General features: G+C 68.0%; 92 protein-coding genes, 5 tRNA genes, 1 pseudogene and 1 riboswitch. Of the genes and pseudogenes, 53 read left to right on the plus strand and 45 right to left on the minus strand.

Going from position 1 to position 115,343, the window contains the following annotated elements; translation table 11 throughout:
* Positions 1 to 322 precede the first annotated feature (322 nt).
* Complete coding sequence (locus AC1DEY_RS06915) at positions 323 to 1,033, plus strand: helix-turn-helix domain-containing protein (protein WP_476867303.1); 711 nt, start codon at positions 323 to 325, stop codon at positions 1,031 to 1,033.
* A complete protein-coding gene (locus tag AC1DEY_RS06920) occupies positions 1,026 to 1,718 on the plus strand; it encodes an SRPBCC family protein (RefSeq protein WP_476867304.1) in 693 nt (230 codons plus the stop codon). The genes AC1DEY_RS06915 and AC1DEY_RS06920 overlap by 8 nt, the downstream gene beginning before the upstream one ends.
* Before the next feature lie 138 nt (positions 1,719 to 1,856).
* On the opposite strand, the gene yczR is transcribed toward AC1DEY_RS06920, so the two are convergent.
* Complete coding sequence (yczR, locus tag AC1DEY_RS06925; protein WP_476867305.1) at positions 1,857 to 3,347, minus strand: MocR-like transcription factor YczR; 1,491 nt, start codon at positions 3,345 to 3,347, stop codon at positions 1,857 to 1,859.
* Positions 3,348 to 3,408: 61 nt separating this feature from the next.
* Between yczR and yczE the strand changes: the two are divergent.
* A pseudogene (gene yczE, locus AC1DEY_RS06930) lies at positions 3,409 to 4,032 on the plus strand (membrane protein YczE); the annotation flags it as partial.
* A 194-nt stretch (positions 4,033 to 4,226) separates the two neighbouring features.
* On the opposite strand, the gene AC1DEY_RS06935 reads toward yczE, so the two are convergent.
* From AC1DEY_RS06935 to AC1DEY_RS06960, 6 genes are all read right to left on the minus strand, one after another.
* A complete protein-coding gene (locus AC1DEY_RS06935; protein WP_476867306.1) occupies positions 4,227 to 5,090 on the minus strand; it encodes an Fpg/Nei family DNA glycosylase in 864 nt (287 codons plus the stop codon).
* A complete protein-coding gene (locus tag AC1DEY_RS06940) occupies positions 5,083 to 10,320 on the minus strand; it encodes an Lhr family helicase (protein ID WP_476867307.1) in 5,238 nt (1,745 codons plus the stop codon). The genes AC1DEY_RS06935 and AC1DEY_RS06940 overlap by 8 nt, the downstream gene beginning before the upstream one ends.
* Positions 10,321 to 10,441: 121 nt before the next feature.
* The gene (locus AC1DEY_RS06945) at positions 10,442 to 11,059 is read right to left on the minus strand and encodes a DUF4232 domain-containing protein (protein ID WP_476867308.1); all 618 of its coding nucleotides are present in this window, start codon (positions 11,057 to 11,059) and stop codon (positions 10,442 to 10,444) included.
* 315 nt (positions 11,060 to 11,374) lie between these two features.
* Positions 11,375 to 11,620, minus strand: coding sequence for a hypothetical protein (locus tag AC1DEY_RS06950; protein ID WP_476867309.1), 246 nt, complete (start codon positions 11,618 to 11,620; stop codon positions 11,375 to 11,377).
* Positions 11,621 to 11,754: 134 nt separating this feature from the next.
* On the minus strand, positions 11,755 to 12,357 hold the full coding sequence (locus AC1DEY_RS06955) for an SRPBCC family protein (RefSeq protein WP_476867310.1): 603 nt from the start codon (positions 12,355 to 12,357) through the stop codon (positions 11,755 to 11,757).
* Positions 12,358 to 12,369: 12 nt separating this feature from the next.
* Positions 12,370 to 13,380 carry a LacI family DNA-binding transcriptional regulator gene (locus tag AC1DEY_RS06960; protein WP_476867311.1) on the minus strand — a complete coding sequence of 337 codons (1,011 nt, stop codon included), beginning with the start codon at positions 13,378 to 13,380 and terminating at the stop codon, positions 12,370 to 12,372.
* Between the two features lie 261 nt (positions 13,381 to 13,641).
* On the opposite strand from AC1DEY_RS06960, the gene AC1DEY_RS06965 reads away from it, so the two are divergent.
* The 15 genes from AC1DEY_RS06965 (at position 13,642) to AC1DEY_RS07035 (ending at position 29,855) form a co-directional block, all read left to right on the plus strand.
* Positions 13,642 to 15,186, plus strand: coding sequence for a sugar ABC transporter ATP-binding protein (locus AC1DEY_RS06965; protein WP_476867312.1), 1,545 nt, complete (start codon positions 13,642 to 13,644; stop codon positions 15,184 to 15,186).
* Entirely contained in the window at positions 15,183 to 16,229 is a 1,047-nt protein-coding gene (locus AC1DEY_RS06970; RefSeq protein WP_476867313.1) for an ABC transporter permease, read from the plus strand. The genes AC1DEY_RS06965 and AC1DEY_RS06970 overlap by 4 nt, the downstream gene beginning before the upstream one ends.
* Positions 16,222 to 17,304 carry an ABC transporter permease gene (locus tag AC1DEY_RS06975; RefSeq protein ID WP_476867314.1) on the plus strand — a complete coding sequence of 361 codons (1,083 nt, stop codon included), beginning with the start codon at positions 16,222 to 16,224 and terminating at the stop codon, positions 17,302 to 17,304. The genes AC1DEY_RS06970 and AC1DEY_RS06975 overlap by 8 nt, the downstream gene beginning before the upstream one ends.
* An 80-nt stretch (positions 17,305 to 17,384) precedes the next feature.
* A complete protein-coding gene (gene rhaS, locus AC1DEY_RS06980; RefSeq protein WP_476867315.1) occupies positions 17,385 to 18,452 on the plus strand; it encodes a rhamnose ABC transporter substrate-binding protein in 1,068 nt (355 codons plus the stop codon).
* Between the two features lie 195 nt (positions 18,453 to 18,647).
* Entirely contained in the window at positions 18,648 to 20,096 is a 1,449-nt protein-coding gene (locus AC1DEY_RS06985) for an arabinose isomerase (protein WP_476867316.1), read from the plus strand.
* Positions 20,093 to 20,476, plus strand: a complete 384-nt coding sequence (locus AC1DEY_RS06990; protein WP_476867317.1) for an L-rhamnose mutarotase — start codon at positions 20,093 to 20,095, stop codon at positions 20,474 to 20,476. The genes AC1DEY_RS06985 and AC1DEY_RS06990 overlap by 4 nt, the downstream gene beginning before the upstream one ends.
* Entirely contained in the window at positions 20,473 to 21,639 is a 1,167-nt protein-coding gene (rhaI, locus tag AC1DEY_RS06995) for an L-rhamnose isomerase (RefSeq protein ID WP_476867318.1), read from the plus strand. The genes AC1DEY_RS06990 and rhaI overlap by 4 nt, the downstream gene beginning before the upstream one ends.
* 4 nt (positions 21,640 to 21,643) lie before the next feature.
* Positions 21,644 to 23,683: a bifunctional aldolase/short-chain dehydrogenase gene (locus AC1DEY_RS07000; protein WP_476867319.1), complete on the plus strand. Its 2,040-nt coding sequence runs from the start codon at positions 21,644 to 21,646 to the stop codon at positions 23,681 to 23,683.
* The gene (locus AC1DEY_RS07005; RefSeq protein WP_476867320.1) at positions 23,680 to 25,242 is read left to right on the plus strand and encodes a rhamnulokinase; all 1,563 of its coding nucleotides are present in this window, start codon (positions 23,680 to 23,682) and stop codon (positions 25,240 to 25,242) included. Before AC1DEY_RS07000 ends, AC1DEY_RS07005 begins: the two co-directional genes overlap by 4 nt.
* Entirely contained in the window at positions 25,239 to 26,042 is an 804-nt protein-coding gene (locus AC1DEY_RS07010) for a (Fe-S)-binding protein (protein ID WP_476867321.1), read from the plus strand. Before AC1DEY_RS07005 ends, AC1DEY_RS07010 begins: the two co-directional genes overlap by 4 nt.
* Positions 26,039 to 27,619 carry a LutB/LldF family L-lactate oxidation iron-sulfur protein gene (locus tag AC1DEY_RS07015; protein ID WP_476867322.1) on the plus strand — a complete coding sequence of 527 codons (1,581 nt, stop codon included), beginning with the start codon at positions 26,039 to 26,041 and terminating at the stop codon, positions 27,617 to 27,619. Before AC1DEY_RS07010 ends, AC1DEY_RS07015 begins: the two co-directional genes overlap by 4 nt.
* Entirely contained in the window at positions 27,616 to 28,254 is a 639-nt protein-coding gene (locus tag AC1DEY_RS07020; RefSeq protein WP_476867323.1) for a LutC/YkgG family protein, read from the plus strand. Before AC1DEY_RS07015 ends, AC1DEY_RS07020 begins: the two co-directional genes overlap by 4 nt.
* A gap of 194 nt (positions 28,255 to 28,448) precedes the next feature.
* A complete protein-coding gene (locus AC1DEY_RS07025) occupies positions 28,449 to 28,679 on the plus strand; it encodes a hypothetical protein (RefSeq protein WP_476867324.1) in 231 nt (76 codons plus the stop codon).
* A gap of 105 nt (positions 28,680 to 28,784) precedes the next feature.
* Complete coding sequence (locus AC1DEY_RS07030) at positions 28,785 to 28,970, plus strand: hypothetical protein (protein WP_441410930.1); 186 nt, start codon at positions 28,785 to 28,787, stop codon at positions 28,968 to 28,970.
* 108 nt (positions 28,971 to 29,078) lie between these two features.
* Positions 29,079 to 29,855, plus strand: a complete 777-nt coding sequence (locus AC1DEY_RS07035) for a type 1 glutamine amidotransferase domain-containing protein (protein ID WP_476867325.1) — start codon at positions 29,079 to 29,081, stop codon at positions 29,853 to 29,855.
* Positions 29,856 to 30,244: 389 nt separating this feature from the next.
* Here the strand turns inward: AC1DEY_RS07035 and AC1DEY_RS07040 are convergent.
* A tRNA-Ser gene (locus AC1DEY_RS07040) sits at positions 30,245 to 30,331 on the minus strand.
* 128 nt (positions 30,332 to 30,459) lie between these two features.
* Between AC1DEY_RS07040 and AC1DEY_RS07045 the strand changes: the two genes are divergently transcribed.
* The 4 genes from AC1DEY_RS07045 to AC1DEY_RS07060 are packed head-to-tail and all read left to right on the plus strand — an operon-like array spanning position 30,460 to position 34,465.
* A complete protein-coding gene (locus AC1DEY_RS07045; RefSeq protein WP_476867326.1) occupies positions 30,460 to 31,512 on the plus strand; it encodes a zinc-dependent alcohol dehydrogenase in 1,053 nt (350 codons plus the stop codon).
* A 3-nt stretch (positions 31,513 to 31,515) separates the two neighbouring features.
* Positions 31,516 to 31,914, plus strand: coding sequence for a 6-pyruvoyl trahydropterin synthase family protein (locus AC1DEY_RS07050; protein WP_476867327.1), 399 nt, complete (start codon positions 31,516 to 31,518; stop codon positions 31,912 to 31,914).
* Between the two features lie 9 nt (positions 31,915 to 31,923).
* On the plus strand, positions 31,924 to 33,168 hold the full coding sequence (locus AC1DEY_RS07055) for a glycosyltransferase (RefSeq protein WP_476867328.1): 1,245 nt from the start codon (positions 31,924 to 31,926) through the stop codon (positions 33,166 to 33,168).
* Positions 33,169 to 33,172: 4 nt separating this feature from the next.
* Complete coding sequence (locus AC1DEY_RS07060) at positions 33,173 to 34,465, plus strand: DNA glycosylase AlkZ-like family protein (RefSeq protein ID WP_476867329.1); 1,293 nt, start codon at positions 33,173 to 33,175, stop codon at positions 34,463 to 34,465.
* A gap of 11 nt (positions 34,466 to 34,476) precedes the next feature.
* On the opposite strand, the gene AC1DEY_RS07065 is transcribed toward AC1DEY_RS07060, so the two are convergent.
* Positions 34,477 to 34,977, minus strand: a complete 501-nt coding sequence (locus AC1DEY_RS07065) for a nucleoside deaminase (RefSeq protein WP_476867330.1) — start codon at positions 34,975 to 34,977, stop codon at positions 34,477 to 34,479.
* Positions 34,978 to 35,051: 74 nt separating this feature from the next.
* On the opposite strand from AC1DEY_RS07065, the gene AC1DEY_RS07070 reads away from it, so the two are divergent.
* The 4 genes from AC1DEY_RS07070 (at position 35,052) to AC1DEY_RS07085 (ending at position 37,808) form a co-directional block, all read left to right on the plus strand.
* A complete protein-coding gene (locus tag AC1DEY_RS07070) occupies positions 35,052 to 35,918 on the plus strand; it encodes a phosphatase PAP2 family protein (protein WP_476867331.1) in 867 nt (288 codons plus the stop codon).
* Positions 35,919 to 35,930: 12 nt separating this feature from the next.
* Positions 35,931 to 36,566 (plus strand): uracil phosphoribosyltransferase, encoded by a 636-nt coding sequence (gene upp / locus AC1DEY_RS07075; protein WP_476867332.1) that lies wholly within the window; start codon positions 35,931 to 35,933, stop codon positions 36,564 to 36,566.
* 84 nt (positions 36,567 to 36,650) lie between these two features.
* Positions 36,651 to 37,028, plus strand: coding sequence for a glyoxalase superfamily protein (locus AC1DEY_RS07080; RefSeq protein WP_476867333.1), 378 nt, complete (start codon positions 36,651 to 36,653; stop codon positions 37,026 to 37,028).
* A gap of 99 nt (positions 37,029 to 37,127) precedes the next feature.
* A complete protein-coding gene (locus AC1DEY_RS07085) occupies positions 37,128 to 37,808 on the plus strand; it encodes an HAD-IA family hydrolase (protein WP_476867334.1) in 681 nt (226 codons plus the stop codon).
* 24 nt (positions 37,809 to 37,832) lie between these two features.
* Here the strand turns inward: AC1DEY_RS07085 and AC1DEY_RS07090 are convergent, their stop codons facing one another.
* From AC1DEY_RS07090 to AC1DEY_RS07115, 6 genes are all read right to left on the minus strand, one after another.
* Complete coding sequence (locus AC1DEY_RS07090; protein ID WP_476867335.1) at positions 37,833 to 39,899, minus strand: glycosyltransferase family 39 protein; 2,067 nt, start codon at positions 39,897 to 39,899, stop codon at positions 37,833 to 37,835.
* A gap of 6 nt (positions 39,900 to 39,905) precedes the next feature.
* Positions 39,906 to 41,966 (minus strand): glycosyltransferase family 39 protein, encoded by a 2,061-nt coding sequence (locus AC1DEY_RS07095; protein ID WP_476867336.1) that lies wholly within the window; start codon positions 41,964 to 41,966, stop codon positions 39,906 to 39,908.
* Positions 41,963 to 43,510 (minus strand): bifunctional glycosyltransferase family 2/GtrA family protein, encoded by a 1,548-nt coding sequence (locus AC1DEY_RS07100; RefSeq protein ID WP_476867337.1) that lies wholly within the window; start codon positions 43,508 to 43,510, stop codon positions 41,963 to 41,965. The genes AC1DEY_RS07095 and AC1DEY_RS07100 overlap by 4 nt, the downstream gene beginning before the upstream one ends.
* 180 nt (positions 43,511 to 43,690) lie before the next feature.
* Positions 43,691 to 44,479, minus strand: coding sequence for an aggregation-promoting factor C-terminal-like domain-containing protein (locus tag AC1DEY_RS07105; RefSeq protein ID WP_476867338.1), 789 nt, complete (start codon positions 44,477 to 44,479; stop codon positions 43,691 to 43,693).
* Between the two features lie 2 nt (positions 44,480 to 44,481).
* Positions 44,482 to 44,639, minus strand: a riboswitch (cyclic di-AMP (ydaO/yuaA leader).
* 170 nt (positions 44,640 to 44,809) lie between these two features.
* On the minus strand, positions 44,810 to 46,423 hold the full coding sequence (locus AC1DEY_RS07110) for a sensor histidine kinase (RefSeq protein WP_476867339.1): 1,614 nt from the start codon (positions 46,421 to 46,423) through the stop codon (positions 44,810 to 44,812).
* A 21-nt stretch (positions 46,424 to 46,444) separates the two neighbouring features.
* A complete protein-coding gene (locus tag AC1DEY_RS07115; protein WP_441410946.1) occupies positions 46,445 to 47,185 on the minus strand; it encodes a response regulator transcription factor in 741 nt (246 codons plus the stop codon).
* 244 nt (positions 47,186 to 47,429) lie between these two features.
* On the opposite strand from AC1DEY_RS07115, the gene AC1DEY_RS07120 reads away from it, so the two are divergent.
* The 5 genes from AC1DEY_RS07120 to AC1DEY_RS07140 all read left to right on the plus strand — a co-directional run bounded on the left by AC1DEY_RS07120 (position 47,430) and on the right by AC1DEY_RS07140 (position 51,650).
* Positions 47,430 to 48,398 carry a hypothetical protein gene (locus AC1DEY_RS07120; protein ID WP_476867340.1) on the plus strand — a complete coding sequence of 323 codons (969 nt, stop codon included), beginning with the start codon at positions 47,430 to 47,432 and terminating at the stop codon, positions 48,396 to 48,398.
* 562 nt (positions 48,399 to 48,960) lie between these two features.
* On the plus strand, positions 48,961 to 49,824 hold the full coding sequence (locus AC1DEY_RS07125; protein WP_476867341.1) for a winged helix-turn-helix domain-containing protein: 864 nt from the start codon (positions 48,961 to 48,963) through the stop codon (positions 49,822 to 49,824).
* A 347-nt stretch (positions 49,825 to 50,171) separates the two neighbouring features.
* Entirely contained in the window at positions 50,172 to 50,375 is a 204-nt protein-coding gene (locus tag AC1DEY_RS07130; protein WP_476867342.1) for a dodecin family protein, read from the plus strand.
* A gap of 57 nt (positions 50,376 to 50,432) precedes the next feature.
* On the plus strand, positions 50,433 to 50,960 hold the full coding sequence (locus tag AC1DEY_RS07135; protein ID WP_476867343.1) for a SixA phosphatase family protein: 528 nt from the start codon (positions 50,433 to 50,435) through the stop codon (positions 50,958 to 50,960).
* Between the two features lie 138 nt (positions 50,961 to 51,098).
* Positions 51,099 to 51,650 carry a hypothetical protein gene (locus AC1DEY_RS07140; protein ID WP_476867344.1) on the plus strand — a complete coding sequence of 184 codons (552 nt, stop codon included), beginning with the start codon at positions 51,099 to 51,101 and terminating at the stop codon, positions 51,648 to 51,650.
* A gap of 18 nt (positions 51,651 to 51,668) precedes the next feature.
* Here AC1DEY_RS07140 and AC1DEY_RS07145 read toward each other — a convergent pair whose 3' ends face one another.
* The 5 genes from AC1DEY_RS07145 to AC1DEY_RS07165 form a co-directional block, all read right to left on the minus strand.
* A complete protein-coding gene (locus AC1DEY_RS07145) occupies positions 51,669 to 52,352 on the minus strand; it encodes a hypothetical protein (RefSeq protein ID WP_476867345.1) in 684 nt (227 codons plus the stop codon).
* A 17-nt stretch (positions 52,353 to 52,369) separates the two neighbouring features.
* Positions 52,370 to 53,032: a TetR/AcrR family transcriptional regulator gene (locus AC1DEY_RS07150; RefSeq protein WP_476867346.1), complete on the minus strand. Its 663-nt coding sequence runs from the start codon at positions 53,030 to 53,032 to the stop codon at positions 52,370 to 52,372.
* Positions 53,029 to 55,122 (minus strand): YhgE/Pip family protein, encoded by a 2,094-nt coding sequence (locus AC1DEY_RS07155; RefSeq protein WP_476867347.1) that lies wholly within the window; start codon positions 55,120 to 55,122, stop codon positions 53,029 to 53,031. Before AC1DEY_RS07155 ends, AC1DEY_RS07150 begins: the two co-directional genes overlap by 4 nt.
* Positions 55,119 to 55,838, minus strand: a complete 720-nt coding sequence (locus AC1DEY_RS07160) for an ABC transporter ATP-binding protein (protein ID WP_476867348.1) — start codon at positions 55,836 to 55,838, stop codon at positions 55,119 to 55,121. Before AC1DEY_RS07160 ends, AC1DEY_RS07155 begins: the two co-directional genes overlap by 4 nt.
* A 176-nt stretch (positions 55,839 to 56,014) precedes the next feature.
* Positions 56,015 to 57,562: a dihydrolipoyl dehydrogenase family protein gene (locus AC1DEY_RS07165; RefSeq protein WP_476867349.1), complete on the minus strand. Its 1,548-nt coding sequence runs from the start codon at positions 57,560 to 57,562 to the stop codon at positions 56,015 to 56,017.
* A 150-nt stretch (positions 57,563 to 57,712) separates the two neighbouring features.
* On the opposite strand from AC1DEY_RS07165, the gene AC1DEY_RS07170 reads away from it, so the two are divergent.
* Positions 57,713 to 58,507: a FadR/GntR family transcriptional regulator gene (locus AC1DEY_RS07170; RefSeq protein ID WP_476867350.1), complete on the plus strand. Its 795-nt coding sequence runs from the start codon at positions 57,713 to 57,715 to the stop codon at positions 58,505 to 58,507.
* 111 nt (positions 58,508 to 58,618) lie between these two features.
* Here the strand turns inward: AC1DEY_RS07170 and AC1DEY_RS07175 are convergent.
* A tRNA-Arg gene (locus AC1DEY_RS07175) sits at positions 58,619 to 58,692 on the minus strand.
* Between the two features lie 276 nt (positions 58,693 to 58,968).
* On the opposite strand from AC1DEY_RS07175, the gene AC1DEY_RS07180 reads away from it, so the two are divergent.
* Both AC1DEY_RS07180 and AC1DEY_RS07185 read left to right on the plus strand, forming a co-directional pair.
* Positions 58,969 to 60,804: a phosphoenolpyruvate carboxykinase (GTP) gene (locus AC1DEY_RS07180; RefSeq protein WP_441410957.1), complete on the plus strand. Its 1,836-nt coding sequence runs from the start codon at positions 58,969 to 58,971 to the stop codon at positions 60,802 to 60,804.
* Positions 60,805 to 61,013: 209 nt separating this feature from the next.
* Positions 61,014 to 62,414, plus strand: coding sequence for an FAD-binding oxidoreductase (locus AC1DEY_RS07185; RefSeq protein WP_476867351.1), 1,401 nt, complete (start codon positions 61,014 to 61,016; stop codon positions 62,412 to 62,414).
* 115 nt (positions 62,415 to 62,529) lie between these two features.
* Here the strand turns inward: AC1DEY_RS07185 and AC1DEY_RS07190 are convergent, their stop codons facing one another.
* The 3 genes from AC1DEY_RS07190 to AC1DEY_RS07200 form a co-directional block, all read right to left on the minus strand.
* Positions 62,530 to 63,690 (minus strand): globin domain-containing protein, encoded by a 1,161-nt coding sequence (locus tag AC1DEY_RS07190; RefSeq protein ID WP_476867352.1) that lies wholly within the window; start codon positions 63,688 to 63,690, stop codon positions 62,530 to 62,532.
* 178 nt (positions 63,691 to 63,868) lie between these two features.
* Positions 63,869 to 64,555 (minus strand): response regulator, encoded by a 687-nt coding sequence (locus AC1DEY_RS07195; RefSeq protein WP_476867406.1) that lies wholly within the window; start codon positions 64,553 to 64,555, stop codon positions 63,869 to 63,871.
* Positions 64,552 to 66,165, minus strand: a complete 1,614-nt coding sequence (locus tag AC1DEY_RS07200; RefSeq protein ID WP_476867353.1) for an ATP-binding protein — start codon at positions 66,163 to 66,165, stop codon at positions 64,552 to 64,554. The genes AC1DEY_RS07195 and AC1DEY_RS07200 overlap by 4 nt, the downstream gene beginning before the upstream one ends.
* A 258-nt stretch (positions 66,166 to 66,423) precedes the next feature.
* On the opposite strand from AC1DEY_RS07200, the gene AC1DEY_RS07205 reads away from it, so the two are divergent.
* From AC1DEY_RS07205 to AC1DEY_RS07215, 3 genes are read left to right on the plus strand one after another with little or no spacing between them, the layout of a single operon-like run.
* Complete coding sequence (locus AC1DEY_RS07205; RefSeq protein ID WP_476867354.1) at positions 66,424 to 67,272, plus strand: ABC transporter ATP-binding protein; 849 nt, start codon at positions 66,424 to 66,426, stop codon at positions 67,270 to 67,272.
* Positions 67,269 to 68,147: an ABC transporter permease gene (locus tag AC1DEY_RS07210; protein ID WP_476867355.1), complete on the plus strand. Its 879-nt coding sequence runs from the start codon at positions 67,269 to 67,271 to the stop codon at positions 68,145 to 68,147. The genes AC1DEY_RS07205 and AC1DEY_RS07210 overlap by 4 nt, the downstream gene beginning before the upstream one ends.
* A 59-nt stretch (positions 68,148 to 68,206) precedes the next feature.
* Complete coding sequence (locus tag AC1DEY_RS07215) at positions 68,207 to 69,322, plus strand: ABC transporter substrate-binding protein (RefSeq protein WP_476867356.1); 1,116 nt, start codon at positions 68,207 to 68,209, stop codon at positions 69,320 to 69,322.
* A gap of 226 nt (positions 69,323 to 69,548) precedes the next feature.
* Here AC1DEY_RS07215 and AC1DEY_RS07220 read toward each other — a convergent pair whose 3' ends face one another.
* The 3 genes from AC1DEY_RS07220 to AC1DEY_RS07230 are packed head-to-tail and all read right to left on the minus strand — an operon-like array spanning position 69,549 to position 71,930.
* Positions 69,549 to 69,998, minus strand: coding sequence for an RrF2 family transcriptional regulator (locus AC1DEY_RS07220; protein ID WP_476867357.1), 450 nt, complete (start codon positions 69,996 to 69,998; stop codon positions 69,549 to 69,551).
* 19 nt (positions 69,999 to 70,017) lie between these two features.
* Entirely contained in the window at positions 70,018 to 70,509 is a 492-nt protein-coding gene (locus tag AC1DEY_RS07225) for a hypothetical protein (protein ID WP_476867358.1), read from the minus strand.
* Positions 70,510 to 70,511: 2 nt separating this feature from the next.
* On the minus strand, positions 70,512 to 71,930 hold the full coding sequence (locus AC1DEY_RS07230) for a phosphomannomutase/phosphoglucomutase (RefSeq protein WP_476867359.1): 1,419 nt from the start codon (positions 71,928 to 71,930) through the stop codon (positions 70,512 to 70,514).
* Positions 71,931 to 72,070: 140 nt separating this feature from the next.
* Between AC1DEY_RS07230 and AC1DEY_RS07235 the strand changes: the two genes are divergently transcribed.
* On the plus strand, positions 72,071 to 74,272 hold the full coding sequence (locus AC1DEY_RS07235) for a RecQ family ATP-dependent DNA helicase (RefSeq protein WP_476867360.1): 2,202 nt from the start codon (positions 72,071 to 72,073) through the stop codon (positions 74,270 to 74,272).
* On the opposite strand, the gene AC1DEY_RS07240 is transcribed toward AC1DEY_RS07235, so the two are convergent.
* The 4 genes from AC1DEY_RS07240 to AC1DEY_RS07255 form a co-directional block, all read right to left on the minus strand.
* On the minus strand, positions 74,217 to 75,704 hold the full coding sequence (locus AC1DEY_RS07240; protein WP_476867361.1) for an MFS transporter: 1,488 nt from the start codon (positions 75,702 to 75,704) through the stop codon (positions 74,217 to 74,219). The genes AC1DEY_RS07235 and AC1DEY_RS07240 overlap by 56 nt on opposite strands.
* 19 nt (positions 75,705 to 75,723) lie before the next feature.
* Positions 75,724 to 77,403 carry a phytoene desaturase family protein gene (locus AC1DEY_RS07245; RefSeq protein ID WP_476867362.1) on the minus strand — a complete coding sequence of 560 codons (1,680 nt, stop codon included), beginning with the start codon at positions 77,401 to 77,403 and terminating at the stop codon, positions 75,724 to 75,726.
* 244 nt (positions 77,404 to 77,647) lie between these two features.
* Positions 77,648 to 77,735 (minus strand) — tRNA-Ser (locus AC1DEY_RS07250).
* 156 nt (positions 77,736 to 77,891) lie between these two features.
* Entirely contained in the window at positions 77,892 to 80,180 is a 2,289-nt protein-coding gene (locus AC1DEY_RS07255; protein WP_476867363.1) for a prolyl oligopeptidase family serine peptidase, read from the minus strand.
* Positions 80,181 to 80,264: 84 nt separating this feature from the next.
* Between AC1DEY_RS07255 and AC1DEY_RS07260 the strand changes: the two genes are divergently transcribed.
* Positions 80,265 to 82,466 carry an FAD/NAD(P)-binding protein gene (locus AC1DEY_RS07260; protein ID WP_476867364.1) on the plus strand — a complete coding sequence of 734 codons (2,202 nt, stop codon included), beginning with the start codon at positions 80,265 to 80,267 and terminating at the stop codon, positions 82,464 to 82,466.
* Positions 82,467 to 82,652: 186 nt separating this feature from the next.
* Here the strand turns inward: AC1DEY_RS07260 and AC1DEY_RS07265 are convergent, their stop codons facing one another.
* The 5 genes from AC1DEY_RS07265 to AC1DEY_RS07285 form a co-directional block, all read right to left on the minus strand.
* Positions 82,653 to 87,221: an ExeM/NucH family extracellular endonuclease gene (locus AC1DEY_RS07265; protein WP_476867365.1), complete on the minus strand. Its 4,569-nt coding sequence runs from the start codon at positions 87,219 to 87,221 to the stop codon at positions 82,653 to 82,655.
* Between the two features lie 372 nt (positions 87,222 to 87,593).
* The gene (locus AC1DEY_RS07270) at positions 87,594 to 88,397 is read right to left on the minus strand and encodes a VOC family protein (RefSeq protein ID WP_476867366.1); all 804 of its coding nucleotides are present in this window, start codon (positions 88,395 to 88,397) and stop codon (positions 87,594 to 87,596) included.
* A 219-nt stretch (positions 88,398 to 88,616) separates the two neighbouring features.
* Positions 88,617 to 89,444: a glycosyl hydrolase gene (locus AC1DEY_RS07275; RefSeq protein ID WP_476867367.1), complete on the minus strand. Its 828-nt coding sequence runs from the start codon at positions 89,442 to 89,444 to the stop codon at positions 88,617 to 88,619.
* Positions 89,445 to 89,513: 69 nt separating this feature from the next.
* Complete coding sequence (locus AC1DEY_RS07280; protein ID WP_476867368.1) at positions 89,514 to 90,842, minus strand: hypothetical protein; 1,329 nt, start codon at positions 90,840 to 90,842, stop codon at positions 89,514 to 89,516.
* Between the two features lie 215 nt (positions 90,843 to 91,057).
* Positions 91,058 to 91,145: transfer RNA gene (locus tag AC1DEY_RS07285), tRNA-Ser, on the minus strand.
* Positions 91,146 to 91,298: 153 nt separating this feature from the next.
* Between AC1DEY_RS07285 and AC1DEY_RS07290 the strand changes: the two genes are divergently transcribed.
* The 7 genes from AC1DEY_RS07290 to AC1DEY_RS07320 all read left to right on the plus strand — a co-directional run bounded on the left by AC1DEY_RS07290 (position 91,299) and on the right by AC1DEY_RS07320 (position 98,071).
* Complete coding sequence (locus AC1DEY_RS07290) at positions 91,299 to 92,282, plus strand: NAD(P)H-quinone oxidoreductase (RefSeq protein WP_476867369.1); 984 nt, start codon at positions 91,299 to 91,301, stop codon at positions 92,280 to 92,282.
* Between the two features lie 177 nt (positions 92,283 to 92,459).
* Positions 92,460 to 92,996, plus strand: a complete 537-nt coding sequence (locus tag AC1DEY_RS07295; RefSeq protein ID WP_476867370.1) for a PadR family transcriptional regulator — start codon at positions 92,460 to 92,462, stop codon at positions 92,994 to 92,996.
* Positions 92,997 to 93,129: 133 nt separating this feature from the next.
* The gene (locus AC1DEY_RS07300; RefSeq protein WP_476867371.1) at positions 93,130 to 95,469 is read left to right on the plus strand and encodes a carbon starvation CstA family protein; all 2,340 of its coding nucleotides are present in this window, start codon (positions 93,130 to 93,132) and stop codon (positions 95,467 to 95,469) included.
* Positions 95,470 to 95,482: 13 nt separating this feature from the next.
* The gene (locus AC1DEY_RS07305) at positions 95,483 to 95,674 is read left to right on the plus strand and encodes a YbdD/YjiX family protein (protein WP_476867372.1); all 192 of its coding nucleotides are present in this window, start codon (positions 95,483 to 95,485) and stop codon (positions 95,672 to 95,674) included.
* Between the two features lie 230 nt (positions 95,675 to 95,904).
* Positions 95,905 to 96,585 (plus strand): bacterial proteasome activator family protein, encoded by a 681-nt coding sequence (locus tag AC1DEY_RS07310; RefSeq protein ID WP_476867373.1) that lies wholly within the window; start codon positions 95,905 to 95,907, stop codon positions 96,583 to 96,585.
* Positions 96,586 to 96,592: 7 nt separating this feature from the next.
* Positions 96,593 to 97,060 carry a hypothetical protein gene (locus AC1DEY_RS07315; RefSeq protein WP_476867374.1) on the plus strand — a complete coding sequence of 156 codons (468 nt, stop codon included), beginning with the start codon at positions 96,593 to 96,595 and terminating at the stop codon, positions 97,058 to 97,060.
* A gap of 165 nt (positions 97,061 to 97,225) precedes the next feature.
* Positions 97,226 to 98,071 (plus strand): aldo/keto reductase, encoded by an 846-nt coding sequence (locus AC1DEY_RS07320; RefSeq protein WP_476867375.1) that lies wholly within the window; start codon positions 97,226 to 97,228, stop codon positions 98,069 to 98,071.
* Between the two features lie 232 nt (positions 98,072 to 98,303).
* On the opposite strand, the gene AC1DEY_RS07325 is transcribed toward AC1DEY_RS07320, so the two are convergent.
* Genes AC1DEY_RS07325 through AC1DEY_RS07335 form a run of 3 tightly spaced genes read right to left on the minus strand, consistent with a single transcriptional unit; the run spans position 98,304 to position 101,042 of the window.
* A complete protein-coding gene (locus tag AC1DEY_RS07325) occupies positions 98,304 to 98,534 on the minus strand; it encodes a hypothetical protein (protein WP_476867376.1) in 231 nt (76 codons plus the stop codon).
* Between the two features lie 36 nt (positions 98,535 to 98,570).
* Positions 98,571 to 99,617 carry a hypothetical protein gene (locus tag AC1DEY_RS07330; RefSeq protein ID WP_476867377.1) on the minus strand — a complete coding sequence of 349 codons (1,047 nt, stop codon included), beginning with the start codon at positions 99,615 to 99,617 and terminating at the stop codon, positions 98,571 to 98,573.
* A 60-nt stretch (positions 99,618 to 99,677) separates the two neighbouring features.
* Positions 99,678 to 101,042 (minus strand): MFS transporter, encoded by a 1,365-nt coding sequence (locus AC1DEY_RS07335; protein WP_476867378.1) that lies wholly within the window; start codon positions 101,040 to 101,042, stop codon positions 99,678 to 99,680.
* A 356-nt stretch (positions 101,043 to 101,398) separates the two neighbouring features.
* Between AC1DEY_RS07335 and AC1DEY_RS07340 the strand changes: the two genes are divergently transcribed.
* The 5 genes from AC1DEY_RS07340 to AC1DEY_RS07360 all read left to right on the plus strand — a co-directional run bounded on the left by AC1DEY_RS07340 (position 101,399) and on the right by AC1DEY_RS07360 (position 108,283).
* The gene (locus AC1DEY_RS07340) at positions 101,399 to 103,015 is read left to right on the plus strand and encodes a cellulase family glycosylhydrolase (RefSeq protein WP_476867379.1); all 1,617 of its coding nucleotides are present in this window, start codon (positions 101,399 to 101,401) and stop codon (positions 103,013 to 103,015) included.
* A gap of 189 nt (positions 103,016 to 103,204) precedes the next feature.
* Complete coding sequence (locus AC1DEY_RS07345) at positions 103,205 to 105,085, plus strand: hypothetical protein (RefSeq protein WP_476867380.1); 1,881 nt, start codon at positions 103,205 to 103,207, stop codon at positions 105,083 to 105,085.
* A gap of 161 nt (positions 105,086 to 105,246) precedes the next feature.
* A complete protein-coding gene (locus AC1DEY_RS07350) occupies positions 105,247 to 107,073 on the plus strand; it encodes a hypothetical protein (protein WP_476867381.1) in 1,827 nt (608 codons plus the stop codon).
* Between the two features lie 119 nt (positions 107,074 to 107,192).
* Positions 107,193 to 107,831: a hypothetical protein gene (locus tag AC1DEY_RS07355; protein WP_476867382.1), complete on the plus strand. Its 639-nt coding sequence runs from the start codon at positions 107,193 to 107,195 to the stop codon at positions 107,829 to 107,831.
* Positions 107,832 to 107,986: 155 nt separating this feature from the next.
* The gene (locus tag AC1DEY_RS07360) at positions 107,987 to 108,283 is read left to right on the plus strand and encodes a hypothetical protein (protein ID WP_476867383.1); all 297 of its coding nucleotides are present in this window, start codon (positions 107,987 to 107,989) and stop codon (positions 108,281 to 108,283) included.
* Positions 108,284 to 108,296: 13 nt separating this feature from the next.
* Here the strand turns inward: AC1DEY_RS07360 and AC1DEY_RS07365 are convergent, their stop codons facing one another.
* The 4 genes from AC1DEY_RS07365 to AC1DEY_RS07380 form a co-directional block, all read right to left on the minus strand.
* Complete coding sequence (locus AC1DEY_RS07365) at positions 108,297 to 109,043, minus strand: biosynthetic peptidoglycan transglycosylase (RefSeq protein WP_476867384.1); 747 nt, start codon at positions 109,041 to 109,043, stop codon at positions 108,297 to 108,299.
* A gap of 694 nt (positions 109,044 to 109,737) precedes the next feature.
* Entirely contained in the window at positions 109,738 to 110,043 is a 306-nt protein-coding gene (locus tag AC1DEY_RS07370; protein WP_476867385.1) for a DUF2199 domain-containing protein, read from the minus strand.
* Between the two features lie 161 nt (positions 110,044 to 110,204).
* A complete protein-coding gene (locus AC1DEY_RS07375) occupies positions 110,205 to 110,504 on the minus strand; it encodes a hypothetical protein (RefSeq protein ID WP_476867386.1) in 300 nt (99 codons plus the stop codon).
* Between the two features lie 25 nt (positions 110,505 to 110,529).
* Complete coding sequence (locus tag AC1DEY_RS07380) at positions 110,530 to 111,363, minus strand: hypothetical protein (protein ID WP_476867387.1); 834 nt, start codon at positions 111,361 to 111,363, stop codon at positions 110,530 to 110,532.
* Positions 111,364 to 112,060: 697 nt separating this feature from the next.
* Here AC1DEY_RS07380 and AC1DEY_RS07385 point away from each other — a divergent pair.
* Positions 112,061 to 112,780: an AAA family ATPase gene (locus AC1DEY_RS07385; protein ID WP_476867388.1), complete on the plus strand. Its 720-nt coding sequence runs from the start codon at positions 112,061 to 112,063 to the stop codon at positions 112,778 to 112,780.
* A gap of 69 nt (positions 112,781 to 112,849) precedes the next feature.
* Positions 112,850 to 113,362: a hypothetical protein gene (locus tag AC1DEY_RS07390; RefSeq protein ID WP_476867389.1), complete on the plus strand. Its 513-nt coding sequence runs from the start codon at positions 112,850 to 112,852 to the stop codon at positions 113,360 to 113,362.
* Between the two features lie 196 nt (positions 113,363 to 113,558).
* Here the strand turns inward: AC1DEY_RS07390 and AC1DEY_RS07395 are convergent.
* Together AC1DEY_RS07395 and AC1DEY_RS07400 are read right to left on the minus strand one after the other, a co-directional pair.
* Positions 113,559 to 113,631 (minus strand) — tRNA-Thr (locus AC1DEY_RS07395).
* Positions 113,632 to 113,745: 114 nt separating this feature from the next.
* On the minus strand, positions 113,746 to 115,332 hold the full coding sequence (locus tag AC1DEY_RS07400) for an alpha/beta hydrolase (protein ID WP_476867390.1): 1,587 nt from the start codon (positions 115,330 to 115,332) through the stop codon (positions 113,746 to 113,748).
* Between the last annotated feature and the right edge of the window lie 11 nt (positions 115,333 to 115,343).

Genomic DNA, 115,343 nt, shown 5'->3' on the forward strand with positions numbered 1-115,343 from the left:
GTCCGGCGACTTCGCACGCTTCCGGCGAACTCGCGGGACCGCGCCCACGAGCACCCACTGCCTCCCGCCACCGAGCCACCGCGCCCCCCTGCCCACGTCCTCCGCCCCTCCGGGCCCACCCGGCCCACGCTCCCGCCCCGCCCGGCCCACGCTCCCGCCCCGCCCGGCCCACCAACGCTCGAGTTCGCCGGTAGCGTGCCAGGCCGCCGTAAACGTCCGGCGACTTCGCACGCTTCCGGCGAACTCGCGGGACCGCGTCCACGAGGAGCCGAACAGAAAAAAGTTCTTGACAAATAAAATTGTCGGCAGGCAGACTGGAAGCATGTTGGACATCGAAGTGATCGAGGATCCGGCCGCGGCGGAGGCTTCGCTGGACCCGATCCGGACCAGGATCTTGCACGAGCTGGCCGAGCCCGGATCCGCCACGCAGCTCGCCGCGAAGGTGGGCCTGCCGCGGCAGAAGGTGAACTACCACCTCAAGGCCCTCGAACGGCATGGCCTCGTCGAGCTCATCGAGGAACGGCGGCGCGGCAACGTTACCGAACGCATCCTGCAGGCGACGGCGGCGTCGTACCTTATTTCGCCGGCGGCGCTGGCTTCCGTGGCGCCGGACCCGCACCGGTTCTCGGACCGCTTTTCCGCGTTCTGGCTGCTGGCGCTGGCCGCCCGCATGGTCCAGGAGGTGGGGCAGCTGATCGCCGGGGCAGCCGCGGCCAGGCAGAAGCTCGCCACGTTTGCCATCGACGGCGAAATCACCTTCCGCTCGGCGGCGGACCGGGCAGCCTTCGCCGAGGAACTCGGCGTCGCCGTGACCCGGCTCGTGGACAAGTACCACGACGGCGGACATGGCGCACAGGGCTCCCCGGCGGATTCGCCGCCGCCGGGACGCAAGCACCGGCTTGTCGTCGCGCTTCATCCGTCCCTGAAGGCGCCGGAAGCCAACGCAGCGCCCGCAAGCGCATACATTGCAACGCCACAAGAGACCAACTCACAAGAGACAAACCCACAAGCTAAGGAGCAGGACAATGACTGACAAGCGGAATTTCGAAATCGTCTACGACACCGAACTGCCCGGCACCCCGGAACGCGTGTGGGAGGCCGTCACCAAGGACACGCCGGCCTGGATGTTCCCCACGGACCAGTGGCCGGCAGTACGGACCGTTGACGAATACCCCTCCCATCTGGTGTCCCGGATGGACGGTCCGGACGGCTGGTTCAACCAGCTGGAGCATGTCCTGGAACCGCTCGACGGCGGCCGTGCCCGGCTGCATTACGTGCACAGCGGAATCTTCGCGGACAACTGGGACGAGCAGTACGACGGCGCCAGCAAGCACACGGCGTTCTATCTGCACACCCTGGGCCAGTACCTGAAGTACTTCGACGGCAAGCCCGTGGTCTTCACCGATATCCAGGCCCCCGCTGCCTCGCAGACCCCGGACGGCTTCGACCGGCTCAAGAAGGCCCTTGGCGTCGCCGGCTTGGCAGAGGGGGACACGGTGGTGGTGGAGCTCGACGGCGTCGGTCCGCTCGCCGTCGAGGTGGACTTCTCCAACGAGAACTTCCTCGGGCTGCGGACCGCGGACACGATGTACCGCTTCTTCGGCCGCAACGCCTTTGGCGCGCCGGTCGGGATGACCGTCCACGACTTCAGCGGCGCCGGGGACAGCGCCGCGACTGCGGAGGCCTGGGCCGGGTTCCTGGACAGCGTCTACGCCTAAGCCCGCGAGGCACTTCCTCTCTGGCGACGCGCACCTGCCCTGTCGACACCCGAACTCGGGAGTCGACAGGGCATATGCGCAGCGCAGGAATAAAGCCGCGTCACGCGACGGGTCTGGCGGGGTGCCGCGCCATGGGATTTACGCGATAGCGACGGCGGGCGGGCTGGTGAGGTCCCGCCGCAGCTGCGGGGACGCCTCCAGTCGGTCCTGGGCTGAGCGCAGCGCCAGCACGGCGGTCCCCAGCTGCTCCGGGGCCAGGGTGAACGGCACTCGGAGGTAGTGTTCGAAGGCCCCACCAACACCAAACCTGGGACCGGCCGCGAGGCGGATGCCGAAGTCCGGGGCGATCACCGTCAGCGCCGTGCTGAGAGGAGCGGGAAGCCGGCACCAGACCGACAACCCGCCGCCGGGCCGTTCCGCCTGCCACGTCGGCAGGTTCTCGGCGATGAGCCCCAGCAACGTGTCCCGGTTGGTACGGAGCGAGGCGAGCCGTTCGGGCAGGGGCTCCCTGAGGTCGTTGACCAGATGGGCCGCCGCAAGCTGCTCCACGACGGGACCTCCCAGGTCCATGGTGGTTCGGGCGGCGGCGAAGCGCTGGATGAGTGACTCGCCGGCCCGGATCCACCCGGTCCGCAGGCCTGCCCAGTGTGACTTGCTCAGCGAACCGATGGACACCACGGCCGGACCGAATGCGGCCAGGGGCGTGGAGGGCGCGCCGTCGAGGTTGAGCTCCCGCATGGTCTCGTCCACCACCAGCACGGTGCCCGACGCGGACGCCGCCCGGACCAGCTGCCGGCGCTGGGAATCCGGCATCAGCCGGCCGGTGGGGTTGTGGAAGTCGGGGACCACGTAGGCCATGGCCGGGCGTTGCTGCCTCAGCGCGGTCTCCAGAGCATCGATGTCCCAGCCGGCGTGGCCGCCATGGTGTGCCGGGGGCATGGCCACCGGGACCGGCCGGCAACCCGCAGCCCGGATCGCGTCGAGGGCGTTCGGGTAGCTGGGATGTTCCACGAGCACCTTGGTCCCCGAACGGCCGGCCAACGTGCGGAGCACAATGTTCAGGGCATGCTGAGCGCCGGACGTGACCAGAATCTGACCGGCCGTGGTCGGAACCCCTGCTGCGGTGTAACGGGCCGCAATCGCTTCGCGGAGCGGGCCCACCCCCAGCGCGTCGTAGCCGAAGCCCGGCAGCAGCGCCGGCAGCTCGGTCAGTGCCGCGGCAAAAGCCCGGTGCACCACCTCGCCGCTGGCCGGCAGCGAGGCGTAGGCAAGGTCCAGCAACCCGTCCGGAACGGCCAGTCCGGGCGCCCCGCTGAGTTCGGACCGGCCATCCGTTGCGGTTCCCCGCGGTCCGCGGTGGGGAATGCAGGTCCGGCCGCGGCTGCCCTGGCCGCTGCTCAGGAATCCCTGGTCGCGCAGCAAGCTGTAGGCAGCGGTCACCGTGGTGCGGCTGATGCCGAGCGTGGCGGCCAGCGACCGCTCGCTGGGCAGGGCAACGTCGAGGGCGACGCGACCGTCGAGGATGAGCAGGCGGACGACGTCGGCGAGCTCGCGGTAGGCGGGGGCGGCGCCGAGGTTCCACTGGCCCAGCAGGCGAGCCAGGGACCCCGGAGTCAAAGAGACGGACATCAGGCCAGTATTTCAGACTGGCTATGGATTGCAAGGCCAGTTTTCGTGGAGGATGGACACCATGTTGACCCGCAGACTCTTCCAGCTCCTCATTGGCCTGGCCATGTACGGCGTTTCGCTCGCCATATTCATCCGCGCCGGGCTGGGCCTGGACCCCTGGGACGTGTTTCACCAAGGCCTTGCGATCAAGACCGGGTTGAGCATCGGCACCGTCGTGGTGATCGTCAGCTTCCTCGTGCTGCTGCTGTGGATTCCGCTCCGGCAGTGGCCCGGCGTCGGTACGCTGTGCAACGCCGTGCTCGTGGGAGTCTTCGCCGATATCGGTTTGGCCCTCATTCCGGAGGTCACGCATCTCGGCGGGCAGATCGGCATGCTCGTGGGGGCCATCGTGCTCAACGGCATTGCCTCGGCCTGCTACATCGGCGCACGGCTGGGGCCCGGGGCCCGCGACGGCCTGATGACGGGACTCGCCCGCCGGACCGGCTGGTCGATACGAACGTCGCGGACCGGCATCGAAATCGTGGTGCTCGGCGCCGGCTGGCTGCTGGGCGGCTCGGTGGGTGTGGGCACGGTGCTCTACGCGCTGGCGATCGGACCCCTTGTGCAGCTGCTGCTGCCGCGGTTTACCGTTCCTGAGGTGCGTCCTGCCGAAGAGGCCGGGGCTGAACCGGCGACGGCCGCACCAACCGGGGCTGAAGCGGCGACGGCCGAAGCGGCGGTGGCTGAATCAAGCCGGGACGAACCAACCGGGGCCGAACCGGCCGGGGCTGAATCAAGCCGGGCCGAACCGGCCGCCATTGCCGGGACGGCCGTGCCCGCGGCGGCAGCCGGCGGTCCTGCGGGCTGATCCGCCGCTCGGAGCGCCGTCAGCCGGCGCCGTCAGCTGGCGCCCTCCGGCGGGGCGCCCTCCGGCACGGCGTACGGCTGACACGTGGGGCAGTAATAGATGTCCCGTTCCTCGATGCCGGCGCCCTTGCCGAGGACTCCGCGGCGGATGGGGGTGCCGCATTTGAGACACGGCTGGTGCTCGCGCCGGTAGACCCAGTAGCCGGGGCGCCCGGCGGTGCGGCCCACTGGTACGCCCCGGGCGTTCAGCACGGTGGTCCGGCGGCCCGCGCCGAGATTGGCGGAGAGCAGGATCTGGGCGTCGGTGATCAGGGCCGCAAGATCCGTCACCGCGGAGACCGGCGACGCCGGATGGACTCCGGCGAGGAAGCAGGCCTCGCAGCGGTAGATGTTTCCGATTCCCGCCAGCTTGCTCTGGTCCAGCAGGGCGATCCCGATGGGCACGTCCGGGGACGCGAGCAGACGGCGTTCGGCCTTGGCCGCGTCCCAGTCCGGGCCCAGCAGGTCCGGACCGAGGTGCCCCACGATGGCGTCCTCCTGGTCGGTGCGGACCACTTCAAGAATGCCAAGCGAGAACCCGACGGCGTCGGCCGTGGCGGTGCGCAGAACGCAGCGGGCCGTGAAGCCGGGCTTCCGCCAACGGCCGCCGGACGGGTAGACCTGCCAGCTGCCTTCCATCTTCAGGTGTGAGTGGATGGTGAGCCGGTCCTTCGGCGTCGGGCTCTGCACCCGCATCAGCAGGTGCTTGCCGCGGGGCACCACCTCGTCCACGGTCCAGCCGCCGAGTTTCAGGGTGGCGAAACGGGGGACCCGGAAATCGGAGGACACCAGTTCCTTGCCGGCCAGTGCGGCATGCAGCTGTGCCGCGGCGCGAAAGACGGAATCGCCCTCAGGCACGGATCCTCAGTCCCTTCGGTGTGGAGTAGGCCCCGGCCTGGGCAAGGGCGGCCGCGATCGGGGTGTCCAGAATGCCGTGGCCGTTGACCTTTTCCATGATCAGCTTGTCCACCGCGCCGCGGGTCACCACTCCCACCAGCGCCGCACCGGCCGCGGCCAGAACCTCGGGGTCGTCGCTGAACGCGAGCAGGGTCTTGCCGCCACGCTCCACATAAAGGGCCAGGGCGCCATCGACCAGCACCACCAGGGCGCCGGCCTTCCGGCCGGGCCGGTGTCCCGTGCCGGCGTCGACATTCAGCGCGGGCCACGGGAGGGCGGCGCCGTAGGGATTGGCGGGATCGGTCGCGGCGAGGGCCAGTGCCACGGGCTCGGCCTTGTGCAACTGGGCGTCTTCGACGTAGGACCGCAGCCGGTCCACAGTGGCCGGCACGGCGAACTGCGCCGCGCCGAGGTGCTCGATGAAGTACCCGCGCCGGCAGCGTCCGGCCTCTTCGAGCCGGGCCAGTACCTTGTACATGAGGCCGAAGCCGCCGAGGATGTTCTCGGCCATGACCGAGCCGCGGGTGACCACGCCGTAGCGGTCCAGGAGCAGTTCCGCGGTTGCCCGGGCGTGGATGGTGGGGTCGAGCTCGGGGGAGGGCAGCGCGGACCAGCGTCCGGCGGCAAGCGCCGGCGCGGGGGCGGTGCCGGTCACGGAACCGTACCGGCCGCCGGTGAGGCCCGGCGATCCCAGCAGGCCGGTGCCGTGCGCCCGTCCGAGCCGGCTGAGCCGGGGCGCGCGGGCCCGCGGTGCGCGCCCCACCTGCCGGTGGGCCGTGTGGCCACCGGCGATCAGGGCCCTGACGGGGGCAAAGGTGTCGCCGGTAATCCGGCCCGCCCAGGCGAGATCCCAGAGCGCCGTCACTACGTCCTGGTCGCTGAGCACCGAATCCATGCCGCCGGCTACCTCGGTCAGCTGCCGGAAGAAGTAGCCGCCGCCGTTGTTCTGCAGGTGCTCCAGGAGCCGCTGCTGTGCGTCGCCTGGTTCGAAATCGACAGCGGGGTTCAGCGTCAGCTCGGCGGAATCGGCGAGGTGCAGGCTGACCCAACCGTCGTTGCCCGGCAGTGATCCGGCACCGGACCAGAGGACTTCACCGGCTGCCATGAGTTCGTCCAGCATGGCCGGCTGGTAATTGGACACGCGGCTGGCCAGGACCAGTGGCTCCCATGCCGAGGCAGGAATGGGGACGCCGGAAAGCTGGTCGACGGCGGTAATGATGCCGTCCAGGCCGCGCAGGGCGGACTGCCCGCGGCCGCCGGTGGTCCGCACATTTTGCCAGGCGGGAAGGAACCGGCCGTACGCGGCAGTGTCTACGGGTTCGACTTCGGCGCGGAGCGCGGCGAGCGAACGCCGGCGCAGCTTGCGGAGGACCTCGGCGTCGCACCATTCGCTGACGGCCGCCAGAGGCAGAACGACGGCCGGCGCGGAGGCCGATGCCCCTGCAGCGCCGGAGTGTTCACTGTCGGATCTCTCAAGACCGGTTCCCTCAAGTCCGGTTCCCTGAACGCCGGATCCGGCAACGCCCGCTGCTGCCGTGCCTGCCGGCGGCGACGCGTGCGGACGGAACTCGCCTTCCACCACGCGGCCGTCCGCGGCCAGCCGCTTCAGCGCCGTCCCGACGACGGCGACGCCGAGTCCCAGCCGCGCCGCGGCTTCCGCGGCGGTGAACGGTCCGTGCGTGCGGGCATAGCGCGAGACGAGGTCCCCGAGCGGGTCCGCGACCGGTTCGATGAAGGCCAACGGCACGCCCATCGGTAGGGGGACGCCGAGGGCATCCCGGAGCCGGGCGGCGTCCTCGACCGCCGCGTAGCGTTCGGCGCCGCCGATGTTGACCTTAATCGCCCGGTTGGCCCGCTGCAGGGCGGTGAGGTGGGCCTCGGCGTCGGCTTCGGTCGCCGGAGTCTCCACCGGCCCAACCGACGGGGTTTGGTCCGGACCGGCGGACACGGCTGTCTCCCCGCCAGGCTGGGCGGTCTCCGTAGCCTCGGGCGCGGCCGGGCCCGCCGCCGGCTCCAGGCGGGCGGCAACTTCGCGCGGCGAGAGCGGACCCAGGAGGCGCAGGAGGTCCGCGACGCCCTCGAGCCCGCGCACCTGCCGGTCCCGGGCCAGGCGCTGCAGTTCACGCTCGGTGGCGTCGATGACCTTCGCGTCCAGCAGTTCGCGCAGCTCCACGCGGCCCAGGAGCTCATTGAGCAGGGTGGAATCGAGGGCCAGGGCGGCGGCACGGCGCTCTGCCAGCGGCGAGTCGCCCTCGTAGAGGAACTGGGCCACGTAGCCAAACAGCAAGGACTTCGCGAACGGGGAGGGCTGCTGCGTGGTGGTCTCGACGATCCTGAGCTCGCGGCGCTCCACTGAAGCGGCAATGTCCTTCAAAGCGGGAAGGTCGTAGACATCCTGCAAACATTCCCGGACCGTCTCGAGCACAATCGGGAACGTCGGGTACTTCCGGGCAACGTCCAGCAGCTGCGCCGAGCGCTGCCGCTGCTGCCACAAGGGCTGCCGCTTGCCCGGGTTCTGCCGCGGCAGCAGCAAGGCACGCGCGGCGCACTCACGGAACCGGGAGGCGAAGAGTGCGCTGCCGCCAACCTCCGCTGTCACAATCTGCTCGAGTTCCTCCGGGTCGAAGAGGAACAACTCGGCGCCCGGCGGCTCGTCTTCCATCATGGGAACGCGCAGCACAATGCCGTCGTCGGCGGCCATGGCCGAGCCGTCCATCCCGTAGCGCTGGTGCAGGCGCTGGCCCACGGCCAGCGCCCACGGTGCGTGCACGGGCAGTCCGAAGGGGCTGTGCAGCACCACCCGCCAGTCGCCGAGCTCGTCGTGGAAGCGTTCCACCACGAGGGTGGTGTCGCTGGGGACCACGTCGGTGGCCAGCCGCTGTTCGGCGAGGTACTGGATCAGGTTGTTCGCGGCGAAGTCGTCCAGGCCGCTGGCCTTGCAGCGCTCGGTTGCCGGTCCGACGTCGGACGCCGCCAGTTCGCGCATGAACGCACCGAGGGCGCGGCCCAGGTCTACGGGCCGGCCGAGCGAATCGCCCTTCCAGAACGGGAGCTTGCCGGGCTGTCCGAACGCCGGCGACACCAGGACACGGTCGTGCGTGATGTCCTCGATCTTCCAGCTGGTGGCGCCGAGGGCGAAGATGTCCCCAACCCGGGATTCATAGACCATTTCCTCGTCGAGTTCGCCCACCCGGCGCCCGCCCTTGGCCGCGGCGGCGGCCGGGCTGGCGGCCCTGCCATCTGCGCTGGCACCGCCAGACCCGGAGCTGCCAGACCCCGAACCGCCGGTGCCCTCGACCTCGGTGCCGATGATGTACACGCCAAACAGTCCGCGGTCCGGGATGGTCCCGCCGGAGGTGACGGCGAGCCTCTGCGCGCCGGGCCTGCCCTCGATGGTCCCGGCGTTCCGGTCCCAGATGACCCGGGGACGCAGCTCCGCGAATTCGTCGGAGGGGTAGCGTCCGGCCAGCAGGTCCAGGGTGGCCTCGAACGCGGAGCGGGGGAGCGAGGCGAAGGGCGCTGACCGCCGGACCGTGGCGAACCATTCCTCCACGTCGATCGCCCCAAGGGCGGTAGCTGCCACCGTCTGCTGGGCCAGGATGTCCAGCGGGTTGGCCGGGATGCTGAGCCGCTCGATCTTGCCGTCAAGCATTCGTTCCACGGTGATGGCCGTGTGGACGAGGTCTGCCCGGTGTTTAGGGAACAGCACGCCCTGGGAGATTTCGCCGACCTGGTGGCCGGCGCGGCCCACCCGCTGCAGGCCGCTGGCCACCGAGGGCGGCGACTCGACCTGCACCACCAGGTCCACGGCGCCCATGTCGATGCCAAGTTCGAGGGAGGACGTGGCCACGACACAGCGCAGCCGCCCGGATTTCAGGTCATCCTCAATCAGGGCGCGCTGGTCCTTGGATACGGAGCCGTGGTGGGCGCGGGCCAGCACGGGATCCGCGCCCGCCGTGCTGCCGGCCTGCGCCATCATATGGGCCGGTGTGGCAGTGGACGTGGGCAGCGCAGCGGCACCGCCGGACGGCACTCTGCTGGGCGAGGCAGTATTGGGCACGGCAGCCGGCATGGCATCCGGTGCGGCTTCGAAGTCCGGCGCGCCGGCGCCAAACTCGGCCCAGCCGCCGCCGGCTGCCATGAGCTGGCGTTCGGTGTAGATCTCGTTGAGCCGGGCGGTCAGCCGTTCGGCGAGGCGGCGGGAGTTCGCGAAGACGATGGTGGACTGGTTGGCCAGCACCAGGTCCACGATCTTTTCCTCCACATGAGGCCAGATGGAGGCCTGGGGCTGGAGCCCGGAGGCCGGACCGGAATCGAAGGCCGCGGCGGCACCCTGAAGATCGGACATGTCCTCCACAGGAACAGAGACGGTGAGGTCCCAGTTCTTCCGCGACGGAGGGGCCACAATTTCCACCGGCGCCGACCCTGCGAGGAACTGCGCCACCAGTTCCTTGGGTTCCACGGTTGCCGACAGGCCGATCCGCTGGGCGGGCTTGGGCAGCAGCGCGTCCAGGCGTTCCAGGGACACGGCCAGATGCGCCCCGCGCTTGGTGCCGGCGACGGCATGGACCTCGTCGACAATGATCGTGTCCACCTCGTCGAGGGTTTCCCGGGCCCTGGACGTCAGCATCAGGAAGAGGGATTCCGGTGTGGTGATGAGGATGTCGGGCGGGTGGCTGAGGAGCGAACGGCGGTCGGCCGCCGTCGTGTCCCCGGAGCGGACGCCCACGGTAATGAGCGGTGCGGGCAGGTCCAGGCGTTTGGCGGTCTGCGTGATGCCGATCAACGGTGCACGGAGGTTGCGTTCGACGTCGACGCCGAGAGCCTTGAGCGGGGAAATGTACAGCACCCGGGTCTTCCGCTGGGCTGCCTTCCGCTGGGCTGAATTTGTCCGTGAGCCCGTCCGGCGCCCGCCCTTAACAGCCGTGTCCAGGCCGGGCAGGGCCTCGGGCTCGGCGGGGGCGGAGGTTAGCAGCCGGTCCAGCGCCCAAAGGAACGCAGCGAGCGTCTTGCCGGAGCCTGTAGGGGCGACGACGAGGGCGTGCGCACCGGAGGAGATGGCATTCCAGGCGCCGCTCTGGGCCGGGGTGGGCGTGGAAAAAGCGCCCAGAAACCATTCCCGGGTCGGTCGGCTGAACCGGTCCATGGCGTTGGCCGAAAGTGCGCCGCCGGCGAGCTCCTGCCCCTTCATTCCTCCATCATGCCCTACCCCACTGACACTATTTGCCGGGCACGTTGACGGCCGCCCATGCTGGCCCGGAAGCTCCGGTCGCTCCCTGGCGTTCGATGCCGGGAGGCCGGCGGGCCCGGTGCTACTTCGGTTGGAAGGCCCCGACGGTCAGCAGGTTGATCTCGGTGTTCGTGCAGGCGTCCAGCTGCTGCGCGACGAACAGCGAAGCCGTGTCATCGGGCGGGTAGACCCTGAATCCAGCCGCCGGCGTGCGGGTGCAGTCCGGATAGTTGGCGGCCTGGGTGTAGCGCAGCGTGGCGGAGCCTGCCTTCCCGGGGGCGAGCATGACGTCGGAGACCGGGGTTGAGTCATCGCGCGTGGCGGCAGCGCCGATCGGCTCTCCATCCGCCCCGGCTGTGAGGGAGACGCCCGCATAGCCCTTCAACAGGCACGGTTCGGTGCCGGAGTTAGTCAGGATCAGCTGCATGTAGACGCTGCCCGCCGCTCCGCCGCCGCTGGCGTCGGTGGTTGCCGTCAGGCTGGCGGCCTTGCACAGGGCGGGGCCGGACTGGGCCGCCTGAGAGGACGCGGCGGCGGGCGAGGATTCCGTGGCCGTCGCGGAGGCCGAGGGCTCGCTCGAAGTGCTGGCGGAAGCGGTGGGCGGGGAGGTGGCTGGCTGGGGCTGCGCCGAACTGCCCCCGCAGCCGCTAAGGAAGAGAGCCGCCGCGGCAGCCGATGTCACAACCAGTGCGTGCTTCATTCGCTGAGACCTCATGGCTCAACAATTATGCCCGCCGTTGCCTTAGTCAACGATGCCACGGCAACCTGGCCATATTGATGCCCGGATTGTGATTTCCGGGCATCAGCCGAGGTCAGGTGGCCAGGGAGGCGCTGCTGCTAGTCGGTCTCAGGGCCGGAGCAGTAGTGGCAGTCCTCCGGGCAGGAGGCGGTGCCGGCGGATAGTGGATCCGTCCAAGCGGCAGCGCCGGCGGTGGGGTTTGCCCACTGGATTGGCGGCTGAAGCGCGTTTACCGGCTGAAGCGTGTTTAGCGTCTGCGCCGTGGCTTCCCTTCGATCAGTGGTCAGCATGGCGGGCTCCTTCGGCGTCTGCAACGCTCAGTTCGAAGCCGTCGGCAATGTGGAACAGCCGCCGGTGCCCGCCCTTGGAGACCACCCACACGACGGCGCCGTCGGCGGTTCGCGTGTCCACGCGGCCCGCGTGCTCCAGGCGGCCGTCCCGGTGGACGTGGACGGCGTCGCCGATCTCGACGTCGTCCCACCGGGCGGGGCGGCTGGAGAGCCGGTTCTTCTGCAATGTCATGAGGATTCCTGAAGGGTCACGGGCAAACGATGATGTGATCCAGCTAACCGTGGGAAGCCACTTACCCTCAATGGCCAAGTGAATGAAGCACTGCCGCCCCGTTGTGCAGGAGTCCAGACGCTCGGTATCCAGCACTAGCCGTTCGGGTGCGCGTCAGCGCCAGCCGCTGGAGTGTGGCTGGCCCGCCGGGCCAGCCAGGCAAACGTGGGTGGTGGCGGCGGTGGAACGGTGCGGGCCCCTGGCCCGGCGCTGTCCGCCGAGGCCCGGCGCCGGCGCAGTTCCAGGGCGAGGCTCTGCTGGCCGCGTGCCATCGCCCAGCGGTGGTTGGCGGCGAAGCCGGGCTTGAGCAGCCAGCTCAGCCGGCGCAGCAGGGGCTTGGCGGCGCTGACCCGCCAGTCGTAGGTGATGACCGTTTCCGGTCCGTCCGGCTCGAAGGTCCAGCGGCCGGTGCCGTTGAGGTCGCCGGCTGCGGTGAGGGCGAAACCGCGGGGAGTGACCGGCTCCGTAACCGTGAGGGTCCAGCGGAGCGTGTAGGGCAGCCAGCCCTTCGTGTGGAGGCGTACAGGTCCGGGCATTCCGGGCCCTGGCTCCGGGCCGCCGGCCACGGGCTCGGCGCTGAGGTAGACGGACGGCCACCAGCGGGGCATGGCCGTGGCCTCGCTCAGGACGGCCGCGACCTCCTCCGGCGTGCCCGCCACGCGCCAGACGGTCCTGAACTCGTAGTCTGTGCTGCCCATCGGGGCCTCCTTTCAGCCCTGCGTGGATGCCCTCACTATCAATTCGGGCGGAAAGACCACCTGGGTGGGTGCAAAGCCGTCTTCTGCTGCCGCCTCCTGGAGCAGCAGTTCCAGCGCGGTGGAGCCGATAAGGGCACTGGGCTGCCGGATGGAGGACAGCGGCACGACGGCGGCGGCGGCGAACTCGATGTCGTCGTAGCCGATCAGGGCGATCTCCTGCGGCACCTTGACGCCGCCCATGAGCATGAGTCCCTGCAGGGCGCCCACGGCAAGCAGGTCGTTGGCTGCAAAGATCGCATCCGGGCGTTCGGCTTCGGGCCGTGACCGGATGGACTCACCGGCCGCCCTGCCCGAAAGTACGGTCAGGGATTCCGTGGCGATGACCTCGAGTGTTGCGCCCGCGACGGCGTCGATGGCCTTCCGCGCCCCTGCCAAACGGTCCGCCACCTGCCGGATGCTTGCCGGGCCGCCAACAAACGCGATCCGCCGCCGGCCCAGCGACAACAGGTGGGCCGCGGCCATCTCCCCGCCCGCCAGGTCGTCCACGGCCACCGAGGAGAAGCTCATGTTCTCTGTCTGCCGGTCCACGAGCACCGTCGGGATGCCCCGGCGCCGGAGCTGCTCCAGCCTCGGGATGACATTTCCTACCGGGGACAGCAGCACGCCCCGCACGCGCTGCTGCTCAAAGAGGTCCAGATACGCGGATTCCCGGCCCTCGTCCTCGTTGCTGTTGCCGACGAGGACGGTGAAGTTCTCCGCGGCGGCGCGGTCCTCCGCGCCCCGGGCCAGATCCGAGAAGAAGGGGTTGGCGGCGTCCAGGACCACCAGGCCGATGCTGTGGCTCATGCCCGCGCGCAACTGGCGCGCGGCGTCGTTCCGGACGAAGCCGAGCTTGTCGATGGCGGACTGGACCCTGATGGTGACTTCGGCAGAGACCTTCTCCGGCCGGTTCAGCACATTGGAGACCGTCCCGACCGAGACGCCGGCCAGGGCCGCGACGTCCTTGACGCTCGCTGAAACCATTTCCTGTGCTCCTGAAGGTGGACGCCGCAGCCCTTGGGGCCAGGCGGCGCGTACGCAAAATACTCACTTCAGGATACCCGTCCGGGATCCAATTTGAACCCTTTCATTGAAACGAATCAAAAGCYGCGTAATGGATGCGTGACGGCAGTTGACGTGTTGATTTGAAGACCTTATGATTCAAATCACAACTGGTTATGAAACGATTCATTCCAGCGTTCACTAAGGCAGTGTTCACTAAGCCCCAAAGGTGCGGTCAATTTTATGCAGCAGACACACAGTTCCCGGTCCGGCCCCGCTGAGGGGGAGCAGGTTCCGGTTCTCTCGCTCTCCCACGCAGCCAAGACTTTCGGCCCGGTGGTCGCCTTGGCCGACGGCACCATCCACATCGAGGCTGGCGAAATCCACGCACTCGTCGGCGAGAACGGCGCCGGCAAATCCACGCTGGTGAAAATCCTCGCAGGCCTGCACCATCCCGATTCCGGCGACTTCCAGGTGGCAGGCCAGAGCGTCCAGTTCCGCAATGTTGCCGAGAGCAAGGACGCCGGAATCTCGGTCATCTACCAGGAACCCACACTCTTCCCGGACCTGAGCGTCGCGGAGAACATCTTCATCGGCCGCCAGCCCAAGGGCCGTTTCGGGCTCATCAGCAAAGCGATCATGGTCAGGGAGGCGCGCAAGCTGTTCGAGCGGCTTGGCGTTCCGATCGACCCGACCCGCATCGCCGAAGGCCTGTCCATCGCGGACCAGCAGATCATTGAAATCGCCAAGGCCATTTCGCTGGACGCCAAAGTCCTGGTGATGGACGAGCCCACGGCAGCCCTCAGCGGCGTCGAGGTGGAACGGCTGTTCTCCGTGGCCCGGAGCCTCCGGGACCGGGGGACCGGCATCCTCTTCATTTCGCACCGTTTCGACGAGGTCTTTGACCTGTGCGACCGCATCACCGTAATGCGGGACGGCCGGTACATCTCCACCCACCGCACGGCCGACGTCACCGTCGAGCAGATCGTTCGCGAGATGGTGGGCCGCGACATTGGCGCCTTGTTCCCCAAGACCCCTGCCGAGATCGGCGACGTGGTCCTGAAAGTGGACGGCCTCAGCCGCGCCGGGGTGTTCCGCGATATCAGCTTCGAGGTCCGCGCCGGGGAAATCGTTGCCTTGGCCGGCCTCGTCGGCGCCGGCCGCACCGAGGTGGCACGCGCCGTATTCGGTATCGACCCCTACGACGCCGGCGATATCACCTTCGAGGGACGCAAGCTCAAGCCGCGGAATCCCCAGGTGGCCATCACCGCCGGCATGGGCTTCGTGCCGGAGGACCGCCGCAAGCAGGGCCTGGTGATGGACTTGTCCGTGGCCCGGAACGTCACGCTCACGCTGCGCAACAAGTACACGACGGCGGGGCTGATCAACGGGGGCGCCGAGCGGCGCGCGGCCCAGGAATGGAGCAAACGGCTCCAGGTGAAGACCGGCTCGCAGGAGTACGCCGTCTCCACGCTCTCCGGCGGCAACCAGCAAAAGGTGGTGCTCGCCAAGTGGTTGGCCACGGACCCGCGGCTGCTGATCATCGACGAGCCCACCCGCGGCATCGACGTCGGCACCAAGAGCGAGGTGCATCGGCTCATTTCGGACCTCGCCGGGCGCGGGATCGCGATCCTGATGATCTCCTCCGAACTGCCCGAGGTCCTCGGCATGGCTGACCGCGTCCTGGTCATGCGCGAAGGCCGGATCACCGCCGAACTCGACCGTGCCGATGCGAATCCCGAATCGGTCATGCACGCCGCCACGTCTTCCGCAGGAGGAACCCTGTGAGCTCAGCTCTGGACCACAAGAACGCAACGACGCCGGCACCCGCAGCCGGCGCCCGGGACGCCGTCGCCTCGCTGCTGCGGATGCGCGAACTCCCAGTGCTGATCGCGCTGGCACTGCTGGTACTCGTCACCTACCTGATCAACCCGCTGTTCCTCACCGCGCAGGGCGTGAAGGACCTGCTGCTCAACGCCACGATCATCATGATTCTGGCGGTAGGGCAGACCCTGCTGATCATCACCAGGAACATCGACCTTTCCGTCGGCTCCATGCTGGGGCTGGTCGCCTTCGGCACCGGCACCCTTTTCTCGGCTATGCCCGACGTGCCGATTATCGCAGTCTTTGTGATCGGCATGGCCTTCGGGGCGCTGCTGGGCGCCGTCAACGGCGCCCTGGTCACCCTGGCCAAAGTGCCCGCCCTGGTCATCACACTCGGGACGCTCTACGTGTACCGCGGCCTGAACAACGCCTGGGCCGGCGGCAAGCAGTACTTCGCGGGCGACCGTCCGGAGGAGTTCGGCGCCCTCTCGGTGAACACCTTTCTGGGGTTCCCCGTCATCACGCTGCTGGCCATCGGCGTCGTGATCGCCGTCGCCATCTACATGTCCGGCACCCGTCCGGGCCGTGACCTGTACGCCATCGGCTCGGATCCGGACGCGGCCACTGCCTTCGGCATCAAGGTCTCCAAGCGCGTGTTCCTCGCGTTCCTGGCCAACGGCGCGCTCGCCGGGCTGGCCGGGGTGCTCTACGCCAGCCGCTTCAACTCCGTCGGAGCCACCACCGGCACCGGCATGGAACTGACCGTGGTGGCGGCCGCCGTCGTCGGTGGCGTAGCGATCTTCGGCGGCAGCGGATCGGTGACCGGGGCCGCGCTCGGCGCCGTGCTCCTGACCACCATCACCAGTTCCCTGACCGCCCTGCGGGTGGACAAATTCTGGCAGCAGGCGATCGTCGGCGTACTGATCCTCACCGCCATCATCATCGACCGCGTGGCCAGCCTGCGCACAGCCAAGAAACTGCGGATTAGCGAGGCTCGCAATGTCTGAAACCACGTCCACCACCAGCACGGCGCCGGCCGCCGTGGCTGACAACACCAAGCCGCTGGCCAGCGAACCGAAGGGCCGGACCGGCGCCGCACGGATCCTGACCGGCCGGGACGCCATCACCATCTACGCCCTGATTGCTTTCCTGATCTACGCAGCAATCGCCATCCCGCGCTTCGCCTCGCCGGTCACCACCGGCTTCCTGCTCCTGGACGTCATCCCGGTCCTGCTGATCGCCATGCCGATGACGCTGATCATCATCACGGGCGAAATCGACCTGTCCGTGGCCAGTACCGCCGGCCTGACCAGCGCCCTGATGGGCGTCCTCTGGGCCGGCGGGACGGACATATGGCTGGCCCTGGCAATCAGCCTGCTGGCAGGAATTGCCGCCGGCATGTTCAACGGCTTCCTGATCGCGGTCCTCGGCCTGCCCTCCCTGGCGGTGACCATCGGCACCCTGGCGCTGTTCCGCGGCCTGGCCCTGGTCATCATCGGCGACAACGCCGTGGCCAACTTCCCCAAGGCGCTGACCGCCTTCTTCACCTCCAAAATCGGCGGCACCGGCATCCCCACGGTGATGATCGGCGTCGTCGTGGTGATGGTCTTCTTCGGCGTGCTGCTGCACTTCACGCCGTTCGGACGCGGCCTCTATGCGATGGGCTACAGCAAGGAAGCCGCCAGCTTCGTCGGCATCAACGTGGCCCGCAGCAAGTTCTGGCTCTACGTCGGGTCCGGCGCCGTCTCGGCGCTGGCCGGCATCTACTGGACGCTGCGCTACACCAGCGCCCGCAGCGACAACGCCTCCGGCCTGGAACTGGCCGTCATCGCCGCCGTCCTGCTCGGCGGCGTGTCGATCTTCGGCGGCAAGGGCTCCATCCCCGGCGTCATCGCCGGTGTCCTGCTGATCGGGACGCTCAACTACGCCCTTCGCCTGGCCCGGGTGTCCGACGTCGTCCTCATCACGGTGACCGGCCTGCTGCTGATCTTCTCGGTGGTGGCGCCGAGCATCGGCTCCGCCATCAGGCAATGGCGGCACACCCGCCGCGTCCGCCGAAGTTTCACCCGCAAGGCCACCTGAAATTTGCACACCAGCACCACCACAAACCGCGCCCGCCTGGGGCCGGCCGTACCGACCGCACGAAGGAAAAGGGAAGAACAATGATGTTGAACCGCAAGAACAAGGGCCGGACCGGCCGACTGGGAAGCATGGTGGCCATCACCGCCGTGGCCGCACTGGCGCTGACAGCCTGCAACAGCGGCTCTGCATCCTCCAGCGACACCAGCAGCCCCTCGGCAGGCGGCGGGGACCAGAAGATCACCTTCATCCCCAAGCAACTGAACAACCCGTACACGGACGTCGTCCTGGGCGGCGGCAAGAAGGGTGCCACCGAGGCAGGATTCGCCTCCTCGCAGGTCGTCGGACCGCTGGAAGCCTCCGCCTCCAGCCAGGTTTCGTTCATCAACGCCGAGACGCAGGCCGGCACGAACGTCATCGCGATTGCCGCCAATGACCCCGACGCCGTCTGCACGGCCCTCGGCGAAGCCCGGTCCGCTGGCGCCAAGATCGTCGCGTTCGACTCGGACACCAATCCCGACTGCCGCGACGTCTTCATCAGCCAGGTCGTCGCCAAGGACGTTGCCCTGATCCAGACCAAGCTGATTTCCGAGCAGATCGGCGGCAGCGGCGAGATCGCCATCCTGTCCGCCACGGCCAACGCCACCAACCAGAACGAGTGGATCAAGTACATGGAGGAGGAGCTCGCCTCCAACCCCGCGTACAAGGACATCAAGCTTGTGGCCAAGGTCTACGGCGATGACAACGACACCAAGTCCTTCCAGGAAGCCCAGGGCCTCATGCAGGCGCACCCGAACCTGAAGGGCATTATCTCCCCGACCACCGTGGGCATCGCCGCCACCGCCCGTTACCTCTCAACGTCCGCGTACAAGGGCAAGGTTGCCCTCACCGGGCTGGGGCTCCCGAATGAAATGCGGCCCTTCGTGAAGGACGGCACCGTCAAGGAGTTCGCCCTCTGGGATCCGGCACAGCTTGGCTATGTTGCGGCCTTCGCTGGCAAGGCCCTCAAGGACGGCAAGATCACCGGCGCCGAAGGGGACACCTTCACCGCCGGCGAGCTGGGCGAACGCAAAGTCGAAAAGGGCGGCTTGGTGATCGTCGGCCCGCCGACCGTCTTCAACGCCGAGAACATCGACAAGTACAACTTCTAATCCGTTCCTGACCCATACTGAGCGGCCGGGCGGGCCGCCGACAGCCCGCCCGGCACCTCTCCTTCTCCTACTTCTACATCTGTTCCACATCACCGGTGCCACAGCACCGGGACCACGGCGCCCTGCTCCGCCGCCGTGCCCGGAAACCGCGTTCCGGAGCCCCAGAACCCCCATTTCATGCCGGAAGGCCCCCACATGAACCAGAAACAACCGGTAGATCGGCTGCTGCATCCGCACCGCCGCCGCCCCACCCGCATCGGGCTGGTCTCCGGCGGTCTGGGCGCCTACTGGCCCCAGTTTCCAGAGCTGTTGCCGCAGCTGCGGGACTCCGTCCGCTACGTCACCAGCCGCTTCCAGGGACTCGACGCCGACGTCGTCGACACCGGCTTCATCTCCGACGCGCAGGAAGCCGCCGCGGCCGGCGAAAAGCTCCGCGTCGCGGACTGCGACCTCATCGTCATCTTCCTCACCACGTACCTGACGTCCTCCATGGTCCTGCCCATCGCCCAGCGGGCGAAGACCCCCGTCCTGGTGATCGACCTGCAGCCAACCGAAGCGATGGACCATGCCAACTTTGACACCGGCAAGTGGCTGGCCTACTGCGGCCAATGCCCGGTGCCGGAGGTCGCCAACGTCTTCCGCCGGGCCGGGATCGACTTCCGCTCAGTCTCCGGGCACCTCAAGCAGGAGTCCGCCTGGGAGCGGATCACCGCGTGGGTCCACGCCGCCGGCGTCCGCGCCCGGCTCCGCAATGCCCGGCACGGGCTCATGGGCCACCTCTATCCGGGCATGCTGGATGTCGCCACCGACCTCACCACCGTTTCCACCACCTTCGGCTCCCACGTGGAGGTGCTCGAATTCGATGACCTCCGCGAACGGGTCAACGCCGTCACGGAGGCGGAGGTGTCCGAACGCCTGGAGCTTGCCCGCGAACTCTTCGTTGTGGATGACTCTGTGAACGACGACGACTTCGCGTGGGGTGCGAAGGTGTCGGTGGGCTTGGACCGCCTCGTGGAGGACTTTGACCTGGACTCCGTGGCGTACTACCACCGCGGACTGGCCGGTGAACAGCATGAACGGCTCGGCGCCGGGATGATCCTGGGCTCCTCCATCCTGACGGCCCGGGGCATCCCGATGGCCGGCGAGTTCGAGCTGCGGACCTCCATCGCCATGCTGGCGGCCCAGGCGATCGGCGCCGGGGGATCATTTACCGAGATCCAGGCCCTAAACTTCGTCGACAACGTGGTCGAAATGGGACACGACGGTCCGGCCCACCTGGCCGTGTCCGCCCAGGAGCCGCTGCTGCGCGGACTCGGCATCTACCACGGCAAGCGCGGCTGGGGTGTCTCAGTCGAATTCGATGTGCGCCACGGCCCCGTCACCACCTTCGGCCTCGGCCAGGACCCGGACGGAAGCTACGTGTTCGTCACCTCCGAGGGCGAAGTTGTCCCGGGGCCGCTCCTCCAGATCGGAAACACGACCTCCCGCGTGGACTTCGGCGGGGATCCCGGGCTCTGGGTGGACCAGTGGAGCCAGACCGGAATCGGCCACCACTGGGCCCTGTGCGTCGGCCACCGGGCCGCCGACATCAAGGCCGCCGCATCCCTCCTGGGCATCGAACACCGCCACGTGGTGCTCTCATGAGCACCCAGCGCGTCTGCTTCCAACTCCAGGTCAAGCCCCGGCTGATCGAGGAATACACCCGTCGGCACGCCGCCGTCTGGCCGGAGATGCTCCGGGCCCTCAAGGCTTCCGGCTGGAACAACTACTCACTCTTCCTCCGGCCCGACGGACTCCTGATCGGCTACTTCGAAACAGACAGCCTGACCGGCGCCCAGGCCCGCATGGCCCTGACTGAGGTGAACAGCCGCTGGCAGACCGAGATGGCCGGATTCTTCGACGACCTCGCCGGGGCGCCGGACCAGAGCTTCCTCCAGCTCACCGAAATCTTCAATCTCGAGGACCAGTTGTCCGCGGCCAACGCCCCCGGGGACAACCACCAACCGCAAAAGGAACAATCATGAACACCACAGAAACGGCCCTGGGCCGCCTCGGGGAACTCGCCATCGAGGTCCCCTCCTGGGCCTACGGCAACTCCGGCACCCGCTTCAAGGTGTTCGGCACCCCCGGCACTCCGCGCACCGTCCACGAGAAGCTGGCCGACGCCGCGAAGGTCCACGAACTCACCGGACTGGCCCCGACCGTGGCGCTGCACATTCCCTGGGACAAGGTCGATGACTACGCGGCGCTGAAGGAGTATGCAGCGGACCTCGGCGTCAGCCTAGGCACCATCAACTCCAACACGTTCCAGGACGACGAGTACAAGTTCGGCTCCCTGACCTCTTCCAACCCTGCGGTCCGCCGCCGCGCAATCGACCACCACCTCGAGTGCCTTGAGATCATGCACGCCACGGGCTCGCGCGATTTGAAGATCTGGCTCGCGGACGGCACCAACTACCCGGGCCAGGACGACATGCGCGGCCGGCAGGACCGCCTCGCGGAATCCCTGCAGGAGATCTACGCCGGGCTCGGCGCGGCGCAGCGCCTGGTCCTGGAGTACAAGTTCTTCGAGCCGGCTTTCTACCACACCGACGTCCCGGACTGGGGCACCTCCTACGCGCAGACCCTGGCCCTGGGCGAGAAGGCCTTCGTCTGCCTGGACACCGGCCACCACGCCCCCGGGACCAACATCGAATTCATCGTCATGCAGCTGCTGCGCCTGGGCAAGCTCGGCTCCTTCGACTTCAACTCCCGCTTCTACGCCGACGACGACCTGATCGTCGGCGCGGCCGATCCCTTCCAGCTGTTCCGGATCATGCACGAGGTCATCCGCGGCGGCGGCTTCGGCAAAGAGTCCGGCGTCGCCCTGATGCTGGACCAGTGCCACAACCTGGAGGAAAAGATCCCGGGCCAGATCCGCTCCGTGCTCAACGTCCAGGAAATGACCGCCCGCGCCCTGCTCATCGACACCGACGCACTCGCCGAGGCCCAGCGCAACGGCGACGTCCTGGCCGCCAACGGCATCTTCAACGATGCGTTCTACACCGATGTCCGCCCTGCCCTGGCGCAGTGGCGTGAATCCCGCGGCCTGCCCGCGGACCCGCTGGCCGCCTTCAAAGCCAGCGGCTACCAGAAGAAGATCAACGAGGACCGCGTCGGCGGCCAGCAAGCCGGATGGGGCGCCTAGAGCTATGACTGAGAACAAGACCGTTGAAGAACTGATTGCCCGCTCCAACCGCCTGGGCGCGGACAAGCGGAACACCAACTTCGCCGGCGGCAACACCTCCGCCAAGGGCACCGAGAAGGACCCGGTGACCGGCGAGGACGTCGAGCTCCTGTGGGTCAAGGGCTCCGGCGGGGACCTGGGCACGCTGAAGGCCGAGGGCCTTGCCGTCCTGCGGCTGGACCGGCTGCAGGCGCTCAAGAACGTGTACCCCGGCGTCGAGCGTGAAGACGAAATGGTGGCCGCTTTCGACTACTGCCTGCACGGCAAGGGCGGCGCGGCGCCGTCAATCGATACCGCCATGCACGGGCTGGTCGACGCCGCGCACGTGGACCACCTGCACCCGGACTCCGGCATTGCCATTGCCACGGCCGCCGACGGCGAGGCCCTCACCAAGGAGATCTTCGGCGAGAAGGTGGCGTGGGTGCCCTGGCGGCGCCCCGGCTTCCAGCTGGGCCTGGACATCGCCGCGATCAAGGACGCGAACCCGCACGCCGTGGGCACCATCCTCGGCGGCCACGGCATCACTGCCTGGGGCGCCACCAGCGAGGAAGCCGAAGCCAACTCGCTGTGGATCATCGAGCAGGCCGAGCAATACATCAAGGACCACGGCCGGGCCGAGCCGTTCGGGCCGAAGCTCCCCGGCTACGCCGCCCTCCCGGAGACCGAGCGCCGCGCGAAGGCCGCAGCACTGGCCCCCGTGATCCGCGGCCTCGCCTCCACGGACAAGCCGCAGCTGGGCCATTTCAGCGACGCCCCCGCCGTCCTGGACTTCCTCGAAGCCGCCGAACATCCCCGGCTCGGGGCCCTGGGCACGTCCTGCCCGGACCACTTCCTGCGCACCAAGGTCAAGCCGCTGGTCCTGGACCTGCCCGCGGACGCCTCGATCGAGGACTCCGTGGCCCGGCTCAAGGAACTCCACACCGCCTACCGCGAGGACTACCAGGGGTACTACGACCGGCACGCGACCCCGGACAGCCCAGCCCTGCGCGGCGCGGACCCGGCGATCGTCCTGGTTCCCGGGGTGGGCATGTTCTCCTTCGGGGCAAACAAGCAGACCGCCCGGGTGGCGGGGGAGTTCTACCTGAACGCCATCAACGTCATGCGCGGCGCCGAGGCCGTCTCCAGCTACGCCCCGATCGAGGAATCCGAGAAGTTCCGGATCGAATACTGGGCCCTGGAAGAGGCGAAGCTGGCCCGGATGCCCAAGCCGAAATCCCACGCGGGCCGGATCGCCCTGGTGACCGGGGCGGCGTCGGGCATCGGCAAGGCGATCGCCACCCGCTTCGCCGCCGACGGCGCGTGCGTGGTCATCGCGGACCTGAACCTCGAGAACGCTGAAAAGGTGGCCGCGGAACTCGGCGGCTCCGACGTCGCGATCGGCGTCCAGGCCGACGTCACAGACGAAGCCCAGATCGCCGCGGCCATCCAGGCAGCCGTCCTGGCCTTCGGCGGACTGGACCTGGTGGTCAACAACGCCGGGCTCTCCATCTCCAAGCCGCTCCTGGAAACCACGGAGAAGGACTGGGACCTGCAGCACAACGTCATGGCCAAGGGCTCGTTCCTGGTGGCCAAGGCCGCCGCGCAGGTGATGATCGGCCAGGAGATGGGCGGGGACATCATTTACATCTCCTCCAAAAACTCCGTGTTCGCCGGGCCGAACAACATCGCCTACTCCGCCACCAAGGCAGACCAGGCCCACCAGGTCCGGCTCCTGGCCGCGGAACTGGGCGAGTACGGGATCCGGGTCAACGGCATCAACCCCGACGGCGTGGTCCGCGGCTCCGGGATCTTCGCCGGCGGCTGGGGCGCCAAGCGCGCCGCCGTCTACGGCGTGGACGAGCAGGAACTGGGCAAGTACTACGCCCAGCGCACCCTGCTCAAGCGCGAAGTCCTGCCCGAGAACGTGGCCAACGCCGCCGCCGTGCTGACCGGCAGCGAGCTCTCCCACACCACCGGGCTCCACATCCCCGTGGACGCCGGCGTGGCCGCGGCCTTCCTGCGATGAGCACAGCAGCCCCCGGCCTGGCCAGCGCTCCGGCAACCAACGGAACGGTGCCCGGCAGCGTCTTTGCCGCCGTCGACATTGGTGCGTCCTCCGGCCGGGTCATCCTGGGCCGGGTTGCGCACAGCCCCGGCGGGACGAGGGCAGAGCTCGAGACCGTGCACCGCTTCCCCAACGGCGTCAAGGAGCTCGACGGCGGCCTCCGCTGGGACTTCGACGCACTGTTCGCCGAGGTCCTCACCGGGCTCGCGGCCGCCGCCACGGCGGCCGCGGCCCGCGGCGAGCGGATCGCCAGCATCGGGATCGACACCTGGGCCGTGGACTACGGCCTGGTCAACGACGCCGGTGAACTCCTCGCGGCACCGTTCAGCTACCGCGACGACCGGGGCCGCGGCGCCGTCGCACGGGTCCACGAAAAGCTGGACCCGGCGCGTCTCTACGCCACTACGGGGCTGCAGTTCCTGCCGTTCAACACCATCTACCAGCTCGCCGCCGAGCCCGGGCTGGACGGTGTGCAGGCCCTGCTGATCCCGGACCTCATTGGGTTCCTGCTGACCGGCCAGCGCCGCACCGAGGCCACCAACGCTTCCACCACGGGGCTCTTCGACGCCGTCGCGGGGGAGTGGGCCACGGAGTTCCTGGCCTCCCTGGGCTTGCCCAAGGACCTGTTCCCGCCGCTGGTCCAACCAGGGGAGACGGTCGGCACCCTGCTGCCGGGGATCGCGGAACGGACGGGGCTGCCGGCTGCCACGAAGGTGGTGGCCGTGGGCTCGCACGACACCGCCTCGGCCGTCGCCGCCGTGCCCGCGGGCGGCGGAGGCGATGAGGAGAAATTCGGCTACGTCTCCTCGGGCACCTGGTCCCTGGTGGGCGTCGAACTCTCCCACCCGGTCCTGACCGAGGCCAGCCGGGCCGCGAACTTCACCAACGAACGCGGCGTGGACGGCACCATCCGCTACCTGCGCAACGTCGGCGGCCTCTGGCTCCTCAGCGAATGCCAGCGCACCTGGGCAGCCGAGGGCTACCGGCCCGGACTCGAGGAACTGCTCGACGCCGCCGCAACCCTTCCGCCCGGAGGACCCGTCATCAACGCCGACGACCCCTTTTTCATCGCCCCGGACAACATGCCCGAGCGCATCCGGGCCGCGGTCCGCAACACCGGTGCCGTCCTGCCCGAGCATCCCGCGCACATCGTGCGGTGCATCCTGGACAGCCTCGCCGCCGGCTACGCCCGGACCCTCGCCGACGCGGAACGGCTTGCTGACGTGCACGCCGGCGTCGTGCACATTGTGGGCGGCGGATCCCAGAACCGGCTCCTGTGCCAGCTCACCGCCGACGCCACCGGCAAACCCGTCCTGGCCGGACCCGTGGAAGCCACGGCGCTGGGCAACGTCCTGGTCCAGGCCCGGGCCGCCGGTGCGCTCAGCGGTGGCTTGGGCGAGCTGCGGGCCGTCGTCCGGGCCTCCCAGCAGCCTGCGGAGTATCTGCCTTCACCTGCCGCGGAAGACCAGCGGGCCGGGCATGAGCCGGCAGCCAGGTCCGTGTCCGGAGGTGCCCTGTGAGGATCGCGTTGTTCGCCACCTGCATCGTGGACGCCATGTACCCGCGGACGGCCCAAGCCACGGTGTCCATCCTCGAGCGCCTCGGCCACGAGGTCATCTTCCCCGCCGGGCAGGCCTGCTGCGGGCAGATGCACGTCAACAGCGGCTACTTCAAGGAGGCGCTGCCCGTCGTCGCCAACCATGTGACGGCATTCGAAGAAGATGAGTACGACGTCGCCGTCGCACCTTCCGGGTCCTGCGTCGCCTCCGTGAAGCACCAGCACTCCATGATCGCCCGCCGCTGCGGGGACGCCGGGCTGGAAGCCCGGGCAGCCGCCGTCGGGCGCAAGACCTACGAGCTCTCCCAGCTCCTGGTCGATGTCCTCGGCGTCACGGATGCCGCGGCGCAGCTGGGCTCTTATTTCCCGCACCGGATCACCTACCACCCCAGCTGCCACGGCATGCGGCTGCTCCGGCTTGGCGACCGGCAGCTGGATCTGCTGCGCTCGGTCGGCGGCATCGAATTGGCCGAACTGCCCGAGGCCGAGCAGTGCTGCGGCTTCGGCGGCACCTTCTCGATGAAGAACGCGGACGTGTCCTCGGCGATGCTCGCGGACAAGACCGCCAACATCTGCGGCACCGGCGCGGACCTCTGCGCCGGCGGCGACGCCTCCTGCCTCCTGCACATCGGCGGCGGACTGTCCCGGCAGGGCAGCGGCGTCACCACGATGCACTTCGCCGAGATCCTGGCCAGCACCCTCGAATATCCCGCCGCCGTCAGCGGCGACATCCGCCTCACCACGGGAAGGACCGCACGATGAGCGGCACATTCCTGGGAATGCCGTCCCTGCCGGTTTTCGGCATCGGCAACCTGCACGAACACGAGCCCTTCCCGAAAGCCGCGCACCGCGAGCTCGGCAACACCCAGCTGCGGGCAAACCTCGGCCACGCCACCCGGACCATCCGGGACAAACGGCAGGCTGTGGTGTCGGAGCTGCCCGACTGGGAGGAGCTGCGTGAGGCGGGCCGGGTGATCAAGGAATCAGTCATGGCCCGGCTGCCGGAACTGCTCGTGGAGTTCGAGGGGAACTTCACCGCCCGCGGCGGGACAATCCATTGGGCCCGCGACGCCGGCGAAGCCAACCGGATAGTCGCCGCCCTCATCCGGGAGCAGGGCGCTGACGAGGTGGTCAAGGTCAAATCCATGGCCACCCAGGAAATCGGCCTCAACGAGTACCTCGAGGAGCAGGGGATCGCGGCGTTGGAGACCGACCTCGCCGAGCTCATCGTCCAGCTGGACCACGACAAGCCCAGCCACATCCTGGTCCCGGCCATCCACAAGAACCGCAGCCAGGTCCGGGACATCTTCCTGCGCGAAATGGACGGCGTGGATCCGGACCTGACCGACGAACCGGCCCGCCTCGCCGCGGCCGCCCGGGCCCATCTGCGCCGCAAGTTCCTCACCGCCAAGGTGGCCGTGTCCGGCGCGAACTTTGCCCTGGCGGACTCCGGCACGCTCGCCGTCGTCGAATCCGAAGGCAACGGGCGCATGTGCCTGACGCTCCCGGAAACCCTCATCACCGTCATGGGCGTGGAGAAGCTGCTGCCGGCCTGGGAGGACCTCGAGGTGTTCATGCAGCTGCTCCCGCGGTCCTCCACCGGGGAGCGGATGAACCCGTACACCTCGCTGTGGACCGGCGTCACGCCCGACGACGGGCCGCAGAACGTCCACCTGGTCCTGCTCGACAACGGGCGCAGCGCCGCCCTGGCCGACGAAATGGGCCGTTCTGCCCTGAACTGCATCCGCTGCAGCGCCTGCATGAATGTCTGCCCCGTCTACGAGCGCACCGGCGGGCATGCCTACGGGTCCACCTACCCGGGACCGATCGGCGCGATCCTGTCCCCGCTGCTGACCGGGATCACGGCCGAGGAGAACAATTCCCTGCCGTACGCCTCTTCCCTGTGCGGGGCCTGCTACGACGCCTGCCCGGTGAAGATCAACATCCCGGACATCCTGGTGCACCTGCGCGGCGAGGACGTGGACAGCAAACGCGGCAAGAAGAAATTGCCCAGCCAGATGGACTTGGGCATGAAGGCGGCCTCCTGGGCGCTGTCCTCCGGGAAGAACCTTGGCCTGGTGGAGAAGGCGTTGCCCCTGGGCCGGCTGGCCGCCGGACCGGACCGGAAGATCACCAAACTGCCGGGCATCGCCGCCGGCTGGACCCAGAGCCGGGACATCCCGGCCCCGCCCGGACAGTCGTTCCGGCAATGGTGGGACAAGGAGCACCGGGCCCCGGCTGGCCCGGCTCCGGGCTCTGGGGCTGGGGCCGCTGGTTCAGACGGCTCAGGTACCGAATCCGCCGGCACAGAACCCGCCGGCACAGAGGAGACCCCGTGAACGCGCGCGCAGAAATACTCGACCGGATCCGCTCGGCCCTCCGGGACGCCCCGGCCGTGGCCGAGGTGCCCCGCGACTACCGCCGCGCGTCCGGACTCGGCGAGCAAGAGCTCATCGAGCTCCTGACGGACCGGCTCCTGGACTACAAGGCAAACGTCTTCGTCGAGGATGCGGCGGCGGTTCCGCGGCGGCTCGCCACGCTGCTTGAGGGCACCGGCCGCTACGCCGTCCCGCACGGACTCGACCAGTCCCTGTTCGCGGAGGCGGACGCGGACGACGCCGGCTCCCGCCGCGTTGCCGACGTCCCCGGGCACCGGCTCAGCGTCGAGGAACTGGACGGGGTGGACGCCGTCGTGACCGGCAGCGCCGCCGCGGTCGCCGAAACCGGCACCATCATCCTCGACGCCGGCCCGGACCAGGGCCGCCGGGTCATCAGCCTCGTCCCGGACCGGCACATCTGCATTGTCCGGGCCGGGGACATCACCGCCATCCTGCCGGAGGCCCTTCGCCGGCTCGACGCCACCCGCGCGCAGACCTGGATCAGCGGCCCCAGCGCCACGAGCGACATCGAACTCGAACGCGTCGAAGGAGTCCACGGCCCGCGGACCCTGGACGTGGTGATCGTGCGCGGGTAGACGGGGGGACGTGGCCCTGCGTCAACTTGCAAATAAGTTGCAAATAGAGGGACGCAGGGCTTTCCTGCTGGCAATGAGGTGTGCCCGGTGAGCGCGGCAAAGCCAATCGCCCAGAAAATACTCATGTTCTTCTCAGCGGGGAGTTGAACCATGGAACCATGTACTTAGTTGATCCCAGAGCCTACGCATATCGCTTGATGCATCCTGGCGCCTGGTTCCGCACTGCGATCTGCCGGCACCTGGTAGTCCAAGGCCAGCAGTCCACGCACTCCCGACTCGACTATCTCGAGGCCGGCGTCACGGGAACTCTGAGTACTGCCTACTCGCGTCGCAGGGCCAAGGAACTGGAGCAGGCCTTCCGGAACGGCGAAGTTTCCTACGAAGACGCGTGCCTGGAGATGGAGCAGCTCGACGGAGGTATCTGAGCGGTTGCCTGCGCTCGCCGGAACAGAGGGTCCGCTACGATGACGCTATGAGCGCGCAGCTACGCTAGCCCCATTTGGGGGCCGGCGACAATGGAAAGGCATTCCATGATCAAGCGCGCTCTGCCACATGCACTGTTCTATGTCTTCGGACACCGTGTCTGCTGTGGCGCCATTCCTGACTGGACCGCTCACGTCGGCCAGAAGTGGGACACCTTTGATGTCGCACCCTACAACCTCTACAACGTCATCTGGCGCGCTCAGAACTGGGTCCTGCAAAACTGCGACGACTAACCGTCTCAGAGCGTTCTTTTCGCGTGGCAACTGCTCCGGCACCCGAGCAGGGAGAAGGGGCCGAATTGGGCTGGGCGTAGGGTGGAAGTTGGACGAAAGGAGCACTTCATGAAGAAAATCCTTATGGTACTGACCAGCGTTTCCGAGATCGGTGATACCGGAGAGAAGACCGGCTACAACGTGGCCGAAGCTGCACATCCCTGGAAGGTCTTCAAAGATTCCGGGCATTTCGTCGACTTTGCGTCCATCCAGGGCGGCCAGCCCCCTCGCGACGAGGTGGACTCAGAAGATCCCATCCAAGTCGCCTTCACGGAGGACGAGACCACGCGCGCCGGCCTCTACAACACTGCCCGCGTCGACGTCGTTGATCCCGGCCAGTACGACGCCGTCTTCCTGGTGGGAGGCCACGGCACCATGTGGGACTTCCCGTACAGCGAAGGCTTGCAGAATCTGGTGGCCAGCGTCTACAACACCGGTGGCTTGGTGGGCGCGGTGTGTCACGGACCGGCTGGCCTGCTGAACGTGGAATTGGAGAACGGGTTCCGCCTCGTCGAGGGCCGGAAGGTGGCCGCCTTCACCAACGACGAGGAGGTTGCCGCAGGGAAGGACAAGGTCATCCCGTTCTTCTTGGCAGACCGGCTCGAGGAACAGGGCGCCACCCACGTCTCCGCTGGTGTCTTTGAGGAGAAGGTCGTCGTTGACGACCGGCTGGTGACCGGCCAGAACCCGGCCTCAGCCGCGGGCGTGGCCAAGGAGATGGAGAAGCTCTTCGCAGCGGTCATCCACCAGGAAAAAGCCGAGGAGCAGCACGAGACCGAGGCCCTGCGCGCCGAGAAGGATGCCGAGAAAAACGCCAAGAAGGCTGCCGCAGAAGCGGAGCACTAACACCAACAGCCCCCTAAGACTGACGGCCGCCCCGACGAGGGGCGGCCGTCAGTTGTCGTGCATGCGCCGGCTACCACACTGTCCAGCGCATCTAAGAGAGTTCGGGACACCGCCGTTGACCGTCCGAGGCGCCTTTGGACACGATCCCGGCCCTTTGGTCCGATGTCCGCGGCGTGTCCGTGCCAAAGTGCCCCCGGACCGCATCCGCCGGGCGAGACCACGACGCCCGAGTCCGGTAGCTCAGGGGTCCCGGCAGGACGCCCCTGGCATGCCCGGCAATTACAGACGTTTTGTCCTAGAACCCCTTCAATGCCAACGAGAAAGTTCCGGGCAAAGCAAAAGGCCCTGCTTCCCTTTGTTTGCAAGGGAAGCAGGGCCTTTCTCGTTCGCGGTGACGGTGGGATTTGAACCCACGTTGGCTTTTACACCAAACAACATTTCGAGTGTTGCACCTTCGGCCGCTCGGACACGTCACCAACCTGACTAGGGTACCGGAGCAAGGCGCCCATCCACAAAACGAGCCCCAACGGCTCCCGCACACCACCGCGAACGCGCGCCGCACCCTTCCCCGCGAACAGGGAGAAGCACTAGATTCGGAAGCACAATGACGATTTCTGAACGGCACGCCACGGCCACCGCCTATTGGACCGTCGGCCCGGAGCAGGGCGAGCTCCGCAGTGAGGTGCTGCCCGCCCGCGGGCCCGGCGAGGCGCTGGTCCGGACCCTGTATTCGGGCATCAGCAAGGGCACCGAGCTGGTGGTCCATCACGCCAGCGTCCCCGAGTGCGTTGCGGCGGCCATGGCCGCCCCCAACCAGGCGGGGGACTTCCCGTACCCGGTGAAGTTCGGCTACCTCACCGTGGGGGTGGTCGAGGAGGGGCCGGAGGGCTGGGCAGGCAAGACCGTCTTTTGCCTCTACCCGCACCAGGACCGCTTCATCGTCCCGATCGAATCCCTCACCGTCGTCCCCGACGGCGTTCCTGCCCGCCGCGCCGTGCTCACCGGCACGGTGGAAACCGCCGTCAACGGCCTCTGGGAGGCTGGACCCCGGCTGGGCGACAGGGTTGCCGTGATCGGTGCCGGACTCGTCGGCGGCATGGTGGCCAAGCTACTGGCCGGCTTTCCGCTCGCGCGGCTCCAGCTGGTCGACGTCGACCCCGCCAAACGTGCGTTCGCGGACGCCCTCGGCGTCGACTTCAGCCACCCCGACGACGCCCTCCCGGACTGCGACATCGTGATCCACTGCTCCGCCTCGCAGGAGGGCCTGCAGCGGAGCCTGCAGCTGGCGGGCGACGACGGCGACATCATCGAAATGTCCTGGTACGCCGACCGGAAAGTCACCCTCCCGCTGGGTGAGGACTTCCACGCCCGCCGCCTGTCCATCCGGGCCAGCCAGGTGGGGGTTGTAGCCCGCGCCCGCCGGCACCGCCGCACCAACGCCGAGCGCCTCGCGCTCGCCGTCGCCCTGCTGCAGGACCCGCTATTTGATGTCTTCCTCACCGGGCAGTCGCCGTTGGCGGAGCTCCCCGGCGTCGTCCAGCGGCTCGCCGACGGGACCTTGGACGCCCTGTGCCACGTCATTGAACACCCATCCGTCGAAACACCATCCAATGAAGAGCAAACCGCCCCTGTCCCGTTCAACGAAGCCACGAGGTAGCCCGTGTACAGCCTGACCGTCCGCCGCAGCTTCATGATTGCCCACAGCCTTCCCCGCGAAATCTTCGGCCCCGCCCAGGGTCTGCACGGGGCCACGTTCGTCACGGAGGTGACCTTCCGCCGTCGTGAGCTCAATGACGACGCGATCGTGCTGGACATCGGTGCGGCGGGGGCCGTGGTGGACGAGGTCCTCGATGGGTTGAACTACCAGAACCTCGACGAGCACCCCGACTTCGCCGGCAAGCTGAGCACCGCCGAGGCCCTGGCCCGATACATCGCCGACGCCATCGCCGCACAGATCCGCGTCGGCAACGACGGGCGCGATCTCACCGGGCTGAACGTCACCCTGCGCGAAAACCCCGACGCCTGGGCCGGCTACTCGCTGGACTTCGACGCCCACTAGGCGCAGCAGATGCCCCCGCCCAGCCCTCGCCTGCGGTTCGTGGTGCCCGGCAACGTCCGGCACAACTCAGGCGGCAATGTCTACAACGCGGCGCTCGCCCGGGAACTGGCCACCCTCGGCGTCGCGGTAGAGACCTGCCCGCTCGACGGCGACTGGCCCGGCGGCAGCGCGGGAGACCGGCGGCGTCTGGCCGCGCTGCTGCGCCCGGCACCGAATGCGGGCGGCTCTGCAGGGTCCGTGACGCTGGTCGACAGCCTCCTTGCCTGCGGGGCGCCCGCCGAACTGGAGGCGGCCGCAGCAGCCGGGCAGCCGGCCTGGGTCCTGCTGCACATGCCCCTGCCGGAGCATCCCGAGCGTGAACGCCGGGCGCTGCAGGCCGCGGGCGGGATCATCTGCACAAGCCGCTCGGCTGCGGCGGGCATCGGCGCCCGGCACGGCCTCGATAATTTGCTTGTCGCCCTGCCGGGTAGTGTGCCGGCCCCGCTGGCGGTGGGAAGCCTGGCCGCCGGCAACGGCGTGCCGCATTTCATCGCCGTCGCCGCGCTGCTGCCGAACAAGGACCAGGCGCTCCTGCTGGACGCGCTCTCCCTGCTCAGGGACCTGCCCTGGACGGCGTCCCTCATCGGCTCGGACACCGCCCACCCGGCCTATGCCGCACGGCTGCGGGACACTGTGGAACGCTTGGGCCTGGCCGGGCGGGTCAGTATCCCAGGCGAGCTCCGGGGCCCGGCGCTGGATACTGCATGGGATGCGGCCGATCTCAGCCTGCTGATTTCCCGGGCCGAAACCTACGGGCTGGTGGTCACCGAATCGCTGGCCCGCGGCATTCCCGTGGTGGTGCGCGGCGGCACCGGAGCCGTCGAGGCCCTCGCCGCCGGCAGCCCGCCCGGCACGCCGGTACCGGACAGCCGGCCGGTGCCCAACAGGCAGCAACCGGACGGGCCGGCGCCGGATTCGCAGCTGCCGGGCGCCGCCGTCGAACTCGGAACAGACCCCGCCCCGCTGGCGGACGTGCTCCGCCGCTGGCTGGCCGACGCCGGACTCAGGGACCGCTGGCGGGACGCTGCGGCGGCCGCCCGGGACCGGCTGCCCGGCTGGGACGCCACCGCCCGGACCGTTCTGGAGGTCCTCTCCATGGCAGCTGCGGAAACTCCGGCAGCTCCGGAGTCGCCCGAAACCGCCAACCCCGGAACAGGACGGCGCGGGTTGATACGGCTTCTTGATACCGCTGACAGTGAAGCTGTTGGAGAATGAGCCCATGAGCACCCACCCTGTCGCCACGCAATCGTCGGTAGAAGAGTCCGTCAACTTGCCGGAGCCGCAGAGCCTGACCCCGGAGCGGCTCCGGGCGTGGGCCTGGCACCGGCAGGGACTGGACGGCTCGCTGGCCGGCCGCACGGCGGAGCAGGTGTTCGCCCGGGCGGGCTGGGCACGGTCTGTGGGCGGCGCCAATCCGTACCTCACGCTGTTCGCCCGCGCCGGCATCCGCCGCGAACAGGTGGACGCGGACGTCCTTGCCCACCGGATCCTCGAACTTCCCGTCGCGCGCGGCTGCACCTACGTCCTGGGCCGGGAGGACTTCGCCTGGGCGCTGAAGCTGGGCAAGGACGACGCCGAGGCGGTGCGGGCGCTAGGCCGGCTTGGCGTGGACCGGGGCGAAATCACGCTCCTGGAGGAGCAGGTGCTGCACGTGCTCGCCGAGGCGGAGGGGCCTATGGATCCGCGCCAGCTCAAGGAGGAACTGGGCGACTCGGTGCGGAACCTCGGCGAGGAGGGCAAGAAGAAGGGCGCCGCCACCACGCTGCCCACGGCGCTCGGGATCCTGCAGTCGCAGGGCAAGATCCGCCGCGTTCCGGCCAACGGGCGCCTGGACCAGCAGCGCTACGCCTACGAGCCCTGGGACCTGGCGCCCAGCGGCATCGACGACGACGCCGTGCGCACCGAGCTGATCCGACGCTACCTGGGCTGGACCGGGGGAGCCACGCTCAAGCAATCGCAGTGGTTCACCGGGTTCACGGTGGCGCAAAGCAAGGCGGCGCTCGCCGCCGTCGGCGCCGTCGAGGTGCCCACTGCCCTTACCACCGCCGGGGGTGACGCGCTGTGGATGCTGCCGGACGACGTCGGCCGCCTCGCCTCCTTCGACGCGCCGGCGGACGAACAGATTCAGCTGCTCGCCGGAACGGATTCCCTGTTCCTGCTGCGCCGCAACGCCGGGGACCTGCTCGCGGGGGAGGACCAGCACAGGCCTGCGCTGGGATCGCTCGCGCTGCAGGCCGATCTCCCGGACCATCCGATCCTGGACCGCGGCCGGATCATCGGACTCTGGCAGTACGAACCGGCCAACGAGCGGATCGTGCCCTGGCTGTTCCACGGCCCCACGCCTGCCGTGACACAGCGGATCGCCGAGGTGGAGGCCTGGATCCGCGAGGACCTCGGGGATTTCCGGGCCTTCAGCCTGGATTCACCGGCTTCCCGACAGAAGCGGATCGATGCGCTCGCGGCGTCTGCAGAAACCCCCGCGGCAGCGTCTTCTTCCGGCGGAGCCCGGTAGCCGGGAACGGATCAGGCGCGGTGCCCGGCGAAGAAGTCCCGCAGCAGCGCGGCGCACTCCTGCTCCCTGACGCCGGCAAACACTTCCACCCAGTGGTTGAGCCGGCGCTCGCGGAGGATGTCGAACACCGAACCCGCGGCGCCGGCCTTCTCATCCCAGGCGCCGAAGACCACCCGCGGAATCCTGGCGAGGACGATCGCTCCGGCGCACATCGCGCAGGGCTCCAGGGTGACCACCAGAGTGCAGTCCTCCAGCCGCCAGCCGTCGTCGCCCTTGCCTTCCTGGGCCCGGCTCGCCCGCAACCGCGCGGCGGCCTCCCGGATGGCGACCATTTCGGCGTGGGCCGTGGGGTCCCCGAGCGCCTCGCGTTCGTTTCGCCCGGCGCCCAGCACGGAACCGTCCGGTCCGATCACGACGGCGCCGATCGGCACGTCCTCGGTGGCCAGGGCATTCCGGGCCTCCGCCAGGGCAAGGCTCATCCATTGGGCATGGCGGGGCTCAGCGGCAGTCATGGGTCAATGATAGTTTCGATCCTAAGCATGCTGTGCAGCTCCGCTGTGCAGCCACAAGTAGTCGGGAGACGGCCGTGACCACACCAACAGAGAACTGGTTGGCGCGGCGCTGGGGCAAATGGGTGGTGCCCTACGCGGCCCTGTGGATCACCATGCTGATCGGCGGCGTGGTGGTGGTGATCCTGGCGCTGGTGACGGCCGAGGTCTACGACAACGTGGTGGACGACGCCGGTCTTGCGAACTTGGACAGGCCGACGCTGGCGTTCATGGAGCAGCTGCGCAGCCCTGGCCTGGACGCCTTTGTCACCGGGTTCACAAATATCGGCGGCGGCATCGGGATGCCCATCCTGGGCAGCATCCTGACAGCGCTGCTGATCTACAAGTCCCGGAGCTGGCGGCCGCTGATCCTGATCGGCGGCGCTGCCGCCGTGTCGGTGACTGCCACAGCCCTGGGCAAGAAAATGATCGGCCGCGCCCGCCCGGACCATGCCGACGCGGTGCCACCCTACGAGACCTCGCCGTCGTTCCCGAGCGGGCACACGCTCAACACCACGGTGGTGATCGCCCTCGTGGTGTACCTGGCCTGCCTGGAGATCAAGCGGACCAGCGCCCGGATCGCCCTGATCGCCGCCGGTGTGATCTTCATCGTCGCGATGGGCCTGAGCCGGGTCTATCTGGGCCATCACTGGATGACCGACGTGATCGTCGGGTGGGTCATCGGGCTGGCCTGGGTGGGGATTGTGATCCTGGCCCACAGGTTCTTCCATGTGCTGCGACGCCGCGAACACGCAGGGGCCGCGCCGACCTTCGGGCATCCCGCCCACCTCCACGACAGGGCCGACGCCGGCAGCCCCGCCAGCCCTGCCGGCGGCACTGCTCAGGCTCACGCGAACGACGCCGAACCCCCCGGCCCCGCGGGACGGTCCTCMGCRTCCGGGTGATAGTTTTGACCCATGCGCACTCTYGTTGTGGACCACCCGCTGGTCGCCCATAAGCTCACCGTTCTGCGGGACARGAACACCCCGTCCCCGGTCTTCCGCCAGCTCACCGAGGAGCTYGTGACGCTCCTCGCCTACGAGGCCACSCGTGACGTCCGCACGGAACCGGTGACCATCGAGACGCCGGTCAGCACCACGATCGGCACGGCCTTCACCAAGCCGACCCCGCTGGTGGTCCCGATTCTCCGGGCCGGGCTGGGCATGCTGGAGGGCATGACCAAGCTGGTCCCCACCGCCGAGGTCGGCTTCCTGGGCATGGCCCGTGACGAAGAGACCCTGGACATCATCACGTACGCCGAGCGCCTCCCGGAAGACCTCACAGACCGGCAGATCTTCGTCCTGGATCCCATGCTGGCCACCGGCGGAACCCTGCGCGAGGCCATCAAGTTCCTCTTCAAGCGCGGCGCCTCCGACGTCACCTGCATCTGCCTCCTGGCCGCCCCCGAGGGCCTGGCCAAGCTGGAGGAAGAGCTCTCCGACGCCAACGTGACGATCGTCCTGGCCTCCATCGACGAGAAGCTCAACGAGAAGTCCTACATCGTGCCCGGCCTGGGTGACGCCGGAGACCGCCTGTACGGCATCGCCGGCTAGGGGCAGTCCCCGCACGGGTCCGCTCCTCCTGCCAGTGACCGCGATCCCTTCCGCATTGCCGCGGTCCGCGCTAGCCTGTGCGGCATGGATTGGAAACTTGAACTGGTGTTCGTCCCGGTGTCCGATGTGGACCGGGCCAAGGATTTCTATGTCAACAAGGTGGGCTTCAACGCCGACTACGACGAGCGGCCCATGGAGGGGATCCGGTTCGTCCAGCTGACACCGCCGGGCTCCGGCTGCTCGATTGCCATCGGCGAGGGCCTCAACGACGCCCCGCCCGGTACGGCGCCGAGCCTTCAGCTGGTGGTCAGCGACATCCAGGCCGCGCACCAGCAGCTCAAGGACAACGGCGTGGATGTCAGCGACGTCGAGATCGAGGACTGGGGACACTTCGTCCACTTCGCCGACCCCGACGGCAACAAGTGGGCGGTGCAGTACATCCCCAGCCGGCCGAACGGCTGATCCCGTCCGGCTGCGTGGCAGCTTTGCAGCATCCGTGAAGTGGTCCTTTCGTGACGCCTGCCCGGAGGGTTGGGCGGGGCCTTAAGGCAGGATGGAAGCATGAGCTTTCCGTCCCATGCCAGCACCACGACCCTGACCGCGCGTGCCGTCCTGTTCGACATGGACGGCACGCTGGTCGACTCCACCAGCATCGTGGAGCAGGTCTGGACCACTTTCGCGGACCGCTACGGCCTGGATATCGGCGAGATCCTGCGCACCTCCCACGGGGTCCAGGCCATGGACACGGTCCGCAGGTTCGCACCGGCCGGGTCCGACATCCAGGCCCTCGCGGCCGAGCTCGGCCGGATGGAGCTCGCTGAGACCCGCGGCATTGTTCCGGTGCCGGGTGCCCTGGAGCTGCTGGCCAGCCTCCCGACGGATGCCGTGGCGCTGGTGACGTCAGCTTCACGGGACCTGGCCGGGGTCCGGATGGCGGCCGCGGGCATCGGCATCCCGGCTGCCTCGGTCACCTCGGAGGACGTCTCGCGGGGCAAACCCCACCCGGAGGGATACCTCCGGGCCGCCGCCCTGCTGGGTGTGGACCCGGCCGACGCGGTGGTGTTCGAGGACGCTCCGGCCGGGATTGCCGCCGGAATCGCCGCCGGCATCCCGACTGTTGCGGTGGGACCGAACGCCGGCGACCTTCCCGACGGCGTGCACCACATTCCCGACTACTCCGGGGTTTCCGTGACCACGCACATCACCGCCGACGGCCTGCGCACCCTGTCCTTCACGTTCTAGGCCACCGGCGCCTGCCCGGCCGGCTTACCTTGCCAGCAGGTAGACTGTGGTCCCGCCCACGGTCTGGGCGGTGAAATTGGCCTGCACCCAGGCGGCGATCTGGGCGGCGTCATTGGATCCGGATTCGCCTTGCATCATGCGCCCTACGATGAAGTAGTGGATCTTCCCGTCGGCCACGTACTGCTGGAACTGTGCCAGCGTTGGCGCCGGGTCCGTGCCGTTGAACCCGCCCACGGCCATCACCGGGAGCTGGGTGGCCAGCTGGTAGCCGGCGGCGTTGTTGGACCCGACGACGGCGGCGGCCCACGTGTACGTGCCGGCGTCCGTCTCCAGCGCGGTCACGAGGGCCGATGCCGGCGTGCTGACCCCGAGCAGGCCGCCCATTCCACCTGCCCCGCCCGCACCCTGGCCGCGGCCGACCCCGACAGCGTTAGTGGCGTTGCCGGTGGCCGCCGTTGCACCGCCGAAGGCCGGCGGCAGCCCGGCCCCGCCCCGGCCGGACACGGCCGGTCCGGCGCTGACGATCGAGCCGCTGTGGGCGGTGGCCGCGGTGGACAGCGAGTACGCCAGCGGTCCGGCGAGGGCGGCGACGACGGCGAGCCCCGCCGTCGTCCGTGCCATGCCCGCGGATGCCCGCTTGACCGGTCCACTGGCTTCCTTGAGCCCCGGGGCCGCGGAGGCCAGCACCAGGCCGGCGGCGGTGAGGGAGCCCAGGAGCACCACCCAGCGCAGCCACGGTACGAACGTCGCCGTCCGGCCGAGGAGCTCGGAGGCCATGGCCCCGGCCGCCACGATCGCGACGGCGAGGACGGCGGCGGCCACGGGCTGGTCCCGCCGCTGCCAGAGCAGGACGCCGCCGAGTCCGGCAAGCCCGGCGATCCCGGGGGCCAGCGCCACCATGTAGTACGGGTGGATGATCCCGGCCATGAGGCTGAAGGTCAGGCCGGTGACGGCAACCCAGGAGCCCCAGATGATCACGGAGGCCCGTACCGCGTCGGTGCGTGGAGCGCGGCGGCCCAGCCAGAGCAGCCCCGCTCCGAGCAGCAGCACCGAGGGCAGCAACCAGGCGATCTGGCCGCCGAACTCGCTGTTGAAGAGCCGGAACAGCCCGGGCGTGCCCCAGCCGTTGCCGCCGCCCACGCTGCCGGTTTCCTCGCCGTTCAGCCGGCCCAGGCCGTTGTAGCCGAGGGTCAGTTCCAGGATGGAGTTGTTCTGCGAGCCGCCGATGTACGGCCGGTTCGCGGCGGGAATGAGTTCGACGGCGGCCAGCCACCACCCGGCCGCGACGGCCATCGCCGCGCCCGCGGAGAGCAGGTGGAGGATCCGTTTCCCGGCCGCGGCCGGAGCCGCGAGCAGGTAGGCCAGGGCGAAGCCGGGGACAACCAGCAGGACCTGCAACTGCTTGGTGAGGAACCCGAAGCCCAGGAGCGCCCCGGCGAACAGGAGCCAGCGCAGCCGCGCATCCTGGATTGAACGCAGCACGGCGTAGGCGGCCGCGGTCATCAGCAGCACCAGCAACGCATCGGGGTTGTTGAACCGGAACATCAGCACGGCCACCGGTGTCAGGGCCATGACCGCACCGGCCAGGAGCCCTGCACGGTGGGCCAGCCGGGCGTCGGCCGTGGCGGGCGCCGCGGACCGGCGCACGGCCAGATAGAGGAGCCAGACCGTACCGACCCCCATGAGCGCCTGCGGGACCAGGACGCTCCAGGAACTCAGCCCGAAGATCCGCACGGACAGCCCCATCACCCACAGCGAGGCCGGCGGCTTGTCCACGGTGATGGCGTTGGCGGCGTCGGACGAACCGAAGAACCAGGCCGTCCAGTCCTGCGACCCGGCCTGTGCCGCCGCGGAGTAGAACGCGTTCGCCCAGCCGGAGGCGCCGAGGTTCCACACGTACAGCACGGCCGTGGCCAGGAGCAGGGCCGCGACTTCCAGCCGGTGCCGCTGCAGCGCCCGGGCGCCTCCGAGGGGCCGCACGCCGCCGGCCGGGGGCCCAAGACGCCTGGGACGTTCCGGGACCCGGGGCTGCGGAGGGCCCGGCGTGCGGGCCGGCGCCAGGCCGGGGCGGGGGCTCAGGGTGTCAGTCATGGCGGCCTAGGCTCCCAGCTTGTACACGGTGGAGTTGCCCACGGTCTGGGCCTGGTAGTTGGCCGCGACCCAGGTGGCGACCTCGGAGTTGCCCCCGCGGCCTCCGCCCATGCCGCCCATGCCGCCGGAGATGAAGTAGCCGATCTCGCCGCGGTCCACCATCGCCTGGAACTGTGCGAGCGTGGGGTAGGGGTCGCCGCCGTTCCAGCCGCCGAGGGCGATCACGCTGGTGCCGGTGGCGAGTTCCAGGCTGGCGGCCTGGGTGGCGCCGGAGACAACCGCGGACCACTTGGCGTTGGAGGACTGCAGCAGCGCTGTCAGCTCGGCCGAGGCGGTTTCCCCGCCGGGGCCGCCGGCGGCTAGGCCGCCCGTGCTGCCGCTGGTGCTGCTGCCAGTGCTGCTATCGGTTCCGTCACGGCCGGTCCTGCCTGCCGCCCCGAAGCCGCCACCCATCGCGGAGGCGGTGGGCCCGGAGGTGGGGATCGAACCGGAATGCGGCTGGGCCACGGTGGCCAGTGTCCACGCGGTGCTTCCGAGCCCGCCGGCGACCAGGGCCAGGATCACGACGCCGGCCGTGGCGGCCTTGCGGAACCGTGCCGGAAGCGCGGCCAGGCTGTCCACCCGCACGAGCAGTGCGGCGGCGGCGAGGACGCCAAGGACCACCACGATCACCCGCAGACCGGGAAGCCAGGCCGGGTCGCGGCCCAGGAGCACCGCGGACCAGACCGAGGTGGCCAGAACTGTCACAGCCAGGACAATCCGGGCGGGCCAGTAGGCCCTGCCCCGCCACAGTTCGAGGGAGCCGATGCCCGCCAGGGCCGCAATCGCGGGGGCCAGGGCCACAGCGTAGTACGGATGCACGGTGCCGCTCATGAAGCTGAAGATTCCGGCGGTGATTACCAGCCAACCGCCCCACAGCAGGAGCGCCGCCCGGGTCTTTGAGGTCCGGGCCTCGCGCCGAGTGAACCAGAGGCCTGCGGCCAGCAGGATCAGGGCTGCCGGCAGCAGCCAGGACACCTCGCCGCCGAAACTGGTCCCAAACATGCGGGTGATCCCGGCCGTGCCGCCGAAGCCCACGTTGCCGTTGCCGCCCGGGCCGCCGGCATTGCCTCCGGGCATTCCCCCGCCGGAGCCGGTGATCCGGCCCAGGCCGTTGTAGCCGAACGTGAGTTCCAGGAAGCTGTTGGTCTCCGAGCCTGCCATATAGGGGCGGACCGAGGTCGGGGTCATTTGGAACAGGGCAATGTAGCTTCCGGCCACCACCACAATGCCTGCGCCGGCGGCCAGCAGGTGCAGGAGCCGGCGGCCGAGTGTAGTGGGCGCCGCCCACAGGTAGGCCAGGGCCAGCCCGGGAACGATCAGGAAGCCCTGCAGCATCTTGGACAGGAAGGCCAGCCCGATCACCGCGCCGGCCGCGGCAAGCCACTTCCAGCCGGCCTTCTCGATGGCGCGCGTGGTGAGGTAGGCGGCCAGCACCAGGCACATGGTCAGCATGGCGTCCGGGTTATTAAACCGGAACATCAAGGCCGCCACCGGGGTCAGCGCCAGGGCGCCGCCGGCGAGCAGGCCCGCGGCCGGTCCGGACACCCGCTTGACGGTCAGGTACAGAAGGCCGACGGCGGCCACGCCCATGAGTGCCTGGGGAATGAGCATGCTCAGTGCCGAGAACCCGAAGATCCGTCCCGCCAGGGCCGGGATCCAGAGGGCCGCTGGCGGTTTGTCTACCGTGATGGCATTGCCGGGGTCGAGGGAGCCGAAGAGCAGCGCGGTCCAGTCCTTGGTCCCGGCCTGGATTGCGGCGGCGTAAAAGGAGTTGGCGTAGCCGGTGGCTTCCAGGTTCCACAGGTACAAGGCCGCGGTGACCCCCAGCAGCAGCGCCGCCGCGGGCCGGACCCAGCGGGGCTGCCGGCCGAACAGCAGGCGGTCCCGGCGGCTTAGGGGTGCTGGCGGGTTGGGCGGCGCGCCGGCGTCCTCGGATGCCGGGAGGGTCGTTTCCGGGTCCAGGGGCGGGCTGCCGGCCGGTGACCCGGCAAGGGAGCCGGCGGTGGGGCTGATGGTTGCCGTCATTTACTTGGCCTTTTCTGTGCGGGTTCTGTACGGGGGAGGGAAGCCTCGGGGGCGGCGGGCACCTGAGCGGTGCCAGGGGCGGTGGGCTCCGCAACGGTGATGGCGGCGTCCGGCGCCGGGACGGTGTTAGTCCGCCGGGGGTGGAAGACCACCAGCCGGAAGAGCAGGAATTTCACGGCCGTGGCGGCCAGATTGGCGGCGGTGACCGTAAGCAGTTCGAGCCAGCGGTCCGGTGTGGCTCCTGACGTGGCGTGAACCAGGGCGAGGGTGCCCGAGGTCAGGGCCAGGCCGATCCCGAAGACCAGCAGCCCCTCGAAGTGGTGGCGTGCGGCCTGGCTGCCGCCGTGGATGCCGAACGTGAAGCGCCGGTTGGCCGCGGTGTTGGCCACGGCGGTGGTGAGCAACGCGAGGAAGTTTGCCAGCTGCGGGTCCATGATCTGTCGGCAGAGCAGGAAGATTGCCAGGTACGCCAGAGTGGAGGCCACCCCGATGCTGCCGAAGCGGACCAGCTGCCCGAAAAGGCTTCCGCCGGGGCTTTGTTCCTGGAACCGCGAGGACGCCGGCAGCGGTCCGCGGGCAAGTGCGGCGCGCAGTTCGGGAACCGGGATCCGGCCCGAAACCAGGTCCCGGCTCAACCGTGCCATGCCGCGCAGGTCCGCGAGGGCGGTCTGGACGATGTCCACGCTGGAATCGGGGTCGTCGGTCCAGTCCACCGGGACTTCGTGGACGCGCAGGCCGCACTTTTCTGCCAGCACCAGCAGTTCGGTGTCGAAGAACCAGGCGTTGTCCAGGGTGTGGGGGAGCAGTTGCCGGGCCACGTCCGCCCGGATCGCCTTGAACCCGCACTGGGCGTCGCTGAAGTGGGCCCCCATGAGGGACTGCAGCAGGAAGTTGTAGCTGCGCGAGATGAACTCCCGCTTGGGTCCGCGGACCACGCGTGAGTTGCGGGTCAGCCGGGTGCCGATCGCCAGATCGGAGTGCCCCGAAATGAGCGGGGCGAGCAGGGGGCCGAGGGCCGCCAGGTCCGTGGAAAGGTCCACGTCCATGTAGGCCAGGACCGGCGACGGCGAGGAGAGCCAAACTTTGCGAAGCGCGTTTCCCCGGCCCTTTTCGGCCATGTGGACCACCTTCACTTCGCGCAACTCACGGGCCACGCGCTCCGCGGTCTTGAGCGTTCCGTCGGTGCTGGCGTTGTCCGCCACAGTGATCCGGAAAGAGTGCGGGAAGGCGCCGATAAGGTACGCGTGGAGCCGGCGCAGGCACGCTTCAAGGTCCCGCTCCTCGTTGAAGACCGGAATCGTGACGTCCAGCAACGGTGTGCTGCCGCGTGTGTCAATGGGTGCGCGCCGGCCGCCGGTGCCGGTAAGGGCTCCGGCGAACGGTCCCGGGGCCGGCACATCGGTCACGGTAAGCCCTGACGATGCCGGCCCGGACGATGCAGGCCCCGACGGCTCAAGTCCGGACGGGGAGGGCGGGGCCGCCGGACCGGCCGGCGTCTCCGTGGAACGGGACAGGGTTCCTGTGGCCTGGTCTGTGGATGTCATGGCTCAACTTTCCCGCCGGCCCATATGAGGGCTTTAGGGCCGAGCTGTGCGGGGGCTGTGGAAGTCCGGAGCCAGGCCGGCCGGCCAAAATCGTACCGGCCGCGGACGCACAGGAGGCCCCGGATCCGCGTGGATCCGGGGCCTCAACCACCCTCGCCGGGCGGTACGGCTAGTGCCGGTTTAGTACCAGTTGTGTGCGTAGTGGAAGTTCAGCGCGCCGCAGGGGGAGCCGTAGCGTTCCTTGACGTAGTTCAGGCCCCAATTGATCTGGGTCCGGTAGTTGGTCATGTAGTCGGCACCGGCGCTCGCCATCTTCGAGGCGGGCAGGGACTGGACCACTCCGTAGGCGCCGCTGCTGGCGTTGGTGGCGGTGGTCTTCCAGTCCGATTCCTTGGTCCAGAGCTTCTGCAGGCACTGCATCTCACCAGGGGCCCAGCCATAGCTGCCCAGCTGGGACGCGGCGTACGCCTGGGCTCCGGCGGGGTCGTCCACAGCAACCGGTGCCGGTGCGGGAGCGGGGGCCGGTGCAGGAGCGGCTGCGGGAGCCGGGGCCGGCGCGGGAGCGGCTGCGGGAGCCGGGGCCGGTGCGGGTGCAGCAGCAACCGGGGCGGCCGGGGGCTCGGCGGCCTTGACTTCCGAGAGCGTGGGTGCCACGTTTTTTTCCGCCGGAGCGGCGATCTGGACTCGTTCGAAGTTGAGCTTGGCCAGCGGGTCGGCGCTTGTGGCCGTTTGGCTGCCCGCAGCATTCGCGTGAGTGCCCGGCTCCGCCGCCTGGCTGGCGGCGCCGCCTCCCACCAGCAGGGCGCAAGCGGCGGTTACGACGGCGGCGCGGCGGGCAGTGATGCCGAGTCCGGTAGCCAGCTTGGACAGGGCGGATGCCTGCGTGGCCGGTTCGGCGCGGTGGCGCGACTTAGTGGAGCGGAAATGGGAATCGCCGTCAGGGCGCGTTTGTACCTGGAATTCAGTCATGATGGGCCTCTCAACGCCGGCGGAGTTAGCTGTCGGGTTCGGATGAGGTCATCCGGCCGCACGGAAAATCACGTGTCGGCTTCACCCCGAGGGCGCATGAATGCAGAATGCCCGGGAACTCTGGGTCCCCCGCCTCTGCCTGGTCCAGCGGAATCCGGGAAGCGGCAGAGTTTGGCGTCCGTCCGGATATGCGGCACCAATGGAGGCCGCACCACAACGACGCTACAGGACCTCGGCGCTTAAGTCACATTTTGGTAACAGGAGTCACAGCGGGCGGGGTGTCGGCTTGCGCAGAACCATCTTGCGGGTGGGAAGTGAATCCTGCTGGGCCTATGCCGACGGCGGCGCCGCGGGCAGCCGCACCGCAAACTCCGTGCGGCCGGGCCGGGAGGTGACTTCAACGGTGCCCCCGTGGGCCTCCACAATCGACTGGACAATGGACAAGCCCAAACCGCTCGTGCCCTCGGAGGTCGGGGCGTGAGCAGCTGCCCCGGCACTGCCACGGCTGCCGGAAGGAGTATCGGAAACGGCGCCGGAAGCCGGGCGGACGGCGGGCCCGGACCTGGCCCCCGCCGTCGCAGCGACCGGTGTGTTGGCGGGGCTGGCGGTGGGATTGGTGCGAGCAGCGTCGGCCCGTGCGAACCGGGCGAAGACCCGGCCGATGAATTCCGGTGCGATGCCGCTGCCGTTGTCCGTCACGGTAACCACGGCGCTTCCATCAGCCGAACGCATGACGCCCGTGACCACTGTGGTCCCGGGGTCCGTGTGTTTGCGCGCATTGGACAGGAGGTTGGCGAKGACCTGGTGAAGCTGGGTCGCATCGCCGCGGACCACCACGGGCTCCTCCGGAAGTTCCAGCTGCCAGACCCGGTCCGGGGCCATGACTTTCTCATCGCTCACCGTCTCGATGGCCAGCTGCGTGAGGTCGACGTCGCTGACCTTCAGCGGCTGTCCCTCGTCCAGGCGCGCCAGCAAAAGCAGATCCTCAACCAGGGTGGTCATCCGTTCGGACTGGCTTTGCACGCGGGCGAGGGACCTCTCGCCGTCGGCGGTGAAGTGCTCGGTCATCCGCATCAGCTCGGTGTAGCCGCGGATAGCCGTCAGCGGCGTGCGGAGTTCGTGCGAGGCATCGGCGACAAACTGCCGCACCTTCATCTCGCTCTCCTGCCGCGCCTCCAGGGCGTTGGAGACGTTGTCCAGCATCTGGTTCAGCGCGTAGCCCACGCTGCCCACCTCCGTGCCCTGGTGGGCGGCCGACGCCGGGACGCGCACCCCGAGCGCCACCTCACCTGCGTCCAGCGGCAGGCGGGAGACCTTGGTGGCGACCTCGGAGAGTTGTTCCAGCGGCTTCATGGTCCGCCGGATCAGGGCCGTGCCGRCCAGGCCGATCAGCACGAGTCCGCCTGCGGAGACCACCACCATGGTCCAGACCAGCGAGGCCAGGGTGCTTTGCTTTTCGGCCAGCGGAAGCCCGGTGACAATTATGTCGCCATAAGGTGTGCGGACGGCGGTGAGCCGGTAGGCGCCGACCGTGAGGTTGCGATCCACGGGCACGCCGTTGGGGGTCAGTGCCAGGAGGACCGCGTTGTCCTCGGGGGAGAGGCTCTTGCGGGTGGCGTCTCCGGCCAGGAACCCGGGGTTGCTGACCTCGCCGTCCTGTATGCGGGCATTGAGCGTCCCGATGCCCTGGCCCCGGGCATCGAGGGGGTCGGGGCGGCCGCCGGCGGTGCCGGGCAGGGGCCGGCCGAACTCGCTGGACCGGTGCGAAGCGTTGCTGAGCTGGTCATCGAGCTGCCGGGTCAGGAACAGGTCCATGGAGGCGTAGCTGAACAGTCCCACGGCGCCGCAGATGGCGACCAGCAGCGCCATGGCAACCAGGACCAGCCGGGTGCGCAAATGCCAGGTGGACGGGTTGCGCCAGTCGCGTCCGGGGACGCGGGTCATGCCGGAAAGGGTGGGCACGGATCAGTCCGCCGGTTTCAGGACGTAGCCGGCGCCGCGCACCGTGTGGATCATGGGAGCGTGGTTGGCGTCGACCTTCTTGCGGAGGTAGGAAATGTACAGTTCCACGATGTTGGCCTGCCCGCCGAAGTCGTAGTCCCACACCCGGTCCAGGATCTGGGCTTTGCTGATGACCCGTTTGGGGTTTTCCATGAGGTAGCGGAGCAGCTCGAACTGCGTGGCGGTCAGGTGCAGTTCCTCCCCGGCCCGGGTGACTTCGCGGGTGTCGACATTGAGCACCAGGTCGCCCACTACCAGCTCGGCGGTGTCCATGGCGGCCACGCCGGAGCGCTGGACCAGCCGGTGCAGGCGCAGCAGGACCTCTTCCATGCTGAACGGCTTGGTGACGTAGTCATCGCCGCCGGCCGCCAGGCCGGTGATGCGGTCCTGGACCGCGTCCTTCGCCGTCAGGAACAGCGCCGGCACCTCCGGCGCGAACGCGCGGATCCTGCTCAGCAGCTCGACGCCGTCGAACCCGGGCAGCATCACGTCCAGCACCAGCACATCGGGGCGGAACTCCTTGGCGAGACGGACCGCAGAGGGTCCATCTTCCGCCACCGCCACTGACCAGCCGGCCATCCGCAGCCCCATGCTCATGAGCTCGGAGAGGCTGGGCTCGTCATCCACCACGAGGGCGCGGATAGGTGAGCCGTCCGGGTGCGTGAGCTGGGGAAGGTTGTTGGTCATGGAGTGCGAAGTGGCCATGGGACAACTCTCCGATCTGCCGGTTAGGTGGGGCTTTGGGGACCCTGTGCGGCACCTGTGAATCCCAGCCTAGCGAGCTGGAAGCCTTTCCGGGGCCGGAGGGGCCGCTGCGGCAGCACCGAAGATGCCCGTTCGTTGTCCTGCCCCAAGGTCACAGGCCCGGCTGTCGGCCTGCACAGCCCAGGCACAGGATCGCTCAGCACGCTGGGGTGAACACCGATCCGCACCATGAAGGAGAAACACGATGAGCGGTCAGCATTCCGGAGCCGGTTCCGGACCAGCCCCAGAACCCGCCCCCGGCAACGCTGCGACGCCCGCACCCGTGACCACGCCCGCGGGCGCCGGACAGCTTGGCGCCGCACCGCAGGCCGGCGGGCCATACGACGGCGCGCCGCAGGCGGCCGGCCAGTACGACGACGGCCAGTACGACGGCGGCAAGCCCGTCGGCGGGCGGCCGGCGGCGGACCCTGCACCCGGCTGGGGCGCGCCCCAGATCTCGCAAGTTCCGGCTTCGGCGCCGGGGTGGGGTATGCCGCGGCAGGAGCATACGGCGCCCACGGGTGCAACAGGCTGGGGTGCGCCGCGGGCGGGCATCAAGACCGCTCCGGCGGCAAGCCCCTGGACGCTCAAGCGCGGGCTCGTCGTCGCCGGTGCCGCAGCGGTCCTGGCAGTCGGTGCAGGTGCCGGGGGCTACGCCCTGACCTCAAGTTCGGCCGCGGCCAACGGGACGGCAGGCGCCGCGGGCGGGGTCGGTGGGGCTGCGGGCGGCCAGGGTTTCGCACCCGGCATGCCCGGCTCGGCGCAAGGCGGCGCCGCGGCGGGCGGAATGCCGGGGCAAGGCGGTCCCGGCAACTTCGCCGCCGGCGGGATGGGCGGGCTCTCCTCGGCAGTGCATGCCGAATACGTCGTGCTGCAAGGAGGCGAGTACACCACCATGGCCGAGCAGTTGGGCATTGTGAGCGAGGTCAGCTCGTCCTCCGTCACGGTCAAGAGCATTGACGGGTTCACTCGCAGCTATGCCCTGGGCAGCGATGTGGTGGTGAGTAATCTGCAACAGCGGCGCCAGCAGGCCGGCGGTACGGGCACCCAGCTGAGCGTGGCGGACATCGTTGCAGGCGGCACAGTGCGGATCGTGGCGGCGAAGGACGGCTCCGGCTACACGGCAACATCCGTCATGGTTGTCGCGGCGACCGCCACTGGCCAGTCCAACTGACCCCGCCGAAGCCGACTGACCTCGCCGAAGCCGACTTTGCCGCCCCGCCAGGCGGCACCGTCGGCATGACCACTCCGTGGACCGCCCCGCTGGGAACGGCGGGAACACTCCGTTTTGCCGATTTGCCGTGCTGTGAATCTTTTCGGCTGTCCGGCTATTGAGGTCGAATAATCTTCGGTGAAATTTGCCTTCGGGCTCCTGGGTGGGAAAAACGCTTGTTATTTTATTCCCGGGGCAGAATTGTGACTTGCGCTACAATTCCTCGATCTGTCTCACTATGTGGAACCTGCGGTCCATTGTTACTTGCACGTTCGCATTGTTACGTTGCACACTTCAATTGTGAACAAGAACTCAACAGCACCTGCAGCCGCAGCTATCTGGATCAGCACACCCGCTGGTACCGAGATGCGCTGTTGTCGAATGCACGCCTAACTTTTACACCCCTGAGAGTTTCTAGGCATTCGCCCCCCAGCCCAGAGTCGGGCGCCCCTCCCCAGTTTCATTGCGGGGAAAGAAGCATTCGAGCCGCGATGACGGCCATTCACATTGAGGTAAGCATTCCATGTCAGTTGCATCCGGATACGTCCACATCTCCGTCCGTAACGCCAGCAAGGCCGGTCAGCCCTCCGGGATCCGCCAGGGCTTTGGCGGCCGCTCCGCGTTCGCACCCGCTGGTTCCACCGGCAGCTTCCCGGCCCCCGGATATGCAGCGCAGGGCTACAACCCTGACTCCTACGGCCAGCTCCGCGCCGTTCCGCCCGCCCCCACCACTGCGCCCACCCCGGTGATCGCTCCGGGCGCCGGTAGCCCGGTCCGTTCGGCCCCCAGCGACAACGTCGCCCGCGGCTTCGTGCTCTACATGGGGATCGACGAAGAAACCGCAGCAGCGGCCGGCACCTCGATCGCCAAACTTGCCCAGGAAATCCGGGCCTACGCCCAGTCGCTTGTTGCCGGCGCCGAAAGCTATGCGGCCGTCGCCGTCGCGCCGGCCAGCGCCCCGGGTTCCGCCCTCGACGTCGTCCGTTCGACCTTTGGTGACCCGACCGCGGGGGCCCGCCAGCGGACCGAGACCGCCCGCCTGCAGCAGCCGCAGGATCCGCGGCCCTCCGGCGTGCTGATTGATCTCGCCCGCCGTGAAGTGCACCTCGACGGCGAATCCCTGAACCTGACGTTCAAGGAATTCGAACTCCTGAACTACCTCGTGGAGAACGGCACCCGCACCGTGGGCCGCGATGAGCTCCTCGAGGGCCTGTGGCGGAACGCCGAAGAGGTCCCGAACGAGCGGACCATCGACGTCCACATCCGCCGCCTGCGTTCCAAGCTTGGCCGCCTCGCCAACACCGTGCGCACCGTCCGCGGCCAGGGCTACCGCTTCTACGAGCACCCCGAGGTCGTCGTCTGGGCCGCTCCGGAATACTCGATCTAGCTTTCTAGCCTGCGCAAAGCGTCCGTCCCTCTTGGGGCGGGCGCTTTCGCGTTTCCGAAAGCTTCAGCGGCCTTCCGCCGTGCCTTAGACACCTCCTTCGTTCCTCAGTCGGCGATGCGGCACTACGCGGAAAACCGCTTCGCTTCCGCCGACGGCTACGTTCCCCACAGTGTGGCGGGGGCTTCCGCGGGCTGGCTGACGGGCATGTGCCTCCGCGGCTGGTTGTCCTGTACGTGCCTCCGCAGCTGAGGCGGCGAAGCCGCCACCGTGGGGCGCTGTTGGACTCTGTTGCGTTTCCTGGGTCCGGCGTAGTCTCTGGTCGTTGAGCCGACTATTGGGAGGAAGAAATGTCTGTAGCGCGGATTACTACCCTGAGTGCGAACTCGAAGACCTCGTTTGATGCTGCCATCAAGGAGGGCATCGATCGGGCCAACAAAACCCTGCGCAATGTCACGGGGGCGTGGGTGAAGGAACAGAAGGTTGAAATCAGCGACGGCGCGGCCGTTGCCTGGCATGTGGTGCTGGAGGTGACCTTCGTCCTTGAAGACTGAGCCGGCCGCTGGCCGGGCGCAGTCCCGGGGACGAGGCGCCACACTAGGATTGTGGGCATGAGCGAGCATCACATCAAACGACTGGTGATCATGAGGCATGCCAAGTCTGACTGGCCCGGCGGGGTGGCCGATCACGAAAGGCCGCTTGAAGAGCGCGGCCACAAGGACGCCCCCGTCGCCGGAAAATGGCTGCTCAAACACGGAGTGGTCCCCGACTTCATCCTGTGCTCCAGCGCCCTGCGGACCCGCCAGACCTGCACTTGGGTGTGCCACGCGCTCGGGGACAAAGCGCCGACACCCAAGCTCGAGGACGGACTGTATGCCGCGTCCGCACTGCGCATGCTGGCGGTGATCAACCACGTCCCGGACACCGTAACCACGCTGATGGTGATAGCGCACATGCCCGGGGTGCAGGACCTCGCCATGCACCTGGCGTCCCGCGACTCCGATCACGATGCCTATATGGACGCCGCCAACCGCTATCCCACCAGCGGGCTGACCGTCCTGGAAACGGAGAAGTCCTGGGGCGAACTGGACGGGCAGGACGCCAGACTGACCCATTTCAAGGTTCCCCGCGCAAAATAGCCGCTGGCCGGCCGCACTGGGGTGCCTGAAACCATGGCTACCGGCCTTGTTCTGCGGTTTACTGTTGCTGATTGCTGATGTGGTTTGTCCAGCGGTTATTGGGGCAGGTTAGGCAACCGGAGAAGAGGGTGAGTCAACGTGGATTCAGGGCAGCTCATAGGAATTATTGTCGGCATCGTTGTGGTGCTGGCCATTGTGGCGGTGGCAGTCATGATCAGCCGCAAGCGCAAGGTGGCCGCGGACCGGAACAAGGCTGCCAAGATGCGCGAACAGGCCAAGGCTGACGAATTCGCTGCGCGGGAACGGGAGGCCAAGGCGGCCCGTGCCGAGGCCGATGCGCAGGAGGCCGCCCTCGAGGCCGAGCGCAAGCGGAAGGAAGCCCTCAGCAGCAAGGAAGAGGCCCAAAGCGTCCGCTCCGGCGCGCAGGAACAACTGCGCAAGGCCGATGAAATCGATCCCGACGTGGTCACCTCTGAACGTGAGGGCCAGGCCGGGGAAATGCCGACGCGGGCGGATCTGCGTTCCGAGAGGACAACCGCCGACCCGGCATCCGGCGATCAGGTGCCCCGCGAGGACATGTCCAATGAGCACATGTCCGACGAGCAGCGCAGCCGCGAGGACGTACCCAGCACCGACACCACTCCGGGGCCGGACACCAATCCCCGGGAAGACAGGCCGCGGAACCTCTGAGCCTCCGGGCGCCCGCACTCAGCGGCGGGAGGTGGTCCGGGCAGGAGACTTGGCGGCAGGCGGCTTTGCCGGGGACTTGGCCGGCGCCTTTGCCGCGGGCGGCTTTCCGGAGGCCGCCCTGACCGGTGGCTTCGCGGGTGACTTCACTGCTGACGTGGCTGCGGGCCGGCCTGCGGCCCGAGTAGCCGCCGGGCGTGCGGCGGTTCCCCTCGGCGTCGGACGCGAGGCGGACGGCCGCGGGCTGGCGGACCTCGTCCCCGCGCCCCGTGCAACGGGCGCCGGACGGCGCCGCGGAGCRTAGCCCGGGGCGCGCCGGCCGCGGCTCCTGCCGGGCAGGACGGTGCCGGCGAACAGCAGCAGCAAGGTGACGGCTCCGGCGGCCGCGGCGAGATAGAAGTACAAATCCGGATGCTCGGAATCAACGTGTGTGGACAGGGCATCGGGATCGGGGTTGAAGGCCAATCCCCATTGGCGCAGGAACGCGATACCGAACGCGATAAAGAGGCTGCTGCCGACTCCGCTCGCGATCAGCGTCTTGTGCCGGCGCCTGACTACCACCTCTGCCACACAGGCCACGTAGGCCGTGGCGGAAGCGCCGATGAACCACACAAGCACCCATTCGTGCAGGGTGACGCCGGTCAGGACCAGGAGGGCCAGTGCGGTGATGAACGCCCCGATGGCGATCTTTCCGTTGGTACCCATGTGACGCATGTGAACAATCATGCCTGAGCGGGCGGCTGCTTCACGACGTAGCCGCGCATGGAGGACATAATTGCCGCCACACTTTGCTGCCTGGTCCGCTCCGGGTTGTACGTCTGGCGGTCCAGGCCAACCACGAAGCAGGCGCCAAAGATGGCCGTCTCCAGGCTGCCCCGGGACACGGCGGGATCCACCGGATAGACGGCGGCGACACCGTCGATGGCAGAGCCGATCACTCCGAGCAGGCGCCCCCGGAGCTCCGCGAACGTGTCCTGCCATTCGCTGGGGGTCCGCCAGTTTTCGCTGACCCAGAGCCGGGCGAAGGACGGGTATTCGGCCATGAAGTCCATGGCCTGGCCGATCATCTCCTCCATGGCGGCCAGGGGATCGGCGGAGTCGTCCCGGACGCTCAGGAGCCGTGCCATGAGGATGTCCACGCCGTGGCGCAACAGCTGGGCAATCAAGTCAGACTTGCTGCCAAAGTTGTAATACACCGTGCCCTTGGACACCCCGGCCGCCGTGGCGATCTCGTCGACCGTCACGCCCGCCGCGCCCCGCTCTCCGATCAGCTCCATGGACGCCTCGAACAGTTTCTGCTTGGTGGCGTTCGTGCGCGCGGGCCGGAGCTTTTTCTCGGCGTCCCCGGAGTCCGCCACACCGTCCCCGCTGTTCCTGATGGTCATACGGCGATCTCCGGTTTCAGCGTCTTGAGGGTCCAGTATTTGTTCTTGCGGACGGCAAGGGTGGACATTGCCAGTCCCAGCAAAGTGTAGCCAACCAGTCCCAGCATGGTGGGCAGGATGATGGCCAGGTCCGCGCCGTAGATCAGGTGCCGCATGCCGCTGACCACGTAGCCCATCGGCAGGATCTGGTGCACCACGTGCAGCGGCTCGGGCGTGGTCTGCCACGGGAACGTGCCGCCCGAGGAGACCAGCTGCAACACCAGCAGGATCAGCACCACCAGCTTGCCGGGCGAGCCCAGCAGCGCCACAACGCCCTGGATGATGGCGCTGAATGCCATCGCGGCCGCCAGCATGAGGAACCACATCAGCACCGGGTGCGCGGGGTCCAGTCCGAGGCCCACGTCCACCACCAGGGTCAGCAGGCTCGCCTGGACGGCGGACACCGCCAGGAACGGAAGCCAGCCGCCGGCGGCAATTTTCCAGGCCGGTGCGTTGGAGGCCAGCGCGCGCTGGGTGACCGGGCGCATCGCCTGGACCAGCATGAAGACGCCGATCCACAGGGCCAGCGTGAGGAAGAACGGTGCCAGCCCGGCGCCGTAGGACCCGGCCTTGGCCTGCGAGACGTTGCTGACGGCGACGGGGTCGGCCATGACCTTCGAGAGGCTGTCCTTCTGGGCGTCGTCGGGGTTGGGGACCTTGCCGGCGCCCTTGGCGAGTTCCGCGGCGAGTGTTCCGGCGCCGTCGGAGGCCGTCGCCGCGCCGCTTTCCAGCTGCGCCGCGCCGTCGTCGAGCTTCTGGGCCCCCTGCACCAGCTTGCCGGCGCCGTCGACGGCGTTCTGCTCGCCGGCGGCGAGGGTCGCCGAACCGCTGGCGAGCTGGTCCGCTCCGGCAGAGGCCTTGGCTACGGCGTTGCTGAGGGCCGGCGCGGCGCCGGCCAGTTGCGCGGCGCCGTCGCTGACGGCTGCGGAGCCGTCAGCCAGTTTCTGGACCTGGGCGGCGGCTGTCTGCAGTTTGGCTGCGGCTGCGGAAGCCGCCGCGCCAGCGGCCGGAGAAGCGGGCGGCGCAGGGGTGGCGTCGACGTCGGCCATTACCTTGTCGGCCTGCTCCTGGCTCAGGACTCCGGCGGCGACCAGACGGCCCGTGGAAGCCGCGACCCTGCTCCGCTGGGCCTGCGCGGCGGCCTGCTGCGCTGCCTGTTCGGCGGCTGCGAGCTGTCCGGGGATGGCCTGCACTGTGGTGTCGAGCGCGGTGCTGAGCGCGGCGTTGCCCGCGGCCACCTGGGCGGCGCCGTCGGCCAGCTTTTGGGCGTCGGCGGGCAGGGCTGCGGTCTTGTCCTTGAGCTGGGTGAGGCCGCTGCTGAGCTGGCCGGTCCCGGCATTGAGTGAGTTGGCGCCGTCCCGGAGCTTGACCTGGCCGTTGTACAGCTCGGTGGCGCCGTTTTTGAGCTCGCCGGTGCCCTGGTGCAGGGTCACTGTGCCGTCGTGGAGCCGGGCGACGCCGTCGGCGAGCTGGCCTGCGCCGTCGGAGGCCTTGAGCATCTGCGTGTGGATGGTGCCGAAACCGGTGAGGAGTTTGTTGGCGGTCTCCTCGCCCACCTCTTTGGCGACCGTCGTGTGCACGGCGGTGGTCAGTTTGTCCACGATGGTGCTCAGCAGATAGTTGTTGGCATCGTTGGTGGTGACATTGAGCATGGCCTGGTTGGCGGCGTCGAAGCTGCTCGGGGAGACCAGGTTCTTCGAGAAATCCTGCGGGATCTTCAGGGCGAACGCGTAGGTGCCGTTGCTGACGCCCTGGTCCGCTTCATCAGTGCTGGCTACGGTCTTCCAGTTGAAGACGTGGCCGTCCACGAGGCTTTCGGCGACCTTTCGGCCAGCCTCCAACCGGGTGCCGTCCGCGGACGTGGCGCCGGTGTCCTGGACCACCAGGGCGGCATCGATCTGGTTCAGCTTGCCGTACGGATCCCAGTTCGCGTAGAGGTACACGGCGCCGTAGAGCAGCGGAACAAGGGCCAGGGCCAGGATGGTCAGCTTGGGCAGCAGACCGCCGGTCATGCGTTTGAGCTCGGAGCGGGCCAGCCGCAGCACAGTCACTTTGCGTCCTCTGTTTCGGGTAGGAGGGTTTCGGGCAGGAGAGGTTCGGGCAGGAGGGTTTCGGGTGAGTCGCCTGGATGGGGTTCGGCCTGCGCGACGGCGTTGCCGATCACGGCGGCGGGTCCGGTCCAGCCGTCCGGGAAGCGGGTGACGGTGGCGACGACGGCGAGCGGCCGGCCGGCGTCGTACGCCAGTTCCTGCAGCCGAGGCAGCCAGTCGTCCACATCGCCGCTGTGCCGGTCGGGGGAGTCCACCACCAGGAGTTCGGTGTCCGGATTGGCGAGGGCGAGTGCCGTGAGGAGCCCGGTCCGCCGGGCCGCCGGCAGCTGCTCGGTCCATAGCCCGGCGATATCGTCGAACTTGTTGAGCGTCAGCCAGGGCGTGCTGCGCAGGGCTCCCCGGTGGCGGCGCGGCACTAGGGCCAGATCCTCGGTGACGAGGTCGCGGACGCTCAGGTGCTGTTCGGGCTCGTTGACGCTGGGGGAGTCGACCACGCTGCTGGCCTGCCGAAGCACCTTGATCCGGCCGTTCCCGTCCCAGTTCACGATCCCCGAGGAGGGCCTCATGCGTCCGCTGAGGGCCAGGGCAAGGGCCGTCCGCTGGTCCTGGCGGACACCCTCGACGAGCAGGAGTTCACCACGCGCGGCCTCCAACGAGGTGGCCGGCAGCAGGTCATCCCGCCGGCCGGTCACGGAGAGCTGTTGTACGCAGAGCAAAGCAGGCCTTTCGCAGAAACAATGTCTGCCTCAAGGCTAACTAAACTGACTGGTCAGTTCAAATAGAATGGGTCCGGTGTGATGAAACAGACGCGCCGGCACTCCGGACCGCGGCCGCCGAAGGGGTACGTGGCTTGCGGTCCGGGGCTGAGGCACCGGGTGCGTCGCGGGCCGGTTCAGAGGCCGTACTCCTCCAGCAGGCGGAGCCAGACCTCGCTGATGGTGGGATAGGAGGGCACGGCGTGCCACAGCCGGTCCAGCGGCACTTCCCCCACCACGGCAATGGTGGCGGCGTGCAGGAGTTCAGCGACATCCGGGCCGGCGAACGTGGCGCCCAGCAGCACCTTGCGGTCCTCATCAATGACCAGCTGCGCCCACCCCTCATAGTGTTCGGCGTGCAGGGAGGAGCCGGCCACCTGGATCGGAAGCTCCACCGTGGAGGCCCGGAAGCCGTCCTTCTCCGCCTGGGCCAAGGTCCGGCCGACATTCGCGAGTTCCGGGTCGGTGAACACCACATTCGGCACCGCGTGCTCATAGGCGGTCTGGGCGAAGGCGGTCCAGGGGGCCGGTTCGCCGGTGAGTTCGCCCTTGGCCCGGGCAGCAATGGCGTCGCCGGTAGCCCGGGCGCCGTATTTGCCCTGGTGGGTCAGCAGGGCACGTCCGGCGGCGTCGCCGGCCGCGTAGAGCCACGGGCTGCCGGACACCGCGTTGTCAGTTGCGCGGTGGACTAGTCCGGTGGAATCGGTGGTGAGCCTCAGGGGCTTGCCCTCCGGCGCGGAGAGCCCGACGCTGTCCAGGCCGAGCCCTTCGAGGGAGGGATGCCGTCCCGTGGTAACAAGCAGCTTGTCCGCCGTGACGGTATGTCCTTGGGCCAGGCCCTGGGCCGGGCTGGCGGCGGAGCTCGCGTCCGTGCTGCCCTTGTGGTCACCCTTGCCGTCACCCTGGGGGCCGCCGTCGAGTACAACGGTGAGCGAGCCGTCGTCGTTCTCGTGCACGCTCCGCGTGCCGGTGTGCAGGCGAATGTCGACGCCGTCGGCGCGCAGCCCGGCCGCCACCAGTTCGGCAGCCTGCTCCGGGAAAGCACTCAGAAGGCTGCCGCGGGCCACGAGGGTCACGGAGGCGCCGAGGCGGGCGTAGGCCTGGGCGAGTTCGACGCCGGCAACACCGCCGCCCAGGACCGCAAGCCGCGCTGGAACCGTTTGGGCGGAGGTCGCCTCCCTGGTGGTCCAGTATTCGACGTCGTGAAGCCCCTCGACCGGCGGCTGGTTGGGGGTGGACCCCGTGGCGAGCACCACGGCGTGCCGGGCCGTCAGTGCGTAGCTGTTGCCGTCCAGCCCCGCCACCTCGACCTGCCGCGGAGCGGTGATCCAGCCGTGGCCGCGGATCAGTTCGATCCCGGTGTCCTCCGCCCATTTGACCTGGCCGTCGTCCTGCCAGTTCGAGGTGAAGTAGTCCCGGCGCTTCAGGACCGCTGCCGGATCCAGGGTGCGGGTGACAGCTTCCCGGGCGCCGGGGACGGTCTGCGCCCCGTGCAGCGCAGTGCCCGGCCGCAGGAGGGCCTTCGACGGCATGCAGGCCCAGTATGAGCACTCGCCGCCCACCAGTTCGGCCTCGATGAGCACCGCTGTCAGGCCCCCGCGGACCACGCGGTCGGCCACGTTTTCGCCCACCGCGCCTGCGCCGATCACAATGACATCGAATTCCCGCTCAAGCTGTGCCGTCATGGCAACAGCCTACGCCGGGGCCATGACCGGATCCTGGCTGGCGTTCTGGGCGCTGCCGGCGCCGGGTCCCGGCGTAATGTGCCGGGCAACGCTCTTTGCAGGACCGGGCGCGGTCGCTACTGTTGGGACCATATTGGGGGAGGAGGCGGCATGGCCGCACGCAACATGACAACAGGCACCACTGCAGGCACCACGGCGGGCACCACGGCGGGCAACACCGCACGGGGCAGCAGCGTTCCGCTGGCGAGATTCAGTGCCCAGGCGCGGCTCCGCGCGCTTCAGTCCGACATCCTGGAGCTGATCCTGGAGCGCGATCTTGTGCCCGGGGACCCGTTGCCCACGGAGAACGAGCTCACATCGGCCCTCGGCGTCGGCCGCAACACGCTGCGGGAGTGCCTGAAGGCGCTCCAGGCACTGGGGGTGATCGAAATCCGCCACGGCTTCGGCATGTTCGTGGCGCCCAGCAATTTCGAAGCCCTGACGGACGGGCTTACCTTCCGGGCACGGCTGTCGCTGCGCCATCACGGTCAGGAAGCCCTGCAGCTCGTGGAGGTCCGCCAGGCGCTCGAATCCGGCCTGGTCGGCGCCGCGATGGACAGGATCAGCGCGGAACAGCTGGCCGCCGTCGAGGAATCCGTAGACCGGATGGAGGCGCTGGCCGCTGCCGGGGAGCCTTTCATTGAGGCCGACGCCGAGTTCCACCGCAGGCTTTTCGAGCCGCTGAACAACGATCTCCTGATCAGCCTGATGGACGTCTTCTGGAAGGTCTACCGCCGGATCCACCTCGAACTCGGCGGTCCGTACGCCGTCGACCTCGTCGCAACGGCCGCGCAGCACCGGGGGATCTATGAGGCCGTCGCCTCCGCGGACAAGACCCTGGCCGCCGAGCGCCTCAGCACCCATTTCGACGGTATCCGCACCATCATTGCCCAGACGTCGGCCTGATCACTGCTGCCCGGGCTGAAGTTGGCCCGGGCAGCCATTGACTCTCACGCCTGCAGGAGGCGGTTAAACAAAAGATCCGCCCCGGCGAACCGGGGCGGATCTTTTCTTCTGTGCGCCCAAAGGGATTCGAACCCCTGACCTTCTGTTCCGTAGACAGACGCTCTATCCAGCTGAGCTATGGGCGCATTCTCGGCTCTTGGAGAACTTCTCGCTCCCCGAACCTCGAATTACTTTACGCGAGGCCGCGCCCAGTTACAAATCGAGGGGGGTGTAATTTAGCCGACTAGACCGGTCTACGTGACCTTAGTCACAAAAACGGCCCGTGTGGGCCGGTCAGTTCCTTGAATTTCCGGGGTTTTTGAATTGCGCCGCCCAGGTCATCCCATGTCCGGGCCGGAAACCGGCCCCTCGGCTCGACCTAGCATTTAGGCACACCACTGAACCCGAGGAAGGGAACCGTAATGGGMGATCTGGCGCGACTGCCGYTGCTTGARAAAGCACCCACCACACATGCCGGKCTGCTGGCATGGGTAGAAGAGGTGGCTGAACTTACCCAGCCGGACCGGATCTACTGGGTTGACGGGTCGGACGAGGAAAACACCCGGCTCACCGACGAGCTCGTTGCCGCAGGCACCCTGACCCGGCTGAACGAGGACCTGTTCCCCAAGTCCTTCGCGGCGTTCTCCGATCCGGCCGACGTAGCCCGCGTCGAAGAGCAGACCTTCATCTGCTCCGAGAAGGAGCACGACGCCGGCTTCACCAATAACTGGATGGCCCCGGCGCAGATGAAGGAAAAGCTGCGCGGCCTGTTCGCCGGCTCCATGCGCGGCCGCACCATGTACGTGATCCCGTTCGTCATGGGCCACCTGGACGCCGAGGACCCCAAGTTCGGCGTCGAGATCACCGACAGCGCCTACGTTGTGGCCTCCATGCGCATCATGGCCACTATCGGCACCAAGGTCCTCGACAAGATCACCGCGACCAACGCGTTCTTCGTCCCGGCACTGCACTCCCTCGGCGCCCCGCTGGCCCCCGGCCAGGCTGATGTCCCTTGGCCCTGCAATCCGGATAAGTGGATTGTCCACTTCCCGGAGGAGCGCTCCATCTGGTCCTTCGGCTCCGGCTACGGCGGCAACGCCCTGCTCGGCAAGAAGTGCTACGCGCTGCGCATCGCCTCGGTAATGGCACGCGACGAAGGCTGGCTTGCCGAGCACATGCTCATCCTCAAGCTGACCTCGCCGGAGAAGAAGAACTACTACGTCTCCGCCGCGTTCCCGTCGGCCTGCGGCAAGACCAACCTCGCCCTGCTGGATCCGACCATCGAGGGCTGGAAGGTCGAAACCCTCGGCGACGACATCACGTGGATGCGGTTCGGCAAGGAAGGCGAGCTCCGCGCCGTCAACCCTGAGGCCGGCCTGTTCGGCGTGGCACCGGGAACCGGCTGGGGCACCAACCCCAACGCAATGCGCGCCATTGCCAAGGGCCACAGCATCTTCACCAACGTCGCCCTCACGGACGACGGCGGCGTGTGGTGGGAGGGCATGACCGAGGAAGTGCCCGCGCACCTGACCGACTGGCAGGGTAACTCCTGGACCCCCGAGTCGGACAAGCCCGCTGCCCACCCGAACTCCCGCTTCTGCACGCCGATCGACCAGATCGACATGCTGGCCGAGGAGTACTACAACCCGGACGGCGTGGAACTTTCCGCGATCCTGTTCGGTGGCCGCCGCAAGACCACCATCCCGCTGGTCACCGAGGCGCGCAGCTGGTCCAACGGCATCTTCATGGGCTCCACCCTGTCCTCCGAGACCACGGCCGCGGCCGCCGGTGCTGTCGGCGTTGTCCGGCGGGATCCAATGGCGATGCTGCCCTTCATCGGCTACGACGCAGGCGATTACCTGAATCACTGGGTCAACCTGTCCGCCAAGGCCAACCCGGAGCGCCTGCCCAAGATCTTCCTGGTCAACTGGTTCCGCCGCAATTCCGAGGGCGGCTTCGCGTGGCCCGGATTCGGTGACAACTCCCGTGTCCTAAAGTGGGCCATCGAACGCCTCGAGGGCAAGGCCGACGCCGTGGAGACCCCCATCGGGTTCGTCCCCACCGCTGACGGGATCGACCTCACCGGCCTGGACATGACGCCCGCCCAGGTTGAAGAGGCTGTCCGCGTTGATCCGGCCGAGTGGGCCACCGAGCTGGCCTCCATCGAGGATTGGTTCGCCAACTTCGGCGGCTCGCTGCCCGATGCCTTGCAGGCCGAGCTCGACGGCCTGAAGGCCCGCATGGCGGCCGAGCAGTAGCAATACCCCAGCAGTAGCGGCCGGCGCTGGCAGCCGGCACTGCGACAACGACGGCGGTCCCGCACCTTTCAAGGGTGCGGGACCGCCGTTTTCGTTGTGCCGGGGACCTAAGTCCCGGCTCCGCCGGGACTTAGGTCCCTAGGCCACCTTCCGGCGCGCCCCTAGGCTTGGCCGCATTCCACCAGTCAGCGAGACTTCAGGAGTTCCCCTTGCTTGTCAAAGACGACATCCATGCCTTGTCCAACGCTGTCAGCGGCCCGGTCGCGCTGCCCGACAGCCAAGAATTCGCGGCCGAGACGTTCGCCTTCAACGTCGCGACCATCCACCGGCCCGACGTCGTTGTAGGCGCCGCAGACGCGCGGGACGTGGCAGCCGCAGTGAAATGGGCGGCGGAGCACCGGCTTCCGGTGTCCGTCCAGTCCACCGGGCACGGCGCCGATTCGGCGATCGATGGCGGCCTGCTCATCAACACACGACGCCTGCAGGAACTGACCATCGATCCGGTAGAACGCACCGCACGGGTCGGCGCCGGGGTGAAGTGGCGGAGTGTCCTGGAGGCGAGCGTCCCCCATGGGCTGATCGGACTGCACGGCTCGAGCACCGACGTCGGCGTCGTGGGGTACACGGTCGGCGGCGGGCTGCCCGTGCTCGGACGTGCCCATGGCTTCGCGGCGGATCATGTTAGGAGCATGGACGTGGTTACCGCCGATGGCGCGCTGCGCCGGATCGACGCCGAGACCGAAGCCGAGCTGTTCGCGCTGATGTGCGGGGGCAAGGGCAACTTCGGGATTGTCACGGCACTTGAGTTCAACCTCTTTCCGCTCGGGGATTTCTACGGCGGAGGGATCATTTATCCCGGGGTGGACGCGGCGCCGGTTCTGACCGCATTCCGCGAGTGGCTGCCCACGCTGCCTGACGACGCCTCGCCGTCGATCTCCCTGCTGCGGCTTCCGGACATGGACTTCGTTCCGCCGCCCCTCCGCGGCCAGTTTGTGGTCCACCTGCGCTTTGCCTTCCTCGGAAACCGTGAGGCCGGCGACGCGCTGCTTGCCCCGATGCGCGCAGTCTCAACCCCTCTGATGGACATGGCCGGACCCATGAGCTACCTCGACGTCGACCAGATCCACATGGACCCGGCGGATCCGCTCCCGTTCACCGACGGCGGCGCGTTGCTCACGGATTTTGGCCAGGAGGCTTCCGCGGAACTGCTCAGGCTGGCGGGGGACGGCACCGACTGCCCGCTGCTCCTGATCGAGATTCGGCCGCTGGGCGGGGCGCTGTCCCGCGCTGCATTGTCCCGGCCAGGAGCGCCGCCGAACGCCGTGTCCGGACGCGACGCGGCGTTCCTGCTGTTCCTTGTCGGGCTCCAGGTGCCGGAAGCCGCRGAGGCCGTGTCCGCGTCCATCCGCGACATCCTCGCCGCGATGGCTCCCTATTCCACCGGCTACACGTTGGTGAACTTCCACGGCGCGCCCGGCGATGAAGCTGACCGGGCGCGGGCATGGTCGCCGGCAATGTACGAGCGGATGGTGGCCGCGAAGTCCACCTACGACCCGGGCAACCTGCTGCGCTTCGGCCACACGATCACCGGGGTGACGCCCGCGTCCTGACGGGCAGGGAGGTTCCGTCCGGGAAGCCGAAGCCGGATCACGACGGCAGCCCAGCTTAACGACGACGGCGGCCCGGCACCTTTGTTGCGAAAGGTGCGGGGCCGCCGTCGGGGACTTAGCTGGCGAGCCAGATGTCCGGGCCGAAGACCTCATAGTGGATCTTCGTGGCCGGGATACCGGCGTTGATGGCCTCATTGCGGATGCTCTTCATGAACGGCAGCGGACCGCACAGGTACAGGGACGCGTTGGCCGGCAGGTCCACCTCGCGCAGGGACATGAAGCCTGCGTTCGAGCCGGCCTGCGGTTCTTCGAGCCAGAGCTGGAGATCGGCGCCGTCGAGGCGTTCGACGTCGTCGGTCATCTGGGAGCGCAGCGCCCAGCTGTCCAGCGTGCTTTCCGCGTGCAGCACCAGGACCTGGCGGTCCGAGCCGGACTCCGCGAGGGAACGCAGGATGGACGCCGTGGGCGTGCAGCCGATCCCGGCCGAAGCCAGGACCACGGGACCGTCGCCCTCCTTGAGCGTGATTTCGCCGTAGGGGTTGGAGATCTCGATAACGTCGCCCACCTCCACATTGTTGTGCAGCACGGGGGAGACCTCGCCGCCGTCGTCGAGCTTGGTGGTGAAGCTGCGGGTAGTGCCGGCGTCGCCGGAGAGGGAGTACTGCCGGACCTGGCGCAGGCCGTCCGCAAGGGTCACCTTGACGCTGACGTACTGGCCGGGAAGGGCCGCGGTGACGGGGGTGTCATCGGCCGGTTCGAGGGCGAAGGTCATGGAGCCGGTGCCGGCGGGGGTCTTGGCGGCTACCCTCCAGGGCGTCCACATCTTGCCGTTGGCCTGGGCGGCGTAGAGGCCCTTCTCGAGCTTGATCAGGGCGTCCGCCATGAGCCAGTAGACCTCGGTCCAGGCTTCGGCGATTTCCGGGGTGATGACCTCGGCCAGGTCCTCGGCGATGGCAGCGAAGAGGTGCTCGTAGACCACCTGGTACTGCGGTTCGGTGATGCCCAGGGACGCGTGGCGGTGCGCGATCCGGGACAGCACGGTCTCCGGCAGGGTGCCGGGGTTGTTCACGAGGTGGCTGGCGAAAGCGGCGATGCTTCCGGCCAGGGCCTGCTGCTGGGCGCCGGAGCGCTGGTTGGCGCGGCTGAAGAGCCCGTCCAGCAGTTCGGGGTGGGCGCCGAAGAGGCGGGCGTAGAACTTCGGGGTGATCGCTCCGATCCGGGAACCGACCAGCGGCAGGGTGGCCTCGATGACCGGGAAGGACTTGTCCGAGAGCATGCTGACTCCTGAGGTAGTGGCCCGGGGTCTTCAACCGGACCGCGATGCAAATACTAATATTTGAAATACGAGTATTTACACCTAAGTTCTACACGCTGTAGAAAAGTGTGGCAAATCGGCTGCTTTCGGGCGTGTCGTTCGTGAACGTCTTTGCCAGCGCCGATATAGATGAGACGCGCTAGCGGGAGGGCGCGGGGATATACGTGTTGACTGGCCGGCCGGTGGTGCCATATTCGAGGTGGAGGGTCACGCGGTCCTTGCGTTCGAGCTCGCTCAGGTAACGCTGTGCCGTCGGCCGGGATATGCCAATGAGGTCTGAGACGTCCTGCGCGCCCAGAGGCCGGCCGGCCGCGGCCACGGCATCGAGCACCTTTTGCATAGTCGGCGGGAGGCGCCGTGCGGAGCTCGAACCCGCAGTGGGCGCCACAGAAGCCCGCCGTGAGGCAAACAGCGCGTCAATGTCCGTCTGCCCTGTGATCCGCCGTGACAACGCGTCCGCGCGCCACTTCTGATAGGCCTGCAACTGCTCGACGAGCTGCTCGAATCCGAACGGCTTCACGAGGTAGTACACCGCTCCGCCGCGCATCGCCGCACGCACGGTTCCTACATCCCGCGCCGCGGTGATGATGATGACGTCTACGTCCTCGCCTGCCTCGCGCAGCGACTGCAGGAGCGAGATTCCGTCCTCGTCCGGCAGATAGATGTCCAAGAGCAGGAGGTCGGGGCTCTCCCTCGCGATCGCGGCGCGCGCCTCGGCGACGGTGTGTGCCTCACCGACGCACTCATACCCCGGAACATGCGCCACCTGTGCAGCGTGCAGCCGCGCCACGCGGAAGTCGTCGTCGACAACCAGCACCCGGATCATCCTTCTGCCCCAACTTTCGGAATCCACACTTCGAAACGTCCGCCCGGTCCGGCGAACACATCCATCGTGCCACCTGCGCGGCGCACGATCCTCGCAACGAGCGCCAGGCCAATGCCGCGCCGCAGGGCCGGGCCACCGGCCTGGGCCGCCCGTTCCGCTTTCGTCGTATAGCCATCGCGTACGACGTCGTCCACAGCGTCCGCGGGCACGCCCGGTCCTGTGTCGGTCACCGAAACAAAAACGCCCGAGGAATCATCCAGGGTAAGCGTCACTTCGTGGTGTCCCGGGAGGCTGGAGACGGCGTCGATTGCGTTGTCCAACAGGTTCCCCACGATTGTCAGGAGATCCTGCGTTCCGAGCCCCGGTTCGCGAAGGAGTGATTCGTCGGACACAGCCACGCGCACATCCTGCTCGGCCGCCACCGTGATCTTGGCATAGATGAGCGCCGCGAGCTCGGGCGGCTCGATCCGTGCACGCAGTCCCTCGCCGAGGGAGCGCGATGTGTCCGCGATGCCCGCGATGAAGGTGCGCGCCTGCGCGATATCGCCCAGATGGAGGAGGGCGCCCACCGTGTGCATGCGGTTGGCGTACTCGTGCTCCTGCGCGCGCAGGGCAGCCATGAGGCCCTCCAACGCACGCAGGTCCCGCACCAGCGCTTCCACTTCGGTGCGGTCGCGAAGGGTCACGACGGCGCCCACGCTCCGGCCGCCAACGCTTACCGGCATGCGGTTGGCCACGAGAAGGGAGTCGTCTGTGATGATCGTCTGGTCAGCGCCGGGCGCCTCACCCGTGAGGACGTCGCGGAGCCGTCCCTCCGGGATAAGCTCCTCCAGCGGGCGGTCGAGCAAAGTGTTTTCGAGGCCCAGAAGGCGCCGTGCCTCGACGTTAATCACGGTCACCCGGCCGGCGTCGTCAATTCCGACCATGCCCTCGCGGATGCCGTGCAGGAGGGCCTCCCGTTCCTGGAGGAGCGAGGCGATCTCCGCAGGCTCGAGACCGAACGTAGCGCGCTTGATGGCCCGTGCCAGCACGAACGAACCTGCGCCGCCGATCAGGAGAACGAGCACCGAGGAGCCGCCGACGATCCCAGCGTCCCGCTCGAGCTCCATGCTGACGGTCGTCTCGAGGATGCCCACCGAGACCTGTCCGACGACGTTTCCCGAGGCGTCCAGGATCGGTGCCTTGGCGTTCGCCGAGTCGCCGAGGCTGCCGTGGTCGGTACCCACGTGGGTCTGGCCGTCGAGGACCTCGACAGGCTCCTCGAGGCGCTTCCCGATCAGCGACGGCGTGGGGTGCGAGAAACGAATCCCGTACCGGTCGGTAACCACCACGTAGTCCGTCTGGGCGCGGGTGCGCACCTGTTCAGCCACCGCCTGGATCTCGTGGCCAGCATCGCCGGTGGCCACACCCGTGGCCACCTCCGGCATCTGTGCCACCGATTCCGCGACGCCCAGGGCACGCAGGCGGAACTGCTCGTCGAGTACCTGGCCGGTGATGCGGTTGGTGACCAGGCCGCCCAGGGCCACAGTGACCGCTATCAGCACCAGCGTCCACACGAGAATCTGCGATGCGAGCGGCCGGGCGCCCCACCATGCCCGCGCGCTGCTCACTGCTGGCCCCGGGCGGCGTTCAAGGCAGATCGGGCGGCATTTCGAGCAAAAGGTTCAAAAGATGAATGAAGGCTAACAACCCTCACAAGGCACGCAAGCGTGGCTGTACCACGGCAGTCCTTTCTAGGGTGAGTGCACTGATCATGACTCATGTCACACGGAGCGAAGAGTTGCGAGGCATGGCTAAAGGATCCACCGGACAATGGCGTCGCCGCAAATGAAGCGGCTGGCGTCGATTCAACAGAGAGGCTTTACGCCATGGGTGTAAACCATCGAATTCGCCCACCTGGGGATGCTGGCGACGATGCCGGCATTGAGATCACCGGGCTGGCCAAGCGCTACCTCACGCCGAAGGGTGAAACGTTTACCGCGATCCGGGACGTAGCGCTTTCCGTGGAACCCGGGCAGTTTTGCTCGATCGTCGGCCCCACGGGCTGCGGCAAGTCGACTACTTTGGCCCAGGTTTCCGGGCTGGAGCGTCCCAGCGAGGGCTCTGTGAGCGTCGGCGGAAACACCGTCGAGGGTGTCACAGACGGCGTCAGCTACATGTTCCAGGCGGATGCGCTCTTTCCCTGGAAGAGCGTGCTCAGCAACGTGATGATGGGGCCGATCCTGCTGGGAACCCCGAAGCGCGAGGCCACCTTGCTCGCCAGGGACTGGCTGCGCCGTGTGGGGCTGGCCGGTTTCGAGGACCGCTACCCGCATCAGCTCTCGGGCGGCATGCGCAAGCGCGTGGCCATGGCCGCAGCGCTCATCAATAACCCGAGGATCCTGCTCATGGACGAGCCGTTCGGTGCCCTCGACGTGCAGACCAAGGCCATTATGCAGAACGAGCTGCTGAAGCTCTGGGAGGAGCTCCGGCCCTCGGTCCTGTTCATCACCCACGACCTCGACGAGGCCGTGGCGCTCTCCGACCGCGTGGTCATCATGACCAGCAGCCCCGGCACGGTCAAGGACGTCTTCGACATCGATCTGCCCCGGCCGCGCGGCAATGTCCAGGAAATCCGCCACGAGGAACGCTTCCTTGAGCTTCAGGGCCAGATCTGGGAATCGCTCAAGGACGAGGTCACCCGTGCCTACGCCCGATCGGCAGGTGCAGCAGCATGACCACTCTTGTGCAAGGGGAAAAGGTGAACACGCAGGAGCAGCAGCAGGCAGCGGCCGTGCAGTCCGGAAAAGCGTCGCACCGGCGCCACATGACTGCCATCTGGGTGGGCCGCGCCGCCCTCGCCGTGGCGGTGGTGGGCGGGTGGCAGTGGTTTACCGAGGAAGGCTGGGTGGACAAGTTCTTCTTCGGCCAGCCCAGCGAGATCTGGAATAGCCTGGTGATGCTCTTCACCGAGGGAACAGCGTTCGGGACAATCTGGGAGAACCTCGGGGTCACCATGGAAGAAGCCGTCCTCGGTTTCCTGCTCGGCACGTTCGTCGGCGTGGTGCTCGGGATCCTGCTGGGCTCGAACAAGTACCTCTCGGCCGTCGTCGGCCCGTACATCAGGATCGTCAACTCGATTCCCCGCATCGTCCTCGGCTCGATCTTCATCGTGGCCTTCGGCCTCGGAGTGTTCCCCAAGGTCCTGCTCGCCGCGGTGCTGGTGTTCTTCGTAGTCTTCTTCAACGCCTTCCAGGGCGTGCGTGAGGTGGACCAGAACCTGGTCGCAAATGTCCGCGTACTCGGGGCATCCCCGGTCCAAGTCGCGATTCACGTGACCATCCCCTCGGCGATGACGTGGATCATCGCAAGCCTTCACACGGCCTTCGGGTTCGCGATTATCGGCGCCCTGGTCGCGGAGGTGCTCGGTGCCCAGCAGGGCATCGGCCTAATCATCAGCCAGGCCCAGGGCACCTTCGATCCCAACACGGTATTCGCGTGCATGGTGATCATTGCCGTGATCACGCTCGCGGCCGAATACCTGATCAGCCTGCTGGAACACTCACTCCTCAAGTGGCGCCCGCCAAACCGTTCCGAAGCCCAGGCGATCTGACAAATTTTCTACCCGTCCATAACGCAATATCCATGAAGAGAACAAGGAAAAGTGCCCCAATGATGAAGCACAAGATCTACGCCACCGCTGCCCTGGGCATGGTTGCGCTCAGCCTCGCCGCCTGCGGCGGCAGCACCACGGCCAGTTCCACCGCCTCGACCGGTTCCGGCGGCACGGCGTCTGCGGACACCTCGACGATGCCGACGGTCAAGCTCATGGTCGGCGGCATCGACAAGCAGATCTACCTCCCGTACCAGCTCGCGGAAAGCCTCGGCAACTACAAGAAGTACGGGGTGAATGTCGAGCTCTCCACGGAGCAGCATGGCGGCGTCGGGGCGGAGGAAGCCATGGCGTCCGGACAGGTGGACATGGCAGGGGCGTGGTACATCCACACCGTCGACTTCCAGTCCAAGGGCAAGAATGTCATCGACCTCGTGCAGCTCTCCAGCGCCCCGGGTGAGCGCATCATGTGCAGCCCCAAAGCCAACGTCCACTCCGCGGCGGACCTCAGGGGCAAGACCGTCGGCGTGACCGACCTCGGCTCCGGAACGGACGAGCTCACCCAGTTCATCGCCGCCAAGGCCGGAGTCACGAAGAACGACTATCACACCATCGCCGTGGGCGCTGGTACCACTGCCATCGCCGCGATCCAGCGCGGGTCCGCGGACTGCGTCATGACAACTCAGCCCACCGTCGGCGCGCTCGAGAGCAAGAACCTGGCGGTCTCCGCGATCGACCTCGCAACCTCGGACGGCACCAAGGCCGCGCTCGGCGGCTCCTGGCCGGCGGCCAGCGTCCTTGCCCAGTCCGACTGGGTCAAGTCGCACGAGGATGCGGCCCAGAAGGTTGTGAACGCCCTCGTTGACACCATGCACTGGATCAGCACCCACTCGGCGGCGGATATCGCGGACAAGCTGCCCTCATCCTTCGTCCAGAACAGCACCATCTCCAAGGACCAGTACGTCAAGGCGCTGGACACCGACAAGGGCCAGTTCCTGCCTGACGGCCTCATGCCCGCCGGCGGCCCCAAGACGATCTTCGCGATGGAGCAGCAGAACGGCGTGGACACGTCCAAGGTCACCTTCGACGGCACGTTCACCAGCAAGTACGCGGTGGCCGCGCTCAAGCTCGAGGGCTACGCGCCGACGACGACGCCGGCCGGCTCAGACGGATAACGCCTGCTGACGTTTTTCCACTACGGAACAACGGTAATGAACGACGACGGGTCCCCACCTATAAGCGCGATTGTGGGAACCCGTCGTCGTGCTTAACGCCCGTCCCCGGCGGGTCTCAGACCCTACGGTTCCACCGGACGCCCCCTCAACTCCTTTGCGGCCAATCGCGCCACGTCCAGGGGAACGGAAGCCCGGCCTTGGAGTAGGTGCCCGGGCGCTGGCGGGGCTAGAGCCCCGGGCGCAGCCCGATCATTTCGAAGACGGGCGCCATCTGGCGCGCCGTCGGCAGTGAGGCGATCTCGATCCCGTCGAGTTCGCGATAAAAGGCCTCGCGGGCCCTGGCAAGCGCGGCCCTGAGGCGGCATTCGGTGATGAGCGGGCAGGTCCGGCCGGACGCGATGCAGTCGGCGGGATCCTGGCGGGAATCGAGCTGCCTGAGCAGCTGGCCCACCGTGGCGGTCCGGCCGGCGCTACTGAGCCGGGAGCCGCCGTTGCGGCCGCGTTCGACGTCGATCATGCCCAGGATGCGCAGTTTCGCCATCGCCTTGCTGACATGGTTGTACGGCGTGCCCACGGCGTCGGCGATGCTTTGGGTGGTCACGAGCGCGCCGTCCGGCGCGGCCGCGAGCACCAGCAGGGCCCGCAGGCTCACATCGGCGAACGCATTGATCTTCATATCCCTGCCTCAGGCCGGTCTAGTCCACCCAGACGGCGGGCTCGTTGGTGTCGGCGGCCAGCTGGCCGAATTCGAGTTCGTGCGTCGCGGCGTTCGCGGCGTACGGCAGGACGGCCGCGAACAGGGAGCCGTCCTGGTGCTCGGCCGCCACGTGAATGGCGTCCGAGTCCTCCTCGAGGAGCGTGATGTCACAGACCACGGCGGCGGCCCGGAACTCATCCTTGTGCTGCCGGAGCAGCTCGTGGAGGTCCCGGATCATGGCGTCCGCGTCAAAGTCGGCGTCGGATCCGTCGTTCGCGTCCGCCGGTGTCACGGCAACCAGCCGGACTTCGCCGTCGTTCTGCACCACCAGGGCGAACGGCAGGAAGCCGCCGTTGCGCTCCAGCTGCTCCTGCGCGGCGCCGACCCCGGTGCCGAGCAGGTTCTCCAGGTCCGTGGCGCTGGCTTCCGGCACGGAATCGCGCCAGGAACCGGTGTTGTCGTGGGAGGATTCCTCGGGATGTGCGGCCACGCCTAGCCCCGGACCAGTGCCAGGACGCGGTCGCGGACGCGCTCCATGGTGGCGGTGTCCGTGGCTTCGACGTTGAGGCGCAGGAACGGTTCGGTGTTGGACGGACGCAGGTTAAACCAGTAGCTGCCGTCGGTGGCGATGAAAGTGCTGCCGTCCAGGTAGTCCACCTCGACGTCGTCGTTGTGGAAGTCCTTGCGGACCCGTTCGACGGCGGCGGCCTTGTCCTCGATTTCCGAGTTGATCTCCCCGGATGACCGGTACGGTTCGTATTCGCGGCCGAGCTCGGAGAGCGGGCCGTCCTGCTCGCCCAGCGCGGCAAGGACGTGCATGGCTGCCAGCATGCCGGTGTCCGCATTCCAGAAGTCGCGGAAGTAGAAGTGGGCCGAATGCTCCCCGCCGAAAATGGCGCCTTCCGCGGCCATGACGGCCTTGATGAAGGAGTGCCCTACGCGGGTGCGGACGGGCCGGCCGCCGTGGCGTTCCACGAGTTCCGGAACCGCTCGGGAGGTCAGCAGGTTGTGGATGACGGTGGGCGTGGCCTCGCCGAGGCCCTGGGCGCGGGCGATTTCGCGGCGGGCCACCATGCCGGTGATGGCCGACGGCGAGACGGGCTCGCCCTTTTCGTCGATCACGAAGCAGCGGTCGGCGTCGCCGTCGAACGCCAGGCCGATGTCCGCGCCGTGTTCGACGACGGCGGCCTGCAGATCGCGCAGGTTTTCCGGCTCCAGCGGGTTGGCSGGGTGGTTCGGGAAGGAKCCGTCGAGCTCGAAGTASAGCGGCACGATCTCSAGCGGCAGCTTGGGGAGCAGGGCATCGCCAAGCACGGCCGGGGTGGTGAGGCCGGCCATGCCGTTGCCGGCATCCACCACGACCTTCAGCGGCCGTGAGCCGCGCAGGTCCACCAGGGTGCGCAGGTACTCCGAGTAGCCCTTGAGGACGTCGTGCACGCCGATCAGGCCGGTGCTGCCGGCCGCGGGGATGGTGCCGGTGTTGAGGTATTCCTCGGCGCGGGCCTGGATTTCCTTGAGGCCGGTTTCGGAGGAAATCGGCACGGCGCCGGCCTTGGCCATCTTGATGCCGTTGTATTCGGCCGGGTTGTGGCTGGCGGTGAAAGTGGCGCCGGCGGCGTTCAGCGCGCCGCACGCGTAGTACAGCTCGTCGGTGGAGATCAGGTCCAGCAGCTGGACGTTGGCKCCGCGGGTGGCAGCGCCGTTGGCGAAGGCTTTGGCGAACTCGGGGGAGGAGGGGCGCATGTCCCCGCCCACCAGCACGGTCTGCCCCTCGAGCTCCAGGACGTCGACGAAGGCAGCGCCGACGGCCTCGACGATCTCGGCGGTGATGGATTGCCCCACGATTCCGCGCACGTCGTAGGCCTTGAACGAGGCCGAGAGGTCAAAAGTCTTTGTCTGGTCCGTAGTCACGCGTCTTATCTTACGTTGCGGCTCCACGGCCCTGTGGAGGAGCGGTGAGGACGCCGGTCCGAGAAGGTTGCCCGTCGGGTTATCCACTTGGCCGGCGCCCGGGCTTCGTGGCTGTCGGAGGGGGCTGGGATACTGAAGCAATGGCCAATAACCAGAACGCTGCACTCCTTTCCGCCTCCGACGCTGCCCTTGCCGCCGATTCCGCCGGCGTATCCGGGACCCGGGAACAGGCCCAGGGCGTGCTGCGGGAACTCGTGGGCCACCCCGAGGCGGAGTTCCATGACGGCCAGTTCGAGGCCATCGAGGCMCTGGTCGACGGCGGCAGGCGGGCCCTGGTGGTGCAGCGCACCGGCTGGGGGAAGTCGGCCGTGTACTTCGTCGCCTCCTTGCTGCTGCGGCGCCGCGGCGCCGGCCCCACCCTGATCGTGTCCCCGCTCCTGGCGCTCATGCGCGACCAGGTGGCGGCCGCGGCCCGGGCGGGCGTGCGGGCGGTCGCCATCAACTCTGCGAACCAGCTGGAGTGGGACACGGTCCGCGAACAGCTCGCCGCCGATGAAGTGGACGTGCTGCTGGTCTCCCCGGAACGCCTCACCAACCCGTCCTTCCGGGAAAACCAGCTCCCCGAGCTCGTGCGCCGGACAGGGCTGCTGGTGATTGACGAGGCCCACTGCATCTCGGACTGGGGCCACGACTTCCGCCCCGACTACCGGCGCATCGCGGACCTCATCACGCAGCTGCCGGACACCGTCCCGGTGCTCGCCACCACCGCCACGGCCAACTCCCGGGTGGTCCACGACATCGAGGAGCAGCTCGGCAAGGACGTGCTGACCATCCGCGGCGCACTGGGCCGGGACTCGCTCCGGCTCGGTGTCCTGACGCTGCCCGATTCCCGCGAACGGCTGGGCTGGCTGCTGACCCACCTGCAGGACCTGCAAGGCAGCGGCATCATCTACACACTCACGGTCTCCGCGGCCGAGGACACCGCCCGGCTCCTGGCAGAGGCGGGGCACGAGGTGCTCGCCTACACCGGCCGCACCGACCCCGCGGACCGGGAACGCGCCGAGCAGCTCCTGAAGGACAACCARGTCAAGGCGCTCGTGGCCACATCGGCCCTCGGCATGGGCTTCGACAAGCCGGACCTCGGCTTTGTGGTGCACCTGGGTGCGCCGTCCTCGCCGGTTGCGTACTACCAGCAGGTGGGCCGTGCAGGGCGTGGCGCGGCAAACGCCGACGTCCTGCTCCTGCCCGGGTCCGAGGACCGCGACATCTGGCAATACTTTGCCACCGCGTCCATGCCGTCTGAGGAAAAGGCCGCCGGCGTCCTGACGGCCCTTGCCGAGGCCGGAACGGCGGTGTCCACCGTGGCGCTCGAGGCCCGGGTGGATCTGCGCCGCACGCCCCTGGAACTGCTGTTGAAGGTCCTGGCCGTGGACGGCGCCGTAGAACGCGTCGGCGGCGGCTGGCGCTCCACGGGACAACCGTGGAACTACGACGCCGAGCGGTACAGCCGGATCGCCGAGGCCCGGGTGGACGAACAGGACTCGATGGTCATCTATCAGGACACCGCGGGCTGCCGGATGGAATACATCACCTCGGTKCTGGACGACGAAACAGCCCACGCCTGCGGCCGCTGCGACAACTGCGCGGGCCGCTGGTTCCGGGCCGATATCGCCGAGGCCGCCACGGAAACTGCCGGGCAGACCCTCCGCCGGTCCGGCGTGGTCCTGGAACCGCGGCTGCAGTGGCCCAGCGGCATGGACCGCCTGGGCGTGCCCGTGAAGGGAAAGATCAAGCCGGACGAGGCCCTCGCGGACGGCCGGGTGCTGGCCCGCCTGACGGACCTCGGCTGGGGCGGCGCCCTCCGCGAGGCCTTCGCCGCCGGCGCACCGGACGGGGCCGTGGACCCCGGGATGCTGCAGGCCTGCGTCCAGGTGCTCCGGGAATGGGGGACCGGAGACGCCCGGACGCCGGGATGGAGCGGGGCCGGCCGGCCGGCCGCGATCATCAGCCTGCCCTCGCGCGGGAAGCCGCTGCTGGTGGACTCCCTGGCCCGCGGGATCTCCGAGATCGGCCGCATCCCGTACCTGGGCCAGCTGCAGCTCAACCACGGCGGACCCACCGGCGGACGCGGCGGGAACAGCGCCTACCGGCTCGCCGGAGTCTGGGACCGGCTTGTGGTGGGACCCGAGCTCGAGGACGCGCTCGCGGGAATCCGTGGCCAGAGCGTCATGCTGGTGGATGACCTGGTGGACAGCCGCTGGACCCTGACCGTCTCCGGGCGGGCCCTCAGGCTCGCCGGCGCCGGCGCCGTTCTGCCGCTGGTGCTCGGCCAGGCCGGCTGACCTCCGCGCCCGCGTGGCGGGGGAGGGTCAGGCTGTCCAGGGTGCTCAGGAGCATCAGGACCGCAATCGCGACGAACGCGGCCCGGTACGGCGCCGCCGGGTCACCCGCGGCGAGACCGGCGGCAACACCGGTGGTTCCTGTGGCGTGGCTGCCGGCCTCGAAGACGCGCAGCAGGAGGGCCCCGACGGCGATCCCTGCCGCGGTGGCGAGCTGCACGAGCGTGGCCGAGACGGCGTTGGCGGACGGCAACTGGGCCGGGACGACGTCGGCGTACTGGACCGAAGCGTAGGCTGAGAACCCGATCGAGCGGAACGCCCCGCTGGCCACCAGCACGGCGACAATCAGCGGCTCCGGCGTGCCGGCGTCGAGCAGCGCGCACAGCGCAAATGTGGCCGCCGACGCCAGCGACGCGAACACCAGAACCGGCTTGAACCCGAAACGCCGGATCAGGGGCGTCGTCGCGGGCTTGATCCCAATGTTCCCCACGAATACGGCGGACACCATCGCTCCGGCGCGCAGCGGGTCCCAGCCGAAACCGGCCTGGAACATCAGCGGCAGCAGGAACGGCACGGCGCTGATGGTCAGCCGGTACACAAAGCCTCCCGTCGCCGTCGCCCGGAACGTCCGCGCGCCGAGGACAGACAGATTGAACAGCGGCGTGCTGGTCCGCCGCATCCAGCCCACGGCCGCGGCCAGGAACAACAGGCCCACCACGATCCCGGCTGCCGCGAGCAGTCCCGCGTCCCGGCCGCCCGTCAATTCCAGACCGACCAGCACGGAACCGACCCCAAGCGTGGTCAGGGCCAGGCCCAGCCAGTCGAGGCGCCTGGTGCGGTCGCCGCCCACTGTGGGGACCAGGCGCAACGCGGCCAGGAACGCCGCCAGGCCAAGGGGGAGGTTGACCAGGAAGATCCAATGCCAGGACAGGTAGGTGGTGAGCGCACCACCCACGAGCGGAGCCAGGACCGGTGCCAGCAGCCCGGGCCACACCAGGAAAGCGGTGGCCCGCAGCAGGTCCTTCTTCGGGGTTCCGCGGAGCACCACCAGCGTGCCCACCGGCACCATCATCGCGCCGCCAGCACCCTGCAGGACACGGCTCAGGGTCAGCATGGTCAGATCCTGGCTGAGCGCGCACAGCAGTGATGCCGCCGTGAAGATGGCAATGGCGAGGCAGAAGACCCGCCGCGCGCCGAGCCGCTCCGCCAGCCAGCTGCTGAGCGGGATGCCCATCGCCACCGTCATCAGGTAGGCCGTCATGGTGATGTTCACGTCGGCGGCCGGCACCGAGAAATCGGCGGCGATGCTGGGGATAGCCGTGGTCAGGACGGTGCCGTCGAGGAATTCCATGAAGAACGTCGCGGCCACCAGCAGGGCCAACCGCGGGCTCCAGCTGTCCGCGGCGGTGACGGTGCTGCCGGAAGAGTCCTTCACGCGGGCGTCCTCGTCAGGTTCACGCACGGCGGAGCGGCGGTTCAGATTCCAGCACTGCCATGGCGGCGTTGTGCCCGCCGATGGCACTGACGGCACCGCCGCGCCGGGCGCCGGAGCCGCAGAGCAGGATCTGCGGGTCATCCGTCGCCACGCCCCAGCGGCGCGCCGGGGTGTCCAGCGGTTCGCCATCCTCCACGAACGGCCAGTCGAGGCCGCCGTGGAAGATGTTGCCGCGGGGCATGCCGACGGCGCGTTCAATGTCCAGGGTGGTTTTGGTTTCGATGCAGGGCCGCCCGTCCGGACCCGTCAGGAGCAGATCCTCGATGGGCTCGGCCAGGACGGAGTTCAGGGATGCCAGGACGGCTGCCTGCAGTTCGGCGCGCCGGTCCTCGTTGTTCTCCGCCGTGACCAGCCGGTCCGGGACGTGCAGGCCAAATACGGTCAGCGTCTGCGCGCCGGCGGCCTGCAGTTCCGGGGACAGGATGCTGGGGTCGGTCAGCGAATGGCAGTAGATTTCGCACGGCAGCGGCGAGGGCAAGGCTCCGGCCGCGGCGGTGCGGTAGGCCGCGTCGAGTTGGGACCACGTCTCGTTGATGTGGAACGTCCCGCCGAAGGCGGCCTCCGGGCTGACGGATCCGTCCAGCAGCGCCGGGAGCCGCTTGAGCAGGAGGTTGACCTTCACCTGGGCGCCCTCGCGGCGATTGTTCGGATTTCCCGCGGCGTCGTTGGCTGCCGCGGGGGAACCGGCGCTGCCGGGTTGTCCGCCGGGCTGTCCTCCGGGCTGCGGGCTGCGCAGCCTGTCAAGGACGGCCGGCGCCACATTGGACAGGACCCACGGGGCGGTCGCCGTGTGGTCCTGTCCCTCATGGCGGTAGCCCACCACGCCGCCGGGCATGACGGCCGTGACGTCCGCCGAGGTCAGGATGGTCGCGCCGGCCTCGAGTGCGGCCCGCTCAAGCTCGCCGGACACCGCTCCCATGCCGCCAACGGGCACGTCCCAGTCGCCTGTCCCGCCGCCGATCAGGTGGTACAGGAAGCAGATGTTCTGCTGCAGGTCCTTGTCGTCAGCCCGGGCGAAGGTGCCGATCAGCGCATCCGTCAGGACCACGCCGCGGACCAGGTCGCTGCCCAGTTCCCTGCTGATGGCCTGCCCGATGGGGTGTTCGATCATGGCCTCCCACGCCTCGGCAGCCCCGGCCCGGGCGGCCAGGGACCGCGCTTCGGAGCGCGGCAGCAGCGGCGAGGTCATGGTCGGCCACAGGGCTTCGGTGAGCTTCCGGCAGGCGGCGTAGAACGCGGTGAAAGCGCGGAACTCGCCGTCGGGAGCGCCGACGGCGGCGAACGAGGCGGCGGTGGCAGCCTCGTCCCCGTTGTCCACCAGCAGGGCCCGGCTGCCGTCCGCGGGATCCGGTGTGTAGGAGGAGTAGCGCCGCCGCGCCAGCGTGATGCGCAGGTCCAGGTCCTCGATGATCTGGCGGGGCAGGAGGCTGACGAGGTAGGAGTAGCGCGAGAGGCGCGCGTCGACGCCGTCGAACGCGTGTGCGGACACCGCGGCCCCGCCGGGGTGCTCCAGCTTTTCCAGGACCAGGACGTTGCGCCCTGCCTTGGCCAGGTACGCGGCCGCGGCCAGGCCGTTGTGGCCGCCGCCGACGATGATGGCGTCAAATTYCTTGTTGCTCGACGTGGGGTTGCTCGACATGGGCCTATCCTGCCACCCGGGTCCGCCGCCGGGCGCGCGGCGTCCGGCCACCGGACGGGGCGGGCTTGCTGCCGACCGTGCCGTCGCGGCGTTGCTCGAGCCTCTCGGGTGCAGATCAGGGCGGATGAACGACGCCGATCCGCCCTGATCTGCCCGGGAGAAGGCTCGGCGCGTACGAGGCAGGCTCCGGACCCTATGCGCCCGGGAACGCAAAAGACCCCGGTCCGAGGACCGGGGCCAAACGCGGAGACGGGGGGATTTGAACCCCCGGTGGAGTTGTGCCCCACACTTCATTAGCAGTGAAGCCCATTCGGCCGCTCTGGCACGTCTCCAATTGCTAATAACTAGCCAACCAAGGATACGCAGAAGGTGCCACGCAGTGCAAAACGGCCCGCCCCAGGCAATGCGGAGTCACCCGCGGCCCATCCGGAGGACCTCCATGGACCGGAAGTGACCCCGCTTTGCCGGGCGCCGTCAGGAGTTCGGGATCAGTCCTCCCGGCCGGCCAGGGCACGCCACAGGAAGTGCTGGCTGCGGCTCTGCAGGGCCGCCGCCTGSCGGTTGTCCGAGGCKCCSGCGTGGCCGCCCTCSAGSGCCTCGTGGAACCAGACGTTGGGGATGCCCATGGCCTGCATGCGGGCYGCCATCTTSCGGGCCTGSACCGGRCCCACCCGGTCATCCGAGGTCGCCGTCCAGATGAAGGTCTCCGGGTAGTCCACGCCGTCCCTGAGCAGGTGGTAGGGCGAGAACGTCCTCAGGAACTCCCACTGCTCGGGGACATCGGGGTCGCCGTATTCGCCAATCCAGGAATAGCCCGCGGAGAGTTTGGTGTACCGGCGCATGTCCAGGAGCGGGACCCCGCAGGACACGGCGCCGAACAGTTCCGGGTACTGCGTGAGCATGTTGCCCACCAGCAGCCCGCCGTTGGAGCCGCCCACGCAGCCGAGCCGCTCCCGTGATGTGACACCGCGGGAGATCAGGTCCTTCGCCACGGCGGCGAAGTCCTCGTAGGCGCGGTGGCGCTTGCCCTGCAGCGCGGCCCGGTGCCAGGCCGGCCCGTACTCGCCGCCGCCGCGAATGTTCGCCACCACGTAGACGCCGCCGCGGCGGTGTGGGGTCTCACCCTCGGCTCCGCCGGACTCCGCCGTGCGACGCTCCAGCCACGCCCGGCCGATCGCGCCGCTGTACGCCGGGGTTCGCGAAATCTCGAAGCCGCCGTAGCCGGACAGCTGCGTCGGGTTCTGGCCGTCCAGCACCAGGTCCTTGGCGGCGACCTGGAAGTACGGAACCTTGGTGCCGTCGCTGGACACCGCGAAGTGCTGCTGGACTTCGTAGTCGGCCTCGTTGAAGAACGACGGCGCGGTCCGGATCACCTCGTGCGTGCTGGTTACGCCAGCCCCGGAGTCACCGGTGCGGGCGAGTGTCCCGCGGGTCAGGGTGGTGGGCGTCGTGAAGCCGGTGGCCACGAGCCAGAAGTCGTTCCCCGCGCCCGGCGCCTCGCCCTCGGCCACCGAGGCGGCGCCGCCGGTGCCGTCGTCGTCCGAGCCTTCGGCGTCGTCTTCGTCATCCACCGCGAAGGCATTGACGTCGTGCAGGGGCGGGCAAGCGTCCAGCACCGTGGCATCCCACGCGGTGTCCGTTCCCGGGCGCCGCGGATCCAGGACGTGGATTTCCGAGGACACGTCCCGGAGCAGGTTCAGCAGCAGGAAGTCCCGCGTCCAGCTCCAGGACTGCAGGGACGTGTGCGGATCCGGGGTGAAGAGCACGGCGAGGTCCCGGGAGCCGGCCAGGAAGTCCTCGAACCCGGCCGCGAGCAGGGAACCGGCCGGGTGCGTGGTGCCGTTGACGGTCCAGTCGCGCTGCGGGCGGAACAGCAGCCATTCGCGGTGTGAGCTCAGGTTCACGTCTGCGGGCACGTCAAGCTGCACCCATTCGCCGTCGCGCAGCACGGAGGTGTTCTTCTCGAAGAAACTGATCCAGTCGACGGCAAAGGTGCGCTCGAAGCCCGGAGTGGAGTCGTGCGCCACGATCGCCATCATGTGGTCCTCGGGAATGTCGAACAGCTGCTCGGCCTGCGCCAGGGACTCTCCGCGGCGCAGCTTCACCCCGGTCCGCGCGTACGACGAAGTGGTCCGCGGCAGGCCCTGCGCGGTAGTGGCGACCAGCAAGGTGTCCGCGTCCAGCCAGGAGGCGTTGCCCTTGCCGGTGGGCAGATCGAAGCCGCCGTCGGCCGGATCCACAAAGCTGCGCGCCTCGACGTCGAACTCCCGGTGGCGGTTGGCGTCACCGCCGTCGGGGGAGAAGGCCAGCAGGGCACGGCGGTGGGGTTCGCCCGGGGCCGGGCGGAGGAAGTTGGCGCCGTGGAAGACCCAGTCGTGGCCCTCGGCGGCGGCGAGGGCGTCGACATCGAGCAGCACATCCCACGCGGGGGTCCCGGCCCGGTAGCTGTCCCAGCTGGTGCGCCGCCACAGGCCCTTGGGGTTCTCGCGGTCCTTCCAAAAGTTGTAATACCACTCGCCGTGCTTGCCCACCATGGGGATCCGGTCGGTGGAGTCGAGGACCTCCCGGATTCGGCCTTCCAGGTCGGCGTACTCGGCGTCCTCGAGGAGCTCCTCGGTGCGGGCATTCTGYTCACGGACCCATGCCAGCTGTTCCTGGCCGTAGATGTCCTCCAGCCAGATGTTCTCGTCAACAGGTTCGGGGGAAATCCCTCCAGTCGGGAGGGCGCCGGTGGCGTGGCCGGACGCGGACGGGTGATCAGCTTCTGTGGTGGTCATTTTTCAATCCAAGAACATCGATGCGGCAGTAGCAAGTCACGCGGGCGTCAAACCGGCAGCCGGGATGCCGATACGCTGGATGCCGTGGGCATATCGCGAAGCATCCGGACGGCAGTGATAGGCGCCGGTCCCCGGGGCACGAGCGTGCTGGAACGGCTCCTCGCCAACTGGGCCTCCGCCGGCTCCGCGGGAACCCTGCACATCGACGTGATCGACCCGTACCCGGCGGGCCCGGGGCGCGTCTGGCAGCCCGGACAGTCGCGGCTGTACCTGATGAACACACAGTCCTTCTATCCCACCGTGGTCCCCGAGGACCCGGAGCTCGCTCCGCCCCTGGCCGGGCACACGTTCGACCAATGGCGCGAACTCCAGCAGAATCACCCGCAGCCATCACTCACTGAGGAGGAGCGCGACGAGGTGGCCAGGCTCGGAGAGGCGGACTTCCCCAGCCGGGCCCTGTACGGCCGTTACCTGCGGTCCACCCTCGAGGAACTGCTCACCGTCCTGCCGGCGGGCGTCACCGTGGACTTCCATCTGGCGACGGCGGCTTCCGTCCGCCACTCCGCCGCGGAGCCTGCTGACCCGGCGGCCGCCCCGGGGGTCCCGGGGGAAAGTTCGGTGCGGTTCGACGTCGTCCTCGAGGACGGCACGGTGCTTACCGTCGACTCCGTGGTGCTGGCCATGGGCCATCTCGACGCGCGGTTGAACGCCGAACAGCGGGAGCTGCGCACCGCCGCGGAGGAACTCGGGCTCCTGTACGTGCCGCCCGCGGCGCCCGCCGACGTCGACTGGTCCGTGGTGCCGGCCGGAAAGCCTGTCCTGGTGCGCGGCATGGGCCTGAACTTCTTCGACGTGATGGGACAACTGACGGAGGGGCGCGGCGGCCGGTTCCTTGCCAGCGAAAGCAGCGGTGAACTGACGTATGAGCCGTCCGGCCGCGAACCACTGATCATCGCTGCCTCACGCCGCGGAACGCCCTACCGGGCGAAGGCGACCCTCACCGGCTACTATCCCGGCGCGGTCCAGCTGCGGTACTGCACCGAGCAGGCGATCGCGAAGTTCGCCGACTCCGGAATCCGGCCGTCATTCGACCACGACCTCTGGCCGCTCCTGCACCGGGACGCGATCTGGGCCTACTACTCCACGCTCGCTTACTCGCAGCCCGATGCCATCCTGACCGGCCCGTCCGAGTTCCTGCGCGCCCTGGAAGAGTCCCTTCGGCCGCACGCGCATTCAACCGGAAAGTGGGAAACCGCCGCGGATTCGGTGATCGCCGTCCATGTCCGGGACACCAGCCGCCTGGACCTGCCCGGCCTCGCGGCGCCCCTGGCCGGGCGTTCGTTTGGCTCCCGTGCTGAACTGGACGCCGCCGTCGTGGACTACCTGCTCGACGACGCGCGGCGCTCTGCACTCGGCGAGGACGACCCCGTGAAGATGGCGATCGGCGCCCTGCACCACGGCCGGGCCGTGCTCAAGACCGCTGTAGCCGACAGCGGCATCACGGACGAATCCTGGGTCGCGGGCCTCCGGGGCTGGTTCGAATCCTTCGTGGAGGGCCTGGCGAGCGGCCCGCCGGCGCTGCGTGCTGCCCAGCTCGCGGCGCTGGCTCGGGCGGGGGTCGTGCGTTTCGTGGGTCCGGACCCCAAGTTTGGCGTAGATCGCCGGGCCCGGAAGTTCACCGCTGCATCGCCCTGGGTGGGCGGCGGAGCCGAGGAAAACGCCGGCGAAGAGTCGGAGGATGCCGGCACGTATGGTGCGGGACGTGACTCCGTTGGCGTGGGCGCTGCGGGTGTGGGTTCCGGGAGTCCTGCGGTAAGTGCGGTCGCCGCGGGCGCCGCCGGCATACTGAGCGCCGGCATCCTTAGCGCCGGTGCGCGGGGCGCCGGACCGGCGAGGGCACGGACGGAGAATGCCGTGCCGGGTGCCGTGTCCGCGGCAGCGATGATCGAGGCGCTGGCACCGGCCAACCGGGTGGCCGTCAACTCCGCGCCCCTGCTGGAACAGCTTCTCGCCGAAGGGCTGGTGCGGCCGCGCCTCATGATGACCGTGGAGGGAACCCCGGTGCAGACCTCCGGGCTGGACGTCATCGCCCATCCGTATCGTCCCCTGGGGGCCAACGGGTCCGTGACCCGGGGTCTGTATGTGCTCGGGCTCCAGCTCTCCGCCACGCAATGGGGCACAGCAATCGCCGCCGAGGCCCTGCCGAAGTCGGGCCCCGTCTACCGCAGCGGCCAGCGGACCCTGCGCGACGCTGACGAGATCGCCCGCGACATCCTGGCCAGCTAACCCGCCCCCGCTCCGCCCGCCTGCCAGTCTCTGAACAATGGGCATGTGCCGTGGCCCGCGCGTCCCGGAAGAATGGACATGCCCTCCCGTGGGGCCGGGCGGTGGACTGGTGGTGCTTATGTCCAGTGCTGCGGGCCAGGGGAGGGCATGTCCAGTGGTGGGGACTAGAGCGTCCGGGCTACGGCATCAGCCCTTGAGGCACTTCTGGTACTGGATCCACGCGATCGAGTACCTGATCCAACCGAAGACGTCGTACCACTTCTTCGGCGGGACCGGTGCGGTGCACTTCGGCGGGACGGGCGTGCTGGCCGCGACCTTCACCTCCGCCTTCACTACCGTGCCGGATTCGACGGCGGTGAGCACCAGCGTGCCAGTGCCGGCGGCGGCTCCGGCGGGAGCCAACACGCTCACCGTGGCGGCCCCGGCGGACACCGGAACCGTGCCGAGGGACGTGACCTTACCCGCGGCATCGGTGAACTCGGCGCGCAGGGTGGCGTTCGCCGGGCTGCCCAGCGAGGTCAGGTCCAGCTTCGAGACGGCCAGGTTCATGGATTCCCCGCCCTTGACCTGTGCCGCCGTCGTGTTCACAACGGCTACCGAGCGGCGGGCGAAGTCGGGCGAGACGGGGTTGTGGGTCTGCAGGTACTTGATCCACGCGTCGCGGTCCACGAGCCCGGAGTCCTTGGTGCCGGCGCCTTCCTTGAAGATGCGGAAGTTGTCACCACCGGTGGCCAGGAAGTTGAACGTCCCGATCCGGTAGGACTTTGCCGGGTCGATCAGTGCACCGTTGACCCGGATCGAGGTGATCCGGTCGCCGGCGGCGCGGGCGGCGTCGTAGGTGTAGTTCACGTTCTTGGACAGGCCCAGCTGCTGGTACGCACGGCTGGGAACCGTGCCGTCGGGGTTGGTCTGCCACTGCTGCTCCAGCAGGGTCTTGAACTGCGCACCCGTGAGGGACGTGGTCCACAGATTGTTCACGAACGGCAGCACTGCGTTGGCCTCGGCGTAGGTGATGGTGCCGTCCGGTGCGTAGTACAGCTCGTTGCGCAGACCGCCCGGATTGACGACGCCGATTTCGGCGGCGCCGAGCTCCGGCGCCTTCAGCGCATCCACCAGGGAGTCCGCCACCAGGTTACCGAGGGTGGACTCGCTGGACCGGTCGTCGCGCACGGACGGGGAGCCGGCGAACGCCGTCGTGATGTCCGCCGTGACCTTGCCGACCGGCTGGTTGCCGACCACGGCGGCGTCGGCCAGGGCCTTGTCCACGATGGTCTTGACGGCCGCGACCCGGGGGTACTGCGCCACAAGATCGGCCGCGGGCTGCGCGGCACTCGTGGTGCGCTGGACGTTGCCGGCCTTGTACCCGGTCACCGACATCGTCTTGGTGTCGATGGTCAGCTGGATCTGGCCGATGAACTCGCCGTAGTTTCCGGTCTGGACGATCGGGCGGGTCTTCCCGGTGGGCTGGCCTGCCGGATCCAGGACCGGGGCGTCCCAGGAGTACTGCTTGTGCGTGTGGCCGTTGAAGATCGCGGCAACATCAGGGGTGACCTTCTGGACCATCTTGGCGAAGGGGCCGCCGGCAGCGATCTCCTGCTCCAACGTGGCGCCGTCGGGCGCGCCGGATCCGGCGCCGTCGTGGTTCTCCACAATGATGACGTCGGCGAGCTTGTCCGCCTTTATCTTCGCCGCGACCCGGTTGATGGCGTCGACAGGGTCACCGAACTCAAGGTCCGCGATGCCCGAGGGCGTGACCAGGGAGGGCACTTCCTGCGTGACGGTGCCGATCACGGCCACCTTCACACCGTTCATGTCCAGGACCGTGTACTCGGGCAGGACCGGTGTGGTGGTGCCCTTCGTGTAGACGTTGGCGCCCAGGTACGGGAATTTGGCGTTAGTCCCGCCCGCGGTGACGCGGTCGCGCAGGTCAGCCCAGCCGCCGTCGAACTCGTGGTTGCCCACCGCGGACGTGCGCAGCTCCAAGGCGTTCAGCACGTCGATGGTCGGCTGATCCTTGGCCATGGCCGAGGCGAACAGTGAGGCGCCGATGTTGTCGCCGGCCGAAATAAACGCCGTGGCGCCCGGAGCCGCGGCCGCACGCAGCTTCTCGATGGTCCCCGCGAAGAACACGGTGTTGGAATCGATGCGGCCGTGGAAGTCGTTGATGCCCAGGAAATTCAGTTCCACGCTGGCCGGAGTAACGGGCAAGTTCAAGCCCACCACCACCGGATCATGGTCGCTCGCCCGGAACTGGTCCGCAGCGTAGTAGTCGGTGACATTGTTGTTGTAGCGGCTGTACTCCAGCGCCACGGATTCCACGGAGTTGATGTTCCAAATGTCCGCGCCGGTGACAGCGGCGTTGGCCGCCGGCGAGGCGAGGATGTGGTCCAGCGAGCCCACAAGGCCGCCGAAGAGGTAGGAATGCTTGGCGGATCCGTCGGCGTTTTTGGCCTTCTCATCCTGGTTGACGTACCCGGCGCCCGTGAGGACGTTGAGCGGGTCCTCCTTGGCGTAGGAGTTGAAGTCGCCGATCAGGAAGACCTTGTCCGTGCCCTTGGACTTCTGCAGTTCGTCCGAGAACGCCAGCAGTGACTTGGCCTGGGCGGTGCGGGCCAGGTTCGAGGCGCCCTGGCCCTTGTCGGTGTCATCCGGCGTGGCGGCGGAGCCCTTGGACTTGAAGTGGTTGGCGATCGCGATGAACTTCTTGTCATCGGAGGCGCCCACGGGCTTGAAGACCTGGGCCATCGGCTTGCGGGCGCTGGCGAAGGCGACCGTGTCGTTGTGGATGATGGATTCGCCGACTGGTTCGGCGGCGGCCTTTTTGTAGATGAACGCGGTGCGGATCATGTCCTCGTCGGCCAGCGGGGGCGCGTTGGCGGGCGTGCGGACGTAGTCCCAGATCCCGGGGGTGGCGATGTTCAGCGCATCCACCAGCTTGGCGAGGGCGTCGTCCCGGGTCTTGCCGAACTGGGCCGAGTTCTCGACCTCCATCAGTGTGACGACGTCGGCCCTGGACTTGGAGATGGCGGCGACGATCTTGTCCTGCTGCCGCTTGAGGTTTTCCGCGTTCGCGGCGCCGCGGACGTCGCAGCCGCCCTTGACGGTGATGGAGTTGCCGTCCCGGTCCGGGTAGAACGTGCAGCCCGGAATCTGGTCGCCGGTGGTTGGGAAGTAGTTGAGCACGTTGAAGGAGGCGAGTTTGAGGTTCCCGCCCACGGCGATGGGGGCGTCCGCGCGGGTGGCGCCGAAGCTTGCCGGCTGCACCGTGTCCGCGTTGGCGGCGGTCAGCTGGGTCAGGGGCTGGAACTTCCAGGCGTTGTTCGCGTAGCTGAGCACCACGTTCGTTTTGAACGTCACCGGGGAGCCGACCCGTACGGGGTCCGCCGTGGTCAGGTACGGGAGCACCTGGGCTTTGGTGGCGGAGTCCTTGAGGAAGTTCGTGGTGGCGCCGTCGTCGAGCTTGATGCCGCGGGCGGCGTTCGCCGCTGCCGTGGCGGTGTATTCGGCGGAACCGAACGGTGCGACGGCGGTGGGCTGCTCCAGCGCGGTGGTGCCGCCGGCCAGGCCGATCTCGCCGTACTGGTTCAGCGAGAAGTTGTCCGCCACGGTGACCGGGCCCTGCGGGGTGAGCAGCATGCCTTCGAGGGACTCACGGAAGGCCTCGTCGGCGGGGAGGGCGAAGCCGGTGGCCTTGACCTCGGGCGCGGCCTCGGTGAGCTTCTTCAGATCGGCGGCCGCAGCGACGTTCAGCTGGGTCATGCCGAAGAATTCGCTGACGGCGCCGGTGAGTTCGACGTAGTCGCCGATCCTGACGGAGCCGACCGTGGACGGCGAGTAGACGAACACAGCGTCCGACGCCGCGTGGTTGGCCGGGGTGAGGTCGCCGCCCGTGCCGGGAGTCTGGATGTAGTAGCCGGCGAAGCCGCCGGTGGGGAACGTCGCCGTGACCCTGCCGCGCGTGGTGACCGATGATCCGGCCAGCGGGCTTGCGGCGCCGGTGCCCTGGATTTCGGCGATGGTCTTGCTGGCCGGAGGCGTGCCGGGGTCCACCGGCGGGTCGACCGGCGGGTCGACGGGGCCGGGATCCGCGGCACCGTTGGCGGTCTTCGGCGTGATGGCCGCGTTGAGTGTGAGGTCGGCGGAGTTGTTGTTGGTGTCCGCACCCTTGGTGCGGTTCAGGCTCCTGACGTCGGTGTTGCCCGACGGCGCGGCGGCGGCCTGGGCCTCGAACGTGTTGGACGTGCCGTAGCCGAGCAGGTCCGCGACGTTGGCCTGTTCGATGACCGAGCCTGTCGGCAGCGGGTTGAGGGCGGTGGCCTGTTTGGCCAGCACGATTGTGCCGCCGGCACCGGCCGGGTTGAAGCCGGTGGCGGTGGCGTCCGCGGCGGGAAGGTCGGCGCCGGCCGTGCCGTTGCTGCCGCCCTTGAGCAGGTAGTAGCCCTTGGCGGGGATGCTGCCGGACAGGGCTGCAACGGAGCTCGGCGCCCCCGCACCCGAGGCCGAGCGGTACTGAAGCGACCAGCCCTCGAGTGAGACGGGTGCGTCAGAGCCGTTGTAGAGCTCGACGAACTTGTTTTTAAAGGCCGCGCCGGAGCTTCCGCCGCTGATGTAGGCCTCGTTGATGACCACCGGCGAGGTTCCGGTTGCGGCCGGCGAGGCGTCCGTGGCATTGGCCGGCACGGCCGCCAGCGGAGCCGCTATGAGCGCCGCCGACAGGGCTGTGCCCAGTGCTGTTATCCAGGGTGTTGGTTTCATCCGCTCTAACTCTCATTAGGGTGCCCCGGGTAAAGGGCAGGGTGCAGTGCGTCCGCGGGTTCAGCGGACAGTGGCCGGCCTGAACTCCTGGTCAAGTCGCGCCGGGCCCATCCAAACAGGGGTGAATGAACAACGTGTGGATTAAACGTGCATTCGGCGGGACGTCCCCCAGCGAGACGTGCCGCAGCCATCCCGGAGCGGCTCGAGAGCCCCGGGCAACGGTGACTGGTGATGCGGGTGAGCGGTGTCCGGGTGCCTCCACCGGACGCTCCACAGCAGAATACCGGCCAGTAGCCCTTGTGGAAGGGTCTGGCCGGTATTTTCTACAACAATTTTTGGAATTAGCGGGGCAGGGCTTGCGGCCCTGGCCGGTTATGCGTCGGCGGCGGGCTGAGCTCCCTGGCCGGTGTCGGCCACAATCTTGAACATCGCGCCCGTGGGGTCGGCCAGCGTGGCGAGCCTGCCGAACGGAGTGTCGTCAGGGCCGTCGATCACCTTTGCACCGAGGGACACTGCCTTCTCGATCGTGGTGTCGGCATCCTCAACGGCGAAGTAGACCTGCCAGTTGGACGGGACCTCGGCCGGGAGGTAGGCCGAAGCGTCCATGATCCCGGCCTTGGCGGCCGGCCCGGCACCCAGCGTGGTGTAGCGGAATTCCGGGGTGTCGCTCATGACGTCGGTATCCCAGCCGAAAACGTCCTGATAGAACTTGACGGCGGTGGCGTAATCCTTGGTGTGGAGCTCGTGCCAGGCCGGGGCGCCGGGCTCGGCCGCCAGCTCATAGCCCTTCATTTCGGCCGGCTGCCACACGCCGACGGACGCGCCAGTGGCATCGGCGATCATGGCCATGCTGCCCTGTTCCGGGACATCCATGGGTTGCATGTAGACCTGGCCGCCGTGCTCCGTCGCGGCCTTGACGGTGGCCGCGGCGTCCTCTGAGCGCAGGTACGTGGACCACATGTCCGGCCACGCGCCCTGATCCTCCTGCTTCTGCATCAGGCCGGCCACGGACTTGCCGTCCTTCCAAGCCGTGATGTAGCCGCCGTATTTCTCTTCATCGCCGGTCTGGTACGTCCAGCCAAACAGTGCACCGTAGAACGACTTGGCCTTCTCGGCATCGGAAGTCATGAGGTCGATCCAGCACGGTGCGCCGTTGGAGTGGTCGGGTGTAGGCATGGGAGCTCCTGCTCTCTGTGGCGGCCCCGCCATGTAGGGCGCGGCCGCCGGACTCTGTGTTTGATGGAGACGTGTGATTGGAGAAGGGGTGTTGGAGACGGGGTGGAGACACAGAGAGACTATGACGGGGCACCGACACTTTCAATGGGGCCACCCGTCTGTGGCCGATTTCGTGGACCGTTTGGAGCCGGCTGTTGAGGGCCCCCGCGCCGGGCGCGGTCAGAGCGATGCGTAGAGCTTGCCCGTTGATGTCATCGAGCCGTCCCGGTTGAACATTGCCGAGGTGCCCATCTGGGGGTCGTCGATGGGGCGGACCTTCCAGGCAAACCGTTCCACGAATGGCATTTTGCGCATGCCCACCACGGTTTCGCGCATGAACTTTTCGACCTGAGGGCGGGTGTATTCGCTGCGACGCGTCTTGGTTGCCCTCCAGTCCGAGACCGCGTATTCGGTGACCCAGACCGGCCGCTCATACTTCTCGTGCAGCGCGGCGACTTTCCGCAGGAAGCTGTCCGAGTTCGGCCAGGCATAGCAGTGCATCGTCATGAAATCGACGCGCAGGTTCTCCCGTTTCACCCGCAACATGAACCTATCCAGCCAGGGGCTCGTTGGGCCGACCGTTGCCGGAGATCCCAGTCGTAGCCCGGTGGTCTGCAGCAGCGGCCAGAGCCGGACAGCCTCATCGACGGACATGTTGGCCTGCAGCGGGTGGTCGGGTTCGTTGAAACCGAGGAGGTTCTTGGTTTTCGTTTGGCCCAGCTCCCGGTTCACGTACCCGAGCGCGTCTTGTTCGAGGAGCCGCCGGGCGTCTTTGATCATGGGGACGAAGGGCAGGCCGGTGTACGTCCGGGTGGACTGCCAGGTGTAGTACCAGTCGGCGTTGAGGCCTTTGATCTGCCGGAAGGACACGGCGTCACTGCCGCCGTTTGATGCGCCTTTCAGCGCCAGGGCAGGCGTGGCAGCCTGAGCCGACCCGGCACCGGCAGCGATAGCGCCGGGGACCGCCAGGGCGGCCAGCGGGAGGGTGAGAAATTGTCGGCGTTCCATGTGTTCCTTCATCAGGTCTTGGCCCTTGCCTGGGCCACGCCGCGTGGCGGGCCCGTTCCGGTTCGGGGGCTAGTTTTTGTAGGACGGGTAGCCTGTGCGCAGTTCGGCCAGGGCGGTGGTGTACCGAGCCCCTGCTGCGGCAAACCTGGTGCGGGTGGCCGCGAGTCGGGTTTCGTTGCCTGCTTTTGTCTGGGCGTATTTGGTGCGGAGCGCTCCCGTGCTGGCCTTGAAGTCGGCGACGTCTTTGGCGTGAGCGGCCGCAAGCTCGGCGCGCTTGATGGTGTAGTCAGCCTGGGATTTGGTGTACCCGTCGCGGAGGGCTGCGATCCGCGCGTCCCGGGCGGGGGCTTCCTTGGCGTAGGCGGCTTTGATCCTGGCCCGGGCAGCCTCGTAGTCGACCTTGGACTGGGTGTACCCGACTCCGAGGGCTTCGATGCGGTCGGTCTTGGCCCGGAACTCGCTGTCGTATTTTGCCTTCAGTTGGGCCTTAGCCGCTTCGTAGTCTGCCTTAGATTTGGTGTACCCGTCCCGGAGGGCTTGGATGCGGGCGTCTCTGGCGGGGGCTTCTTTGGCGTACGCCGTCCTGAGGGCGGCGAGTTCAGCTTCGTAGGCGGCGACAGCCTTCGTGTACGTCGCCCTCAGGGCATCCTTGGCGGCCATGGTTGTCGCCGCGGCGTAATCCCTGGCGTAGGCAACTTGCTTGGCGCTGCGCGCCGCCTTGGCCTTCGACACAGCCGCGTCGTAGGCAGCCCTCTTGCTGGCGTAGTTGGCGTTTTCGTTGGCGATGGCCTGGTCGAGGGCTGGCCTCTTGCGGTTATTCGCTTCGGTCAGTGCCGCGATGGCCTTGGAGTAGGCCTTGGTCTTGATGTCGAAGGCAGCTCGTTCGGCAGCAATGGCGGCGTCGAGGGCTGGGCGCTTCTTGTCCTGGGCGGCGCCGAGGTCGTTCAGGGCTTTCGTGTTCGCTGCGGCCTTCTGGGCGTAGGCGGCCTTTTCCGCTTCGAGGGCTTTGTCGAGCGCGGGCCGCTTCGTGCTGTTCGCTTTGGTGAGGGCGGCGATTGCCTCATCGTAGGCCGCGTCCTTGGCGTCGAGGTCGGCTCGCTGGGCGGCGAGGGCCTTGTCCAGGTTGGGCCGGAGGTTCTGTTGGAAGGCGTATTCGCTGGCTTGGTCATCCACGAAGCGCTGCGCGGCGGCCTGGTAGTCAGCGGCCAGGATGGCGAAGGCTGCGTTGTAGGCGGCTTTAGTCATCGGGGCGCCAGCGAGCGCGGCCGCCGTGCGTGCCGGACTGGTTGTGATCGTTTGCGTGGCGGCACTGGCCGCCGGAGCCACCGCCGCGGCACCAAAAGCGAGTGCAAGGCTGAGGCCAAAGATGCTGGTGATGCTGGTGGTGGTCTTCTTCACGAGGCTGATCGTACAGGACCACTTTGCCATTTTTGAGCCAGGATGCTACGGGAGCGTTAAGAATGCGCTGATCTTGCGGAAAACAGGCGACTGCCGGTCACAATTCGGCGTAGGGGCAGGCTGCGGAGACGAGTGAGGCCGGCTGGCGCAATCTTTCGATTGCCTCAGCCGGCCTCTGAACCGGAGACTCTGCATAAGCAAACTCGGCGCTCTCGCGGAAGGTAAGAGATTCGAACTCTTGGTACGGGGTCACCGCACACTGGTTTTCAAGACCAGCTCCATCGGCCGCTCGGACAACCTTCCCTAACGAGTAGTCTTTCATAGGCGGTCGGCTGCCACAAAAACACGCTGCAATTACGGCCGCGTGCAACTCCCCGCCATATTCTGGGGAGTGTTGATAGAACCTGGTGACCGCGGCGAACGTGCGCGGAGCCAGTTAGGAATCGGGAGTACTCCATGAAGGCTGTCTACATCTCAGAGCCCGGCGGACCCGAGGTCCTGGAAGTCCGGGAGGTCCAGGCCCCGGTGGCCGGGCCCGGCGAGGTGCTGATCGACGTCGTGGCCGCGGGCCTCAACCGTGCGGACGTGCAGCAGCGCAGGGGGTTCTACCCGCCGCCCCCGGGTGCCTCCGAGATCCCTGGGCTGGAAGTCTCCGGCAGGATTGCCGGCTTCGGCCCTGGCGTGACCAAGGCGTTCTCCGTAGGGGACAAGGTGGTGGCGTTGCTCGCCGGCGGCGGCTACGCCCAGCAGGTGTCCGTGCCCGCGGGGCAGGTTCTGCGCATCCCCGACGGCGTGGACCTGGTCACAGCGGCATCGCTCCCCGAGGTCGCGGCGACCGTCTATTCCAACCTGATCATGACGGCGCAGCTGCAGCCGGGCGAAACGGTCCTGATCCATGGGGCCACGGGCGGCATCGGCACCATGGCCATCCAGCTGGCCAAGGCCGTCGGCGCCCGGGTGGCCACCACCGCCGGCAATGCGGAGAAGGTCGGCACCGCCCGGGCCTTCCTCGGTGCGGACATCGCCATCAACTACACGGAGGAAGAGTTCCCGGCGAGCCTTCGCGCCCAGAACGGCGGCAAAGGCGCGGACGTCATCCTCGACGTCGTGGGGGCCAAGTACCTCGAGCAGAACATCGATGCGCTCGCCGACTACGGGCGCCTTGTGGTCATTGGGCTGCAGGGCGGCGCCCGGGCGGAACTGGACCTGGGACAGCTGCTGCGGAAACGGGGCGCCATCATCGCCACCGCGCTGCGTCCGCGCCCGGTGGAGGAAAAGACCGTGATCATGAACGCTGTCCGCGACGCCGTGTGGCCGATGCTGACCGACGGCAGGATCAGGCCCCTCGTGGCCAAGACCTTCCCGCTGGAGCAGGTCGCCGCCGCGCACACCTACTTCGATTCCGGTGACCACGTGGGCAAGGTCCTGCTGGTCATGTAGCCGCCGCCCGGCACCAAAACTGCCTTAAACCGCAGGCCACGGGCGACTTATTCCGTCCGGAGCATGCGTTGTTTTGCGGCAGGGGCGGCAACCACGGTAGGTTTGGTCTATACGCGGTATACACGCGTCTTGGGGCGCGTGTATGCTGTGTGGTTTACTGACCTCCGGGAGTATCCCATGTCAATCCGCCACAGTCTCCTCGCCCTCCTGCAGGACCGCCCGCGCTATGGCTATCAGCTCAGGACCGAATTCGAGGACCGCACCGGGTCCTCCTGGCCGCTGAACATCGGGCAGGTCTACACCACCCTTGACCGGCTGGAACGCGACGGTCTGGTCCGCAATGACGGTGGCGACGGCGACGGGCACGTCATCTACAGCATCACCCCGGCCGGCCAGGCTGAAGTCAGCGACTGGTTCGCGGCCCCCGTGTCCCGCACGATTCCGCCCCGGAATGAGTTGGCCATCAAGCTCGCCCTCGGCCTCACGATTCCCGGGACCGACGTCGGCGCCATCATCCAGGCCCAGCGGGCCGTCTCCGTCCGTGCGCTGCAGGAGTACACCAAGTCGCGCCGCGACACGGCCGCGCTCCAGCGCCCCGCCGACACCGCCAGGCTCCTGGTGCTGGACTCGCTCATCTTCCAGACCGAGGCCGAAGTGCGCTGGCTGGACCTCTGCGAGGCCCGCATGATGCAGCTCAGCAACCTCCAGAGGTAACCGGCCGACCGCTCGTCGCGTCATCCCCGCCGCCTGGCGCACGACCCGCCTTCAGCTCGCGGCCGCATTGGTAGGGTGCGTGGGGCAGTTCTGTACCGGTGGGCTGCCCGGCTGGGTTTCTCAAGGAGGAGACATGGGCACAATGCCAGATGGCACACAACGCGACAGCACCAACAACACCACGAACAACACCACTCTCGGCACCGCGCAGCTCGAGGACCGGATCGATCCGGACCCGGCACTCCCGCCAACCTCGGTGGACGAGTCGGTCCGCGAGGCCGAGGACCGCACCTGGACGCCCGCCAAGATCGGGCTGTGGGCGGCCATCGCACTGCTGGGCGGCGTCGCCTGGTTCATGCTGGCGATCGTCCGTGGCGAGACCGTCAACGCCATCTGGTTTGTGTTCGCCTCGGTCTGCACGTACCTGATCGGCTACCGCTTCTACTCCAAGGTCATTGAGCGCTACCTGCTCAAACCCAACGACCGCCGCGCCACCCCGGCCGAGTACAAGGCCGACGGAAAGGACTACGTCCGCACGGACCGCAACGTCCTGTTCGGCCACCACTTCGCCGCCATCGCCGGCGCCGGACCCCTCGTTGGCCCGGTCATCGCCGCTCAGATGGGCTACCTGCCCGGCACGATCTGGATCATCATCGGCGTCGTCCTTGCCGGCGCCGTCCAGGACTATCTCGTCCTGTTCTTCTCCATGCGCCGCGGCGGCCGTTCCCTGGGCCAGATGGCCCGCGAGGAACTCGGCGTGATCGGCGGCACCGCCGCCCTCATAGCGACGTTGCTCATCATGGTGATCATCGTCGCCATCCTGGCCCTGGTGGTGGTCAACGCCCTCGGCGAAAGCCCCTGGGGCGTCTTCTCGGTAGGCATGACCATCCCGATCGCGCTCTTCATGGGCGTGTACCTGCGCTACATCAGGCCGGGCAAGGTCATGGAGGTCTCGCTCATCGGCTTCGTCCTGCTCATGGCCGCCATCGTCGGCGGCGGCGCTGTGGCAGGGACCGAATGGGGGGCCGCGTTCTTCCACCTGGACAAGGTCACCATCGCGTGGGGCCTCATCGTCTACGGCTTCATCGCGGCCATCCTCCCCGTCTGGCTCCTGCTGGCCCCCCGCGACTACCTCTCCACGTTCATGAAGATCGGCGTGATCGTGATGCTGGCCCTGGCCATCATTGTGGTCCGCCCCGAGATCACAGTGCCGGCGTTCAGCGAGTTCGCCGGCCGCGACAACGGTCCGGTCTTCTCCGGCGCCCTGTTCCCGTTCCTGTTCGTCACGATCGCGTGCGGCGCCCTGTCCGGGTTCCACGCCCTGATCGCCTCCGGCACSACGCCGAARCTGATCGAGAAGGAACGCCAGACSCGCCTGATCGGCTACGGCGGCATGCTSATGGAATCCTTCGTSGCCATCATGGCSCTCGTGGCSGCMATCTCSATYGACCGCGGCATCTACTTCGCCATGAACGCCCCCGTAGCGCTGACCGGCGGGACCGTCGAGACCGCGGCCGCATGGGTCAACGGCCTGGGCCTGTCCGGGGTCAACATCACCGCCGGGGATCTCGCGCAGACGGCCAAGGACGTGGGGGAGCAAAGCATTGTGTCCCGCTCGGGCGGCGCGCCTACGCTCGCCGTCGGCCTGGCCCACATCATGCAGCAGTTCATCGGCGGCACCGCGATGATGGCCTTCTGGTACCACTTCGCCATCATGTTCGAGGCTCTCTTCATCCTCACAGCCGTCGACGCCGGCACCCGGGTTGCCCGCTTCATGCTGCAGGACTCGATCGGCAACTTCGTCCCGAAGTTCAAGGAACACTCCTGGCGTCCGGGTGCCTGGCTCTGCACCGCCGTCATGGTGGCGGCCTGGGGCGCGGTCCTGATCATGGGCGTCACCGACCCACTGGGCGGCATCAACACGCTGTTCCCGCTGTTCGGCATCGCCAACCAGCTGCTCGCGGCCATCGCCCTCTCGGTCTGCCTGGCCATTGCCGCCAAGCGCACCGCCCGGAAGTACCTGTGGATCGCGGCCGTGCCCCTGGCGTTCGCCGCCGTCGTGACCATCACGGCGAGCTTCTACAAGATCTTCTCGCCCGTTCCGGCGGTGGGCTACTTCGCCAACAACGCAGCCTTCGCCAAGGCACTGGCGGACGGCAAGACCTCCTTCGGAACGGCCAAGACACAGGCCGCCATGGAGGCCGTGGTCCGCAACACCATGATCCAGGGGTGGCTGTCCATCATCTTCGTTGTGCTGAGCATCATCGTCATCATCACAGCGGTCATGGCGACCATCAAGGCCCTGCGGAACACCGCCGCAGGGCTCCCCAACGCCGAGCACGAAGACCCCGCCCGGGCCTCCCGCGTCTTCGCCCCGGCAGGGTTTGTTCCCACAGCAGCGGAACGCGAACTCGTGACCGAGTGGAACAGGCTCCCGGCCGGCGAACGGCTCGAAAAGTCCGGACACCACTGATGCGGAGCCGGACATGAACGCGGTACTCGCCGGGTTCCGCGGATTTGCCGGGTACCTCAGCGGAGTCCTCGGCGCCGATGCCTACAAGAAATACCTGCAGCACCACGAGGCCTCCGGCCACACCAGCCCGCCCCTGACCGAGCGGGAGTTCTGGCGTGACCGGACTGACCGCCAGGACACCCACCCGCAAGGGCGGTGCTGCTGAGCGGTGTTGCTGAGCGGTGCTGCCGGGCCGGCGCCGCTGCCTTACGGTCACTCGATGGCTGACGCCGGGCGGACTGTGGTGAGCGCGTCGCGCCGCCTGACCTGCGAAAAAACCGGACACCCGCCCGGGTCCGGGGGAGCGGAGCCGTCGGATACAAACGTGTCCGACGGCGCCCTCCGCTTCCAGCGGACGCCGGCACCGCGCCGCCTGACGCGTGAGAGTATGAAGCCATGAGCGATCAGCATGACACTCAGCCCGGCGCCCAAACTGCCGACGACGTGCCCGTCGAAGGCACGCCCGTGAACGACGGACGGCCGCTGACCGGAGCGCCCCTGGCTTCATCCGCGGCGCCGGCCGCCCGCGCCGGCGGATCCGGGCCGGTGCCCAGGCCGCCCCGGGGGAGCGAACTGCAGGATCTGGTGGACCAACCCGCGAAGGTCATGCGGATCGGCACGATGGTCAAGCAGTTGCTGGACGAAGTGAAGTCCGCCCCGCTGGACGACGCGGCCAGGGGCCGGTTGGCTGAAATCCACGAGCGTTCCATCAAGGAACTCGAGGATGGCCTCGCCCCGGAGCTCGTCGAGGAGCTCGAACGGATCACCCTTCCCTTTCCGGAAAATGCCACCCCCTCCGACGCGGAACTCCGGATAGCCCAGGCCCAGCTGGTCGGCTGGCTCGAGGGGCTCTTCCATGGAATCCAGACGGCCATCGCGGCGCAGCACGCCGCCAGGGAGCATACGTACGCCCAGATGCAGCTGCGCCAGCTGCCGCCCGGAACCGTGATCGCCCCGGGCGTCATCATCGGCGAGAACGGCGAACCGGTCCGCGCCGCAGCGCCCCGTCGTGGCGCGGATCCCTCGCAGCCCCCCGAACCCGTCGACCCGGACCACGGTCCCGGCCAGTACCTCTAGCGCCACCTTGGGCTTCTTCAGCGCAGCGCGGCAAGGCCGCAGGGACGACGTCGAACTTGGCAAAGGGCTTTGGCGGCGCGCCCATGACCGGTTCAACCGCGGACTCGACCGCTACCACCAGGTCCTCGAGGGGTTCGAGGACGAGGAGCCTTACGGAGAGCTCGTCGACATCGCCAACGAGCTCTCGGCGCTCGCGCCCCGCGTCCGGCAGGTCTGCGCGGAGGCCCAGCGGCGCTTTCCCAGCAACGGATTGGACATCCCTGGCCCGCTGGCAGGTGTCCACCGTGCCCTGTCGACGGCAGGCAATTCCCTCGCCATGACCGCCGAGGCGGCCGCGATGCTCCGCCTCGCTGTTGGGCCCGTCCCGGCCGGTGCCGCCTCCGTGCGGCGGCGCGCTGAGGCCGTTGTAGAGCAGGTCCACGACGCCGAGCGGCGGCTTGCGGAGGCTGCCGGCGGCGGTCCGACACCAACCTGAGCGGCGGTCCGCACATCACCGCGCCGGTGATGGCTGCTCCGGCATTGCAGGCGCCGGCGGCGTTGGCGCTGCATTCCAGATACTTCCCGGTATTCCCGGTTACGCGCCTAGCTTAGCTTCGCCCGGACGCTGGCCGGACGGCGCCGAAGTTGGCAGGATACTTATATGACTTTTTCACCGGAACTGACTTTCAATGACGGCAACACCATCCCCCAGCTCGGATATGGGGTGTGGCAGGTTGAAGACGACGTGGCCGAAAAGGTGGTTGTCCAGGCGTTTGAGGCTGGCTTCCGCCACATCGACACGGCAAAGATCTACGGCAACGAAGCAGGCGTGGGCCGCGCCATTGAGCGCTCCGGCCTCAAGCCCGAGGAAATTTTCATCACCACCAAGCTGTGGAACGCGGACCAGGGCTACGAATCCACCCTGAAGGCGTTCGAAGAATCCATGGAGCGCCTGGGCCTGGAGACCCTGGACCTGTACCTGATCCACTGGATGCAGCCCAAGCAGGACAAGTACGTTGACACCTGGAAGGCCCTCATCGAGCTCCAAAAGCAGGGCCGGGTCAAGACCATTGGCGTCTCCAACTTCACCAAGGAGGGTCTGCAGCGCCTGATCGATGAGACCGGCGTGGTTCCGGCCATCAACCAGATTGAGCTGCACCCGTTCTTCAGCCAGGCTGAACTGCGCGAATTCAACGCTTCCAAGGGCATCCTCACCCAGGCCTGGTCGCCGCTGGGCCAGGGCGGCGAGCTCCTCGAGAGCCCGGTCATTTCCCAGATTGCCAGCAAGCACGGTGTCACTCCGGCCCAGGTTGTCATCGCCTGGCACCTGGCCATCGGCAACGTGGTCATCCCGAAGTCGGTGACCGAGTCCCGGATCCGCGAAAACTACGCGGCCCTGGACGTGACCCTGGACGAGACCGACATCCAGGCCATCAACGGCCTGGACCGTTCGGCCGAGGATGCCGGACGGATCGGCCCGGACCCGGCCGTCTCTGACTTCGCCTAGGCAACAATTCCAAGACGCCGGCAGCGCGGTTCCATTGCCGCCTTCATGACCAGTTCGGCGTCACCGGCAGCGGCCGGCTGAGCCAGCCGGCGTTCGCACAGGGCCTTCACCCCCGCACGGGGTGGAGGCCCTGTGTGCGTCCGGCCCATCCCCATACGCGGCGACCATGACGCCCAGAGAGGCGTCTGTCGGACGCCGCCTCGCAACAGGCGCCCGGACGCTGTTCAGGGAGTCAGGCGGCGGCCCGGCGCTCTTTTGCCGGGATTGCATCGACGACGGCCCAGCCGTCTTCGCCGACTACGCACCGGCTGGCGAAGCGGTCTGCGGCGGCGGCCTCATCGAAGCTCTCGGTGCGGATCCGGCCGCAGTCGGTGTCCAGGTAGGTGACCGTGAAGTACAGTCCGCCATCCTGCGGGCCGTTGAAGTCCGGTTCGAAACTCTGGAAATTCTGGTTGTTCTCCATATTTCCAGTGTGCAACCGACCTCCGACAGTAATGCTTCACGCCTCCGGCGTGTTGCCGAGCCGCAGCACCCGTTCCCGTGCCAGAACCTCCTTGCGGCGTTGCCGGTCCGCTGCCCGTGCCGCCTGCTGCGCCATGGCGGCCGCCAGCTCGTGACGCTTCCGCGCTCCCTTGAGCCCGGCTTCCGCCGCGTCCAGGCGCCGCCTGAGTTCGCGCACCTCATCGGCCAGCCGGGCGGACTCCGCCCCCGCGTCCGCCAGTTCCGCCGCCRCGCGGCGTGCGTCGTCGTCGGCCTCTGCTGCGGCCTCCTCGGCCGCTTCCAGGCCGGCACGCGCCCGTTCCACCGCCGACGGCGTGGGCGTCACCCTTTCTTTCCCGACCGCCCGGAGGCGGGGCTGTTCCGGTGACTTTCCACCAGCAGCCTCGCCGGGATGTCCTGCCCGGGCCGGCGGCTCGGCCCCGCTGCGGCCGGCCGTCCCGCCGTCGTCGGGTTTTCTCGCTGTTCCAGCGTCAGTTCCAGGGCCAGTTCCAGCGCGAGTTACCGCGGCCGCGTGGCTTCCGGGGACAGCCACGGCGCCGGCGAGATCGACGACGTCGACCCCGTCAGCCGAGAGTGCCCGGAGCAGACAGCCGCTCTGCACGGCAGCTGCGGCGCCGGGGTCGGCCGTGGCGGCACGCAGGGTCTGCTCCACTTCCGTCGCCACGGCGGCACTGATGGCGCGTCCCTGCTGGGCGGCCAGGGCGTGTGCCGTCTTTACCGCGGCGGCGAGAAGCTCGCGCCGCTGCTGGGCGAGGATACGGAGTGCCGCTGCATCCAGGGCGGCCTGGGCGGCCTGCATCGAGGTCCCAAGCCCAGCCACCTCCTGCAGGGTTCCGGGGGTGTGCACCGCCAGCATGTTCACCGCCCACGCCGCCACCGAGGGTTTGGGCAAGGCCCGGACTTCGGCCGCCAGAGCGCGCTGCCCGGCCGCGGTGAGGCCAGAGACGCTGACGTCTTTGGCCGCGGCCGTTCTTGCCGCCACGAACTCGCCATACGGCAATGCGTACAGCGGCCCGGCAATGCCCTCGAGTTCCCGCGTTCCCATGCAAGCATCATAGGAGTCCGGCCCTGCGACGAACGCCCACCGCGGCCCCGTTCGGGCGCGCTAGGTCCGCCCCTCGCCGAGCCCGTGAGCCGGTGACAGGTGCCGGGTCCGGTGCAGCGTTACGAGCAGCAGGACCAGGGCCGCCGCCTGGAGTGCGGCGACGGTAATGATGAGCGCCGGCCGCGCGCTGTAGAGCGCCCCGTACAGGGCCCCGCCGACCAACGCACCCGCTCCCTCGAACACCGCGAATACTCCATACGCCGTGCCCTGCCGGGGCTGGGGCACCAGATCGGCCACCAGCGCCTTGACCGTGGAGTCCTGGATGCCCATGGCGGCGCCCCAGACCAGGACGCCAGCCAGAACGAGCCCGGCGCTCGACCCCAGGGCCAGAACGGGCACCCCCGCAATCAGCACGGGCAGAGCCAGGAGCACGGCCGCTCCGGCGCGATCGTAGATGACGCCACTGGAGAGGGCCCCGACAGCGGCCGCCCCCATGGCGCCGGCGTACAGCAGCGGGACCACCGCGACGGGCACGGCCATGGCGGCCGTCAAATGGTAGGAGATGACGCCGAAGGCCACCAGCCCGGCGCTCCACAAGAATGCGGCCGCGGCAAACAAGATGAAGATGCCGGAGAACGCCGACGCCGGCCGGCCGGCGGCTCTCCCGTGGTTCGGCGCCGAATCTGGGTCCGAACCGCGCCGCGCGGCGTCCGGGCCCGGGAAGCCRGCGGGGTCGGCGTCGGGAATTGGCGTGTCGCCACCGGGTTCCTGGACGCGGCGACGCAACCAAAAGAGAATCGCCAGCGCTGCCACCGCCGGAACGACGAGCACCGCAAAGGCCGCCGGAAGCGAGCCGGTGGCAACCAGGACCGCCGAAACGAGCAACGGGCCCAGGAGAGCCCCGGCCAAATCGAGGGATTTGTGGACGGCGAAGCCGCGGCCCCGGCCAACCGGCTGGACGGCGGCAGCGAGCAGTACGGTTTTCGCCGGGCTGCGGACGGCTTTGCCAACCCTGTCCCCGATGATGAGCGCCGCCGCCAGGGCCAGCCCGGCGCTCCCGGCAAATGGCGTCAACGCCAGCAGCGGGACGCACACCGCCGTGAGGGCATACCCGGCCATCGTGAACGTCCAGTACTTGCCCGTATGGTCCGCCCACGGACCGAACACCACCCGGAGTCCCTGGGACGCGGCCTCCGCGGCTCCGGTCACGAGACCGACGAATAGCGCGGACGCGCCGAGCTGGGCGAGCAGGGGACCTCCCAGCGGGCGGGCGCCGTCGGACACCATGTCCGTGGCGAGGCTGACCAGGCCGAAACCGATAACCGGGCCCCACAGCCGGTGCCGGCCATTGTCGGGGTGGCCTCCGGACCGCGGCGGCGGGAATTCCTGCTGGCGGGCCGGCAGCCTGCGCCCGGGCCATTCCATTCACTAAGGCTGGCGGACGGCCTGGAAAAAGACAATACGCAGGTCAGGCCACTGTGGCCGCGTCGAGGCGCCGAAGGAAATATTGACCAAAGTGGTTCTTTCTTGCCCACGGCTTGGTACTTTTTGAGAGCCGATCCGCATTGTGCGGGCCGGGGGGACCCACAATGACGGATTGAAAGGCTTCACAATCATGAGCTCACCGCAGTAGCAATTCTGTGCGCCCCCACGGAACCGTCAAGGGGGCGCCCGAAGGCACTTTCCGGCTCAGACCGGACGGCCCTGATGCATCCGGCCATTCCGGCTCCCAGCGACGCTCCGGCGAATCTGGAAACCGCCCACGCCCTCACGGAGGAACTGTGAAGCTATTTTCGAACCCGCCTCGCCACACCGGCCGGCGGCGCAATCCTGTCGCCGCCGCCCTGCTCAGTTCCGCCCTGGCGGGCGTGCTCGCGCTCTCCGTCCTCGCCGTCTCGGCACAGGCGGCGCCGGGCGGCGCGCCCCTGGCCGTGAGAGCGGCAACGACTCCGTCGCCCAGTGGCTGGCTGCACACTTCCGGCGCAGCGATCCTGGACTCGAACAACGCCCCGTACACGATTAAGGCCGCGTCCTGGTTCGGCATGGAAACCCCTGACTGCATGCCGCACGGCCTGTGGGGGACCCTGACCATCGATGACGCCCTGGCCAACATCAAGTCGATGGGCTTCAATACCGTCCGCCTGCCGTTCTCCAATGAGTGCCTGGCCGCGACCAGCATCAAGGGCAACCTGAACTACTGGGCCAACCGCGCCTATGGGCTGGAGGGCAAGACGCCGCTGGTCCTGATGGATACCGTCATTGCCCGCGCCAAGGCCAACGGCCTGCAAATCATCCTGGACCGGCACCGCCCGTCCTCCGCCGACCAGTCCCCGCTCTGGTACACCGCCGCGTACCCGGAGTCGAAGTGGATCGCGGACTGGAAAATGCTGGCCGCGCGCTACAAGAACGATCCCACCGTCATCGGCGCCGACCTTCACAATGAGCCTGCCGGGGCGGCAACCTGGGGCGGAGCGGCCGCCACGGACTGGCAGGCTGCAGCCACTCGCGGCGGCAATGCCGTGCTGGCCGCCAACCCCAACCTGCTGATCATCATCGAGGGCATCGAAAACCAGGGCAACGGCACCTACACCTGGTGGGGCGGCGGCCTGGCCGACGTCAAGAACAAACCGGTCACCCTGGCCACACCCAACCGCGTGGTCTATTCCCCGCACGACTACCCCGCCTCGCTGTATGCGCAAAAGTGGTTCAGCGACGCCAACTACCCCAACAACCTGCCGGCAGTATGGGACGCCAACTGGGGTTACATCCAGAAGCAGGGCATCGCCCCGGTCCTGCTCGGCGAGTTCGGGACCGCGCTGCAGACGACGTCGGACAAGCAGTGGATGGAGAAGATCGTCTCCTACCTCGCGACCAACTCCATGAGCTTCGCGTATTGGTCCTTCAACCCGAACAGCGGCATCACCGGGGGCCTCGTCCAGGCGGACTGGCGCACCCCGGAGGCCGCCAAACTGGCAGCGCTCGCACCCATCCTGAAGGGCAGCCAGTCACCGACGCCGACCGCCACGCCGACGCCGTCGCCAACCCCGACTGCCACGCCGACTGCCACGCCGTCGCCGACGCCGACTGCCACGCCGACGTCGGGCGGGTCCATCAGCGCGGTCTGGAAACTCGGCAGTTCGTGGACCGGCGGCTACGTGGCCAATATCGAGGTCACCGGGCTCCGGGCGGCCTCCAGCTGGAGCGTGAGCTGGCCGGATCCGAATGTCACCCGGGTGGCCAATTCCTGGGGAATCAACTGCACGGTTGTCCCCAAAGTGTCGGTGACCTGCAGCGGTACGGACTGGGCCACCAAGATCGCGCCCGGCCAGAAACTGTCGGTGGGCCTGCAAGTGGATTCTCTAAAGGCCCCCGTCAACCCGGTGCTGACCCTGAAGTAGCCGCAAAAGACCCCGGAAATTAATGATTTCCGGGGTATTTTGACCTGCGACATGTCCGGACTGGAGTCAATGCTGGGAACTCCGCTGTAATTAGCCGATGCAGGGATAGAAATGCCTCGTCAGTCCCGGATACTGTGTCCATTGGGTGCACCTGCCGGCTGTCGGCAGGTGCTGTCTTTGGGGGAACAATTGAAAAACAAGGCCTTTCGTCTCGGCGCCGCCGGGGCCCTCACCGCGCTACTTGCCGGGCTCGCGGTTCCGGCGCACGCAGGCTTCGTACCGTCCTGCGGCCCGATCGTTGATTCGATCAAGCTCTGCACGACGCCGGACGGGAGTCAGTATCCGGTGATGGTCAACAGCCCGGTTGCTGGCCCGCGGCCGCTTATCGGGGGCGCCCTGCTGGTCGGCAACACCATCACCGTTTACGACGGCGTCTGGGATCCCTCCAACGCGACACTCACACACCAGTGGCTGCGCAACGACGTACCGATCCTGGGCGCCACCGGYACCACGTACCGGCTGACCAGGTCGGACCTCGGAAAGGGCATCCGGGTCAAGACCACGGGCCGCGCTCCGGAGTACATGGCAACCACCGTCCAGTCCACCAAGACGGCGCCGGTCACAGACGCCGCCGGCGCCGTTCCGACGGTCCGGGCGGGGTCTGTTGGCTTCGAATCCCTGGGCGCAGAAGAGGGTGAATACTCGCCCGTCGTCGTCGCCCAGCTGGGGGACTGGGGCCCGGGTGGCGTCCAGCTCCAGTATCAGTGGCTCCGTGACGGCTCGCCCATCCCTGGTGCCACCGCCCCAAGATTTGATACGACAACGTGGGGCCCGACGGGGCTGCTCAGCCTCCGGGTCACCGGCTACGCCACCGGCCTCGACCCGGTCTCCGTGACCTCCGCAGCCAGCCGCGGCACCTTCACCCCCGAGACGCCCGGCGCTGTGGTCACCGGCGGCACCGCGGTGGGGGACGTCCTCACCGCCGTCGACCTTCCCTGGTTTGACCACACCGACCGGAACACCCGCGATTGGAATCAGCACCGCTTCCAGTGGACGCGCGACGGTGTCCCGATTCTCGACGCCAACGACCTGACCTATGCGATCACCGCCGAGGACCAGGGCCACACCCTGGAGCTGGTGACCGCGTCTGGCGGGCCCAAGGCCACCTCCAACTCAGTGACCGTCCCCCCGGCCGTGGGCACGGTCATCCCGGCGCCCCCGGCACCCCCGGAGCCCCCGAAGGTTGAGCTGAAGCCGCTGACGAACGTCACCAAGCCGGTCCTGACCGGTACCGCAGTGATTGGCACGGCGATGACGGCGACGGCCGGCACCTGGTCCGAACCGGCCGACAATCTGACCGTCATCTACTACTGGCAGTCCCAGGACGGGAAGGTGTCGGCCACCGGCCCGACGTTCACCCCCAACATGACCCAGCTTGGGTCGACGGTCACGCTCATTGCGACCGCCACGGCTCCCGGATATACCACCGCCTGGGCAAAGGTCACCGCGCCCAAGCCCGTGACCGCGCCGGACCCGACCCAGACAAAAGCCCCAGCCATCCAGGGCATCCTGACCGTGGGGATGGAGCTCTACACCTACACCGGTGACTGGTCCGACCGCGATTCGGAGGTGAAGGAGTCCCGCCAGTGGCTGCGCGACGGCACCCCGATCGCCGGGGCCACCGGCCGGCGCTACACCCTGGTGGGGGCCGACTTCGGCAAGAAAATCTCTCTCCGGGTCACCTCGACACTGGACGGCAGGACCCTGAAGACCCAGACGGTCGACACTTCGGCGAAGGTGGCCGCTGCGACCCTGATCTCGGCTACGCCGACGATCGCCGGCACCGTCAGGGCCGGAAAAGTAGTCACCGCGAAGCCCGGCACCTGGACCTGGGGCACCGCGTTCAAGTACCGCTGGCTGCGCAACGGCGTCCCGATCTACGGTGCAACGGAGTCGACTTACAAGGTCCGTTCGGCCGACAGGGATAAGAGGATTACCGTCCGTGTCACTGGCTCCCGGCTCGGCTACACGACCGTCACCCGGACCAGCGGGGCCTACTTCGCCCGTTGACCGCAGGCAYCCCCGGGTGCGAGGCAAAGGATCCTGGCATCGTCCTAGACGCCCTTGCCGCATTGGGTCCCTGACCTGCGGCAACGTTGTCAAAAGGGTGTCTGGGCACTATGCTCGGCGACGGGGGAGCCGGGTCACCGGCYCAAMGACTTGGGGGAAAATTGAACAAGAAGATCATCCGCCTCGGCATCGCCGGGGCACTCGCCGCGCTCTCGCTTGCCGGCCTCGCCGTTCCGGCGCAGGCCGATGATGAAATGTGGGCCACTCCGAACTCAGACTCCTGCGGCCCGGTGGTCGACTCAGTCAGGTTCTGCACGGCGCCGGACGGGCATCCGTACCCGGTGCAGGTCAACGGCGGTGCCGTCGCCGGCCCGCGGCCCGGCATCAGCGGAGCCCTCCAGGTCGGCAGCACCCTGACCGTTGTTGACGGTGACTGGGACCCCGCCGACGCGAAGCTCACGCATCAGTGGCTGCGCAACGATGTGCCGGTCCTGGGCGCCACCGGCCCCACCTATCTGCTCACCACGGCGGACCTCGGCAAGGGCATCCGGGTCAAGACCACGGCGGCAGCGCCGAGCTATGCAAAGACGACCCTGCAGTCCACCAAAACTGCCCCTGTCACGAACGCCGGCGGCACCGTCGCGTCTGTCGTGTATGCGGGGTACGYTGGTATCTATTCATTTAACACCCACCCGGATCGGCCCAGCCGCCTCGTGTCCGGTGGGGCGACTTTTAAGGGCGCTCCGGACATCCACCTCCAGTACCAGTGGCTCTGCGACGGCAAGCYCATCCCGGGTGCCACCGCGGAAATGTTCGACCCGAGGGGCTGCCGTTCAACGGGGCTATTCAGCGTCAGGGTCACGGGTCACGCGCCCGGGTTCAAGCCGGCCACCGTGACCTCTAAACAGCGAAAGGTTTCTGACTTCGAYCCAGMMCCCGGCGCCGTGGTCACCGGCGGCACCGGCCTGGGGGACGTCCTCACCGCCGCTGATGATGTTCCCTGGACTTCCAGCGCGCGCCCGCACACCTACCAGTGGCTGCGCGACGGCGCCGCGATTYCCGGAGCCACCGCGCTGACCTACAMGATCACGGCCAAGGACCAGGGCCACACCSTGGTCCTSGAGTCCGGCATTTGGTACGACACCCACATCTACTCCAACCCGGTCGCAGTGCCGGCGGCCGGAGAGCTGAAGCAGCTGACGAACGTCACCAAGCCGGTCGTGACCGGGGACGCCGTGACCGGCTCTGTGATGAAGGTGTCGGCCGGCACCTGGTCCGCACCCTCCGACAAGCTGAAGTTCACCTACAACTGGTTCTCCTCGGCCGGGGATAGCGTGTCCAGCGGCCCCACGTTCACCCCGGACGGGCCCCAAGTGGGCAAGACCCTCACCGTCGTCGTGACCGCGTCCACCCCCGGCTACACCACCGCTTGGGTACAAGTCACCGCACCCAAGCCCGTGACCGCGCGTGAGTCGACGCGGGCCATTAGCGGGACCCTGACCGTCGGGTCGAAGGTGACCTTGACCCCCGACCCCTGGTATGACCGGGCGGGGATCTCTTCGGACGTAATGTGGCTGCGTGACGGCGTCCAGATCGCCGGGGCCTACGGCTGGAGTTACGTCCTGGCGAAGGCCGACGCCGGCACGAAGCTCTCGGTCGACGTGAACCCGACTGTGTCGGGCGGCCATGGCCAGACGCTCACCGCTTCGGCGACGGTGGCGGGCCTACCCCTGACGTCGGCCACCCCGACGATTGCCGGCACCGTCAAGGCCGGGAACGTCCTGACCGTGAAGCGGGGCACCTGGACCTGGGGCACTGCCTTCACGTACCAGTGGCTGCGCAACGGCGTCCCGATCTCAGGAGCCACGGATTCGACCTACAAGGTCCGGACCGCCGACAAGGGCACCAAGCTCACCGTCCGAGTCACCGGCTCCCGGTTCGGCTACACCACCGTCTCCCGAACCAGCGCGGCGCGCATAGCGCAGTGACCCAGGCCGCTGACCAACGGACTCCCYGGGYGCGCSGCATGCCGTGGCCCGGGGGACCTTGGCCCGTCMKTCCCGGCYGCCGCGCGKCCWTGATAGACGCGCAGCCATGAAAGAACATCATGAATCCCCTACGCAAAGCAGCGGCCCTGGCCCTGCTGCTGCCRGCCGCCGCGCTCATTGCYTTGACCGGGGCCGCTTCCGCCACCGCTGAAAATGTCACTGGCGACCTGGAMACCGAAGGGCCGTCCGCCAGTCCCACAGCCAGCCCGACCGACAACGCCTACGCGGAGCCGGACATGRCCGACGTCGCACCGGCGGATCCGTTCGTGTGCCCCGACGGTCATGTACACGTCTTCTACAACGACGTGGATGCCTGCGCCACGGTCGGCCCCGACGGCGATCCCGATCCGACCGGGATCGTCCTGGACCCCAGCGGAGGGGTTCTCAAACCTGCCGGGGAAGTACAGGCTCCGGAAACAGAGGGGACACCCGCACCCGCGGATTCGGAGACGCCGACCCCCTCAACGCCCGAGGTGCCGACAACACAGGAACCCTCTGCGACCGCACAGGCTCCGGCTGCTTCCCCTGCTTCCTCAGCCAGTTCAACCGCCGCGGAGGAGGCAGCATGGGACATGGGCCCGGTGCTGGTGATTGCCGGCGTCACCGTGGCCCTGCTGCTGGCCGCAGCCGGGGCCTTCGTCTGGGAGCGGCGCAGCGAAAAGCGAGAACAACTGAACGGCCAGGCTCACAAACCATAAGCCGGGACAGGTAGCCTTTCGACGGCAGTCCGCGGAACTGAGAACGCCCTAATCAGCGGCGTATTGACGATCCCCTGGCTCCGGCGTAGACCGTGCCGTATCAAACCAAATCGCAGGCCGCTGCCTTGCGGCCTGCCGCCTGTGAGGAGAAGACAATGGCCGTCGCAGTCATCATGGAATTTGCCGGTGCCACACTGGAGCAATACGACCAAGTCATAGGCAAGATGGGCCTCACGCCGGGAGGTCCCGGCCCGGCGGGCGCCCTGGGACACTGGGTGGCCGCCACCGACGGCGGGATCCTTGTCACCGATTTATGGGAGTCGAGGGAACTCTACGACGCCTTCGCGAAGGACCAGATCGGCCCCTACTCGGCCGAAGTCGGTATCCCGTCGCCGCCTACCCTGAAGTACCTGGACGTCCACAATTACTTCACCCCGGGTGCGGGCGCCTGACCGGGAGCCTGGCCTAGCCGGCTTCGCTCTGGATACGTTCCTTTACGCTGTCAGGCATCGTCGAGCACGCATCGTCGTCGGAGCGCCGATCAGCGTGGCTGTCGGCGGTGTCAGTGATGCCGACCGTCGCGACGGCCGACTGCCATCCGCCCAGGCCRGCGATCTGCCGCGGAACCCAGACGTTCGCRGCCCCGTTCACCARGTCCCASACGGCRGGGTGGACACCGGCGCCCAAGTAGATACCCCCGTTGGGGTCCCGCTTGACCAGATCCGGCAGTGGTAAGACACCCATCAGTTGAGCAGACTCGTAGTCCGACATGTTCCACGGAGGTATTCCAAAGTAGTACCAGCTGGCGGCGCAGACACCATACAAATGAGGACCGAACTGGGCATAGTTCAAGTACAGCTCCAAAGTSCGCTGAGGGCTCAACGTGTAGCTGAATTGGGTGGCCAGGACGGCCTCAATCCCTTTTCGGGGGGCGCTCTGGTCGTCCCAGAGGAAGATGTTCTTCACTAGTTGTTGGGGGATGGTGGAGCCACTGGGATCGGGCTTCCCCTGGAAATACGCTTGTGCCCTGGCCTGGAAGTCGCCGAGGTCGAAGGCTCCACTGCGSGTGCCGAGCTGTTCGTCTTCATGGGCGACGGTCGCCGCGAGCAGGTGCCGGCTGATGTGGTTGATCGAGACGAACTGGTAGACGTTGGGCTCGCCGGCCTCCAGCATGTATGCGGTGCGCGGCGGGGTCACGCCCATGCTGAACATGAAGGCAATGATCTGGACCAGAACTAGTGGGGCGATCAGAGCAAGCAGGACCTTGCGGCGCCACTTTCGCTTGGGACGCTTGCCTGGCTGACGGACCGGAGGGACRGGCTGCTGGGCYTGATCTGGCTCCRCCRCAGGCGGGCTTACCCTTGGCAACGCAGGCTCTTGCGGCGCCAGGGCCTCGGGCACCGGGTAACTTACAACCTTAGGCGGTTGCGCGTCCKGACGGCCTGATCGAGGGAGGTGGTCCGGCGGCAAACGCCGCTGCGAGGTCGGTGGTGTCGGTATGTCCATCGGTCTGCCTTCGCTGCTCGCCCCCCGGTTACCTCCGAAAGAGATAAAGGATGGGACGAAATTCTACCGGGCCGCCCTGAGTATTGCTCTCAGTCGACTGTGCAAGGGATTRCSGCGGCAAGGCCGTGCGCTTGTCACCGGGATTGTGGCGTTCATCTGCTCGAGCCTGTTGGCCATCGCGYTCTTGAGCCTTCTTCAGATGTCGGCAGTTCCTTCGGCAGCCGGGTTTKTCGTCGGGCTCCCGGCTCAACGCCCTCGACCCGCCAGGCTTCTAGCCGGCCAGAAGACCTCTAGCCCCCCGAGTTCCGGCAACGGACCCGCCGACCGGCCCARACCACGAAGACGACGATGAACGCGACAGGCAAGAGCACCAGCGGGTTCCACCCTCTAACTGTCACGATCATCCCTTGCCCGGTTGCAGTCCTGCGCCGACTCTACGCGGGTGGATCGCGACCCAGACGCCGTAGCGGAGGGTATGCCCTCCCTCCATCCGGATGGGGAGCAGGGCCCGGATGAAAGGGCTGATCCCTTGGATCTGCATGAGGGTGGCAAGATTCGGGTCCGGGTTACTCAGCCAGCTGTCTTCGGCGTGGTGCTGATCCTCGGTGTTGAGCACCGGGTCGGGGAGCCTGAAGCGGACGTCCCTGTCATGGTCCGACGTCGACCGCCCGCACATTTCGCACGCAAGTGCTTTCGAAGTGCCCATTGATCCCCCAGATCTGATAGCCGTTCGGATGAGTCTATGCCGATACCTAATAGGAGGGTGCCCCCCCCCCCGAACGGCCGCCGCCATCGTTGCGTCGGGTGTCGATGCTTTGAGCCGACTCCGCTCGCCTGCTAGAACTGCACGAAGCCTGTCTGGATTGCCTAAAGGTCAGCCGCCAGGGCAGTCATGCCGGACGTGGGCGGCTCATGCTCGCCCGTGGTCTCGCCTTGGCTGTCGCCGAACCATTTGTGCCAGACCGTCGCCACGACTTCAGGCGTGATGGGTGTGCCGGCGGTTATAAGCGCGGCGAAGTCCTCCATCTCCGGGTCGTACTCGGTCTCCGCTGCCCCGTGGTCCATAACGCCGAGCAGGTCGCGGGCGGTCAGGCGCTCGGAGATGGCGCTGCGGAGCCGGGCGTATTCCGGGGGTGACGGTGTCCATGGGCGCCAATCTAGGAGCAATCGTGCAGGCGCGCTTGATGGAGGTCTACGGCTGCGGCCGGTTGACGTCGTCGGCGTCCTGGGTGAGGTCGGCGCCCTCGTTGATCTGGAGCGCTTCGATGCTCTGATCGGCGATGAGGTCGGCGACGAGGCTGGGGCTGCCGGCGACGATGGTGGAGTCGAAGTCGATCTCCGTGACCATGACCCAAGCCCTGTCCTCGGGCCAGAGCAGGCTGGGCGATTGCGGCCTGTGCGGGTCGCGGTTCCAGGGGGAGTCCTGAATCCACACGGCATCGGTGAAGGACCGCGGGGCGGCCGCGAACAGGAAATGGTCGCGCCCCGGGAGCGACAGCCGGGAGTTTTTCATTGTCTTTGTGGGCAGCGGGCCGGGCCCGGAGCGGTGCGCCGCCGTGAGCTTCCCAAGGATTCCCGGAAGTCGGCCCCGGACCGCGGTGAGGTATCTGGCTGAGCCGGTGAGACCGCCCCATCCTTCCCAGACTGCGGCCACCCCGCTGTCTGGCGTGGTGGTGTGCCGGCACAGAATTGTTGCCACCGGTTCGAGGATGTGGGCTGCGAGGTTCCCCTGTTCCGGCTCGGAGTACCGCCACCCGCTCGAATCGAGAACCTCCTGGTGCTCCCCGACCTCGGGACCGGTCAACCGGTGGTACTGCGCCAGCGAGTGCATGGTCTTGCCGAAGACGCGCGCCACCTCAGCCCACGTCGCGGGTCCGCCGTCCTCGCCCGTGGGCCGGTCCCTTCGCGCCGGGTGGAACACGCGGGCATAGGCCGGGAAGCCGCGCGGCACGACGTTCAAATCGCGACTGTTGGTTTCCAGCAAGGGCAGCAGCCACTTTCCGCTGTCAGCACTTATAGGTTCCACGGACCCAGCCTCACTGGACTGTGATTTTGATTCCGGCGACCGCCCCGGTCCATGCGCCGGTCGGGTCTGGGCGGATCAGTTGGGCACCGACGTACCCTTTCTGTAGTTGGACGACCTTCGAAAGGACCCCCGAGCAATCGACCTCTAGCGATACTGGCTCGACCCCATCCTGAGCGAGGAAGATCTGGGCGCCGGGAGTGCCAACGCAGGTAGCGGTGACAGTGTACTGACCAGTGGTCATCACCGTCGCGGCTTTGCTGAAGCCAACCCCCCGCCCGTCGGCCGGGCCATCGTCGGCAAGGACGACGGTCCCCGTGGCATTGGCCAAGCGCTTGTGGAGTTCTGAGTAGTTGTCCGCCTCCACACCACGAACACCAGATTCCTTCGTAGGGAGGGTGGGCGCAGCCGGGTGACTTTGGCCGGCAGCCGCTGGGTGTGGATCTCCGTCGTCCTCATAAGCACAGGCGGCCATGCCGCTGGCGAGCAGCGTCCCATGATGAGTGCCCCAGCGCGACGGACTGTTGTCGTTCCCCCAGGTCCTGACATGAGGCGAGTCTACGGTCCAGTCGGCGAATGGCAAGTCATCGGCCCTGGAGCCTGGCTCCTGTTATGGGCCGAGACTCCGTTCAAGTGGGCGAGTGTTCCAGACGGGCGAATAGACGACGGGAAGGGATAAACGGCCTGCAAGAATAGGCGCATGCCCCTGCGCGACTATCCGATTCGACGGCTGACAGAGGATCCRAACAAYRTTCTGGACCGCCAGATCTGGCCGGCGTCYCTGGCTCCCGTYGCCCAGGTCCTCGACCAGGGACTCGATCTGACATCCGCYACMGTCCTGGTCGGCGAAAACGGGTCCGGTAAATCCACWCTTGTGGAGGCCATCGCCTTGGCCTACGGCCTGTCCCCGGAAGGCGGATCAACTGGAGCGCGGCACACCACCAGGTCCACGGAATCCAAACTCTCCTATCACCTCCACCTAATCCGGAACGCCGGCACCACCAGGCGGGGCTACTTTCTRCGCGCCGAAACCATGCACGGCTTYTTCACCTATCTCGAGGAAAACCCGAGCAGRAYCGGGGACATCCCATTCCAYGACATGTCACACGGGGAGTCGTTTCTGGAGCTGGCMGTGGACCGCTTTCGAGGGGGCGGATTGTGGGTGCTCGACGAACCCGAATCYGCGTTGTCCTTCCAGGGATGYCTGACCCTCCTCGTCGTACTGAAGGACCTGCTGGCYGCTGGCSATTCGCAGGTCATCATGTCCACGCACTCACCAGTATTGGCCGCCCTTCCCGGGGCGCAGATTCTGGAAGCCGGACCTTGGGGTCTACGGCCYCGGGCGTGGGAGGACCTGGAAATGGTCACGAACATGCGGTCGTTCCTTGAATCACCGGAGCGATACCTTCGCCACTTCTAATYGTCGAGATCTCACCAGTTGCCGCTCAGGCGGGCGAGTTTATCCGCCGCCCAGACGRAAGGAAAAAACATGATCTACCCAGGCGGCAGCATTGACCAGTACGCCGTTCCGGCCAGGGATTTGAACGAATCCTTCATTGGGGCCYACTTCGGCCTCACCAAGGGTGCCGAGGTCATCTACGGAAAGATCGGTGCGGTCCGGATCTTCGAGRCGCACGTTATCTTGACACTGGCCGGCGTCACCGCCGAYGACCTTCACCTGGATGCGAACCAGGAAGTCATCTTCTCCCACGGACAGCACCARAACCAGGCAACGCGACGCGCGCCCATGATTGAATCCATCGACGCTGAGGTCGCGCGCACCCTCAGTRCAATTCCAGTTCGTGCGTCTCGCCAAATGACCGCYACCGAGTATCAGRTKCGCGTGGCCGAGGTCCTCAACCTTTTTGACATCGAAGCGGTGGGCGACGAAACGGGAATTCGTTACGGGGGCGAGGGTGTTGAGCTGGAAGATCAGCCCTTAGAAGCCGCCGTCCGCAKACTCATTGGGAGGCGATTCGGCATCCCGGAAGCAATGCAGTAGCCCACGTAGGGGTCCTGCGGACCTAATGTCGCGCTTCTGAAGTTGTGGGACGGTTGATTTTCGAGAGGATCTGTTCCTAGCTCTCAGTCCCGACGGTGGGGAAAGCCTGAAATTGGAGGGAAAACCCAATCATCTGCTTATTTCAACGAAAACGACAGAACCCCCGGAAATCGTTGATTTCCAGGGGTTCTTCKAGAGCTTCCTGCCAGAATCGAACTGGCGACCTTCTCATTACGAGTGAGACGCTCTACCAACTGAGCTAAGGAAGCAACCACATGAATGCCCGGCGAACCGGGCGGATCATGCAAGAGACAACTGTAATAGAGTCCCGGCGTCCGGGTCAAAATGAGCGTCTGCAGCGGCCCGCAGGGCCGGCAAGGCACCTAGCARACGGTGTTGTCCGCCGGGGCTTTTCCGTCCACCAGATAGTCATCGACGGCGTTGCCAATGCAGCTGTTGGAGCGGCCGTAGGCCGTGTGGCCCTCGCCCTTCCACGTCAGCAGGGAAGCATTCCCGAGCTGCTTGCGCAGGTTGGTGGCCCATTGCACGGGGGTGGCAGGATCCCCTGTGGTTCCAACTACGACAATCGGGGCCGAGCCCTTGTACTCGACCGGGGCCGGGGTCCGGACGTTCTTGTAGGGCCAGTCCTTGCAGTTGGTTCCGCCGTAGGCGAAGTAATATCCCAGCGTCGGCGAGAGCTGACGTAGCTTTTGGTCCTCGGCCCTCATCGACGCGGTGTCAGAGACCATGGGGTAGTCCAGGCAGTTGATGGCGTTGAAGGCGAAGGTGCTGTTCGACGTGTAGGTGCCGCTGGGGTCCCGGTCGGCGCCGAAGTCGGCCAGCTGCAGCATGCCTGTGCCGTCGCCTTTCAGGGCTGTCGCGAGGGCCCGGGTGAGGATCGGCCAGTTGTCATTGTTATAGAGCGGGATGATGAGGCCGCTGACAAACGTCGAGCCGGAGACCTTCCGGCCGTCCTTGGCCGGCAGCGGGTTCGCCTCCGCCGCGCTGATGGCTTCGTGGATCTGCTGGACGCCTTCCTCGGTGCTTCCCGTKAGCGGGCATCCGGACTTTTGCTGGCAGTTGGCGACGTAGGCGTGGAGGGCTTTATCGAAGGCCACGGCCTGTCCGCGGGTCAGTTCCTCGGCGCTCTGCGACGGGTCAAGGGCGCCGTCGAGGACCAATCGGCCCACGTTGTCCGGAAACAGCGATGCGTAGGTGGCGCCGAGGAGGGTCCCGTAGGAGTAGCCGAGGTAGTTCAGCTTTGAGTCGTTGACCACGCCGCGCAGGATGTCGAGGTCCTTCGCGGCGCTGACCGTATCGATGTGGGCCAGGACCGGGCCGGTCTTCTCCACGCACTTGGCGGCAATGGCCTTGTTGTCGGCAAGGGCCGCGTCCAGGCCGGCGTCKGTGTCCAGGGCATAGGTCTTGGCCCGGGACGCGTCGCGTTCCTTGTCCGTGAGGCACGTGACCGGAGCGGAGCGTTTCACGCCTCGCGGGTCGAAACCGATGATGTCGTAGGCGGAGCGGACCTTCTCCGAAATATTGGTGTTGGCCGCGTCCCTCACGAAGTCGTAGCCGGAGCCGCCCGGGCCGCCCGGGTTGACCAGCAACGAGCCTTTCTTGTCGCCTTTGGTGGCGAGCTTGATGGCGGCCAGTTCGATGCGGTCGCCGTCGGGCTTGCTGTAGTCCAGCGGAACCTTGATCGTGGCGCACTGGAAAGTCCCGCCCTCACACGGCTTCCAGTCCACTTGCTGGGAGTAGTAGCTGCGCAGCTCCGCAGGGGCCGCAGCGACAATCGACGGGTCCGCCTGTGCCGAAGCCCCGGATGTCGCGGCGCTCGACCCGCCGTTGCCTCCACCGCCGAAAATGGTGCACGAGGCCAGTGTCAGGGCAAGGGCCAGGGCGCCGCCGGCCCGCATGCCGATCGCCACTGATCGGGCTCTTGCGGACTTGGGTCGAGCAGGCTTCATGCGGTTCTCCT

Source organism: Arthrobacter sp. 05T47 (assembly GCF_056395825.1).

Bases quoted from the DNA above. Each gene is read 5' to 3' on its own strand.
- AC1DEY_RS06915 (WP_476867303.1), top strand. From the start codon at position 323: ATGTTGGACATCGAAGTGATCGAGGATCCGGCCGCGGCGGAGGCTTCG.
- AC1DEY_RS06920 (WP_476867304.1), top strand. From the start codon at position 1,026: ATGACTGACAAGCGGAATTTCGAAATCGTCTACGACACCGAACTGCCC.
- yczR (WP_476867305.1), bottom strand. From the start codon at position 3,347: ATGTCCGTCTCTTTGACTCCGGGGTCCCTGGCTCGCCTGCTGGGCCAG.
- AC1DEY_RS06940 (WP_476867307.1), bottom strand. From the start codon at position 10,320: ATGAAGGGGCAGGAGCTCGCCGGCGGCGCACTTTCGGCCAACGCCATG.
- AC1DEY_RS06945 (WP_476867308.1), bottom strand. From the start codon at position 11,059: ATGAAGCACGCACTGGTTGTGACATCGGCTGCCGCGGCGGCTCTCTTC.
- AC1DEY_RS06950 (WP_476867309.1), bottom strand. From the start codon at position 11,620: ATGACATTGCAGAAGAACCGGCTCTCCAGCCGCCCCGCCCGGTGGGAC.
- AC1DEY_RS06955 (WP_476867310.1), bottom strand. From the start codon at position 12,357: ATGGGCAGCACAGACTACGAGTTCAGGACCGTCTGGCGCGTGGCGGGC.
- AC1DEY_RS06960 (WP_476867311.1), bottom strand. From the start codon at position 13,380: ATGGTTTCAGCGAGCGTCAAGGACGTCGCGGCCCTGGCCGGCGTCTCG.
- AC1DEY_RS06965 (WP_476867312.1), top strand. From the start codon at position 13,642: ATGCAGCAGACACACAGTTCCCGGTCCGGCCCCGCTGAGGGGGAGCAG.
- AC1DEY_RS06975 (WP_476867314.1), top strand. From the start codon at position 16,222: ATGTCTGAAACCACGTCCACCACCAGCACGGCGCCGGCCGCCGTGGCT.
- rhaS (WP_476867315.1), top strand. From the start codon at position 17,385: ATGATGTTGAACCGCAAGAACAAGGGCCGGACCGGCCGACTGGGAAGC.
- AC1DEY_RS06985 (WP_476867316.1), top strand. From the start codon at position 18,648: ATGAACCAGAAACAACCGGTAGATCGGCTGCTGCATCCGCACCGCCGC.
- AC1DEY_RS06990 (WP_476867317.1), top strand. From the start codon at position 20,093: ATGAGCACCCAGCGCGTCTGCTTCCAACTCCAGGTCAAGCCCCGGCTG.
- rhaI (WP_476867318.1), top strand. From the start codon at position 20,473: ATGAACACCACAGAAACGGCCCTGGGCCGCCTCGGGGAACTCGCCATC.
- AC1DEY_RS07000 (WP_476867319.1), top strand. From the start codon at position 21,644: ATGACTGAGAACAAGACCGTTGAAGAACTGATTGCCCGCTCCAACCGC.
- AC1DEY_RS07005 (WP_476867320.1), top strand. From the start codon at position 23,680: ATGAGCACAGCAGCCCCCGGCCTGGCCAGCGCTCCGGCAACCAACGGA.
- AC1DEY_RS07015 (WP_476867322.1), top strand. From the start codon at position 26,039: ATGAGCGGCACATTCCTGGGAATGCCGTCCCTGCCGGTTTTCGGCATC.
- AC1DEY_RS07030 (WP_441410930.1), top strand. From the start codon at position 28,785: ATGATCAAGCGCGCTCTGCCACATGCACTGTTCTATGTCTTCGGACAC.
- AC1DEY_RS07035 (WP_476867325.1), top strand. From the start codon at position 29,079: ATGAAGAAAATCCTTATGGTACTGACCAGCGTTTCCGAGATCGGTGAT.
- AC1DEY_RS07045 (WP_476867326.1), top strand. From the start codon at position 30,460: ATGACGATTTCTGAACGGCACGCCACGGCCACCGCCTATTGGACCGTC.
- AC1DEY_RS07055 (WP_476867328.1), top strand. From the start codon at position 31,924: ATGCCCCCGCCCAGCCCTCGCCTGCGGTTCGTGGTGCCCGGCAACGTC.
- AC1DEY_RS07060 (WP_476867329.1), top strand. From the start codon at position 33,173: ATGAGCACCCACCCTGTCGCCACGCAATCGTCGGTAGAAGAGTCCGTC.
- AC1DEY_RS07065 (WP_476867330.1), bottom strand. From the start codon at position 34,977: ATGACTGCCGCTGAGCCCCGCCATGCCCAATGGATGAGCCTTGCCCTG.
- AC1DEY_RS07080 (WP_476867333.1), top strand. From the start codon at position 36,651: ATGGATTGGAAACTTGAACTGGTGTTCGTCCCGGTGTCCGATGTGGAC.
- AC1DEY_RS07085 (WP_476867334.1), top strand. From the start codon at position 37,128: ATGAGCTTTCCGTCCCATGCCAGCACCACGACCCTGACCGCGCGTGCC.
- AC1DEY_RS07090 (WP_476867335.1), bottom strand. From the start codon at position 39,899: ATGACTGACACCCTGAGCCCCCGCCCCGGCCTGGCGCCGGCCCGCACG.
- AC1DEY_RS07095 (WP_476867336.1), bottom strand. From the start codon at position 41,966: ATGACGGCAACCATCAGCCCCACCGCCGGCTCCCTTGCCGGGTCACCG.
- AC1DEY_RS07100 (WP_476867337.1), bottom strand. From the start codon at position 43,510: ATGACATCCACAGACCAGGCCACAGGAACCCTGTCCCGTTCCACGGAG.
- AC1DEY_RS07105 (WP_476867338.1), bottom strand. From the start codon at position 44,479: ATGACTGAATTCCAGGTACAAACGCGCCCTGACGGCGATTCCCATTTC.
- AC1DEY_RS07115 (WP_441410946.1), bottom strand. From the start codon at position 47,185: ATGGCCACTTCGCACTCCATGACCAACAACCTTCCCCAGCTCACGCAC.
- AC1DEY_RS07120 (WP_476867340.1), top strand. From the start codon at position 47,430: ATGAGCGGTCAGCATTCCGGAGCCGGTTCCGGACCAGCCCCAGAACCC.
- AC1DEY_RS07125 (WP_476867341.1), top strand. From the start codon at position 48,961: ATGTCAGTTGCATCCGGATACGTCCACATCTCCGTCCGTAACGCCAGC.
- AC1DEY_RS07130 (WP_476867342.1), top strand. From the start codon at position 50,172: ATGTCTGTAGCGCGGATTACTACCCTGAGTGCGAACTCGAAGACCTCG.
- AC1DEY_RS07135 (WP_476867343.1), top strand. From the start codon at position 50,433: ATGAGCGAGCATCACATCAAACGACTGGTGATCATGAGGCATGCCAAG.
- AC1DEY_RS07150 (WP_476867346.1), bottom strand. From the start codon at position 53,032: ATGACCATCAGGAACAGCGGGGACGGTGTGGCGGACTCCGGGGACGCC.
- AC1DEY_RS07165 (WP_476867349.1), bottom strand. From the start codon at position 57,562: ATGACGGCACAGCTTGAGCGGGAATTCGATGTCATTGTGATCGGCGCA.
- AC1DEY_RS07170 (WP_476867350.1), top strand. From the start codon at position 57,713: ATGGCCGCACGCAACATGACAACAGGCACCACTGCAGGCACCACGGCG.
- AC1DEY_RS07190 (WP_476867352.1), bottom strand. From the start codon at position 63,690: ATGCTCTCGGACAAGTCCTTCCCGGTCATCGAGGCCACCCTGCCGCTG.
- AC1DEY_RS07195 (WP_476867406.1), bottom strand. From the start codon at position 64,555: ATGATCCGGGTGCTGGTTGTCGACGACGACTTCCGCGTGGCGCGGCTG.
- AC1DEY_RS07205 (WP_476867354.1), top strand. From the start codon at position 66,424: ATGGGTGTAAACCATCGAATTCGCCCACCTGGGGATGCTGGCGACGAT.
- AC1DEY_RS07210 (WP_476867355.1), top strand. From the start codon at position 67,269: ATGACCACTCTTGTGCAAGGGGAAAAGGTGAACACGCAGGAGCAGCAG.
- AC1DEY_RS07215 (WP_476867356.1), top strand. From the start codon at position 68,207: ATGATGAAGCACAAGATCTACGCCACCGCTGCCCTGGGCATGGTTGCG.
- AC1DEY_RS07220 (WP_476867357.1), bottom strand. From the start codon at position 69,998: ATGAAGATCAATGCGTTCGCCGATGTGAGCCTGCGGGCCCTGCTGGTG.
- AC1DEY_RS07265 (WP_476867365.1), bottom strand. From the start codon at position 87,221: ATGAAACCAACACCCTGGATAACAGCACTGGGCACAGCCCTGTCGGCG.
- AC1DEY_RS07270 (WP_476867366.1), bottom strand. From the start codon at position 88,397: ATGCCTACACCCGACCACTCCAACGGCGCACCGTGCTGGATCGACCTC.
- AC1DEY_RS07275 (WP_476867367.1), bottom strand. From the start codon at position 89,444: ATGGAACGCCGACAATTTCTCACCCTCCCGCTGGCCGCCCTGGCGGTC.
- AC1DEY_RS07290 (WP_476867369.1), top strand. From the start codon at position 91,299: ATGAAGGCTGTCTACATCTCAGAGCCCGGCGGACCCGAGGTCCTGGAA.
- AC1DEY_RS07295 (WP_476867370.1), top strand. From the start codon at position 92,460: ATGTCAATCCGCCACAGTCTCCTCGCCCTCCTGCAGGACCGCCCGCGC.
- AC1DEY_RS07305 (WP_476867372.1), top strand. From the start codon at position 95,483: ATGAACGCGGTACTCGCCGGGTTCCGCGGATTTGCCGGGTACCTCAGC.
- AC1DEY_RS07310 (WP_476867373.1), top strand. From the start codon at position 95,905: ATGAGCGATCAGCATGACACTCAGCCCGGCGCCCAAACTGCCGACGAC.
- AC1DEY_RS07320 (WP_476867375.1), top strand. From the start codon at position 97,226: ATGACTTTTTCACCGGAACTGACTTTCAATGACGGCAACACCATCCCC.
- AC1DEY_RS07325 (WP_476867376.1), bottom strand. From the start codon at position 98,534: ATGGAGAACAACCAGAATTTCCAGAGTTTCGAACCGGACTTCAACGGC.
- AC1DEY_RS07360 (WP_476867383.1), top strand. From the start codon at position 107,987: ATGGCCGTCGCAGTCATCATGGAATTTGCCGGTGCCACACTGGAGCAA.
- AC1DEY_RS07370 (WP_476867385.1), bottom strand. From the start codon at position 110,043: ATGGGCACTTCGAAAGCACTTGCGTGCGAAATGTGCGGGCGGTCGACG.